We start from the raw sequence: 92,801 nt of genomic DNA, 5'->3' as shown, positions 1-92,801 counted from the left end.
AGCGCAGCGAAGCAATCCAGAATCCCTCCGCGGAAAGACTCTGGATTGCTTCGCTGCGCTCGCAATGACGGAGTGTGTGGTTACGGTTTGCTCAGAGTCGCCAGCACTTCACCCGCCGCCCGTTCTCCGCTGTCCCGCGCGCCATGCGCTGTTGTGAAGAAGGTTGGCGATGTCGCCTCGCCGGCAAAAAACAATCGGCCATCCACAGGCGCGGCCAGCACGGCGCGATCCCCCGCATGCCCGGGCAGTGCATGCGAATACGATCCTCGCGCAAAGGGATCGTGCGCCCAGCGCGACTCGTACAGCGGCTTCAGGCTGCGGCGGATGTCGTTGCCGAGTAAGCCTGCGATCTCGTCGATGCTGTGTGCGGCGATCGCGCCTTCACCGGCGTCTTCCAGCTCGCGGGCAAAGCTGCCGCCGAAAAAACCTTCGATGCAGGGCTGGCCGAACGGGCGGATATGGTAGGTGCCCATCTTCGTGCGCATGGTGGCGCCGCGCAGGTTTCCTTCTTTCGGGAAGGCTTCGGCATCGCTGAGCGCCAACGTCACCTTGTCGTCCACGCCGAGCGGCAGGCCGGCTGCGGCGCTCACCTTTGAAGGGAGCGGCGGCGAAAAGCGGATCGCTTCGTCAGCGATGAGATTGGTTGGGACGGTGACGATCACCTGATCCGCAGTCAACGTGCCCTGCGATGTCTCGATGCGGATGCGCTTTCCGGAATGATCGATCAGCGTGACGGTGCAGTTCAGCGCGACCGCGCAGGGTGCGCCGTAGGCAGCGACCAGCGCGCCGTAGCCGCGGCGGACGCGCCAATTGGCGTCGGTGTCCTCGTAGGCGTCCCAGTCCAGTGTGGACATGTCCTTGAGTTCGCAGCCGTTGATGTAGGTCGAGATCGCGTCGATCATGGGATTCCAGCGGTTGCCGGGCTCCAGGCTCAGGCTCGCCGGTTCGTCCTTGCCCTTCTGCGCGGCCTGCCAGAGACGCTCGTAGAACGCGTCCATCGCACGCATGAAATCGTCACGCTCGCTTTGCGGAAAGGCATTGCCGAAGGCGCGCTCGCGCCAGGGCGGCAGGTCCCTGTTGACCTCGAAACCGAGTTGCTGCGCGATGGTGACGAAGGAGTTCTTGTCCGCCGAGTGCAGCCAGCCGCAGCCGACGTCGAAGGTCACGTCAGGTGAGGCTTGTACGGTCCAGGCGCGGCCGCCGAGCCGATCGCGGGCCTCCAGCACGATCACGGAGAGGTCGGAGCCGGCCAACGCATGCGCTGCGCCGAGGCCGGCGGCGCCGGCGCCGATGATCGCGACGTTGACGGAGGAGGGCAGAGAGCTCATGGGCGGGCTCTAGCACGTCCGCAGGGCGTGCTGAAGCCGCCACGCGCACAGCTGTCATCACCCGCGAAGGCGGGTGATCCAGTATCCCAGAGACGGTCGTTGTAGAGTCGAGGAGCTGCGGCGTACTGGATTCCCCGCCTTCGCGGGGAATGACAGTCGTTGAGCAGGGTGGCCTTACGCCACCGCTTCCTTGGACTTTTCCGCGCGCTTGCGCTCGTTCGGGTCGAGGTGCTTCTTGCGCAGGCGGATCGACTTCGGGGTGATCTCGACCAGCTCGTCGTCCTCGATATAGGCCAGCGCCTTTTCGAGCGTCATGCGGATCGGCGGGGTTAGGCGCACAGCCTCGTCCTTCGAGGTCGTGCGGATGTTGGTGAGCTGCTTGCCCTTGAGCACGTTGATCTCGAGATCGTTGTCGCGGGTGTGCTCGCCGACGATCATGCCCTTGTAAACCTTCCAGCCGGGCTCGATCATCATCGGGCCGCGGTCTTCCAGCTTGAACATGGCATAGGCGACCGCTTCGCCCTGGTCGTTGGAGATTAGGACGCCGTTGCGGCGGCCCTGGATCGGGCCCTTGTAGGGCAGGTAGTTGTGGAACAGGCGGTTCATGATCGCCGTGCCCTTGGTATCGGTCATCAGCTCGCCCTGGTAGCCGATCAGGCCACGGGTCGGCGCGTAGAACACCAGACGCAGGCGGTTGCCGCCGGACGGCCTCATCTCGATCAGCTCGGACTTGCGCTCGCTCATCTTCTGCACGACGACGCCGGAATGCTCCTCGTCGACGTCGATCACGACTTCCTCGATCGGCTCCAGGGTCTGGCCGGTGGCTTCGTCCTTCTGGAACACGACGCGCGGACGCGACACCGAGAGCTCAAAGCCCTCGCGGCGCATGGTCTCGATCAGGATCGCGAGCTGCAATTCGCCGCGACCCGAGACTTCCATCGCGTCCTTGTCCTGGGACTCGACCACGCGCAGCGCGACGTTGCCCTCGGCCTCGCGCAACAGACGGTCGCGGATCAGGCGGCTGGTGACCTTGTCGCCTTCGGTGCCGGCGAGCGGCGAGTTGTTGACGATGAACGACATCGACACGGTCGGCGGATCGATCGGCTGCGCCTGCAGCGGGATCTCGACGGTCGGATCGCAGAACGTGTCGGCCACGGTGCCCTTGGGCAGTCCGGCGATGGCGACAATGTCGCCGGCTTCGGCAATATCGACCGGCTGGCGCTCAAGGCCGCGGAACGCCAGGATCTTGCTGATCCGGCCGGTTTCCACCAGCTTGCCGTCACGTGACAGCACTTTCACGGCTTGGTTCGGCTTCACCGTGCCGGATGTGATGCGGCCGGTGATGATGCGGCCGAGATAGGGGTTGGCCTCGAGAATCGTGCCGAGCAGCCGGAACGGACCTTCCTCGACCACCGGCGGCGCCACATGCTTGATGACGAGATCGAACAGCGGCTTCATGCCGACGTCATGGGATGCGTCCGGCGAGTCAGCCATCCAGCCGTTCTTGCCCGACCCGTAGAGGATCGGGAAGTCGAGCTGCTCGTCGGTAGCGTCCAGCGCCGCGAACAGGTCGAACACCTCGTTGACGACTTCGGAGATGCGGGCGTCAGGACGATCGACCTTGTTGATGGCGACGATCGGCTTCAGGCCGAGCTTGAGCGCCTTGCCGACCACGAATTTGGTCTGCGGCATCGGGCCTTCAGCGGCGTCGACCAGCACGATCACGCCATCGACCATCGACAGGATACGCTCGACCTCACCGCCGAAATCGGCGTGGCCGGGGGTGTCGACGATGTTGATCTGGGTGTCTTTCCACTGCACCGAAGTGCATTTGGCCAGAATGGTGATGCCGCGCTCGCGTTCCAGATCGTTGGAATCCATCGCGCGCTCGACCTGGCGCTGGTTGTCGCGATAGGTGCCGGACTGCTGCAGCAGCTTGTCGACCAGAGTGGTCTTGCCGTGGTCGACGTGGGCGATGATGGCGATGTTGCGGAGGTTCATGGGTGAGCTTCTTTGCGGTCGGACAATGGGTTAAGCGCGATCTCGCCGGTCAAGCCGGGACCTTTTCAGGGACAACGCTGGAAACGTGGAAAACGGGGCCTGCTACGCCCAAAAAGGAAACCCGGCCATATCGACCGGGCACCCTACGCGTTTGCGGCGCAATATAAGCAAAAACCGCCAAAAAACAATGCGTTCTTTCGGGGTTGGTTGACTGAATTTTGTCCGGGATTCCCCGGGACTTAGGGGCAATTCGGGGTCAAACCGGCCGTTTGTTCAGGGGGCGGCCGCCGCGATCAACCCTGCGCCGAGTTGGGGCTCGCCTCCTCCGTCGGGTAGACGCCGCGCAGCACCTCCTCGAAATGGGTCTTCACCGCCTCGTTGCACAGGCAGGCGCGCAGGCGCAGGCCATCGCGGTTGCGGACCAGGATCGAGCCGCGCCGCGTCTCGAGGACGCCTTCGACCCTGAACGACTGGAGCACGCGGCTCGCATAGCTGCGACCCACCCCGAGCAGCGTCGCCAGCTGCTCATGCGTCAACGGCACGCTGTTCTCGTCGCCGGTCCGCTCCATCGCCGCCAGAATCCATTTCGCCGTACGCTGCTCGATCGAGTGGATGGCATTGCAGGCGGTTGACTGGAAGATTTGCGCCAGCATGCAGTCGGCATAGCGGGCGAAGATGTTGCGCAGCGACGGCGAACGTAATTTGGCCGCCTCCAACTTGGCGACGTGAATGCGCGCAAACGGGCCGCCGAATTTCACGCAGATGCGGGTGTAGGCCGGCAGAAAACCCTCGCTGACGATGCCGCCGACCGCGCCCTCGCGGCCGACCAGGATGGTCTCGACGTCGCGGCCGTCCTCGTTGGGAACGAGAAACGTCGCGAGCGAGGGACCGCACGGAAAGTGCACGACCTGGACATCGTCGCCGGGACTGTAGAGCAGATCGCTGGCTGCAGCGTCGTCAACGCTGACGTGAGGCGCGAGCAGCGCGTAGTCCGCCGGGCTCAAGCGCCGCAGCAGATTGTTGGCCGGGCGGCTGCCGATTTCGTTTGTCTTGCTGATACGCACGTCCATCGTAAATCCCCTGCTCGCCTTTCGACACTAGCGAGGTCCGTCCGTTGGCTGTGTGCACAAGTGGACAGACGTGGAAACTGTTGTGTGGTGAGTTTCGTTCCGGGAACCCTCCGATGCGCTGGGCGCAGGCGTCGAGATGCGGCTGTCCTGATTGGAAAATGATGCAGCCCTCAATAGCCAGGATCATGATACCTGCTTCCCCGGACGGCTCTGCCGACGTGCCCGCCGATGTCCTGATCGTCGAGGACGATCCGATCATCGCCATCGACTTCGAGGATCGTCTGCTGGGTTTTGGCGTGACGAGCGTGCGCACCGTGGGGTCAGTGGCGCAGGCGCTGGCGGTGATCACCAAGCGTCCGCCCGATTTCGCGCTGCTCGATGTCGAGCTCATCCGCGAGAAGAGCTTTGCGATCGCCGACCGGCTGGCGGCCCTGAAAATTCCCTTCGTCTTTGTGACCGGTTACGGCGCGGAGACGAGCATTCCCGCGCAGTTCGCTGCACGGCCGCGTCTGCAAAAGCCGTGCTCCAGCGATGCGCTGGAGGCCGCGCTGCGGACACGCGGATCCTGACGGCGCGCCGGCGTCAGCCTCAGGCGAGCTTCGGATCGAGCGTGGTCGACCACAGCGCGACATCGGCGCGGTCACGCAAGGTCACAATCATCTGGCCCGAGGCGCCGTCGATCTTGACGTGACCGAAGAACTGCATGCCGGCGGACGGCGGCAGATTCTGATTGTCCTTCCCCGGCGCCTTGACGAAGCGCACCTCGGGCCCAAACGTGTTGTCGAGCGCGTTCGGACCGAATGTGCCTGCATGCAGCGGGCCCGACACGAATTCCCAGAACGGCTCGAACTCCTGGAATTGGGCCTTGTTCGGATCGTAATAGTGCGCGGCGGCGTAGTGCACGTCCGCGGTCAGCCACACCGTGTTGCTAACAGGCGCCATCTTGATGAAGCGCAGGATGTCGGCGATCTCGAACTCTCGGCCACGCACCGGGCCGTCGCCCTGCGCAATGGCTTCCGATCCGCCCTTCGGCGTGTCGGAGACGACGAGGCTGAGCGGCATGTCGGACGCGATCACCTTCCAGGTCGCGCGCGAGTTGAGGAGGCCGCGCTTGAGCCAGGCGATCTGGTCCGGGCCGAGAAAATAGCTGGCGGGGTCGTAAGTGGTTTCGAGATTGGCACCGTTCGGGCCGCGATAGCTGCGCTCGTCGAGCACGAATACGTCCAGATGCGGGCCGTAGGAGATCTGGCGATAGACGCGGCCCGGCTCAACGATGCTCTCGCGCAGCGGATACATCTCGTGAAAAGCGCGGCCCGCGCGGGCTGCGAGCAGTGAGATGTCGCGCACCTTGTAGGACGCCGGCAATTCTTTCGACAGCGACCAGTTGTTGGTCACCTCATGGTCGTCCCACTGCACGAAGATCGGCACCTCGGCATTGAAGGCGCGGAGATTGTCGTCGGTAAGATTGTATTTGTGCGCGGCGCGGTACTCGTCCAGCGTTTCAGCGACCTTGGCCTTTTCGGGGATGGTGACGTTCTTCCAGGTCTTGCCGTCGGCGAGCTTTACCTCGGATTCAATCGGGCCGTCCGCATAGATGGTGTCGCCGGAATGCAGGAAGAAATCCGGACGATGCTTGCGCATCGCGGAGAAGGTGACCATGCCGCCATCGTCGGGATTGATGCCCCAGCCTTGACCTGCGACATCGCCGCCCCAGACGAAGCTGACGTCGCGGCGATCGGCCGGCGCCGTGCGGAAGCGACCGATCACCGGCTCGCCCTCGATCGCAGTGTGCGAGAGATCGCGGAAGCGAACGCGATAGAAGATGTCCTGGCCGCCCGGCAGGTTCTCGATCAGCATCTTTGCGGTGAAGTCGGTTTCGGGCAGCGCCGCGATCGGCGGCAGCGTGCGGGCGTCCTTGAAGGACTCCGTCGTCGCGACTTCGACCAGCATCTGCGACGGACGGTCGGCGCGCGCCCACACCACGCCGCCGTCGGCGGTGACGTCGCCTGACTGCACGCCATGGGTGACCGCAGGCCGGTCGGCTGCGCGCGAGAGACGGGGCATCGCGATGGTGCCAAGCGCACCGGCGCCGGCGGTGAGAAAGCGGCGGCGTGAGAATTTGATGTGCATGATGGATTCGCTGGCTGTTCCGTGCGCATGGCGCGGTCCGGAATGACAGCGAGAGCTATATTGATGCAATGTGACGCCGCGATTACGCGGCCAGGCGTTTATGCGTTGCCCGCGGCCCTGAACTGCGCGCCTGCGCGTTGCAGGTTCTGCGGCATGCTGAACAGCACCGCCTTGCGGTCGGCGACGGCGACGTGGAACTGGTCGAGCACGATGTTGAACGCGGTGAGCGCGCCCTCTTCAATCGCGCCGTGATCGAAGCAGCGCAGCGTGTCGCGCAAAATCTCGTCGGCCTCGGTCTGCATCTGGTCGAGCTCTTCGGTCGTTTCGCTCTTCCGCGCCGCGGCGATCATGTCGAACAGCCGTTCCCGCAGATGACTGTTGTTGTCGCGCTCGTCCTTCTTCAGATAGCCTGCGAACCATGCGCCGATCGAGCCCATGGCCGAGAGCGCCATCAGGCTCCACCAGATGTAGTCGCTGTATTTGTCGAGGAACGTCTTTTCCTCGCCGTCGACGAAGGCGGCGGCGCCGGGATGCACCGGGATCACCGCATCCTTATCGGTGTCGGGTGTTTCGATCTTTGCAGCCAGCGGGAATTCCGTCACCAGTTGCTGGCGTACGGAAAAAAGCTGCCGCGTGAATGCTGCGACATTGGTCTCCGACAAGCCTTTGCGCGCCACGATATGGTGCGAGAAGCTGATCGTCTTGACCTCGTCGTCGGGACGATCCGGCGAGCCGCCAAAAGTGCCCGCAGGGATCTCGGACGCTTCGTAGACCGGATGGTTCTGCGCGATCGCATCCGCGGAATCGATCGCAAGGAAATTCGGCGTGCCGACATCCTTGGATGAGGCGGCGATCGCGTCAGCCGTGATCTTGCTGTTGACGGGGCCGGCCGCGAGATAGGCGTCGGCCTTCTGGGTCTTGATCGCCTCAGCGGCTTCGTTGGCCGGGTATTGCACGATCTCGACCTTGGCGGGATCGACGCCGTATTGCTGCAGGATCACCTTGAGCAGGTTGACGTTGGCCTGGGTGCGGCCAACCACGCCGACGCGATGGCCGGCGAGCTGCGCGATCTTGGTGATCTTCGGGCCCTTCTTTTTGCCCTTGCCGGGCACGGACCACAGCACCACGACATTCTTGCGCAGGGTCGCGACTGCTTGCGCGTTCTTGGGCACGTCGACGTCGCCGCGCACGATGGCGAGATCGGCCTTGCCCTCCGCCAGCAAATCGGCGCTGGCAGTGGCGCCGTCGGTCTGGATCGGACGCAGCCGTACATAACTCTTGTGCTGCGCGAAGGCCTGGGTCAGTGCCTGCACGACCTTGACGTCGTCGCTGTTGGCGGGACCGACCGCGACCTTGAAGATTACGGGACGCATGGCAAAGTAGTAGCCGCCGACGAGCGCGCCGATGATGGCCAGCACGAGTGCGAGAGACACGAGTGCCGTCTTCCGCGCCGCGGATCGCGGCGAAGGCGGGGTGGGCGCTTCGGCCAGGTCCAATCCCCCGGTCATCGATCTCCCAAACAGGCGCTTGAGGCTCAGTTTCATCTTGGCCGGCGATTTACGCCCGCAAGTGTAGCAAATTTCTTGTCCTGCGGGGTTACATCTCCGTCATGGTTAGCGGATGGACGAAATCCCTTGTGAACCCGGACCGTAAGCACGGTGTTAGGGTAAAGTTCCCCTGAAGGACGGAGGCAATCATGGCAGAGCGGCTGACAGCGGAGGCGCGCAAGCAGGCGCTGGGCGGAATCCCCGGCTGGTCCGAGGTTCAGGGCCGCGACGCGATCGGGAAAACCTTTGTCTTCAAGGATTTCAACGAGGCTTTCGGCTTCATGACCCGCGCGGCGCTGGTCGCCGAGAAGATGGATCACCATCCGGAATGGCGCAACGTCTACAAGACGGTAGAGGTGGTGCTGTCGACCCATGATGCCGGCGGCGTCACCAAGCTCGACATCGAGCTCGCCAAGGCGATGAACGCGATCGCCAAGCTGACGCAGGGCTGACATCTTGCGAGGCGCCGCTGCATCCCCATCTTGTGATCGGCAGGAGATGCGGCCATCGGCCGCGCCCGACGGAAGGGAGTTTATCGAACATGGCCGCCGAACACAGCGTCGGCTTCGAGCCGGCCGATCGGCTCGCGGAAGATCGTGAGAGCGTTCGCCGCCGCTTCTGGCGCAAGCTGAAGCGCGTCGCCGCGCATCTGCCGTTCGCCGAAGATCTGCTCGCCGCTTATTATTGTGCCTTCGACCGGCAGACGCCGCGCCATGTCCAGGCTTCGCTGCTGGGCGCGATCGCCTATTTCATCCTGCCGTTCGATTTCGTCCCCGACGTGATGCCGATCCTCGGCTTCACCGACGACGCCGCCGTGCTGGCGACGGCTATCCGCATGGTCGCGGGCCACATCACGACAGAGCATCGCGAGGCCGCGCGCGCCGCGCTGAAGCGCGGGGTGGATGAGGGCGATTCGAAAGCAGAAGCAGCGTAACCGTTACCGCCACGCATTCCGCGGTCATTCCCCGCGAAAGCGGGGAATCCAGTACGCCGCGGCTTCGCGATTCAATCATCGGCGTCACGGCGTACTGGATCGCCCGGTCAAGCCGGGCGATGACACTGAGTGTGTGAAGGCGAGACGCGCCCGCTACTTCTTCTCGGCCGCCCGCGCCTTCTCCGCGTCCCACGCCTGGAATTGCCTGAACAGCGTCTCCTTCTCCGCGTCGGACACGTTCGCAGCCGTGGGGCTCTGTTTCAGGAACGCCTCGAAGCGTTGGCGTGTCACCGGCTCTACGCCGTGTTTGTCGAGCCATTGCTGCGCCACCGGCAATCTGTTCCAGCCGGACAAGGGCGCCGCGAGCGAGACCTCCTTCCACTTGGGATGGAACGGCGGGTTCTGAAGCGCCGGGAATTTCGTGAAGAAGGCGTCCACGAACAGCGCGAGCTTGCGATAGCGCTCGGTGTTGGGCGCCCAATTATAGGCCGCGAGCACCGCGGGGACCGCGATCGTGTCCACGCTCTCGCCCTCCTTGATCAGGTTCGGATAGTCCTTCGCGGTCAGCGTCGCCGGCAGATAGTCGAAATGCACCGCAATTTCCGCAGCGATGGTTGAGGGCAATTTTATCAAGGGCGCAGAGACGCAATGCCCGCGAGAAGCGGGAGATGGCCAAGCTGCCCGTCTCATATTCTGGGTCGCCCGGTTGAGCCGGGCGACGACAGTCGAGTGTGTGGGGACCGCTCGTGGCGACTCGCGCCGCCGCGCATGCTCACGGATGCAGGATCACCTTGCCCATCGCCTGGCGTCCCGCCAGCACCTTCAATGCATCGGCGGTCTGGGCCAGCGGGAAGGTGCGGTCGACATGCGATGAAATCTTTCCTTCCGCCGTCCACCTCACCAGCTTCTCGAGATTGGCGCGGTTCTTCTCCGGGTTGAGCCGGGTCCAGGCGCCCCAAAATACGCCGCGGATGTCACAGCCCTTCAGCAGCGCGAGATTCAGCGGCATTTTTGGAATGTCGCCGGCGGCAAAGCCGATCACGAGGAAGCGGCCTTCCCAGGCGATCGAGCGCAGCGCCTGCTCGGCATAGGCGCCGCCCACCGGATCGAAGATGATGTCGACGCCCTTGCCGCCCGTGAGCTTGCGCAGGCCTTCCTTCAAATCTTCCTTGCCGTAGTTCAGCGTCAGCTCGGCGCCATGGGCTTTGGCGAATTCAAGCTTCTCGTCCGACGAGGCGCAGGCGATCACCTTCAGGCCCATCAGCTTGCCGAGCTCGCAGGCGGCAAGGCCGGTGCCGCCGGCTGCGCCAAGCACTGCCAGCGTCTCGCCCGGCTTCGGACTGGCGCGATCTTCCAGCGCATGCAGCGCGGTGCCGTAGATGATGATGATGCCGGCCGCGCGGTCATAATCGAGATTGTCCGGAATCTTCACGATTCCTGCCGCCGGCAGCGCGATCTTTTCGCGCGCGCCGTTGTGGCCGCAGGACGCGACCACGCGATCGCCAACCTTCACATCGGTGACCCCCGGACCGACGCTCTCGATCACGCCCGCGACTTCAGCGGCCGGCGAGAACGGGAACGGCGGCTTGATCTGGTACTTGCCCTGGATCATCAGGATGTCGAAGAAGTTCAGCGCCGCCGCCTTGATCGCGATCACGGCCTCGCCGGGTCCCGCCACCGGATCCGGCACGTCGGCAAGCACGAGATCGTCGGGCTGGCAATATTGCGAGCAGAGGATGGCTTTCATGGCGGCACCTTCTTGAGAAGTACTGGCGTTTCGAGGTGGAATTATAATTGGATCGTTTCTGCCGGATTTAGCGCGGCCGGACAATCCGGATTCTTTTGTTTAAGGAGCGCGCGAGCCTATCCTCGTCATTGCGAGGAGCGCAGCGACGAAGCAATCCAGACTATTTCCGCAGGACGGACACTGGATTGCTTCGCTTCGCTCGCAATGACGGAAGAGAAAGGATTCGAACGATGTTTGAAACGGGTCTGCTCAGGAACAAGCGCATCCTCGTTACCGGTGGTGGCTCGGGTCTCGGCGCCGCGATGGGACGACGTTTCCTCGCGCTCGGCGCCGAGCTCGTGATCTGCGGCCGCAAGCTCGATCGGCTGGACGCAGCCGCGAGCGAGATGCGCGCGCAGACCAGTGGCAAGGTCACCACCATCGCCTGCGATATCCGCGATGGCGCGGCCGTCGACGCCATGATGGATGTGATCTGGCGCGAGGCGCCGCTCGACATCCTCGTCAACAACGCTGCTGCAACCTTCATCGCACAGAGCGAGCATCTCTCCTTCCGCGCCGCCGATGCGATCCTGGCGCCGACGCTGCATGGTGCGATGTATTGCACGCTCGCCGCCGGCAAGCGCTGGATCGACGGCAAGCACGGCGGCGTCGTGCTCTCGATCCTGTCGACCTCGACCATCACCGGCCGCGCCTTCACCGTGCCGTCGGCGATGGCCAAATCGGCGGTGCTGGCGATGACCAAGAGCCTCGCGGTGGAGTGGGGCCCGAAGGGCATCCGCACCGTCGCGATCGCGCCGGGGCCGTTCCCGACATCAGGCGCATCGGGGCAGCTCCGCCCCGAGGGCCGTGACGAGGGCTGGACCGCGCGCAATCCAATGGGGCGCACCGGCGAGCACAGCGAGCTCGCCGATCTCGCCAGCTTCCTGGTCTCCGACCGCGCCGGCTACATCAACGGCGAGATGGTGGTGATCGACGGCGGCGCGCATCTGCGCAGTTCCGGCGCCGAGGATTTGCTCGGCTGGACTGATGCACAATGGTCCGACCAGCGCGCCGCGCGTTCGCGGACCTAGCTGCCGTCATCCCGCTAACTGCCTTCCCAAATTGGACTTTCCCGGCTATCCCTGCTGCGGGGACAAAGCGCGGCCGGGCCATCTTCCAGTCACAATATTGAGGGAACCACTCCAGCATGTGGCGGGTGCTATTTTTGGCTTTGATGATGGGCGTGGCGGCGTGGGGAATCACCGATTCCGCGCGGGCTCAGACGGCGCAACCGGCGCCCAAGGCTGCACCGAAAGCGGCTGCACCTGCGGCCAACACGACGGCAAAGACGGCCGCCAAACCCGAGAGCAAGCCGGTGGCTCCGCCCGCGGCGGTTGCGGGCGGCGCCGAGCCGACCCTGATCGGCCAGTTCGGGACCTGGGGCGCCTATTCGGCGACGCCCAACGGCAAGAAGGTCTGCTTTGCGCTGGCAAAACCCTCGTCGTCGAAGACCAACCCGCCGAACCGGCCGCGCGATCCCGCCTATGCCTTCGTCTCGACCCGGCCCGCCGAGAAGGTGAACAACGAAGTCTCGGTCATGATCGGCTATGCGCTGAAGCCCGGCTCGGAATCCTCGGTCGAGGTCGGCGGCGCTGCGTTCGCCATGTACACGCAGGGCGACGGCCTCTGGATCAAGAACGCGGCCGAGGAGGAGCGGATGGTTGAAGCCATGCGCAAATCGGCCGATCTCGTGGTCAAGGGCGTCTCGGCCAAGGGTACGGAGACGACCGACACGTTTTCGCTGAAGGGCCTCGCCCAGGCGCTCGACCGGATTTCGCAGGATTGCAGGCGTTAAGGCTGCGGGCGAGAAGGTCGCAATCGGCCGTTCCGGTTGCTATATAGGGGCGGTTCCAGATTTTTCGCCGTCATGGATGCCCGGGTCAAGCCCGGGCATGACGAGTTTAGACCGCAGATCCTAGGCCCATAGATGCAACCGACGACCGAGCCGCACAACGCAATCCTGGTGGAGAAGACTCCGCTCGAAACCTATGTGCCGCCGGCCAAGCCGTCGCTGATCGGGTTGTCGCGCACCGAGCTTGCCGATCGCCTCGGCGAGATCGGCGTTGCGCCCGCGCAGCGCAAGATGCGCGTGCAGCAGCTGTGGCACTGGATGTATTTCCGCGGCGCCCAGAGCTTCGACGACATGACCTCTGTCTCGAAGGGCATTCGCGCCGAGCTCGCCCAGCATTTCACCGTCGACCGGCCCGAAGTCGTGGCCGAGCAGATCTCCAACGACGGCACCCGCAAATGGCTGCTGCGTCTGCCGAGCGGCGACAATGTCGAGAAGGCGCATGAAGTCGAGTGCGTCTACATCCCCGAGACCGATCGCGGTACGCTCTGCGTCTCCTCCCAGGTCGGCTGCACGTTGAACTGCTCCTTCTGTCACACCGGCACGCAGCGCCTGGTGCGCAACCTCACCGCCGGCGAGATCGTCGGCCAGATCATGGTCGCGCGCGATCGCCTGAACGACTGGGCCGATCGCGAGGACGGCACGCGCCGCGTCACCAACATCGTGATGATGGGCATGGGCGAGCCGCTCTACAATTTCGACGCGGTGCGCGACGCGCTGCTCATCGTCGGCGACAATGAAGGTATCGGCATCTCCCGCCGCCGCATCACGCTGTCGACCTCGGGCGTGGTGCCGAACATCGTGCGCGCCGGCGAGGAGATCGGCGTCATGCTCGCGATCTCGCTGCATGCGGTGCGCGACGAGCTGCGCAACGAACTGGTGCCGCTCAACCGCAAATATCCGATCAAGGAGCTGCTGCAGGCCTGCCGCGACTATCCCGGCGCTTCGAACGCGCGCCGCATCACCTTCGAATATGTGATGCTCAAGGGCGTCAACGATTCGCTCGACGACGCCAAGCTGCTGGTGAAGATGCTCAAGGGCATTCACGCCAAGATCAACCTGATCCCGTTCAATCCCTGGCCCGGCACCGCCTATGAATGCTCGGACTGGGACCAGATCGAAAAATTCTCCGAATACATCTTCAACGCCGGCTATTCCTCGCCGGTGCGCACTCCGCGCGGCCGCGACATCCTCGCCGCCTGCGGCCAGCTCAAGTCGGAAACCGAAAAGCTCTCGGCCAGGGAACGCCAGGCGCTGCGCGCCATGGCAATGACGGATTAGCTTGTTATGCGCAAGCTCTCGCATCCTCGTCATTGCGAGCGAAGCGAAGCAATCCAGAATGTTTCCGCGGCGACAGTCTGGATTGCTTCGTCGCTGCGCTCCTCGCAATGACGGCTGAGTTGGCATTTTCGTCATGTCCCTGATCGGCCGCCTCATCGTCATCTTCGTCGGCTTCCTCGCCGCCTGCTTCGTCGGCGGCATGATCGTCGTCGTCGCGCTGCTGTTTCCGGAATTCGCCGATCTCGGCGCAGGTCCCGTCGATCAGGGCACGATCGACATCCTGCTCGGCTTTGGCTTCATCTTCGTCTCTGGCTTCGCGCTGGTTCCTGCCGCGGTGATCGTCGCGGTCACCGAAGCGCTCTATATCCGCAGCGCGCTGGCTTACGCCGTGGGCGGCGGTGTCGTCGGGCTCGCCTGCTATCTCGGCCTCGTTCCCTTTCATTCCGACACGTTCCAATTCGAGGGCATCGTGCGGCGTCATCTGGAAATCATGACCGGAGCCGGCATCGTCGCCGGCGTCGTCTATTGGCTGATCGCCGGCCGCAACGCCGGCGCCTGGCGCAACCCGCCGCCCCCGCGCAATCCGCCCCCGCCGCTGCCGTCGCATTCAAGGCCGGATTGAGGCGCCGTCATTGCGAGGAGCGAAGCGACGAAGCAATCCAGACTATCGCCGCGGAGACATTCTGGATTGCTTCGCTTCGCTCGCAATGACGGATTCCGGGGTTTTCATCCTCTGCCGCCTCGGCTAAACCGCGCGCCATGAACCGGACTGGACTCTTCATCGCCCTGGCGCTGTGGCTCGTGATCGGCGTCGTTTTCGGCCTCTATCCCGAGCTCGACCTCAAGCTCGCCGCGCTGTTCTTCGACCCCGAGACGAAGACGTTTCCGCTCAAGCTGAACGACTGGGCCGGCTTCGCGCGTGACGCTGCGATGTGGGTCGCCTGGGCCTTCGTGCTGCCACCGCTGATTGCACTCGTGATCAAGATGGTCCGGCCCGACCGTCCCTTGATGGTATCGGGGCGCGCGATCGTGTTCCTGCTGGTCACGATTATCCTGTCGGCCGGCATTCTCACCAATCTCACCTTCAAGACCTATTGGGGTCGGCCGCGCCCGGTGGTGGTGACGCAGTTCGCCGGCGACCAGCAATTCGTGCCGTGGTGGGATCCGCGCGGCGACTGCGCGCGCAACTGCTCGTTCTTCTCGGGCGAGGGCGCGACCGCGTTCTGGACCCTGGCGCCGGCCGCGCTGGCGCCGCCGGCGTGGCGGCCGCTCGCTTATGCCGGCGCCGTTGTGTTCGGCCTCGTCACCAGCGGGCTCCGCATGGCCTTCGGCGGCCACTTCTTCACGGATGTCTCGATTGCCGGCCTCGTGACCTTCGTCGTGATCTGGTTCGCCTACGCCATGATTTACCGCTGGCCGCGGACCCGGTTCTCGGACGAGGCGGTCGATGCCGCCCTGACCCGGCTGAACATGCCCGCCTACCGGCTCCGCCAGCGCCTGCTCGGCCGCAAGACGGGTGCCGAGTCCTCGGTTTGAGCCAATAAATGCGTGCCCAGCCCCGCGAAATTTGATAATCGCGCGGTCAAGTTCGCAACCTTCATCAGCCCCGTGAGACCCGATTGGAAGCCCCATGACCACGATCCTGAAAAGCCTGCCCAAGGGTGAAAAAGTCGGCATCGCGTTTTCGGGCGGCCTCGACACGTCAGCGGCGCTGCTCTGGATGAAGCAGAAGGGCGCGCGCTGCTACGCCTATACCGCCAATCTCGGCCAGCCCGACGAAGCCGACTACAACGAGATCCCGCGCAAGGCGATGGAGTTCGGCGCCGAGAAGGCGCGCCTCGTCGATTGCCGCATGCAGCTGGTGCATGAAGGCATCGCCGCGATCCAGTCCGGCGCCTTCCACATCTCGACTGGCGGCATCACCTATTTCAACACCACCCCGCTCGGCCGCGCCGTCACCGGCACGATGCTGGTCGCGGCGATGAAGGAGGACGGCGTCAACATCTGGGGCGACGGCTCGACCTTCAAGGGTAACGATATCGAGCGCTTCTACCGCTACGGCCTGCTCACCAATCCGGGCCTGAAGATCTACAAGCCCTGGCTCGACCAGCAGTTCATCGATGAGCTCGGCGGCCGCGCCGAAATGTCGGCGTTCATGACCGCCCAGGGTTTCGCCTACAAGATGAGTGCCGAGAAGGCATACTCGACCGACAGCAATTTGCTCGGCGCCACGCATGAAGCCAAGGATCTCGAGAGCCTCGATAGCGGCATCAAGATCGTCAACCCGATCATGGGCGTGCCGTTCTGGCGCGACGACTGCGCCGTCAAGGCCGAGAAGGTCGTGGTGCGTTTCGAGGAGGGCCAGCCCGTTGCGCTGAACGGCCAGACCTTCAGCGATCCCGTCGCGCTGTTCCTCGAAGCCAATGTCATCGGCGGCCGCCACGGTCTCGGCATGAGCGACCAGATCGAGAACCGCATCATCGAGGCCAAGAGCCGCGGCATCTACGAGGCACCCGGCATGGCGCTGCTCCACATCGCCTATGAGCGCCTCGTCACCGGCATCCACAACGAGGACACCATCGAGCAGTACCGCATCAGCGGCATGCGGCTGGGACGTCTGCTCTATCAGGGCCGCTGGTTCGACTCGCAGGCGTTGATGCTGCGCGAGACCGCGCAGCGTTGGGTCGCGCGCGCCGTCACCGGCGAGGTGACGCTGGAGCTGCGCCGCGGCAACGACTATTCGATCCTCAACACCGAGAGCCCGAACCTGACCTATGCGCCTGAAAGACTCAGCATGGAGAAGGTTGAGGACGCCGCCTTCACGCCGGCCGACCGCATCGGTCAGTTGACGATGCGCAACCTCGACATCGCCGACACCAGGACCAAGCTCGGTCTTTATTCGAAGACTGGTTTGCTGTCGGGCAGCGAAGGCTCGCAGATCTTCAAGCTCGAGAGCGACAAGGGTTGAGGCGTTTGCTCGTGTCCCGGACGCGATGCAGCGCGAAGCGGTGCGTCGCAGAGCCGGGACCCACGCCAGGAACTCCACTGCATCGATAAGCATGGGCCCCGGCTCAGCAGCGCATCACTACGTGCTGCGCTGCGTCCGGGGCACGGGAGACCAAAAAAATGGCCGGGATTGCTCCCGGCCATTTTGCGTTTGTGGCTATCGCCTCAGCGCGGCGGCGCGGTGCCGGGCGGGGGCGGTGGCAGCGAGGCCTGGCCGCCGTTGAGCAGCGGCGTGATGTTGCGGACGGTAACGCGCCGGTTGATCGCGCTCGGCCCCTGCGTCTGCTCCTTCAGGTACTGCTCGCCATAGCCCTGCGAGGTCAGATTCTCCGCAGGCACACCGAACTGCTGGGTCAGCAATTCGGCTGCCGACTGCGCACGGCGGTCCGACAGCGACAGATTGTCGACCTCGTTGCCGACGGCGTCGGTGTGTCCCTCGATCAGGAACACCACGCGCGGGTTGGCCTGGATCGCACGGTTGAGGCCGTCGGCGATCGCTTGCAGCTTCGCCGCCTGGTCCGGTGGGATCGTCCACGAACCCGTCTCGAAGGTGATCGTGTTGACGTCGATGCTCGGCATCTGCATGCGAACATTCGGGCTGTAGCGGATCTCGTCGAGCGTGTAACGCCGATCGATCCGCTGCACCGGCGGTGCCTCCATGGTCTGGTAGATCACGTCCGGCGAGGCTTCCTGGGCGTCGACGATGTAGCGATCATAGGGAATGTTCACGACCGGCGGCGGCGCGTCGACATAGAAGCCGCCGACCGACTGCGGGTCGCGGTAGCTGTTGTCGATGATGATGATCTCGCGGCCGCGGGGATCCCTGCGGATTCGCCGCAGCAAGCGACCGTCCGGACCGACCGTCGTGATGATCTCGCTGCCGTCGGGACGGATCACGACGGTGCGGGTCTCGCCGCCGACGGTGTCGGTGCGGATGTCACGGGCGCCATAGCGGAAGCGATAGAGATCGTTGCCGCGGACGTAAGCCTGCCCGCCCGGATCGCGGATGATGATGCGATCCGGCTCGGTGTAGACCGTGCGGCCGCCTTCGACGCTCTCGCGTCGCTGGTTGTGCAGGTCGGCGATGGTCGCCCCGATCACGGCGCCGCCGACGACGGCCGCGCCGATCGCGAGCGGCGTCAGGTCACGCTGCTGCGGCCGCGGTGGCGGTGGCAGAGGCGTGGTCGTCGTGGGCGCGGCGCGGAAGGCGGGGGCAACCGTCGGCGGCGCGTATTGCGCCCTGCCGGGCGGCGGCGCTGCGGCGGCCGAGCCCGAGACAGTGCTCGGTGCCGCGACGCCGGCGGGGGGCGCCGGCGGCCGGGGCGGGGCACCCGCCTGCGGCTGGGTCGGCGGAGCTCCGGCAGCGGGCGCGCCCGCAGGAGGCGTTCCACCCTGACGGCCGGGCGGAGGTGTCACAGCGCCGCCGGGAGCCGGTGTCGCTGTCGGTAGCGGGGTTGCGCCAGGCGCCGGTGTCGGGGGCGGTGCGGTCGTCGCACCTGGTGCGGCACCTGGAGCCGGTGATCCAGCCGGAGGCGTGCCGGGACGTCCGCCGGGCGGCGGTCCACCGGGGCGTCCAGCTGGCGCTGCGCCTGGAGCCGGCGTTGCGGTCGGCGCAGGCGTTGTTGTGGGGGTGGCGGTCGGCGCAGCAGGTGTCGCCGGGCGCACGGCGGGAGCCGCAGGTGCCGGGGCGGGCGCTGCCGTGGGGGCTGGCGATGTTGCAGGCGCGGGCCGCGCCGCAGGAGGAGCCGCAGCAGGCGGCGGTGTGGGAGCCGGACGTGCAGCGGGCGGAGCCGGAGGCGGTGGTGTCGGCGCGTGCTGTTGCGGGGCCGCGGCCGGAGGCGGCGACGGTTGCTTCGGAGCAGCCGGCGGTGGGGGCGGCGGCGGAGGTGCCTGATGAGTCGGCGCCGGCGGAGGCGGTGGTGTCGGGCGTGACGGCGCGGCAGCCGGCGGCGGCGGAGCGGGAGGATGCGGAGGTGCAGCCGCGGGCGGCGGCGCGGCGGGGCGCGCAGGAGCAGCAGGCGGTGCTGCGGCCGGGGGAGGCGGCGCCGCGGGACGTGCAGCGGGCGGCGGGCCCTTCGGTGGAGGCTGCTTCGATTTGTCGTTCTCTGGTGGCTGTGTCTGCGCCTGCGCGACGACGAGTGGCGAAGCGCTTTGCGCATGCGATGCGGTGTTTGCCAATTGCATCGCGGTCAGAGCCGTGGTCGCAAGCAGCACGAAACGAAGGTTGGTCATGGTGGTCAACTTCCCCGGAAGGTTCTTTGACAAAGTGTTGGGATGAACGGCTACGCGTTAGGCCGGATTGTGGCGGGCGAAGCGGTCGCGGCCCGATTTATTTCTGCATGCAAATCACGTCACCATGGCGACGTTCATTGCGCATTCAGACGCTGGTTGCAATCGCCTCATATGTGATGCTTCGCCTCATCCATGGTCTCGCGACGGCATTGCGTCCGTCGCAGGATTCGGTGTGAGCGGCGCGTTCGGCCCGCGCGATGGAATCTCTTCAGGCGTGCGGCCCGGCAATTCGTCGGGCCGCGGTGATTCGCCGGGCTCGCGCACCGGCGGCGTGATTTCGGGCTGCGGATTGCCCGGCGGAATCCCGGGTGGCGGCTCGGTCGGTGTGCCGGGTGTCGACGGTGGTATCTCGGGCGGTTCGATCGGCATCGACGTCATCAAGGTCAGTTGTCGGGAGAACGACAACGATGATGCCGCGCCGATGTTCCCCGTCGCGTCGTCCCGGAACGCGCGCTATTCCGGCGTGTGGCAGACCGCCTCGATGTTGTGGCCGTCGGGGTCGAGCACGAAGGCGCCGTAGTAGTTCGCATGATAATGCGGGCGGATGCCGGGTGCGCCGTTGTCGCGACCACCGGCGGCCATCGCCGCCTTGTAGAAGGCGTCGACCGTGGCCCGGTCCTTGGCGAGAATCGCGATATGCACCGGCTTGTTCATCGCGCCTTCGGCGCCGAACCAGAGGTCCGGCTTGCCGTTGGCGCCAAATCCTGCCGCAGCTGCGTGGCCGGTCTGCTCTGCCGTGACTTCCATGATCAGGCTGTAGTCGAGCGGCGCCAGTGCCTTGGCGTAGAACGTTTTCGCGCGCTCATAGTCGGAGACGGAGAAACCCAAATGATCGATCATCGCAAATCTCCCTTGCTGGCTGTCAGCGCGACAGGAACGTATTGCTCCGCGTCTTGCGCGCGATCGCAAAGCCGCGCGTGACCATGTCGGCAATACAATCCTGCTGCCATTCGTTTTGTGACAGATGCTCGATCACCACCGCGCGCGGCCACAGCGATTGCGGCGCGTCGCGGAAGAAGCCGATCAGCACCCGGTCCTCAAACCCTTCGACGTCGATCTTGAGCGAATCGACTTGGCCGACGCCGGCCTCGTCCAGGATGCGCGTCAGCCGCAGCGACGGTACCTTGATGGCTTCAGCGCTGGCGGTGCCGGTCACCACATGCGTGGCGCCGAGATTGCCGCCGCCGCTCTCGATCATCAGCTCGCCGTCGCTGTCGCCCGCGGCGGCCTGGACCAGACGAACTTGTGTGGCTTTCGATGCGGCGTGGTTGAACGAAAGCCGTCCAAACGTCAGCGGATGCGGCTCGATCGCGACAACCTTGCCCGTGGGCCCGACCTGCCGCGCCATCACCAGCGCAAACGTGCCGACATTGGCGCCGACGTCGACGAACACACCGCCCACCGGGGTGTGCTGACGCAGGAAGTCCAGCTCGTCGAGATTGTAGTCGGGGTTGAACAGCGCGCCGCGCTCGGTCGCGCTGCCCTGGTGGTAGAGCCGGAACGAGGCGCCCTGATACTGGACGTCGAGCGGGCCGCCGCGCAGCAAATTGACCAGCCGTGACATCCACGGACGGAAGGCGCCGCGCTTCAACCCCGATTGTGTCGCGAGGTGAATGATCGCGGCCTGCGCCGCATTTGGCGCATACGCGCCGAACGGCGCGGACGAAGGGGCGTTGTCGTGCGTCAAGCAGGCGGTCCTCGTTGCAAGCGGCGCATGCATAGCCGGTTTTGCCGGGGACTCCAATCTTCACGAGAAGTCTGTGGCCCGGATGGAGCGAAGCGTAATCCGGGGCTCTCGCCTCGCGGACAGACCTTCCCGGATTGCGCTGCGCTCCATCCGGGCTACGACGTTACGCCGCCTTCTTCGGCGCCGCCTTCCGCTGCCGCAGGAATCGCCCGAGCAGCTTGCGCTTGCCCCTGCGCGGGATCAGGTCGATGTCGCTGACGAGTTTTGCGCCGCCCTTGCGCCGTTCCAGCACGATCTTGCGGCTGTGGAACGCCTCCAGCTCGACGCGATGCGCGACGCTGACGATGGTCGCCTTCGGCAGCTCGTCGGTGACCATCTGCATCATCTTGTCCTGGCTCTTCTCGTCGAGCGCAGAGGTCGCTTCATCCAGCACGACGATGTCGAGGTTGTGCAGCAGCAGCCGCGCAAAGGCGAGGCGTTGTTTTTCGCCGCCTGACAGCGTTTGGTCCCACGGACCCTCTTCCTCGATCTTTTCCTTGAGATGGTCGAGACCGACCTTGTGCAGGGCTTCGCCGATCTCTTCGACGGTCCAGTCATCCTCGGCGCCGGGATAGGCGACCGCGCGGCGCAAGGAGCCTGAGGGCACATAGGGCCGCTGCGGCAGCATGAACAGCCGCCGGTCGGGATGGAAATTGACGCTGCCGTCGCCCCATGGCCAGAGCCCCGCGATGGCACGCACCAGCGTGCTCTTGCCGGTGCCGGATTCGCCGGCCACCAGCAGCCGCTCGCCAGGTTCGATCGCCACCTCGGTCTCGCCGACGACCGCGGTCCCGTCGTCGAGCGTCACCGAAAGGTCTTTCAACTCCAGCATCGTCTCGTTGCTGGTCTCGCCGCGCTTGATGCGGCCGAGTCCGTCGCCCTGTTCGGCGCGTTCGAGACCATCGAGCGACATCATCAGCGAGGCGATGCGGCGCGCGCAGGCGTTCCAGTCGGCGAGCCGCGGGTAATTGTCGACCAGCCAGCCGAACGCGCTCTGCACGATGGTGAAGGCGGAGGCCGCCTGCATCACCTGTCCCAGCGTCATGCTGCCGTCGAGGAATTTTGGCGCACAGAGCAGCAGAGGGACCACGGGAGCAACGAGGCTCGATCCCTGCGACACCAGCGTGGTGCGCATGTGCTGGCCCGCGAGCCGGGCCCATTGCCGCAGCACATTGGTGAAGTTGCGATCGATGCCGTCGCGCTCTTCGTCTTCGCCGCCGAGCAGCGCGATGCTCTCGCCGTTCTCGCGCACGCGCGTCAGCGTGTAGCGGAAATCGGCTTCGGCCTGATTCTTGTCCTCGGAGATCTGCACGAACTGGCGCCCGATCACCAGGATCGAGCCCGAGGCGATTCCCGCATAGAGCATCGCGGCGATCACGAGGAAGCCGGGAATGGTGATGGCGGAGCCGCCAAGCGTAACGGTGAGCGCGCCGCCGATGGTCCAGAGCACGACGATGAAGGTTGCGGCCGACAGCAGCGCCGAGGTGACGCCGGCGAGGAAATCGACCGGCGAGTCCGTCGCGATGCGCAGATCCTCGGCGATCCTGTATTCCGGATTCTTGTGGTCGCCGCCGACGAGGTTGAGCTGGTAGTAGCGGCCGTTCTTGAGCCAGCGCGTCAGCACGCTTGCCGTCAGCCAGGCCCGCCAGCGCCGCTGGATGCCCATGCGCGCGAACACCTGCGCCACGCCGAGCACGATGCTGCCGATTGCGAGCGGGAAGAACACCGCCGTGAGATGAAACACGCTGGCCGCATCGCGCTTCTCGATGGCGTCGAAGATCGCGCGATTCCAGACGTTGATGCCGTATTGGAAGCCGACGGTGAGGATGATCAGCACGACGAGGCCGATCGAGTAGAGCCACGCCAGCCGGTCGCCGTTGCGACCCCAGAAGCCGCGGGCGCTGATCCAGAACCGCGTCAGCAGATAGTCCTTGCGGGCCTGCTCGGCTTCCTCGGGCGACAGCTCCGGATCGGGCTCGACGACCTCCGGCGGCGGCGGGGTCACCTCCTCGCCGTTCTCACCCTTGATCTCGACGATGGGCGGCTTTTTGCCCTTTTCGCGCTTTGCGGCCGGCTTCTGCATGCGCGGACAACGCAAAGGAAATCAAACGGTTCCCTTTGGTTCCCGCGGGCGGATCATTCGGCTGCGCCATCACGCACCCGCCGCAGCCGCGCGGCTCTGTGCAGGACCTGCGACAGCTCCTCGATCGAATAGGGCTTTTGCACGAGATCGAAGCCGAGGCTTCCCTCCTGCGACAGCGCTTCGCTGTAACCGGTGGTCAGCACGATCGGCACGCCGATGCTGCGATCGCGGATCGCATGCGCAAGATCGAGCCCGGTCATATCAGGCATCACCACGTCCGAGAACACGACGTCGAAACGATCGGCGTCCACGACCAGTTCAGCCAACGCATCGTTGGCATTGTCCACCAGCGTGATGCTGTAGCCGAGCTCGGTGAGACCATCGGCAGCGAAATTGGCGAGCTCGATATTGTCCTCGACCACCAGCACCGACATGCCGCTGCCGGCCGCCGCCGGCGCCGTGTTCGGCGCCTGCTGCTGCGGCAGCAAATCCGCCGGCATGCGCGGCAGATAGAGCGAGAAGGTGCTGCCCTGTCCCACTTCGCTGGTCACGGTCACCTCGCCGCCGGATTGCCGCGCGAAGCCGAACACCTGGGACAGGCCGAGGCCGGTGCCGTGGCCGACCTGCTTGGTGGTGAAGAACGGCTCGAAGATGCGCCCGAGCCGCGCAGCGGGAATGCCGATCCCGGTATCGCCGACGGCGACGCTGATAAAGCCGTGACTGCACACAAGATGCGCCAGCGTGTCCGGAACGGTCGTTGCCGGTTCGACGCTGAAGGTGATCCTGCCCTTGCCCTGCATGGCATCGCGCGCATTGGTCGCCATGTTGATCAGCGCCGTCTCGAACTGGCTGGCATCGGCATTGACGAGGCACGGCTCCGCCGGCAGCCGTATCGTGATCTCGATGGCCGGCCCAAGCAGCGTGGCCAGCATGTCGTGCAGCGACTGCACCCGCTCGCCGACGTCGAACACTTCGGGTTTCAGCGTCTGGCGCCGCGCAAAGGCGAGAAGCTGCGAGGTCAGCCTGGCGGCGCGTGCGACTGCGTCCGCAATCGCGGTGATGTAGCGCTGCCGCCGTTCCGCCGTCAGCTGCGGCCGGTTCAACAGGTCAACGGAGGCCCGGATCACGGTCAGTAGATTGTTGAAGTCATGGGCGACGCCGCCGGTCAGCTGGCCGAGCGCCTCCAGGCGCTGGCTGTGCTTGAGCGCCTCCTCGGCTTCGCGCCGTGCTGCGGCTTCCACCTGGAGATGCTGGGTGCGCCGGAAGGCGAAGGCTAGCAGCAGAAACAGCAGTGCTGTCGCGGGAATGCCGAACACCAGATGCTGGCCCATGGTGGCGAACCAGCGCGCGCGGATCGCCGAGGTCTCGAGCCCCGCGCTGATATAGAGCGGATATTCTGCAACGCGCCGGTAGCCGATGCGGCGCTCGATCCCGTCCGAGGGCCAGGCGATGGTCATGAGCCCGTGCGCGGGGTGCGCGGCAATTTCGCGGCCGACCGGTCCGCCCGGATCGAGCCTGATGTCACGGTCGAGCCGCGGGAAATGTGCCAGCACCACGCCGTCGGTGCGCCCCATCGCGAAGAAGCTGCCGGGATCGGAGCCGATCCGGGCGTAGAAACTTTCGAAATATTCCGGCAGGACGGAGGCCTGGATCACGCCGATGAAGCTGCCGTCGTCGGAATCGCGGCGGCGGCTCACGCCGAAGAAGCGCGCGCCCTGATAGGGCGCGCGCGGCGTCAGCGGCGTGCCGATGAACGTGCCGATGGTCTGGTCGACATGGACGTAGAAATAGTCGCGGTCCGCAAAGCCCAGCTCCGGCGGCGGCGAGGCGAGGCTGTTGACCAGCGCCCTTCCGTCCGCGTCGAAAATCCAGGCCGATTTGAGCTGCGGCAGTGAATCGGCCAGCTGCTTCAGCCGCCGGTGCAGCACAGGCTCGCGCGGGCGGATGGCGTCGTCGGACAGGCCGCGCACGACCTCGTTGAGCTCGGACAGGCTGCGGTCGATGGTCTCGAACACCTTGAGCGCATGCTCATGCGCGACATCGAGCGTGCGCTCGATCTCTCGGTCGGCGATGTCGTTTGTCGAGGTGAAGGAGATCGCGGAGGCGATGGCGAACAACGCAATCGGCAGCGCCAGGGATGCAGCCATCATCCACTGCAAGAGTCTCAACGAGTTGCGTTGCGCGCCCTGCACGGTCGCTCCCGGTCCCCCGACCGGAAGCTTAACTGAATTTCCCGCCGCGAAGGAAGCGGCTTGTACTGGTAGTTCTTGGTTGTGCTCGGGAGGTTCACCCGCAGCGCGGGTTTTGGCAAATTCTACTCAAACTGACGTCGATCGTAGCATGCCCCGGCCGTGGCGGCCGGGGGCCGTAGCATGAGCGAGTCTAGATCTGACGCTCGACCATCTTGAGCTTGAGCTCGGCGATGGCTTCCGCCGGGTTGAGGCCCTTCGGGCAGGCCTTGGCGCAGTTCATGATGGTGTGGCAGCGATAGAGCCGGAACGGATCCTCGAGATTGTCGAGGCGTTCGCCGGTGGCTTCGTCGCGCGAATCCGAGACCCAGCGGTTGGCCTGGAGCAGCGCGGCGGGGCCGAGATAGCGGTCGCTGTTCCACCAATAGCTCGGGCACGAGGTCGAGCAGCAGGCGCACAGGATGCACTCGTAGAGACCGTCGAGCTTCTCGCGGTCCTCGTGGCTCTGGCGCCATTCCTTCTGCGGCGTCGGCGAGGTCGTCTTCAGCCACGGCTCGACGGAGGCGTATTGCGCGTAGAAATTGGTGAGGTCGGGGACGAGGTCCTTGACGACCGGCTGGTGCGGCAGCGGATTGATCTTGACCGCGCCGTCCTTCACGTCGTGCATCGAGCGGGTGCAGGCCAGCGTGTTCTGGCCGTCGATGTTCATGGCGCAGGAGCCGCAGACGCCTTCACGGCAGGAGCGGCGGAAGGTCAGCGACGGGTCGATGTGGTTCTTGATCCAGATCAGGCCATCCAGCACCATCGGACCGCAGTCGTGCGTGTCGACGTAATAGGTGTCGACGCTCGGATTCTTGCCGTCATCAGGATTCCAGCGATAGACGCGGAATTCGCGAACGTCGGTCGCGCCCGCGGGCTTCGGCCAGGTCTTGCCGCCGGTGATCTTGGAGTTCTTCGGAAGTGCGAATTCAACCATTTCGATTAAGGCCTTCGCTGTTCGCTCAGTACACGCGCGCTTTCGGCGGGATGTACTGCACGTCGTTGGTCATGGTGTAGTCGTGAACAGGGCGGTACTCGATCTTGACCTTGCCGGAATCTTCCAGCCAGGCCAGCGTGTGCTTCATCCAGTTCTTGTCGTCGCGATCGGAGAAGTCTTCGCGCGCATGCGCGCCGCGGCTCTCGGTGCGGTTGGCGGCCGAGTTCATCGTCACCACCGCCTGCGAGATCAGATTGTCGAACTCCAGCGTCTCGACGAGGTCTGAATTCCACACCAGCGAGCGGTCGGAGACGGCGATGTCGGTAATGCCGCTGTGGACCTTCTCGATCAGGTTCTGGCCTTCGCTCAGGATGTCGCCGGTGCGGAACACTGCGCAATTGTTCTGCATCACGTGCTGCATGCCTTCGCGCAGCTTTGCGGTCGGCGTGCCGCCCGAGGCGTAGCGATAATGATCGAGGCGGCCGAGCGCGAGGTCGGACGAGTTCGCCGGCAGCTCCGGCTGCTTGGCATTGGGCGTGAGCTTTTCGGCGAGGCGGAGCGCTGCGGCGCGGCCGAACACGACGAGGTCGATCAGCGAGTTCGAGCCGAGGCGGTTGGCGCCGTGCACCGAGACGCAAGCCGCTTCGCCGATCGCCATCAGGCCGGGGATGATCGCGTTGTCGTCGCCGTCCTTCTTGGTCAGGACTTCGCCGTGATAGTTCGTGGGGATGCCGCCCATGTTGTAGTGCACGGTCGGCACGATCGGGATCGGCTCGCGGGTCACGTCGACATTGGCGAAGATCTTTGCGGATTCGGAGATGCCCGGCAGGCGCTCGGCGAGCACCGCGGGATCGAGATGGTCGAGATGAAGGAAGATGTGGTCCTTCTTCTTGCCGACGCCGCGTCCCTCGCGGATCTCGATGGTCATCGCGCGCGAGACGACGTCGCGCGAGGCGAGATCCTTCGCCGACGGCGCATAACGCTCCATGAAGCGCTCGCCCTCGGAGTTGACGAGATAGCCGCCTTCGCCGCGCGCGCCTTCGGTGACGAGGCAGCCCGAGCCGTAGATACCGGTCGGGTGGAACTGCACGAACTCCATGTCCTGCATCGGCAGGCCGGCGCGCAGCACCATGCCGCCGCCGTCACCGGTGCAGGTGTGCGCCGAGGTGCAGGAGGCGTAGGCGCGGCCGTAGCCGCCGGTCGCGAGAATCACGGTCTGGGCGCGGAAGCGGTGCAGCGTGCCATCGTCGAGCTTGAGCGCGATGACGCCGCGGCAGGTGCCCTGGTCGTCCATGATGAGGTCGATGGCGAAGAATTCGATGAAGAACTCGGCCGCGTGGCGCAGCGACTGGCCGTACATCGTGTGCAGCATGGCGTGGCCGGTGCGGTCGGCGGCGGCGCAGGTGCGCTGCGCCTGGCCCTTGCCGTAGTCCATGGTCATGCCGCCGAACGGGCGCTGGTAGATCTTGCCGTCCTCGGTGCGCGAGAACGGCACGCCCCAATGCTCGAGCTCGTAGACCGCGTCGGGCGCGTTGCGCACCATGTATTCGATCGCGTCCTGATCGCCGAGCCAGTCCGACCCCTTTACGGTGTCGTACATGTGCCAGCGCCAGTCGTCCTTGTGCATGTTGCCGAGCGAAGCCGAGATGCCGCCCTGCGCGGCGACCGTGTGCGAGCGGGTCGGAAATACTTTTGTGATGCAGGCTGTCTTCAGGCCGGCCTCGCTGCAGCCGACCACGGCGCGCAGGCCCGCGCCGCCGGCGCCGACCACGACGACGTCATAGGTGTGGTCTTCGATCGGATAGGCTTTTCCGTTGGTGGCGGGTGCGCCGTTGCCCTTGCCATTCGCCGCTGCGGCCGATGTTCCGGTAACCATGGGCTACACTCCGGATGAAAGCTTCAGGATCGCGTAGGTCGAGGCGAGCGCGACGGCGATCGTGAAGAAATTGTTGAGCATGATCGAGACGAGCTTCAGCTTCTCGTTATGGATGTAGTCCTCGATCACCACCTGCATGCCGATCTTCATGTGCCAGGTGCAGGCGAAGATGAAGAGCAGCAGGATTACGGCGACGGGCAGCGACGAGAGGATCTGCGCAGCGCCGACCTGGTTGCGTCCGAACAGGATCATGATGATCACCAGCGCGGGGATCATCAGCAATGTCATGGCGACGCCGGTAATGCGCTGGCGCCAGAAATCGGACGTGCCGGAATGGGCGGCGCCGAGATTGCGGACGCGGCCGAGCGGGGTGCGCATGCTGCGCTTGGGCGTATCGGCCGTGCTCATCGTCCACCTCCGATCGCGTAGGCGATGATCCAGATCAGCACCGTGAGCACGATGCCGCCGATCAGAGCGCCCCAGGTCAGCGCTTCGCGCTCATTGGCCTTGAAGCCGTAGCCGAGGTCCCACACGAAGTGCCGGATACCGCTGAGCATATGGTGCATCAGCGCCCAGGTGTAGCCGAACACGATCAGGCGTCCGATGATGCTGCCGGTGAAGGCCTGGACGTTGGCGTAGGCGGCGGGGCCGGAGGCGGCTGCGACCAGCCACCACACCAGCAGCAGGGTCCCGACGTAGAGCGCGATACCGGTGGCGCGGTGGACGATGGACAGCGCCATCGTCAGCGTCCAGCGGTAGACTTGCATGTGTGGTGAAAGCGGTCGTTCGATCCGTGCGGTCATGGGCTTTGATGTTGTATGGCGGCCCAGCTTGGGGCACGCGGGGATCGCGAAAGGTCGGCTCTATTTACGGAGTCGATTTGGCCTGCGCAATCACCAAATCGCCATAAATCGAACCGGGGTTCAGCACTAGAGCGTTGATGTAACAAGCCCAATCAGTGGCTTGGTATACCAGAGCTATGGTGTGACGATCAAGGAGAGAATATTAATTCATTCTTTATTGCGGCCGTCGAGGCGCATTGAAATCACTATTGGAACGCATCTAAACGGACCATGCCGTCCAAACGCCTGAGGGGGCGGTCGGTCGCCTCGCCGACCCGTTCGCCGGTCGCTGGCCAGCACTCCCTCCGATCCCGTTTGGCCCAGCCTGGATATGCGCATCCTGCAATCCACCCCAGCCGGGAGGCACTGCGTGTCGACCGCGCGAATCAGATCGCCTAAAGCTTCCCACGCAGCTTTTCGCACCGATGTATCGGAGAGATTGCGACCAGTCGCCGGGGCAGGTCAGGGGTGATTACAGGTCTTGATATCAAGGAGATCGTCGAGCTCGCGCTGTTGCTGATCGCGACCGGCGCGCTCTCGGGATTTTTGGCCGGCGTGTTCGGCATCGGCGGCGGCGCGATTCTGGTGCCGGTGTTCTACGAATGCTTCCGCATCGCTGGCGTGCCGCTCGACGTGCGCATGCCGCTCTGCATCGGCACCTCGCTTGCAGTGATCATTCCGACATCGATCCGTTCGTTCCAGGCGCATTACAAGCGCGGCGCGGTCGACATGACCATCCTGCGCGTCTGGTGGCTGCCGATCCTGATCGGCGTCGTCTCGGGGAGCGTGGTCGCGCGCTACGCGCCGGAGCGGCTGTTCAAGATCGTCTTCGTCTGCGTCGCCTGGTCGGCCGCCGTGCGGCTGATCTTCGCGCGTGAGGGCTGGAAGCTCGGCGACGACCTGCCTGATGGACCGTTGATGCGCATCTACGGCTTCTGCGTCGGCATTTTGTCGACGCTGATGGGGATCGGCGGCGGCTTGTTCTCGAACCTGCTGATGACCTTCTACGGCCGTCCCATCCATCAGGCGGTCGCGACCTCGTCGGCGCTGGCTGTGCTGATCTCGATCCCCGGCGCGCTCGGCTACATCTATGCCGGCTGGCCGGCGGCGGCGACCTATCCGGCCGTTGCGGCACTGCAGATTCCGTTCGCGCTCGGCTACGTCTCGCTGATCGGCGCGGTGCTGGTGATGCCGATGAGCCTCGTCACCGCGCCGCTCGGTGTGCGAGCCGCGCATGCGATGTCGAAGCGCACGCTGGAAGTCGCGTTCGGCTGCTATCTGTTCCTCGTCGGCAGCCGGTTTGTGATGAGCTTGCTGGGCGGGCAGTGATAGTTCGGGGCAGGGCGCACACTGCACACTCCGTCATTGCGAGCGCAGCGAAGCAATCCAGGATCTTTCCGCAGAGGCATTCTGGATTGCTTCGTCGCAAGGGCTCCTCGCAATGACGGCGAGAGAGCCGAACACCCCTCACTTTTTCGCGTAAATATCCTTGTAGGTATCCCGCAGCACGTTCTTCTGCACTTTGCCCATGGTGTTGCGCGGCAGCTCGTCGACCACGAAGACGCGCTTGGGCATCTTGAATTTTGCCAGCCGGCCGTCGAGCGCCTTCAGCACCGCGGCTTCATTGACCTCAGCGCCCTTGTTGCAGACAAGCACCGCCGTGACGCCCTCGCCGAAATCGGCATGCGGCACGCCGATCACGGCGGATTCGATCACGCCAGGCATGGCGTCGATCTCGCTCTCGATTTCCTTCGGATAGACGTTGAACCCGCCGGAGATGACGAGATCCTTGCCGCGGCCGAGGATATGAACGTAGCCCTTGTCGTCGATCTTGCCGAGGTCGCCGGTGATGAAGAAGCCGTCGGGCCGAAATTCCGCCTTGGTCTTCTCCGGCATGCGCCAATAACCCCTAAACACGTTCGGGCCCTTGACCTCGATCATGCCGATCTCGTCGCGCGGCAGCTCCTTGCCGGTCTCGGGCTCGGTCACGCGCACGGACACGCCGGGTAGGGGGAAGCCGACCGCGCCGGGCACGCGCTCGCCGTCATAGGGATTCGACGTGTTCATATTGGTCTCGGTCATGCCGTAGCGCTCGAGCACGGCATGGCCCGTGCGCGCCGACCACTCGCGATAGGTTTCGGCGAGCAGCGGCGCCGAGCCCGAGATGAACAGCCGCATGTGCTTCGTGGTCTCGCGCGACAGCGCGGAGTTCTGGAGCAGGCGTGTGTAGAAGGTCGGCACGCCCATCAGCACGGTGGCGCGTGCCATCAGCTTGATGATGAGATCAGGGTCGAGCTTCGGCAGGAAGATCATCGCGGCGCGCGAAAACAGCGTCACGTTGGTCGCCACGAACAGGCCGTGGGTGTGGTAGATCGGCAGCGCGTGGATCAGCACGTCATTGTCGGTGAAGCGCCAGTAGCCGACGAGGCTCAGCGAGTTCGACGCGAGATTGTCGTGCGTCAGCATCGCGCCCTTGGAGCGACCGGTGGTGCCCGAGGTGTAGAGGATCGCGGCGAGATCGTCGTTTGTGCGCGGGACGGTTGTGAACTCGCTGCTGGCCTTGTCTGCGGCCTCGGTCAGCGAGCCCTTGCCGTCGGGCCCGAGCGTCTCGACCTTGGCCTTCACCTTGGCGGCGATCGGGGCGAGGCCTTCGGCCTTGGAGGGATCGCAGACCACCAGCGACGGCTCTGCGTCGCCGATGAAGTAGTCGAGCTCGTTCAGCGTATAGGCGGTGTTCAGCGGCAGATACACCGCGCCGGCCCGCACAGTGCCGAGATACAGCACGATATTGGCGACGGATTTCTCGACCTGCACCGCGACGCGGTCGCCGGGCTTCACGCCGCGTGCGACCAGCACGTTCGCCATTTGGCCTGCTCGCGCGATCAGATCGCCATAGCTGATATGGGCGCCGTCCTGCGTCTCGATCGCGAGGCGTGCAGGGTTGTCGAGGCCGTCGAACAGGCGGGAAAACAGATTGGCGTTGGCAGCTTGGTTCATGCAAGATTTCCTCGACCGCAAGGCAAACTAGAAGGCAAACAAGGCCGGTCAAAACCGAGGGCTGGATTAGCAAAAACCGCCCCAATGAAGCAACGGAGACAGTTGGCATGACCAAAAACGGGAAACGCGTGGCCTGGGTCACGGGTGGCGGCAGCGGGATCGGGGAGGCCGGCGCCGAGGCGCTGGCTGCCGACGGCTGGATGGTGGTTGTGTCCGGCCGCCGCAAGGACGCCCTGGATACCGTGGTGGCCAAGATCACCGGAGCGGGCGGGGCGGCCGAGGCGATTGCGCTGGACGTGTCCAACGCGGCCGAGGCCCAGAAGGTGGCGGATCAGATTGTCGCCAAGCACGGCCGGATCGATCTCCTGGTCAACAACGCCGGCATCAATGTCCCCAAGCGCAACTGGAAGGACATGGAACTGGACGGCTGGGACAGATTGGTCCAGGTCAATCTCAACGGCGTGCTCTATTGCATGCGCGCGGTGCTGCCGACGATGCGCAAGCAGCAGGACGGCTCGATCATCAACGTCTCGTCCTGGGCCGGCCGCCACGTCTCGAAGATGCCGGGCCCGGCCTATACCACCACCAAGCATGCGGTGCTGGCGCTGACCCATTCCTTCAACATGGACGAATGCGTCAACGGCCTGCGCGCCTGCTGCCTGATGCCGGGCGAGGTGGCGACGCCGATCCTGAAACTCCGCCCGGTGGTGCCGAGCGAGGCGGAGCAGGCCAAGATGCTGCAATCCGAAGATTTGGGGCGCACCATCGCGTTCATTGCATCGATGCCGCCGCGCGTGTGTATCAACGAGCTGCTGATCAGCCCGACGCATAATCGCGGGTTTATCCAGACGCCGCACAACAGGGATTAGCCCGGCTCGTAGCGCCGAACTCGGCGCGACCACACGGATGCGCCGCCCCATAGTTTCACGCATCACGATAAATTATTTCCCGAAACCACTTCGCAGACCGTCCCGTAGTTCGGACCAACGACGCGTGACTGCTTCACGTCAAACTGTCGCAGGCGCCGTTGTTGCCCCAACTCAAGCACCGGCCATTGCCGGTCACAATTCAATCGGGAGACTCTCCATGTCGAAGCGTATTGCCTATCTCGCTGCCGCCGCCTTCAGCGCCCTGGCCATCACCGCGACCGTCGTCGCGCCCGTCCGTGCCGAGGAGAAGACCGTCATGGTCGGCGGCGCCGCGATGTTCCCGTCCAAGAACATCGTCCAGAACGCGGTCAACTCCAAGGACCACACCACGCTGGTAGCGGCGGTGAAGGCGGCCGGTCTCGTGCCGACGCTGGAAAGCAAGGGCCCGTTCACGGTGTTCGCGCCGACCAACGCCGCCTTCGGCAAGCTGCCGGCCGGCACCGTCGACAATCTGGTCAAGCCTGAGAACAAGGCGACGCTGACCAAGATCCTCACCTACCATGTCGTGCCCGGCAAGCTCGAAGCCTCCGACCTCACCGACGGCAAGAAGATGAAGACGGCCGAGGGCGAGGAGCTGACGGTGAAGAAGCAGGACGGCAAGGTCTGGATCGTCGACGCCAAGGGCGGCACCTCGATGGTGACGATCTCCAACGTCAACCAGTCGAACGGCGTGATCCATGTGGTCGACACCGTGCTGATGCCGGCGTCGTAACACCGCCAGGTCCGGTTTCATCCCCCAGACCGGATGCTTTGAAACGGCGAGCCGGGGCCACCCGGCTCGCTTTTTTGTGACTACGATAGCCCGCAGGCATCGATTCGATGTCCGTCCGGGCGTAACGAAAGCAGAAGCATCGGCGTATAATTGCTGTCACACGGCTTTCAGGACGGAACCACCATGTCGAGCCTTACAGTCACCGACGAGCAGGTCAGCGCCACCCCGGCCAGAGTGATCCAGCCGGCCTGGGTCCGGGTCATGCACTGGGTCAATGCCCTCGCCATGATCCTGATGATCCTGTCGGGCTGGCAGATCTACAACGCCTCACCGCTTTTCGGTTTCAGCTTCCCGCGCGAGTACACGCTCGGCGGCTGGCTCGGCGGCGGCCTGCTCTGGCACTTTGCGGCGATGTGGCTCGTGATGATCAACGGCCTCGCTTATCTCGTCACCGGCTTTGCCACCGGCCGCTTCCGGAAAAAGCTGCTGCCGATCACGCCATCGGGCGTGCTGCACGACATCAGGGCTGCGCTGACCTTCAAGCTCAGCCATGACGATCTCAGCGTCTACAATTACGTGCAGCGCGCGCTCTACGCCGGCATCATCGTGGTCGGCGTGCTGATCGTGCTGTCGGGCCTGGGGATGTGGAAGCCGGTGCAGCTGCATTGGCTTGTCTCGCTGTTCGGCGACTACCCGACCGCGCGCTACGTCCACTTCTTCTGCATGGCCGCGATCTGCGCCTTCCTTGTCGTCCACGTCGCCCTCGCGCTGCTGGTGCCGAAGAGCCTGCGCGCGATGATCATCGGTCGCTAGAGAGGGAGCAGAACCATGGCCAAGCGTTCATTCCTGATCCCCGGCGTCGACAAGCGGCTGCTGATCAAGGACTCCATCAAGACGATGCCCGATGTCACCCGCCGCCGCTTCATCGCGGGCGGCGCCAGCCTGGGTGCGCTGACGCTGCTCACCGGCTGCGACGTGATTGATTCCTCGTCGGCCGAGGAGATGCTGAAGTCCGTCTCGAAGTTCAACGACGCGGTGCAGGCCTTCATCTTCAATCCCGATGCGCTGGCGCCGACTTTTCCCGAGAGCGCAATCACAAAGCCGTTCCCGTTCAACGCCTATTACGATCTCGATGACGCGCCCGAGGTCGATGGCAACGACTGGAAGCTCGAGGTGCGCGGTCTCGTCGACAACAAGAAGTCCTGGACGCTCCCCGAACTCTACAAGCTGCCGCAGGTCACGCAGATCACTCGTCACATCTGCGTCGAGGGCTGGAGCGCGATCGGAAGCTGGACCGGCACGCCGCTGCGCGACTTCCTCAAGCTGATCGGCGCCGATACCCGCGCCAAATATGTCTGGTTCCAGTGCGCCGACAAGGACGGCTACAACTCGCCGCTCGACATGCGCACCGCGCTGCATCCGCAGACCCAGATGACGTTCAAATACGCGGGCGAGATATTGCCGCGCGCCTACGGCTTCCCCATGAAGATCCGCGTGCCGACAAAACTCGGCTTCAAGAACCCGAAATATGTGGTCTCGATGGAAGTCACCAACGACTACAAGGGCGGCTATTGGGAAGACCAGGGGTATAATTCGTTCAGCGGCAGCTGATGCTGGCTCCGCTGTCGCAGGGTGGATTAGCCGAGCGGCCGCGCGAAGCGCAGTCGGTTGGCGTAGTACACCTCTTTGATTTTCGCTGGGACAGAAGTGGTGGATTACGCTGCGCTAATCCACCCTACGGCACCGATTGTTTGGCCGGCCCGACCTTGCGTTGGAGCAGCGATAGCACCGCCCCCAGCGCGAGCAGCGCCGCCGACACATTGAGCGCGTAGCTCAAGCTCCCCAGCGCATCCGTGATCGCACCGACCACGATCGGCCCCAGCGTCTGGCCGACGCCGAACGAGATCGTCATCGCCGCGATCGCGGTCGGCCATTGCTCATGCGGATAGTTGAAGCGGACGAAGGCGGTGGTGGAGTTGACCACGGCGAAGAAGGCGACGCCGAACACCACTGCGGAGGTCGCAAGCCACGCCGTCGAGTGTCCAAGCATCGGCAGGCCGGCGCCGATCGCGTTGGTGCCGAGGATGATGGCGGTGGCGAGACCGCCGCGGTCGAGCGCGAGCACGCTCCGCCAGACCCAGGGTGTGACGAAAGCGCTGAGGCCGATCAGGCCCCAGAACGCAGCCTGCGCCGTCGCATCGCCGCCGCCGTCACGCACATAGGCGATCATGAAGGTCATGTAGGCGATGTAGCCCGCGCCGAACAGGAAGTAGGCCGCCAGATAGATCAGCACGGGCGGAATCGCGAAGGAGGCGTGGCTGGCTTCGCTGAAGCGTGCCCTGCTCTCGATGCGGACAAGGAACAGCGGCACCGCCATCGCGACCGAGAGCAGCGTCAGCGCCCACCACACGATCCACCACGAGCCCGGGCCGAACCATTGCAGCGTGAACGGCGCGATCAGCCCCGAGGAGAGGATGCCGACACCGGGGCCGGCATAGAACAGGCTGAGCAGGAAATTGGCCCGCTCGGGATATGACTGCGCGATGGTCGCGGCCAGGGCGCCGCCGGCAACGAAGGCGACCGCGGCGCCGATGCCCAGCACCAGCCGTGCCGCGCTGAGCGCGAAAAAATTGCCAGTCAGCGCGCAAGTGGCGAGCGCGGCCAGACAAACCAGGGTTCCGCCACGGATCGCCGCCGACCAGCCGACGCGCTGGATCAGCCGGGAGGCCACAAGCGCGCCCACGAGATAGCCGACGGCGTTGATGGTGTTCATGAAACCGGCAGCCGAGTAGGACCAGCCGAGGTCCTCCCGCATGTCGGGCAGCACCAGGGCATAGGCAAAGCGGCCGATCCCGAGCCCGACCGTCGCCGCCAGCGACAGGATCAGGATCAGCCGCGCGGGACGGGCGTCGGGCAGGGGGCTGTCAGGGGCGTGCAACAGGGGTACTCCGGCGTCCCGCAGTCTGGCAGGCCCCGCCCGCCTTGCACAGCCGCGCCGCGGCAATGGTGTCTTGCCAAGCGCGCAACGCCGCTCTAGCACTCCGGCCGAAATTCGATCTCAGAGGAAACGACGATGGCGACCCACAAACTGCTGCTGCTCCCCGGCGACGGTATCGGCCCCGAGGTGATGGGCGAGGTGAAGCGGCTGATCGACTGGCTCAATTCGGCCGGGATCGCCAAATTCGAGACCGACACCGGCCTCGTCGGCGGCTCCGCCTATGACGCCCACAAGGTGTCGATCTCCGAGGGCGACATGGCCAAGGCGCTCGCCGCCGACGCCATCATCTTCGGCGCGGTCGGCGGTCCGAAGTGGGATGCGGTGCCCTACGAGGTGCGCCCCGAGGCCGGCCTGCTCCGCCTGCGCAAGGATCTCGCTCTGTTCGCCAACCTCCGTCCGGCCGTGTGCTATCCGGCGCTGGCGGATGCATCGAGCCTGAAGCGCGAGGCGGTCGAAGGCCTCGACATCGTCATCGTGCGCGAGCTCACCGGCGGTGTCTATTTCGGCGAACCCAAGACCATCACCGATCTCGGCAACGGCCAGAAGCGCGCCGTCGATACCCAAGTCTACGACACCTACGAGATCGAGCGCATCGGCCGCGTCGCCTTCGAGCTTGCCAGGAAGCGCAGGAACAAGGTGACGTCGATGGAGAAGCGCAACGTGATGAAGTCGGGCGTGCTCTGGAACGAGGTCATGACGGCGGTCCACAAGCGCGAATATCCTGATGTCACGCTCGAGCACCAGCTCGCCGATTCCGGCGGCATGATGCTGGTGAAGGCGCCGAAGCAGTTCGACGTCATCGTGACCGACAATCTGTTCGGCGACATGCTGTCCGACATCGCGGCGATGCTGACCGGATCGCTCGGCATGCTGCCCTCGGCCTCGCTCGGCGAGGTCGACGTCAAGAGCAAGAAGCGCAAGGCGCTGTACGAGCCCGTGCACGGTTCGGCGCCTGACATCGCCGGCAAGGGCCTCGCCAATCCCATTGCGATGATCTCGTCGTTCGGCATGGCGCTGCGCTACTCCTTCGACATGGGCGATCTCGCCGACAAGGTCGATGCCGCGATCGCCGCGGTGCTGGCGAGCGGCCTGCGTACCGCCGACATCAAGTCGGACGGCACCAATTCCGCCTCGACCACGCAGATGGGCGAAGCGATTTTGAAGGAATTGCAGAAGCTGCACGCGTAAGCGCGGGAGTCGTAGCCCGGATGGAGCGAAGCGAAATCCGGGATTCTCGCCCTGCGGATGGACCTTCCCGGATTGCACTTCGCTCCATCCGGGCTACGGCCCCAAGGAAGCCACCTCATGGACACTGCGCCCCGCCCCAAGATCGCGGAAACCATCATCCATGAGACGGTGCGCCGGCGCGAAGCGCAGATCGGGCGACGCTGCGAGATCCTCGCCCACACGCGCATCGAATATGCCTCGCTTGGCGACTACTCCTATCTCGGCGAGCACTGCGACGTCGCCGATGCGGTGATCGGCAAGTTTACCGCCATCGCCAACTCGGTCCGCATCGGCGCGCCGAACCATCCGATGGGCCGGCCGTCCCAGCACCGCTTCACCTATTGCCCTGAATATTACGACGCGACGGCCACGCGTGATCGCGACTTCTTCGCGGACCGCCGCGGCGACCGGGTGATCGTCGGCAATGATGTCTGGATCGGCCACGCCGCCATCCTGCTGCCGGGCGTCACGGTCGGCGACGGTGCGGTGATCGCCGCGGGCGCGGTCGTCAGCCGTGATGTCGCGCCCTACACGATCGTCGGCGGCGTTCCCGCGCGTCCCATCCGCAAGCGTTTTGATGATTCGGTCGCGGACAGCCTGCGCCGCATTGCCTGGTGGGATTGGCCCGACGAGCTCATCTTCGAGCGCCTCGGCGATTTTCGCTCCGAGGCGATCGAGGAGTTTTGCCGGCGCTACGACCCGGCGGCCAACGCGTAGCCTCAGCCGTCATTGCGAGGAGCAAAGCGTCGAAGCAATCCAGAATCGATCCGTAGAGAGATTCTGGATTGCTTCGCTGCGCTCGCAATGACGATGGAGAGGCAGGTGTGCCCTACGGCATCCCGCACGAACAAAAATGGCCGGGCGTGAGCCCGGCCATTTTGATTCGGTCGACAGGTCCGCTCAGTACAGCGGGAAATTCTGCGGATAGCCGCCGACATCGGCCGGCGTGGCGAGCGGCTGGCGATCGATCGGGCGGTTGAGATTCTCGCGGGCGAAGGACGGATAGCCGACGGCCGGCGGGAAGGCGTAGTCGCTGAACTTGCGGTCGCCCGGATTGACCTCGGTGCCGCCATCGAGCCACGAGCGCTTGCTCACATAGAGGCGGGTGCGGCCCTGCTGATAGACCGCGTTGGGGCCGCTCGGGCCATAATAGGGCCGGCCGCGCTCGTCATGGCGCTTGGGCTTGGTGTCGGCCGAAGCCGGTGTCGCGAAGGCCATCGCAATTGCGGCGCCCGCCGCAAGCAACGTCGCCAATTTGTTCGCGGCAAAAAAATTCGAGCTCATCACGTCCCCTTCAGGCGGCAAGCCGCCAGTCGATTTCACCCCCATACTAGCCCGGCCGGGGTGTCCGCAACTAGGTCTATTGGGTCACACCAGCTCGGAATAATCGTGCGCGCCGGCAAAAGTTGCATGCAAACCAGCCACTTGAGCTTGATGCAGATCCTTGATGCAGGTCAAAGCGTTCCGCGCAATTGGGCATTGGCGGCGCCCAGCAGCCAGTCCGGCGACCCCGCGGGAGTGCAGGGCCGACGCTTGAGCTCGGCGCGGGCGAACAAGTCCGCCAGCTTCGGCTCGTTGCCGGAGGTCAGCAGCGTCAGCCGGTTCAGCGTGCAGGCCACCGCCGCGCGCTGGGCGGGCAGCGTGTCGCCCTGGCAGGAGAAGCCGGAGATCTGGAGCGCCGGCTCCTCGCTGCGCTTGAGATAGCCGAGGCACGCGCCCTTGTCCGTACCGGTCGGCTTGAACAGGGCGACGGGACCGAATTTCGTGTCGATCAGGCCGGCCTGCTCGAGCACGGCAGATGCGCCGAGGCCCATCCGGACGGCGAGGCCCTCGGTTGCCGGGCGCGCCACGTCGAACTCGCCGCCCTCCCGGTAAATCTCGAGCTCGGCCAGCGGCTTGTCCACCTCGCCAGCCCAGCGCATCACGTCCCTGCGGCCCCCTTCGGGATGCCTGAGAATGGTATAAGAGGCTGTTTTCTCTGATGAATCGAGCCGGCTGACGGCGAAGGCCGGCTGCGAGCGGGAAGCCTCGGCCCACCCCGGCCTCGACGCGGGCTCATCGTCGCGCATCTCAGGCAGCTGGCCGAGGCCGGCGAGGCCGAGGATGGCAAACAGGACCAGCGTCCCCACATAGAGGAACAGGCGTGCCAGCGTGCCGACCACCTCGTCGGCGAAATTGGCGAGCGCCAGATGGATCTGGGGAGTTGCGGCCGTGCTGGCCTCAGGCGACTGCATCCACGGCCTTCAGGCATGGTCCAACGTTGTCTTGAGGCCGGTTCTCGCATAGAAGCGCTGCTCTTCCTGTTTAAGCGTCAGCTTCAGGAACGGGCTTTTTCATCGGAGAGTGAACGATGGGTTACAAAGTCGCAGTCGTCGGCGCGACCGGCAATGTCGGACGGGAAATGCTCAACATCCTCGATGAGCGCCAATTCCCCGCGGACGAGGTCGTGGCCCTGGCGTCACGCCGCAGCGTCGGCGTCGAGGTCTCCTATGGCGACCGTACCCTGAAGTGCAAGGCGCTCGAGCATTACGACTTCTCCGACGTCGACATCTGCCTGATGTCGGCGGGTGGCGAGGTGTCGAAGGAATGGTCGCCGAAGATCGGCGCCGCCGGCGCCGTCGTGATCGACAATTCCTCGGCCTGGCGCATGGATCCGGACGTGCCGCTGATCGTGCCGGAAGTGAATGCGGACGCGACCGCCGGCTTCAAGAAGAAGAACATCATCGCCAACCCGAACTGCTCGACCGCGCAGCTCGTGGTCGCGCTGAAGCCCCTGCACGACAAGGCCAACATCAAGCGCGTCGTGGTCTCGACCTATCAATCGGTGTCGGGCGCCGGCAAGGACGGCATGGACGAATTGTTCTCGCAGACCAAGGCCGTCTACACCAACCAGGAACTGGTCAGTAAGAAATTCCCCAAGCGCATCGCCTTCAACGTCATCCCCCACATCGACGTCTTCATGGAGGACGGCTACACCAAGGAAGAGTGGAAGATGATGGCGGAGACCAAGAAGATTCTTGATCCCAAGATCAAGCTCTCCGCGACCTGCGTGCGCGTGCCCGTGTTCGTCGGCCACTCCGAAGCCGTCAACATCGAGTTCGAGAATCCGATCAGCGCGGACGAGGCGCGCGACATCCTGCGCAAGGCGCCCGGCTGCCTCGTCATCGACAAGCAGGAGTCCGGCGGCTATGCCACGCCGTATGAAGCCGCCGGCGAGGACGCCACCTATATCAGCCGCATCCGCGAGGACGCGACGGTTGAGAACGGTCTCGTGCTCTGGTGCGTGTCCGACAACCTTCGCAAGGGCGCAGCCCTCAACGCGATCCAGATCGCGGAAGTGCTGATCAACCGCAAGCTGATCAGCGCGAAGAAGAAGGCGGCGTAACTCCGGCGCCGGAGGGTGGATTAGCCGAAGGCGTAATCCACCTCTTCTGTCTCTGCGGATACGAACAGCGGCGGATTACGCTTCGCTAATCCGCCCTACGCGTAACGAATTCACGCCGCGCCGCGCGCGTTCTTGAATTCCTTGCTCGCCTTGTCCAGCACGAACAGCGATCCCTCCGCGACGCCGAAATAGGCGCCGTGGGTCTGCATCTGGCCGCTGTCGACCGCCTTCTGCACGAACGGAAACGTCATCAGGTTTTCTAGGCTGCGGAACACCGCGGCCTTCTCGATGCGCTCGACGAATTGCGCCATGGTCTCGTGGTCGCGCTGCTCGACCACTTCGCCCGGCTTGATGAACATCTGCATCCATTTGCCGATGAAGTCGCCCGGCGTGAGCGGCTCGATCTTGTCGACGAAGGCGCGGATGCCGCCGCATTGCGCGTGGCCGAGCACCACGATGTGCTTCACCTTCAGCACCGTCACGGCATATTCCAGCGCAGCCGAGACGCCATGCGCGTTGCCGTCGGGCTGATACACCGGCACCAGATTGGCGATGTTGCGGACGACGAAGAGTTCGCCCGGGCCGACGTCGAAGATGACCTCGGGCGAGACGCGGCTGTCGCAGCAGCCGATCACCATCACTTCCGGGAACTGCCCCTTCACCGACAGTTCGCGGTAGCGGCTCTGCTCGGTCGGCAGCCGCTGGGTGGCGAAGGCCTGGTAGCCTTCCAGCAAATGCTTCGGGAATGTGACCATGGCCTATGCCTAACCATAAGCCGCAGGGGCGAACAAGCCTTTCGAATAGGCATGCCAGATGCTATCGGCTTCGGTCAGAACAGGTTCGAGGAAACCGGAAGGAACGCTTGCATGACCCGCCCGCGCCGCAGCCATTTGTTCATGCCCGGCTCAAACCCCCGCGCGCTGGAAAAAGCGCGGAATCTGGCCGCCGACGGTCTGATCCTCGATCTGGAAGATTCGGTCGCCCCCGACGCCAAGGCGGCGGCGCGCGACGGCATCGCCGCTGCGATCGCGGCCAAGGGGTTCGGCAAGCGCGAGATCCTGATCCGGACCAACGGCCTCGACACGCCCTGGTGGGCCGATGACGTCGCGATGGCCGCCAAGGCCTCGCCTGATGGCATCCTGGTTCCAAAAGTCTCCAGCGTCGAGGACCTCCAGACAATCGGTGCACGCCTTGCCGAGCTCGGCGCCGCGCCGACCGTAAAAGTCTGGGCCATGATCGAGACGGCGCGCGCCGTGCTGCATGCGGAGGAACTGGCTGCGGCCGGGCGCGATCCATCGAGGCGCCTGTCAGGCTTCGTGTTCGGCCCGAACGACATCTCGCGCGAGACGCGGATCAAGATGCTGCCTGGCCGCGCCGCCATGATCCCGATGATCACCCACTGCATCCTGGCAACGCGCGCCGCCGGCCTCGAGATCCTCGACGGCCCCTACAGCGACATCAACAATCCCGACGGCTTTGCCACCGAATGCGCGCAGGGCCGCGATCTCGGCTTCGACGGCAAGACGCTGATCCACCCCTCGCAGATCGACGCCTGCAACGCCATCTTCACGCCGCCCGAGGAGGACATCGCGCGCGCCCGCAAGATCATTGCGGCGTTCGAGCTGCCGGAGAACGTCTCGCGCGGCGCGATCCGTCTGGATGGCGCGATGGTCGAGCGCCTGCACGCCGACATGGCGCGGCGCACGATCGAGATCGCGGACGCGATCGCGGCGATGGGGAAGGGCTAGTTGTGTCGCCGGAAGAGCAGAGAGCCGCTCCATGAAGGTGAAACGCATCGTCACGAACATCGCTGCGGCTGACGTATCGCAGGCGCGCCAATTCTACCAGGACATCCTCGGCTTGGAGGTCGTCATGGACCAGGGATGGATCGCGACATTCGCGGCCTCATCGACAATGACACCTCAACTGAGCATCGCAAGTGAAGGCGGCTCAGGTGCGCCGGTGCCGGATCTTTCGATCGAAGTCGATGACCTGGATGAAGCATTGCGCAGAATGGAGCGAGCCGGCGTTCCATTGGAGTATGGGCCTGCGACGGAGCCGTGGGGCGTACGCAGGTTTTACGTGCGCGATCCTTTCGGACGACTGGTCAATATTCTGGCTCACGCGTGACATTGTCAGCCGTCGTCGACGGCCACTTGGCAGCGAAAACCCCTTTGCCGTATCTCAGCGTGGCGCAAGATCCGCGCGATCGAGCGATTCCAGCGTCGAGGCGTTGGCGCAATAGCCGTGATAGTTCTCCGCCGCGGTGCCGCTGGCAAGATCGCGGTCACACTGTCCCTTGTTGTTGCAGAGCGAGCAGACCCGCTCCATGTCGCGCAGCAGCAACGGCTGTGCCCGGCCGAGCCCTTCGGCGTTGATGCCGAGCTGCTCGAGCATCTTCGGCAGTTCGTCGGCGGCATGCTTGCCGTGGCGGACCAGCTCCTCGAGATCGTCAGGCGCGATCCTGAGATCGCTTGCGATCCGGTCGAAATCGGCGCGGTCGAGCTGCCGCATCTCGTTCAGCTCGCGGCGATGCTTCAGCCAATTGGCGAAGGACTCGATGAGATCCTGAACGATGGGATAAGGCCTGCTGGCGGTGCTCATGCGAAGCTCCGTTGGGATCGTGGAATTTGAGCGACATTAGGCACAATGGTGCAGAAGCGCGTTGCGCTGGATCAAATGAGATGTGCCGAGGAAAATGGTTTCGTGCCCCGGACGCGGCGCAGCACGTAGTGGTGCGCCGCTGAGCCGGGGCCCATCTCGCCGCATTGCTGGGTCCCGGCTCTGCGGAGCAGCGTTGCACGCTGCACCGCGTCCGGGACACGGAGGAGAGCTACGCGAATCTCTCCGCCGCCCACGCATACAGGCTGCCCGGAATCGGCTTCTCGCCGCCGCGGCCCTTCGGCGAGATGTGCAGGCCGATGATCTCGGGGGCGGTGACGAGGCCGAGATAGCTCGATGGGTCGAAGAACAATTTCGGCTCGGCATGCACGGCGTAGAACGATTGCTTCGGCAGGGCGTTTTGCAACGCGCCGGTGCGGCGCGCGAGCGCGGTCAGTGCGGCCGGCCCAAAAATCGCGACCCGAATATCGGAGAGACGGTTCGAGCCGCCGCGCAGGCGGCGCATCATGAAGGTGATCCGATGGCGCACCGACAGCCAGTTCGGCGTCAGCTCCTCCTGCTCCATCAGCTCTTCGAAGGCGGCGACGATGCCGTGCTCGGGCGGAAGATAAATCACGGAATTGCCGAGCTGGCGCGGCCGCTCCCAGGCGAAGTACGGTTTTGCCGGATCGATCTCGACGGGCCTCAGCAGCAGCACGTCGGCATCGAGCCAGAGGCCGAGGCTCTTCGCCATCAGCTTCATGCGGAAGAAATCGCTGAACTGGAGCGTGGTCCAGTCGCGCCAGCTGCCGTCCGGCTGCGGCGGCCGCAACCGTTCGGAGAACGCATGCGGCAGGATTGCTTCGGCATCCGCATTGCCGACACCGGCGGGCAGGCCGGGGATGGTGTCAAAGCTGTAGACCGTGACCTTGTGGCCGGCAGCCAGCTGCGAGCGCAGACAGGTCTGGCGCAGTGCGTCCATCGGGCCGTGCCAGAAGGTGACGATGTCGGGCAGCATGCGTGCAGGCTACAAGGGATTCAGGGCAAAGAAAAAGCCCCGGCGCTCATCGCACCGGGGCTCGAACGAAAATCGAAGATCACGCCCAGGCGCGTTCGCTCTTGAGCTTCTCTTCGTAGCTGTCGATCGACGACTTCTTCTCCATGGTGAGACCGATGTCGTCGAGGCCGTTGATCAGGCAGTGCTTGCGGAACGGGTCGATCTCGAACTTGACCTTGCCGCCGTCGGGGCCGCGGATCTCCTGGTTCGGCAGGTCGATCGTCAGGGTCGCGTTGGCGCCGCGCTCGGCGTCGTCGAACAGCTTGTCGAGGTCTTCCTGGGCAACGCGGATCGGCAGAATGCCGTTCTTGAAGCAGTTGTTGTAGAAGATGTCGCCGAACGAGGTCGAGATCACGCAGCGGATGCCGAAGTCGAGCAGCGCCCAGGGCGCGTGCTCGCGGCTCGAGCCGCAGCCGAAATTGTCGCCGGCGACCAGCACCTTCGCATTGCGATAGGCGGGCTGGTTGAGGACGAAGTCCGGGTTCTCGCTGCCGTCGTCCTTGTAGCGCTGCTCGGAGAACAGCCCCTTGCCAAGGCCGGTGCGCTTGATGGTTTTGAGGTACTGCTTCGGAATGATCATGTCGGTGTCGACATTGATGATCTTCAGCGGCGCCGCGACGCCTTCCAGCGTGGTGAACTTGTCCATCTTGGGCTTCCTGGTTCGAAGTCAGGGGAGGGCTGTTTAGCCCGGTTGATACGCGAATCCTAGGCCGGATTCGGCAGTCTTGGTCTGTCAGATCGGCGGAGCCATGAGGTCAGGGGCAAAGCCGGTCGGCAGGCCGTCGATGCTCTTCATGTTCTTCAGGCCCCAGTATTTTCGCAAATTGTTGACGCCCTGCCTCGTCCAATGGCGCACGAGGCTGTCGCGCTCCTGCCTGTAGTCGAACAGCGGCACGCCCATGCCGCACGACGTCTGCACGAGGTCGACCGAGAGACGGACGATCTGGCGTGCCCCGGCGACGTCCTCGAACCCGGGGGCGAGATCGGCATATTCCGGCGTGCCGCGCATCAGCGACCGGCCCTGGCCATAGAGCCGCAGGATCATCGGGGGGCCATCGAAGGCGCAAAACATGATGGTCAACCGCTTGTCGTCGGAGGCCATCAGGTGCGCGCGGGTCTCGCTGCCGCTGCCGGTGCAATCGAGGTAGGCGACATCGGTGTCTCCGAGCACCCGGAATGAGGACAGGCCCTTGGGGGATACGTTGATGCGTCCCTTCGGCGGGGCGCTCGCGACGAAGAAGATCTTCTGCCGCTCGATGAAAGCCCGGTGCTCCGGTTCGATCCCGGCGAATTGCTTGCCCATGTCCGTGCGTCCTCTGTGCGGCGGCGCCGCCGCGACATAGAGCTAGCACATCCGATATACCCGTTTAAGAATGCTATTTATGCTGGTATAAAAACCACCATGAAGGGAACAGACCCAGCCGCTCCGGCGCTCTCGCTCAGTGCCTTCCTGCGGGCGCTCCGGGAGCGCCAGTCTCCGGCGGAATTCGGCCTCGCCACGGGCCCACGACGGCGCACGCCCGGCCTGCGGCGCGAGGAGGTGGCCCAGCTCTGCGGATTGAGCGTCACCTGGTACACCTGGATCGAACAGGCGCGCGATGTGTCCGTCTCCGCTTCGGCACTTGCGCGCCTTGCCAGCGGATTGCGCCTGTCACGGGCCGAGCGCGGCTATCTCTTCGAAGTTGCCGGCAAGCGCGATCCCGAACGTCCGGGCACGAGGGATGATCCGCCTGACGAGATCCTGGCCTGCGTCGATGCGATCGCTGGACCCGCCTACATCCTCGATCGCACATGGCGGGCGCGTCGCTGGAATGCGAAGGCGTCCGTTCTGTTTGCGGGATGGCTCGACGCCGACGGCGAGAAAAATCTGCTGCGCTACATCTTCCTCAGGCCTGAGGCACGAACCCTGATCCTTGACTGGACCTCCCGCGCACGTCGTGTCGTCGCGGAGTTCCGCGCCGCGGTGACAGCTTACTCGGACGATCCGGAGATTCGTCGGCTGGTGGAGGAGCTGAGACTGGGAAGCCCCGATTTCGAACGCTGCTGGGACACGCAGGGGGTCCTGGCGCGCGAAGGCGGCGCGCGTGCGTTCGATCATCCGACCATGGGGCTGCTGCACTATCAGCAGGTGTCGCTGTCGCTCGCCGGGTGGTCCGACTATCGACTGACGATGCTTCTCCCTGCACCACGACTTGAGACGCCCGCGTCCTACTCTGCCTGAGCCTCGATCGCCGCCATATCGTCGTCCGATAGGCCGAAATGGTGGCCGATCTCGTGGATCAGGACGTGGCGGACGATGTGGCCGAGGCTTTCATCGTGCTCGGCCCAGTAGTCCAGGATCGGCCGGCGGTAGAGCCAGACCATGTTGGGCAGCCGCGCCACGTCGCCAAAACTCTGCTGGGGCAGGCCGACGCCCTGGAACAGGCCGAGCAGGTCGAACTCGCTCTCGCATTCCATCTCGTCGAGGACCTCCTCGGTCGGGAAGTCGTCGACGCGGAGGATCACGCCCTCGCAGAGGCCGCGAAATTCCGCCGGCAGGCGCTCGAACACCGCATGTGCCATCGCTTCCATCTCGGCCAGCGAGGGGGCTTTCAATTCCGTCCACATGCTGTCCCTCTTAGCGTGGGTTCCGCGACGATGCATCAGGCTTTATAAGCGCGGCGAGGTTGACGGACGCCGCCAAAACGGGGAGCGTGGGGCCTCGAATGGGACCATTCAGGTGGGCGGTAAAATGCGAGCGAAAACAGCGCTGACGCTACTGTGCATGGGGTTGTTTTCGCAAATTTGTGTTGGCGCTCAGGCGCAGACCGCCAGCCCCGAGATCCGGCTCGCCCAGACCGCCTCGCCCGACGCCCCGCCGCCGCGCAAGCGGCCTCCGGCGCGCCTGCGCGTCACGCCCTATTACAGCCCTGACGGCGTCTATCCGCGCTACAATCCCGGCCCCGACGCGGTCCGCGAATGCAATGCCACCTACGTGCAGGAATATCGGCCCAGCGGCACCGTGATCGTGCCGCATATGAGCTGCTATTGGCGCCGGGGCTGACTAGCCACGTAGCGCGCCAATCAGGCCGGCGCCGACGACGAGCGCAGACGCGCCATAGACCAGCACCGCCATCACGAGCTGCGTGAGTGGGCTTGCAGCGCCGGCCTCGACGCCCGGTCCCTGCGCGGCAAGCGCGGAGCTCGCACCGAGCGCAAGGCTCACTGTGATCGCGAGGCGAGATATCCGCAATCCGCGGGAATTCGGCATGACCATCTCCTGCATTCGCTTGACCAGAAGATACGTTCGTCGCTGACGGCCGGTTTTGGTGGCGCCTGAAATGTTGCGCGTGATCTCAGGAACTTGTTGCGCGCCTTCTGCATTCATGTCCGGGGCGCGTTCATCCATAGCCGATTCAAGCTTGAGGCTCTAGAGCTCAGCTCTAGTCCTTGTGTCGTAACGTCGGGTCAGCGCGTGCACCGCAAGAACGATGTCAGGAGATCCAACCAAATGCAGTCTTTGAAGATGTTCGGCCTCGCGGCCGCCGGTGCGTTGCTCGTCCTCGCCGCGCCGGTCGAGCGTGCGCAGGCAGTGTCGCTGATCAATCCGGGTGCCGCGCAATCGGTGCAGGATGAAGTCACGCCGACCACCGAGGTCCGCTGGCATCGCCATCATTGGCGCCGTCCTCACTGGCGCGGGCACCGCTGGCATCATCGCCGTTGGTGATTGGCGGTCGATCATCAGGAACAGGCCCGGATCTCCGGGCCTGTTTTAACTTGCAGACGGCCGCGTGATGCCCGCATCTTCAGGGCGGAGGTCGTCATGGTGAGATGGTTTGCATTGGCTGTTGCGCTTGCCGCCAGTCTGCCGCACGCGTCCGCGGCGCAGAGAATGACGAAGCCGGATGCCTCGGCGGGGCGTGCTGTTTTCGATGTACGGAAACACGCGCGATACTATGAGGTAGCGCAGCCGGCTGCGCGCCGTGATCCGCCTTATTACGCGCGGCCGGTCTACTACAGGCCTTATCCTTACGGCGTGCCTGCGCCCTTCGTGATCGGCTATGGGCCGTTTTGGTGACGCCGCGCGCGCTGCCTCGTTCATTCATGAGGCGTTCACGTCGCTGTCCCTAATTTAATCTTGGGAGCGACCGCGAACGAACAGCCAAATGAACAGTGGCGGCGCAGACGCTGCGCCGCGACGCCGCTGTCAGATTTCAGGGAGAATTCCATGCTGAGGATCTTGGGTGCTGGGACAAGCCCGATGCGTTTGCTCGGGCTTGCGGCCGTTGCCACGCTGATGTTGTCGGCCGGGACTGCGCAACGTGCTGAAGCGATGACACCGATCAATCCGACCGCGTTGCCGGCGGCTAAGACTGCAAGCGACGACATGATCACGCAGGTTCGCCACGGCGGCGGTGGTGGTGGTGGACATGGTGGCGGTTTCCACGGCGGTGGCGGCTTCCGTGGTGGTGGCTTCCACGGCGGCGGCGGACATTTCGGCGGCTTCCATGGCGGCGGCTTCCGCGCCGCGCCGGCCTTTCACGGCGGCGGCATTCGCTACGGCGGCGTTCGTCACTATGGCGGAGGCGGATTCCATCGCTACGGAGTCTATCGCCCGCATTACGGCTATCGCCACTTCCACCGGCGCTATTATTACGGCGGCTACTATCCCTATTACCACCATCCGCGCCGCTGCCGGATCATCTGGACCTATTACGGTCCGCGCCGCGTCTGCCGCTGGCATCGCTGGCATCATCCCTACCGGTATTATTGGTGATGTGAGTTAGCGCCGTCATTCCGGGATGGCGCGTAAGCGCCAGACCCGGAATCTCGAGATTCCGGGCTCGCCCTTCGGGCGCCCCGGAATGACATCATCACCTACAGCCAATCCTTCAGCTTCCATGATGCGGACTTCCACCGCATCAGGTTCTCGATCTTCCACTGCTTGAACATCGCCGGCGGCCAGCGGCTGAGCTTCGAGGTCTCCTCGACCTCGGGCTTGGCGACGATGCGCAGCGGCGTCGCGCGCCGCCGGTGCTGGCGCGTGGCGTCGCTGATCAGGTCGACATATTCGGGCTTGTTGGCCATGAGGTGTGTCCTCGCGAAACCGTCGCGAGGACACAATGTGGGTGACGCCGATTAATGGCGGTTTGCCGTAATCGCTACAATTGCGGGGAGCGGCTTACCGCCACTCCCTGATGTCAACGAAGTGACCGGCGATCGCGGCGGCTGCCGCCATCGCCGGCGACACCAGATGCGTGCGGCCCTTGAAACCCTGGCGGCCCTCGAAGTTGCGGTTCGAGGTCGAGGCGCAGCGCTCTTCCGGCGCCAGCTTGTCCGGGTTCATGGCGAGGCACATCGAGCAACCGGGCTCGCGCCATTCGAAGCCGGCCTTGATGAAGATCTTGTCCAGACCTTCGGCTTCGGCCTGCTCCTTCACGAGACCGGAGCCGGGCACGACCATGGCATTGACATGCGCTGAAACGGTCTTGCCTTCAGCAATCTTCGCGGCAGCGCGTAAGTCCTCGATGCGGCCGTTGGTGCAGGAGCCAATGAAGATGCGGTCGAGCTTGATGTCGGTGATCTTCGTGCCCGCGGTCAGGCCCATGTATTTCAGCGCACGGTGCTTGGAGATGCGCTTGGCCTCGTCCGCGATCTTGTCAGGATCAGGCACGATGCCGGTGACCGAGATCACGTCCTCGGGGCTGGTGCCCCAGGTCACGATCGGCGGCAGTTTTGCGGCGTCGAGGCGCAGCTCGTGGTCGAAATGCGCGCCCTCGTCGGAGCGCAAGCGCTCCCAGTAGCGCATCGCCGCATCCCAGTCCGCGCCCTTCGGCGCCTTCGGACGGCCACGCAGGAAGTCATAGGCCTTCTGGTCGGGCGCGACCAGGCCGGCGCGGGCGCCGCCTTCGATCGACATGTTGCAGACCGTCATGCGGCCTTCCATGCTGAGCGCGCTGATCGCGTCGCCGGCGTATTCCAGCACGTAGCCGGTACCACCCGCGGTGCCGATCTCGCCGATGATGGCCAGGATGATGTCCTTGCCGGTCACGCCGTCGGGCAATTTGCCGTCGACGGTGACGCGCATGTTCTTGGCCTTCTTCTGGATCAGCGTCTGCGTCGCCAGCACATGCTCGACTTCCGACGTGCCGATGCCGTGCGCGAGCGCGCCGAACGCGCCATGCGTCGAGGTGTGGCTGTCACCGCAGACGATGGTGGTGCCGGGCAGGGTAAAGCCCTGCTCGGGGCCGATGACGTGAACGACGCCCTGGCGCCTGTCGAACTCGTCGTAATATTCGATGCCGAATTCCTTGGCGTTGTCGGCCAGCGCCTTGATCTGCTCGATGCTTTCAGGATCGGGGTTCGGCTTGGTGCGATCGGTGGTCGGCACGTTGTGGTCGACGACCGCGAGCGTCTTCTCGGGCGAGTGCACCTTGCGGCCGGTGGCGCGCAGGCCTTCGAACGCCTGCGGCGAGGTCACCTCGTGCACCAGATGGCGGTCGATATAGAGCAGGCAGGTGCCGTCGTCGGCTTCGTGCACCAGATGGTCGTTCCAGATCTTGTCGTACAATGTGGTGGGCTTGGACATGAGCGTCAGCTCCGAAGAATGTGTGTCAGCGAAGAGCGCGGGGTCACGCGCGGGGCAACAAAATCGTCTTCAGCGCAGCCTTTAAGCTGCGGGACTAAGCTCTGACGTTGCCGAGGTCGCGAAGCGTCCGAAGAACCGGCCAGGCAGCCGCGAGCGATCGTCGATGACGATGCGCTTGACGGACGAGGAACTGGTCTGATCTGGAAACATTCTAGAAGCTATATAGCATGCGGGAGTTAAAGCGCGAGTGTCTAGCGGCATCGTCATTGCGAGAAGCCCTTGCGACGAAGCAATCCAGGACTGCCTCTGCGGAAGGACTCTGGATTGCTTCGCTTCGCTCGCAATGACGAGGTCGGGGAGGGCGTCCTGCCAAAACAAAAAGCGCGGAGCCGAGCCCCGCGCTTTCGAAAACTTGCCTGGTGAGGCGGAGCTTACTCGTTGACGGCCTTGGCGTGCTCGGTCTTCTCGACGATGCGGGCCGACTTGCCGCGCAGCTGACGCAGGTAATAGAGCTTGGCGCGACGCACCTTGCCGCGGCGCACCACCTTGATCGAGTCGATCATCGGCGACATCACCGGGAACACGCGCTCCACGCCCTCGCCATAGGAGATCTTGCGGACGGTGAAGCTCTCGTTGAGACCGCCGCCGGAACGGCCGATGCAGACGCCTTCATAGGCCTGCACGCGGGTACGGTCGCCTTCGACCACCTTCACGTTGACGATCACGGTGTCGCCGGGGCCGAACTCCGGAATCTCCTTGCTGGCGGAGAGCTTGTCGAATTGCTCTTTTTCGAGCTGTTGGATCAGGTTCATGGGTAAATCTCCATCGGCGCGCCCAGCCTTGGAAACGGGGGCTGCGCGAAATTCGTCTATCCAGCCATTGCGGATTTGGCCGCTGCTATAAGGCAAGCCGGAGCGTTTGTCACCCGTCTGTCTTGTTTTTTGGCGTTTTTTGGCGACGGGCCCGATTCGGGACTTTGGCCGGGATCTGAGCCCACAAATCCGGCCGCCGGGCCGCCGTCAGCGCCTCGGATTGCTCCCGCCGCCAGGCCGCGACCCTGGCATGGTCGCCGGAGGTCAGGATTTCCGGGATCGGAACCCCCTCGAACAGCTGCGGACGGGTGTATTGGGGGTATTCGAGCAGGCCGTCGGAGAAGCTCTCCTCGGTTCCCGAGGCCTCCTTGCCCATCACCCCCGGCAGCAGCCGGACACAGGCGTCGATCAAGGCCAATGCGGCGATTTCGCCGCCGGAGAGCACGTAATCGCCGATCGAGACCTCCTCCAGGCCGCGCCCCTCGATCACCCGCTGGTCGATCCCTTCGAAGCGGCCACAGACGATCAGGGGACCGGAGCCCCTGGCAAGCTCGGCCACCCGGGCCTGGGTCAATGGCCGACCGCGCGGGCTCATCAGCAGTTTCGGCCGGTCTTTTGAAGGATCTTGGCCGATCTCGGCAGCATCGATGGCCGCCGCCAGAACATCAGCCCGCAGCACCATGCCCGGTCCGCCGCCGGCGGGTGTATCGTCGACACTGCGATGGCGGTCGGTGGCGGAGGCCCGGATGTCCCGCGCCTCGAGCTCCCAGAGCCCGCCAGCCAGCGCCCGCCCGGCGAGACTCACGCCGAGTGGCCCCGGAAACATCTCCGGAAACAGCGTCAGCACCGTCGCGCGCCAGGGTGAAGGGTTCGTCATGGCCGTTGGTTAGGGCATCGCGGCCGAGAGGTCGAGACCTTGGGCCGTTCAGGTTCGCCGGTCGTCGGCGAGATGCGATCCCAGCAGCAGCGCGAGCGGGCAGATGGCAAGGGCCGTGACGGCCGTAGCCACGGTCGCCAGCGTCGGACCAAGGGCGTCACCGAGCAGGCCATAGAGCACCGGCGCGGTTGCGCCCGATCCGATCGTGCCGGTGTAGAACAGCGCGAAGGCGCGCTCGGTGCGATCAGGCGATGTGAGCTCGGGGACGGTTCCGTAGAGCACCGAGGATGTGCCGTTGAGCATCACGCCGAGCAGCGGCAGCACGATGATGGCCGGGATCAGCGGCAACGCCAGCACCGCGATGATCAGCGCGGCCGTGCCGCCCTCGGTCAGCAGCACGGTGCGGATCGTGCCGACCCGCGCGCCGAGCCAGCCGCAGGTGAATTTGCCGGCGGCGCCGCCGATGAACAGCATCGCCAGCGCGACGCCGCTGGTCGGCACCGAGGCGCCCTTGTCGCGCAGCAGGAAGGGTAAGAAGGTGAGGAAGCCCATCCGCACCGCGCTGTCGAGAATTCCGATCGCGAGCAGCCAGGAGAATCCGCCGCGGCCGGCATGCGTGCCGTGCGTCGTGACCGTTGATTTTTGCGCAAAGCCCTTGCCGACGGCCGGCATCAGCAGCGCGAGACAGAGCGCGACGAGCAGACCCATCAGCGCGATCAGAAGCAGCGCGTGCCGCCAGGACATGATCACCAGCAGCATCGCCGTCAGCGCGGGAAGCGTGGCCTTGCCGAGATCGCCACTGAAATTATAGATGCCGAGCGGTCCGCGCGCCGCCTTGCCATAGGCGCGCGACACTGCGGCCGAGGCGAGCGGATGCTGCGTGCTCGAGCCCGCGCCTGAGACCAGGAGCGCCAGGCCCAGTCCCGCGACGCTGCCGGACAGTCCGGCCAGGACATAGCCGAGCGCGGCCAGCATCGTTCCGAGCACAAGCAGGATCTTGCCGTCGATCCGCTCGGCGAGGCGGCCGACCGGGATTTGCAGTCCGGCCATGGCGCCGGAATAGAGCCCGCGCATCACCGCCAGAAGCCCGTAGCTGAGTGCGAACTCGGCCTGCCAGACCGGCAGCAGCACGTAGATCAGGTCGGTATAGCCGTCGTGCAGGGCGTGGTTGAGGCCGGTGGCCGCGAGCGTGCGGCGCGGCTTGCTCAGGGTCTCCTCATCGGGAGCGGTCGTTCGCGATTGCGATAGAAAATTTGAAGGAAGATTGGCCAAGACTTCAAACCCGGAGCTGCCGAAAGCTGTAACTTTGTAAGTGCTTTGGCCTCCTTTATGCGGCCTTCAAGAAACTGTCACAAACCAGTATGGGGTCATGTGCTAGAAATTCTATTATATGGCTCATGTTCGTTCCTCGCCGCAGCCTGCCACCCCTGAATGCTATCCGCGCCTTCGAGGCGGCGGCCCGGCTCGGCAGCTTCAAGGAGGCCGCCGTCGAGCTTGGCGTCACGCATGGCGCGGTCAGCCAGCAGATCCGCCTGCTGGAGAGCTGGCTCGGGCCGCCGGCGCTGTTCCGGCGATCGGTGCGACGGGTGGTGCTGACGCCGGCCGGCGCTGCGCTGCTCGCGGAGTTCGCGCCCGCGCTCGACCGCGTCTCGGCGGCCGTGCAGCAGCATCGCAAGCGCCGCGGCGAGGCGCCGGCCGCGGTGCTGCGGGTCAACGCGCTCGCGACCTTCAGCCTGCGTTGGCTGTTGCCGCGCATGACGAGGTTTCGCACTGAGCATCCCGATATCGAGGTGCGGCTGTCGACGTCGAACGACCAGGTGGACGCGCTGCCCGAGCTGTTCGACGTGGTGATCCGCGGCGGTCCCGACACCTTTCACGGCTTTGCGTCGCGCTTCCTGCTGTCGGAGCAGCGGCTGCCGGTGTGCAGTCCGGCGCTGCTCGCGAAGCTGCCGCTGACGGAGGTCGCGGATCTCAGCCGGCATACGCTGCTGCACGTCACCTCGATGCCGCGGCTGTGGCGCGACTGGCTGACGGATGCAGGCGAGTCAGCGCTGGAGGGCGCGGCGTCGCTGACCTTCGATCATTTCTACCTGACGCTTCAGGCGGCACTCGACGGCCTCGGCGTCGCCATGGGACCGACGGCATTGATCGCCGACGATCTCGCCGCCGGACGTCTGGTGACGCCGTTCCCGGACATCAGCCTGCCGGCCCGCAGCTACTTTGCGTACTTTCCGGAAGGACGCGCCGACGATCCGCATCGCGCGGTGTTCTGCGACTGGCTCGAGCAGCAGGGCCGCCGGACAGGCTGAGCCAGCGAAGCCGTGATTCGTCGACAAACCCAAACGTCGAAGGCCTTCAGTTCTTGCGGCCGTATTCGACGAGCTCGAGGGTGTTGTTGATCAGCAGATGGCCGTTACCCCGCGAGGCAAAGGTGCGCTTCACCCAATGGTCGATGGCCGGCGCGTACCAGACCACGGCCGCGATGTCGTTCTTGCGGGTCGGATCATTGGTCGGGCGCCTCATCAGCGTCGATTCGATCTTGTACGTCTCGAACGTGCCGGCCTTGGTCGTGATGCTCTCCTGGGCGACGACCTTCGAATGGCCCGAGCGCTTCCAGATGTTGCCCTTGCTGTTGTTGACGTCGTCGCCGGAGAAAGTCCAGCTGTCGCCAACCTTCAGGGGCGTACGGATGCCGCTGCCGTCGCTGGGTTGATGTTTCCATTCACCCGCGTTCTTCAAATTCCACGATCGATCATAGACGATCAGGCCCTGGGACTCCTTGCCTTCGGTCGTGACGCGGACGCCGATCTCGGTCGGCGAGACCTCGGTAACGAGGTGCTTGCGGACCGCGCTCACCTTTCCGCTGATTTCGTCGTGCACCTCGTAGGTCCAGAAGTCGCCTTGCTGAGGCTCCTCCATTGCGACGACAGGCTTTGCGGCCGGCGTTGCCGGCGCCTCGCCGGCGGCCCAGGCCGATGTGCTTGCTGCAAGCAGGCAAGCGGCCGCGATCATCGATTGACGAAGCATCAGAACGTCCCCACCATGTCTTTCTTCCCTGCCCGACCGGTCAGCGGCGGCCGTATTCAACCAGCTCGATCTGGGCCCGGTCGCGAACCCTGCCTTCGGATCGGTTGACGGTTGCGCGCTTCACCCAATGATCGATCGCCGGCGCATACCAGGTCTGTTGCTCGGTCAGGAATTTCTTCGTCGCGTCATTGGCGTTTCGCGATTCGATCGATGTCTCGATCTTGTAGACCTCGAACGTGCCGGCACGCGTGGTGATGGTCTCCTTGGCCGTGACCTTCGACGTCCCCGAGATTTTGAGGCTGGCGCCATTCGCGCCGTTGAAGGCGGTCGATTTCACCGACCAGCTCTTGCCGACCTCCAGTGGGGCGCGAATGCCCATCCCGTCGTTTGGCGTGAAACGCCAGAGGCCGCTGAGCACGTCCCACGAGCGATTATAGGTCTGGAAGCCGCTGTCATTCTTGCCGACCATCGCAACGCGGATGCTGATTTCGGCGGCAGTGACGTCCGTAATGGTGTGCGTCATCGTTGATTTGAGATCGCCCGTGATCTCGTCGCGGAGCTCATAGGTCCAGTGGTCGCCGAGTTGCGGCTCTTCCATGGCTTCGACGGGTGGGGCCTCGGCTGCGGGCGGAGGGCTCGGCGGCGTCTGCGCGTGGAGGACGCTCATTGATGCGAGCAGGCCGATCGTTGCCAGAAGACAGCAGCGCAGCATTTGGAGCTCCGGTGTTCGGGAAGCGCGTGGGAGGGCGATGCAACCCAAGCGTGAACGAGCCGGATGTTTGATGCAAGTGAAGATTTCGCGAGCTTTGTTAGCGAGCGGTTACCGCTCCGTCACGATGACGAAGCCTTGCCTTCGTCCCCGCCCTCGACCTCCTGTGGCAGGGCGATGACGACGCGCCCGCCGGCAAGATCGACCTCCGGCACCACTGCGTTCGAAAACGGCAGCAGCAGCGTCGGGCCCTTGGGTGGCGCGATCTCGATGATGTCGCCGGCGCCGAAATTATGGATCGCGAGCACGCGGCCGAGCGCATCGCCGTCAGTGGTGACGGCGGCGAGCCCGATCAGGTCGGTGTGGTAATATTCGTCCTCGTCGGTCGCGGGCAGCTTGTCGCGCGCGACGTAGAGCTCGATGCCGTTGAGGCGCTCGGCCTCATCGCGGGTCGTGACGCCCTTGAACGTCGCGACCAGATGATCTTTCGCTTCGCGCGCCTGCGCGACCTCGAACTGGCGCTTGCCGTCCTTGGACGAAAGCGGACCGTAGTGCCTGACGGCAAAGGGATCTTCGGTGAAGGTCCATAATTTGACCGCACCGCGCACACCATGCGCGGCGCCGATCCGCGCGACGCAGACCAGCGCCGACATGGTCGAGCCTTAACCCTTCGCGGCGGCTTCGGCCTGCGCCTTGCGCTCCTTGCGCGGCACGGCCTTCTCGGGGTTGTTGCGCGCTTCGCGCTTCTTGACGCCGGCGGCGTCGAGGAAACGCGACACGCGGTCGGACGGCTGCGCGCCCTTGGCGAGCCAGGCCTTGACCTTGTCCATGTCGAGCTTCAGGCGGGTCTCGTTGTCCTTCGGCAGCAGCGGGTTGAAATAGCCGAGGCGCTCGATGAAGCGGCCATCGCGCGGGAAGCGGGAGTCGGCGACGACGACGTGATAGACGGGACGCTTCTTGGTGCCTGCGCGGGCGAGGCGGATAACGACGGACATTCAGTTCTCCTTCAAAGTACGTTTTGTTCGGTTGATTGGTATTCCGCGTTGCGCGGGACCGATGCGATCCCGTGCGACGAATTCCTCATTTCTTCTTGCCGGGAAAACCGCCGAGCCCCGGCAGGGTCGGCTTGCCGCTGAGGCCCGTGAGCCCCGGCAAATTCGGCAGGCCCGAGCGAAGACCAGGCGGCAGATCCTTCGGCAGGCTGGGCAGACCCTGTCCGCCGCCGCTCTGCATCTTCTCCTGCATCGCCTTCATCTCTTCCGGCGAGGGCATCTTCATGCCGCCGCCAAAACCCATGGCCTGTGCGATGCCGGCGAGCGGGCCGCGCTTGCCCGAACCCATGGCCTTCATCACGTCGGCCATGTTCCGGTGCATCTTGAGCAGCTTGTTGACCTGCTCGACGCTCTGGCCACTGCCTGCAGCGATGCGCTTCTTGCGGCTGGCCTTGAGCAGGTCCGGGTGACGGCGCTCGTCGCGCGTCATGGAATCGATCACCGCGACCTGGCGCTTCAGGATCTTGTCGTCGATGCCGGCGGCCGCGATCTGGTTTTTCATCTTGGCGATGCCGGGCATCATGCCCATCAGGCCGCTGATGCCGCCCATGTTCGCCATCTGCGAGAGCTGCTCGCGCATGTCGTTGAGGTCGAACTGACCCTTGCGCATGCGCTCGGCGGTGCGCGCGGCCTTTTCGGCGTCGATATTGGCGGCGGCACGCTCGACCAGCGAGACCACGTCGCCCATGCCGAGGATGCGGCCGGCGATACGGTCGGGATGGAAATCCTCCAGCGCATCGGTCTTTTCACCGGTGCCGAGCAGCTTGATCGGCTTGCCGGTGACCGCGCGCATCGACAGCGCCGCGCCGCCGCGGCCGTCGCCGTCCACGCGCGTCAGCACGATGCCGGTGAGGCCGACGCGCTCGTCGAAGGCACGGGCAAGGTTCACGGCGTCCTGGCCGGTGAGGCTGTCGGCGACCAGCAGCACTTCATGCGGATTAGCGGCGGCTTTGATCGCGGCCGCTTCCGCCATCATGTCTTCGTCGAGCGTGGTGCGGCCGGCGGTGTCGAGCAGCACGACGTCGTAGCCGCCGAGCTTGCCGGCTTCCAGTGCGCGCTTTGCGATCTGAGCCGGCTGCTGGCCGGCGACAATCGGCAGCGTCGGAATGTCGAGGTCGCGGCCGAGCACGGCCAGCTGCTCCATCGCCGCGGGACGGTAGATGTCGAGCGAGGCCATCAGCACCTTGCGCTTGTCGCGCTGGACCATGCGGCGGGCGAGCTTGGCGGTGGTGGTGGTTTTGCCGGAGCCTTGCAGGCCGACCATCATGATCGGCACCGGGGGCACGGAATTGATGTCGATGGTCTGGCTTTCGGCGCCGAGCGTGTTGATCAGCTCGTCATGGACGATCTTGACCACCATCTGGCCTGGAGTCACCGACTTGACGACGGTGGCGCCGATCGCCTGCTCGCGGACGCGCTCGGTGAAGCTGCGTACGACTTCGAGCGCGACGTCGGCTTCCAGCAGCGCGCGGCGCACCTCGCGCATCGCGGCGTCGACGTCCTTTTCGGTCAGCGCACCGCGCCCCGTCAGACGATCGAGAATGCCACCAAGCCGTTCCGACAGATTGTCGAACAATGCACTTGTCCCTTGTCCTGCTCGCGCAGGGTTGCCGCGTTCACCACTGTCATGCCCCGGCTTGACCGGGGCATCCAGTACGCCGCGGCGCTTCGGTTCTAGCCGAGCCGTCTCGGAGTACTGAATCCCACGCCCCAGTGCGCAATTGCGCACAAGGCGGGGGATGACCACTTCCTTGGCAAGCGATCTTCCAAACACCTTTACGCCCGAGGGCGCACAGCGCTGTCGGGCGTTAACCTCCGGCCTCCAGGGCCAGTCGGCGGGTCGAAAAGAAAGCCTTTCCGAGAAAGTGGCGGGGTTAAACGCCGCTCCCGCCCAAAAGTCAAGGAAAGTTAGGGTGCCGGGACGCCTCTGGGAGGGCAAGGCTCTGAAAACAGAGCCTTTTCGGCGATGGGTTCCTTTTCCCGCCGCCCCGCCCATATAGCCGGTGATGTCTTACCGCTCCAACCACCCCTGAAGCCGCCCGGTGCCGATCACCCGCCGCAATATTCTCGGCTTGCTTGGCGGTGGCGCCGCGCTGGTCGGCGTGCCCTCCCTCTGGATATCCCGCATGAAAACCTATGACGGCCCGGTCTCCGACCATTTCGACGGCCTGACCTTCTTCGATCCCGACGGGGCGCCGCCACGATCGCTCGGGGAGGTGCTGCGCTGGCAATTGGGTGGCCGGGGGCAGCGCGCGGACTGGCCCGACTGGGTGCCCAGCCCCTATGCCGACACGCCACCGGAGCGAGTCGAGGGCGACAAGGTGCGGCTTTCCTTCGTCGGCCACGCCAGCTGGCTGATCCAGGCCGGCGGCCTCAACATCCTCGTCGATCCCGTCTGGTCCTCGCGGGTCTCGCCGGTCAGCTTTGCCGGACCGAAGCGGCACAACGATCCCGGCATCGCGTTCGAGAAGCTGCCGAAGATCGACGTCGTGCTGGTCTCGCATGGGCATTACGACCATCTTGATATTGCGACGCTGTCGCGGCTCGCCAAGAATTTTGCGCCACGCGTGGTGACCCCGCTTGGCAACGACGTGACGATGCGCAGCGCCGATTCCACCATCAAGGCCGAGGCCTTCGACTGGCACGACCGTGTCGAGCTCGGCGGCGGCATCGCCGCGACACTGGTGCCGACCCGGCACTGGTCGGCGCGCGGCATGTTCGATCGCAACAAGGCGCTGTGGGCGAGCTTCGTGCTGGAGACGCCTGCGGGGAAAATCTACGTCGTCTGCGATTCCGGCTATGGCGACGGCGGGCACTTCCGCCGCGTTGCCGAGAAGCACGGGCCGCTGCGCCTGGCGATTCTTCCCATTGGCGCTTACGAGCCGCGTTGGTTCATGCGCGATCAGCACATGAATCCGGAAGATGCGGTGAAGGCGCTGGCCGATTGCGGCGCGCAACAAGCGCTCGGGCATCATCACGGCACGTTCCAGCTGACCGATGAAGCGATCGACGCGCCGGCGAAAGCGCTGGTGGAAGCGCTCGATGCCGCAAAGATTCCGCAGGAGCGGTTCGTGGCGATGAAGCCGGGGCAGGTGGTGGAGATTTAGTTCTCTCCACGCATACCGCTCGTGCCCCGGACGCAGCGCAGCACGTTAGTGGTGCGCTGCTGAGCCGGGGCCCCTGTCTCGATGCACCGATGTTTGTGGATACAGCTGGGTCCCGGCTCTGCGCAGCGTCACTGCGTGCCGCAGCGCGTCCGGGACACGAGACCCATTGCTCTTAAGGCTTGATCGCCCAGCTCACATTCACCGTCACCGACAGCGTTTCCTCGCCCGGCGCAACAGCGGCTGGCGCCATTTGCGGCGTCGCCATCCTCGCCTTGAACAACGGCACCGGGGCGCCGCCTTCGGCGACGCTGAGCGGCGCGCCCAGCGTCACGCCGGTGGCCCTGGCGTAGATCTCGGCCTTGCGGCGCGCATCGGCAACCGCCTGCACGCGCGCATCGTCGAGCAGTTTTGACGCCTGCGTCACCTCGAACGAGATGTTGCCGATGTCGTTGGCGCCGGCGCCGACCAGCGTGTCGATGATGCCGGCCACCTTCGTCACGTCGCGAATCTTGACGGTGACGCGGTTGGAGGCGCGGAAGCCGACCACGGGCGTGGCGCCGGTGGATTTGTTCTGGCCGTATTGCGGCTGAAGCGACAAGCGTGAGGTCTGGTAATCCTTCTCGGCGATCCCTGCGCCCTTCAGCGCCGCGAGCACTTTGTTCATCGCGGCGTTGTTGGCGTCGGAGGCTTCCTTCGCCGTCCTGGCATCGTTGGCGACGCCGGCATCGATCTGCGCGAGATCGGGCGCCGCGGAAACCGTGGCTTCGCCGCTCACCGAGATTGCGGAGGGGAAGTCGTCGGCGCGCGCAGGCGCGGCCAGCAGCGTGATGGCAAGGACGGTGGTAAGGGACGTAACAAGGGCAACAGGCTTCTTCATCATTCTCACTTCAGGGGCACGAACACGTTGATCACGAGCTTGTCCTCGGCCGTCTTCAGGGGATCGGTGAGGTACTCCTCGATAAAGGTGTCCTTGGCTTCCAGTCTCTTGTCGTCGAGGTGATTGGTGATCGCCTCATAGGTGTTGTCCATGTTGTCGTAGGAGCCGCGATGGACGAATTTCAGCGCCTTGCCCTCCGGCGATTTGCCGACGCTCATGTCCTTGGGCAGGTTTTTCGGGTCCTGCTCGATCGGGATCTCGGCGAGGAAGGTGAAGCCGGTATCGTCGGTCGAGGTGTAGACGATCATCGAATTGCCGGCGTGCTTGATGCCCTGCTTGTCCAGCAGCGTGTTCAGCGCCTTGAAGGCGTCGACCAGCGTGTCGAAGGCCGAGTCCCAATTGGCAGTGCCCTTGACCATCACGACCTTCTTCGGCTCGAGCGTGGTCTCGAGGCCAAAGGGATCGGCGGTCTGAACCGGGGCCGGGGTGGCGGCCACGGCCGGCGGCGGGGCCGCCGGGCTGGGTGAGGCGCTGGCAGCGGGCGATGGCGATGCGGCGGGAGCCGGTGAGGCACTGGCCGCAGGCGATGGCGATGCCGCTGGGGCGGGCGAGACACTTGCAGCCGGTTCAGGTGAACCGGATGGAGCCGGGGATGGGCTGGCCGAGGCAGCCGGCACCGGGCTCGGGGTCTGTGCCAGAGCGCCGGATAGCCCGAGCGACATGGCCGCTGCCGGGATCAGCGCGGCCAGAACAAGACGATGGAAACTATTCATTTTATTCTCCCCAGACCCTGCCCACCAAGGCCTTAACCCGACTGCGCGTCCCGGTTCGCGCGAACCGCGCCGTTCTAACACGCGAGCGACGAATTCGTCCCATGACAGATGCGTCATGGCAGGTCCTGGTCACCGGCACCAAATCACTGGCCAAGCCGCCAAGGATCGCCATATAAGGCAGGCGAAATTCAGGAATTTTCATGAGCGCGCTGGCCAACCACGCATTTGCCAAGATGAACGGCATCGGCAACGAGATCGTCGTTGTCGACATGCGCGATTCCACGGCAAAGGTGACGCCGGATGACGCCCGCGCGGTGGCGTCCGCGCAGGGCGGCGTGCCCTACGATCAGCTCATGGTGCTGCAGAAGCCGCGGCTCGACGGCACCGAGGCTCTCATCAAGATCTACAACAGTGACGGCTCGGAGGCCGGCGCCTGCGGCAACGGCATGCGCTGCGTGGTCCGCCGCATCTTCGAGAAGACCGGACAGACCACGGCGACGTTCGAGACTGCGGCCGGTCTGCTCAATGCCTGGCAGGGTCCGGCGGCCGATCTCTACACCGTCGACATGGGCGTGCCGAAGTTTGGCTGGCAGGACATTCCGCTGGCGGAAGAGTTTCGCGACACCCGCTACATCGAATTGCAGATCGGGCCGATCGACAATCCGATCCTGCATTCGCCGTCAGCGGTGAGCATGGGCAACCCGCATGCGGTGTTCTGGGTCGACGACGTCAACGCCTACGATCTCGGCCGCTTTGGTCCGCTCTTGGAAAACCATCCGATCTTCCCCGAGCGCGCCAACATCACGCTCGCGAATATCGTCGATCGCGAGCACATCACGATCCGCACCTGGGAGCGCGGAGCGGGCCTGACGCGGGCCTGCGGTTCGGCGGCCTGTGCGACTGCGGTTGCGGCTGCACGGCTGAAGCGCGCCGAGCGCAATGTCGAGATCACGCTGCCCGGCGGCAAGCTCGGCATCGAATGGCGCGAGCGCGACGACCACGTGCTGATGACGGGCACGGCGACCTTCGAATATGAAGGCAATTTCGATCCGGCGCTGTTCGCGCCGGTCGGCTGATGGCCGTCGACATCGTCACCTTCGGCTGCCGCCTCAACGCCTTCGAGGCCGAGGTGATCCGCAGCAAAGCTGAAGGCGCGGGCCTGTCCGATACCATCGTCATCAACAGCTGCGCCGTCACCAACGAGGCGGTGGCACAGGCGCGCCAGTCGATCCGCAAATTGAAGCGCGAGCGGCCGGAAGCGCGCATCGTTGTCACCGGCTGCGCGGCGCAGACGCAAAGCGCGATGTTCGCCGAGATGGCCGAGGTCGATCGCGTCGTCGGCAATGACGACAAGATGCGCGCCTCTGCGTGGCAGGAGACGCGCAACGCTTTCGACCTTGGGACAAGCGAGAAACTCGCCGTCAGCGACATCATGGCGGTCAGGGAGATGGCGCCGCATCTCATCGACGGCTTTGCCAGCGGCCTGCCGCGCGTGTTTGTGCAGGTGCAGAACGGCTGCGACCATCGTTGCACCTTCTGCATCATCCCCTATGGCCGCGGCAATTCACGCTCGGTGCCGATGGGCGCGGTGGTCGATCAGGTGCGGACATTGGCCGAGCGCGGCCATGCCGAGATCGTGCTGACGGGCGTCGATCTCACCAGCTACGGCGCCGACCTGCCGGGCGCGCCCAGGCTCGGCATGCTGACGAAGCAGATTTTGCGGCATGTGCCGGAACTGAAGCGCCTGCGCATCTCCTCGATCGATTCGATCGAGGCGGACAGCGATCTGCTCGATGCCATCGCCGACGATGCGCGCCTGATGCCGCATCTGCATCTGTCGCTACAGTCAGGCGACGACATGATCCTGAAGCGCATGAAGCGGCGGCATTTGCGGGGCGACGCGATCGCGTTCTGCGATCAGGTCCGCCGCCTGCGCCCGGACATCGCCTTCGGTGCCGACATCATCGCAGGCTTCCCGACCGAGACCGAGGAGATGTTCTCGCGCTCGCTCGATCTGGTCGACGAGTGCGGCCTGACGTTCCTGCACGTCTTCCCCTACTCGCCACGCCCCGGCACGCCGGCCGCGCGGATGCCGCAGGTCGCGGGGCCGGCGATCAAGGAGCGTGCGAAGCGGCTGCGGGCGGCGGGTGAGGCGGCGCTACGGCAGCGGCTGCAAGCCGAAGTGGGTATGATGCGCGATGTGCTGATCGAGAGCGACGGGCAGGGCCGCACGGAGCATTATCTGCCGGTGGCGATTACGGGCGCGCGAGTGGGAAGTGTCGTGCCGCGCAGGATTGCCGGTAGTGATGGCGAGCGTCTGACCACATGATCGGTGTCGTCGCCCGGCTCGACCGGGCGACCCAGTACGCCGCGGCTTCTCCGTATCCAATGATCGTCTCTGGAATACTGGATCCCCCGCCTTCGCGGGGGATGACGCCGTTAGTTTGGTGAGCAGCGCGCGCCCTACGACGCTCTTACCTGCCAGAACCGCAGCGTCCGCCGCGCATTCTCCGGCGTCATGCGGGCATAATTGCCTTGTGCCCTGGCGAGATCCTCCGGCTTCATCGCACCTGTCGCGAACCGGCTCTCGAGCACAGCGGCCGTCGTTTCCCAGCTGAGCTGCGCTGCCTTGCACGGCACCAGCAGCCCGTCCTCGCGCAGGCTCTGCATCAGCGGACGAATCACTTCGACGGTCGATCCGGACAGCGCCGCCAACGCGGCCACGGCTTCTTCATAACGCCGCTGTTTCGCGAAGCCGAACAAGGTGGCTTCGCTGAGCTGACCGGACGCCCTGAGATTTGCGATCGCGCGCTTGGCGCCTTCGAAGTCGCGAACACCCGACATCTCGCGCTCGACACCGACGGTGACGGCGGCGATCGCGCTCTGGATTTCCTCGAACAGATGCGGCGGCGCGCGCGACAACAGGCGCGTGCGGACCGCATCCGTTGCCGAGCGCAGCAATTGGCGACGCAGGTCGGACGGCAGATCGACGCGAACGCCGACGCTCACGGCGAGCTCGGGATCGCTTTCGGCCTGGCCGACGATGATGGCAAATCCGTTGCCGGAGACGCGCGCGCCGGGATTGGCGGCGATGCGCCGGCTGACGCTGGGATAGCGGCGCGCCAGCAGCGCGTCGGTGACGATCTCCTTCAGCCACCAGCGGCCGGCGACCGCGAGCAGATGCGGCTCGCCCTTGCTGGAGGCGATTTTCACCAGCTCGCCATCGTCGAGGCGCGCGGATTCCTGCAGCACGGGACCGGCGATGCGGATCTCGTCATTGTTGGCGAGGCGGCGGATCACCGAGGGTGGCGCCTGCGCGATCGGCGCAAGCTGCGCACTGATCTCGGCCAGCGCCACGCGGGCGCCGATGTCGGCGATGGCGCGCAGCTCGATGGTGCCGATCAGGCGATCGAGCACGTCGTCGAACAGCGCGATCTGCTCGTCGTCAAAGCTGCCGGCGGAGGAGAGGAACAGGTCGGTGACGCGCCGGGCGGTTTCAAGGCCCTTTTCCGCAGAGCCGAGCCGAATCGCGGATTCGACTTCGTCGATGATCGATAACTCGGCCGTGGACATGACGCGTTGCTCGTCCTGAGCGGATGACGGAAGCTTGTTCTAAGCAACCGTTATCATTAGAGACGAGCACTGAACGTTTCGTAAACCAAGGCTCTGTGCGTGCGGAGATCGGGCCGCGAATGCGGTGGGCTCCCTCTCCCGCTTGCGGGAGAGGTTAAGAAAACCGCAGCTATTCCCCGTTCCATCCGCAGGCGCGGAGCTTCTCGTGCATGTGGGGCGGGGCGGGCGCCACCACGCGGACCGGCTCCTTGTTCCGGGAGATCGGCACCACGATCTCGCGGGAATGCAGGTGAAGCTTCGGCTCGCCGAAGCGCGGGCCGTTGCCGTAAATGTTGTCGCCGAAGATCGGCCATCCCGTCGCCGACGAATGCACCCGCAATTGGTGGGTCCGGCCGGTCACCGGTTCCATGGCGAGCCAGGTGAAACCGTCGCCCCGGCCCATCACCTTCCAGTTGGTGACGGCCTTCTGGCCCTCGGGATCCGGCTTCTGCCACCAGCCGCGTTCGGCGTTGAGCCGGCCGAGCGGCATATCGATGGTGCCTTCGCCCTCGCTGGGGCCGCCCTCGACCACGGTCCAGTAGGTCTTGCCGATCTTGCCGTGCTTGAACAGCAGGCCGAGCGAGGCGGTCGCCTTGCGATGGCGGCCGAGGATGAGGCAACCGGAGGTGTCCTTGTCCAGCCGGTGGGCCAGCACCGGCGGTCGCGGCAGGCCGAAACACAGTGCGCCGAAGGAGTCTTCCAGATTGGCGCCGCCCTTGGGGCCGCGATGCACCGGCAGGCCGGCCGGCTTGTCGATAACAAGCATCAGCCCGTCGCGATGGAGCACGCGGCCCAAGATTTCGTCAGCGGTCAATTCGGGAACATCGAGCAATTGCAAGACTTTCGTTTGTTTGCCGGAACGGCTAACACACCGCCACCATGAACGATACCACCCCCGAGACCCCCAAGCTGAGCTGGTGGCGCCGCCTGTCCGACGGGCTGAAGCGCACCTCGTCCTCGCTCGGGACCGCGGTCGCCGACCTCGTCACCAAGCGCAAGCTCGACCGCGCCATGCTCGACGACATCGAGGACGTGCTTTTGCGCGCCGACCTCGGCACCTCGGTCGCAGTGCGGATCGCGGACGCCGTCGGCACCGGCCGCTACGACAAGGCGATCTCGGCCGACGAGGTCAAGGACGTCGTCGCCACCGAGGTCGAGAAGGTGCTGTCGCCGGTGGCGAAGCCGCTCCAGATCGATGCGGGCAAAAAACCGTTCGTCATCCTCGTCGTTGGCGTCAACGGCTCCGGCAAGACCACCACCATCGGGAAACTCTCGCAGAAATTCGCCTCCGAAGGCCGCAAGGTGATGCTGGCCGCCGGCGACACGTTTCGCGCCGCAGCGATCGAGCAGTTGAAGGTCTGGGGCGAGCGCACCAGGACGCCTGTTATCGCGGGCGCACAGGGCTCGGATTCGGCGAGCCTCGCCTTCAATGCGCTGACGGCGGCGAAGGAGCAGGCCATCGACGTGCTGCTGATCGACACCGCCGGCCGCCTGCAGAACAAGGCCGAGCTGATGAACGAGCTCGAAAAGGTCGTGCGCGTGATCCGCAAGGTGGATGACACTGCGCCGCATGCGGTGCTGCTTGTGCTCGATGCCACCGTGGGTCAGAACGCGCTGTCGCAGGTCGAGGCCTTCCATCGCACCGCCGGGGTCACCGGCCTCGTGATGACCAAGCTCGACGGCACTGCCCGCGGCGGCATCCTGGTGGCGCTCGCGGAGAAGTTCAAACTGCCGGTGCATTTCATCGGCGTCGGCGAAGGCGTCGACGATCTCGCGCCCTTCACCGCGCGCGATTTCGCCCGGGCCATTGCCGGAATCGAAAGCTAGAGAATGGACAAGACCCAGCCGCACCCGATGTTCAAGCTTGCGACCGAGCTCGGTCCGCTGCTCGTGTTCTTCTTCGTCAACGCGAAGTTCAATCTGTTCGCCGCGACCGGCGCCTTCATGGTCGCGATCGTCGCGGCGATGATCGCCTCCTATGTGGTGACGCGCCATATCCCGATCATGGCGATCGTCACAGGTGTGATCGTGCTGGTGTTCGGCACGCTGACGCTGGTGCTGCACGACGAGACCTTCATCAAGGTCAAGCCGACCATCATCTACGGCCTGTTCGCCGCGATCCTCGGTGGCGGGCTGTTGTTCGGCCGCTCCTTCATCGCCGTGATGTTCGACCAGATGTTCAATTTGACCCCGCAGGGCTGGCGCATCCTCACGCTGCGCTGGGCGCTGTTCTTCGCCGGCATGGCGGTCCTGAACGAGATCGTCTGGCGCACCCAGAGCACGGACTTCTGGGTGAACTTCAAGGTCTTCGGCGTCACGCCGATCACGATGATCTTCGCCATCGCCCAGATGCCGCTGACCAAGCGCTATGGTGCCGAGCCGGTGTCGCTCGAAACGAGCGAGGCCGAGGCGGGGGATGTGCGGAAGGGGTGAGGGTCTCGTGTCCCGGACGCGCTGCGGCGCTCTTGCGCCGCTGCGCAGAGCCGGGACCCATGCTCTCTACATAAATGCCGTCGTGGTGGGATGGGCCCCGGCTCTGCGGCGCATCACTTCGTGCTGCGCCGCGTCCGGGGCACGAGAGCGGCGCTAGCTCCCCGCCCCCAGCGCCTTCTCCATCTGCGGCAACAGCACGTTGCGCAGATTATCCGGCGTGATCGGCCCGACCAGCTTGTAGACGATGGTGCCCTCGCGGCCGACAACGAACGTCTCCGGCACGCCATAGACGCCCCATTCGATCGAGGCGCGGCCGTTGGCGTCCACGCCGACGCGGCCGAACGGATTGCCGTAGCGGCCGAGGAAGCGGCGGGCGTTGTCGGCGCCGTCCTTGTAGTTGATGCCGACGAGCTGGAAGCGTTTGTCCTTGGCAAGGTCCGTCAGGAGCGGCGCCTCGTCGTGGCACGGCACGCACCAGGACGCCCAGACATTGACGAGGCTGACCTTGCCCTTGAACGCAGCGGGATCGAGCCCCGGGACCGGCGCGTTGTCAGCCTGCAATCCCTCGAGCGGCGGCAGCACGGTTTGCGGCGCCGGCCGTCCGATCAGCGCGGAGGGAATCCGCGAGGGATCGCCGCTGCCGAGCCGGAACCAGAACAGCAGTGCCAGCGCGATGAAGGCAATCAGCGGCAGCACCATCAGGAAGGTGCGGCGCTGCGGGGGTGCGGAGGTCGATTGATCGCTCATGGTGTGTCTACAGCACTTCGGCCGGAGCGGCGGGTGACGCCGCTGCGATCGAGCTCGCGCAGGCGCTGCGTCTGGCTGCGATAGTCGAGCACGATCCAGCCGATCAGGATCACGACGACGAGGGCGGCTGCGGCATAGGACGTCACGATGAAGGACGCGTAGGGACCAAGTGACATCATCATGCTGCGCCCTTTGACGCGTTTTCTTCACGCGAACCGGTGCCCACTTCGCTCGAAAACGCTACGCGGCTCGCCTGCATCATCTGCAGCGAGCGGACGCGGCGGCGCAGGATCTCGTTGCGCATGGCAGCCAAATGCAGCGTGACGAACAGCAGCGTGAACGCGATCGCCATCACCAGCAGCGGGATCAGGAAGGATTTGTCGAGCGATGAACCGCCCATGCGCATCACCGACGCGGGCTGATGCAGCGTGTTCCACCAGTCGACCGAGAACTTGATGATCGGAAGGTTGATCGCGCCGACCAGCGTCAGCACGGCGGCGGCGCGCGCCGCGCGCGAGGGATCGTCGACCGCACGCCACAGCGCCATCAGGCCGAGATACATCAAAAAGAGGATCAGCACCGAGGTCAGCCGCGCGTCCCATTCCCAATAGGTGCCCCACATCGGCCGGCCCCACAGCGAGCCCGTCAGCAGCGCAAGGAAGGTGAAGCTGGCGCCGATGGGAGCTGCCGCTTTCGCGGCGACGTCGGCGAGCGGATGCCGCCATACCAGCGTGCCCAATGAGGCGATGCTCATCACGCCCCACACGAACATCGACAGCCAGGCGTTGGGCACGTGGATGAACATGATCTTCACGGTCGCGCCCTGCTGATAGTCGTCGGGCGCAAGAGCGGATTGATAGAGGCCGATCGCGAGCAGAATGACGGTCGCAGCCGCAAGCCACGGCAATACCCGCGCCGTCAGCGCGAGGAACCGTGTCGGGTTGGCAAGGTCGATCAACGTCATGGTATTCTGATAATCACAGGTAGACACTCACGCAATCAGCATAAAAGCGCGTAGCGAAAGTTGATCGGGGTCAAGGTCGGCCGAGCCCATCTCAGTCGAGCCCGTGCCGCAGGCTCGCCGCCGCGGCGAAAGGGCCGACCACGAGGCTGACCAGCGATAGCGCGCACAGGATCGAGAACGGTGCCCCGAAATTCATCGGACCGACGATCACGGCCTGCGAGGCCGCGACGCCGAAAATCAGCACGGGAATCGACAGCGGCAGCACCAGCACGGCCATCAGCAGCCCGCCGCGATGCAGCGTCACCGCCAGTGCGGCGCCGATCATGCCGGTGAAGGTCAGCGCCGGCGTCCCGGCGAGCAGCGTCAGCGCCACCGCGCCGGTTGCGACCATGTCGAGGTTGAGCAGCAGGCCGAGCACGGGGGTTGCGACAATCAGCGGCAGGCCGGCCGCCAGCCAATGCGCCAGCGCTTTCGCCGCGCAGGCCAGCTCCAGCGGCGTCCGGCTCATCGTGATCAGGTCGAGCGAGCCGTCATCGTGGTCGGCCATGAACATCCGGTCCAGGGTGAGCAGGCTCGCCAGCAGCGCGCCGAGCCACAGGATCGCCGGCCCCAGCCGCGACAGCAGCGCCAGATCCGGCCCCACCGCGAACGGCATCAGCACCACCACGGTCAGGAAGAACAGCACCCCGATCAGCGCCCCGCCGCCGACGCGAAGCGCGATCCGGATGTCCCGGCGGATGAGGGCGGACAGGGCCGTCATGGGATCGCCCTTTCGTGCCGCAAGGGAGCTGTGCTCCCTCCCCCGCCTGCGGGGGAGGGCTGGGGAGAGGGTGTGTCGACAACGAAGACTCCCCCAGAGGAGAGAACCCTCACCCGGCGTTGCGCGCCGACCTCTCCCGCAAGCGGGAGAGGCAAGGGCGCCCGGAGCAACATCTGTGGCCGCTCGAAAAGCTGAGGGTCGGGCCGCTTCATACCGCCCCCCCGATCTGAAGCTCCCGCGAATCGATCCCGAGCGGCGCGTGGGTCGCCGCAATGATCATCCCGCCGCGTCCCAGATGCTCCCGCATCAGGCCGCCGAACATGTCCTGGCCGGCCACGTCCAGCGCATTGGTCGGCTCGTCGAGCAGCCAGACCGGGCGGCGCACCGTCAGCAGCCGGGCCAGCGAGAGCCGGCGGCGCTGCCCGGCGGACAGGAAAGCTGCCGGCAGATGGGTGGCGTGGTCGAGGCCGACGGTGGTCAGGCTCTCTGCGGGGTCAAAACGCTCGCCGCCCAGAAAATCAGCCCAGAATGCCAGATTTTCGGCCACACTCAGCGCCGGTTTGAGGGCATCGCGATGGCCGAGATAATGGCACTGCTCGGGCAGCGTCAGCTCGGCATCGCCGCCATCGAGCGCGATTGTCCCGCCAGCCGGAATGAGCAGGCCCGCGATCAGCCGCAGCAGCGAGGTCTTGCCCGATCCGTTACGGCCGACCACTGCCACGGCTTCGCCGGCGACCGCCTCGAAATCGAGCCCGGAAAACACCTCGCGCCCGCCCCGCACGCAAACGACCCCCCGTCCGGACAGCTGCATCTTGCCTTGGTTCAACCCGCTCAAAGCCTGGCCTCAGGAAATCTTGGGGTAGCGCATGGGAATTTTTGGCTCGCGAATTGCTGCGGCACGTTTGTGGCTGTGGCGGCGCGGTTAGAAAGCTTCTATAAGCCCGGAACTACTTGATGCAGCAACTCAACCTGCCCCTGCAAGCGACTCAACCGGATTCGCTGACGGTGTTAAAATACCCCTTGCCGGGTATAACTAACAATTGGGATTTCCTAGCATGACCTCGCTCGACAGCTTCAAATGCAAAAAGACCCTCAAGGTCGGCGCCAAGACCTATGTCTATTACAGCCTGCCCACGGCCGAGAAGAATGGTCTGAAGGGAATTTCGAAACTTCCCTATTCGATGAAGGTTCTGCTCGAGAACCTGCTGCGCAATGAGGACGGCCGAACGGTCAAGAAGGCAGACATCGTCGCGGTGTCGAAGTGGCTGCGCAAGAAGTCGCTGGAGCATGAGATCGCGTTCCGCCCGGCCCGCGTGTTGATGCAGGACTTCACCGGCGTGCCCGCGGTGGTCGATCTCGCCGCGATGCGCAACGCGATGCAGAAGCTCGGCGGCGATGCCGAGAAGATCAACCCGCTGGTCCCCGTCGACCTCGTCATCGACCATTCGGTGATCGTGAACTTCTTCGGCGACAACAAGGCCTTCGCCAAGAACGTCACCGAGGAATACAAGCAGAACCAGGAGCGCTACGAGTTCCTGAAATGGGGCCAGGCGGCGTTCTCGAACTTCTCCGTCGTGCCGCCCGGCACCGGCATCTGCCACCAGGTCAATCTCGAATATCTCTCCCAGACGGTCTGGACCAAGAAGGAGAAGATGACGGTCGGCAAGAAGACCGGCACCTTCGAGGTCGCCTATCCGGACTCGCTGGTCGGCACCGACTCCCACACCACCATGGTCAATGGTCTGGCCGTGCTCGGCTGGGGCGTCGGCGGCATCGAGGCGGAAGCCTGCATGCTCGGCCAGCCGCTGTCGATGCTGCTGCCCACCGTCGTCGGCTTCAAGCTGAAGGGCGCGATGAAGGAAGGCGTCACCGCGACCGACCTCGTGCTCACAGTGACGCAGATGCTGCGCAAGCTCGGCGTGGTCGGCAAGTTCGTCGAGTTCTTCGGTCCCGGCCTCGACAATCTCTCCGTCGCCGACAAGGCGACCATCGCCAACATGGCGCCGGAATATGGCGCGACCTGCGGCTTCTTCCCGGTCGACGCCGCCGCGATCGACTATCTCAAGACCTCCGGCCGCGCTCCTGCGCGCGTCGCGCTGGTGCAGGCCTATGCCAAGGCACAGGGCCTGTTCCGCACCGCCAAGTCCGCCGATCCGGTGTTCACCGAATTGCTGACGCTCGACCTCGGCGATGTCGTGCCGTCGATGGCCGGTCCGAAGCGCCCCGAAGGCCGCGTCGCGCTGCCGTCGGTCGCTGAAGGTTTTTCGGTGGCGCTCGCCAACGAGTACAAGAAGGGCGAGGAGCCCACGAAGCGCTTTGCCGTCGACGGCAAGAACTACGAGATCGGCCATGGCGACGTCGTGATCGCCGCCATCACCTCCTGCACCAACACCTCGAACCCGAGCGTGCTGATCGGCGCGGGCCTGCTGGCACGTAACGCCGCTGCGAAGGGTCTGAAGGCAAAGCCGTGGGTGAAGACCTCGCTCGCCCCGGGCAGCCAGGTGGTCGCCGCCTATCTCGCCGATTCCGGCCTCCAGGCCGATCTCGACAAGGTCGGCTTCAACCTGGTCGGTTTCGGCTGCACCACCTGCATCGGCAATTCCGGCCCGCTGCCGGAGGAGATCTCGAAGTCGATCAACGACAACGGCATCGTCGCCGCGGCCGTGCTCTCCGGTAACCGCAACTTCGAAGGCCGCGTCTCGCCGGACGTGCAGGCGAACTATCTGGCCTCGCCGCCGCTGGTCGTCGCGCACGCGCTCGCGGGCAGCGTCACCAAGAACCTCGCGGTCGAGCCGCTCGGCGAAGGCAAGGACGGCAAGCCGGTGTACCTCAAGGACATCTGGCCCACGACCAAGGAGATCAACGCCTTCATGAAGAAGTTCGTGACCGCGGCGATCTTCAAGAAGAAGTATGCCGACGTGTTCAAGGGCGACACCAACTGGCGCAAGATCAAGACCGTCGAGAGCGAGACCTATCGCTGGAACATGTCTTCGACCTACGTGCAGAACCCGCCCTATTTCGAAGGCATGAAGAAGGAGCCGGAGCCGGTCACCGACATCGTCGAGGCGCGCATCCTCGCCATGTTCGGCGACAAGATCACCACCGACCACATCTCGCCGGCCGGTTCGATCAAGCTCACCTCGCCTGCTGGCAAATATCTCAGCGAGCACCAGGTGCGTCCCGCCGACTTCAACCAGTACGGCACGCGCCGCGGCAACCACGAAGTCATGATGCGCGGCACCTTCGCCAACATCCGCATCAAGAACTTCATGCTGAAGGGCGCTGACGGAAACATCCCTGAAGGTGGTCTCACCAAGCACTGGCCGGACGGCGAGCAGATGTCGATCTACGACGCCGCGATGAAGTACCAGCAGGAGCAGGTGCCGCTGGTGGTGTTCGCCGGCGCCGAATACGGCAACGGCTCCTCGCGCGACTGGGCTGCGAAGGGCACGCGTCTGCTCGGCGTGCGCGCCGTGATCTGCCAGAGCTTCGAGCGCATCCATCGCTCCAACCTGGTCGGTATGGGCGTGCTGCCGCTGACCTTCGAGGACGGCACCTCCTGGTCCTCGCTCGGCCTCAAGGGCGACGAGAAGGTCACGCTGCGTGGTCTCGTCGGCGATCTGAAGCCGCGCCAGAAGCTGACCGCGGAGATCGTCTCCGGTGATGGTTCGTTGCAGCGCGTTTCGCTGCTTTGCCGCATCGATACGCTGGACGAGCTCGATTACTACCGGAACGGCGGCATTCTGCACTACGTGCTGCGCAAGCTCGCGGCCTAAAGCATGATCCGGAAAAGTGCGCAGCGGTTTTCCGGAAAGATCATGCTCAAACAACAGCCCAGAGCGCCTGTGGCGCTTTGGCGCGCGAATTTGTGAACAGTGGCTCACTGCGACGTGAGTAGAAGGTTAAACGAAGGCGGCCTATCACAAGGCCGCCTTCGTGCGTTACGCTACGCCTCCGATGGTCCCGCCCGGCGGAAAACCTCGCCCCGGACGGTTGAAACTGCGGTGCCTGTAAGACTACGGTGACCATCAGGCGATAGGATCTTCCCCCACGCGTGCGAGGTGTGACGTTCAACATGACTGCAATGATGGCTTCTAATCTGGTTTCGCGCTGGTCCGGTGCACTCTGGTCGGGAGCACTCGGCATCTGCGCCATCGTCGCCGTCATCCGTCCCGCCGAGGCTGATCCCCGCGCCGTTGTCGAATTGTTTACCTCGCAGGGCTGCTCGTCCTGCCCGCCCGCCGACAAGATCATCGGCGATCTCTCCAGCGATCCCTCGATCATCGCGCTGAGCATGCCGATCGATTACTGGGATTATCTCGGCTGGAAGGACACGCTGGCGGATTCACGCTTCTCGGCGCGGCAGCGCGCTTATTCGCGCATGCGCGGCGATCGCGAGGTCTATACACCGCAAGTCGTGGTCAACGGCTCCGCGCATGTAATCGGCAGCGATCGCGCCGGCATCGAGAATGCGATCGGCAAGACCGACAAGAGCGCCGGCGTGATGAGTGTGCCGGTGACGATGTCGCTCTCGGGCAAGCAGATCAACGTCTCGGTGGCCGCGAGCAAGGAGCCGACAGTCGCGCATGGCGAGGTCTGGATCTGTTCGGTCGCCAGGTCGGTGCCGATCTCGATCGCCAAGGGCGAAAATCGGGGACAGCAGATCACCTATCACAACGTGGTGCGCAACCTGCTCAAGGTCGGCGACTGGAGCGGCCGTTCGGAGAGCTGGACGGTGCCGCTGGAAAACCTCACGCGCGACGGCGTCGACGGCGCGGTGGTCTATGTCCAGGACGGCAGCCGCGAGAAGCCGGGCCCGATGCTCGGCGCGGCATACACGTCGCTGCACTGAAGCGCAGCGCGCTCAAGATCGTCTCAAGACAATTTGTCTCTCGTCATTCCGGGGCGCGCGAAGCGCGAACCCGGAATCCATCGATCGACTTTCCGAACTGAGAAATGGATTCCGGGCTCGCGCCAAGAGGCGCGCCCACGGAATGACCGCGAGCTGGCAACACTGCCCCACAAACAAAAAAGGACCAACTTGCGTTGGCCCTCCTTGTCGCGCGTACAGACCCGATCCTGTTCGACCCCGGGGGGCTGGGGGCTGAGGAATCCGGAACCGAAAGGACCGGGTCAACGCACACAGGTCTTTTCGCAATGCAGGGCGGCGGGCGGTGGGCGGAAAAGCGGCGATACTATGATTCCTGCTAACGATCCCGTGACGGTTTGCCGCGAGAGAGTTCCACCCTTGCGTGTGCTCGGATTAGTGCCCGATTCAATGAGTTGAGCGAGGAGCCTCTTGCGGCCGGGAACAGTTGGCGCAATCATGCAATTGTCATGATCCGCGGTTCCGGGGACGGTCTTCGCGGACGCGATCATGCTGTGCGATGAGGAGGCGCTTCCCCATGAGTCTGACGTCGGAGGATGCCGATCCGAGCGGGCAGCGCGCAGTGGCGCACCCCGCCGCTGCGTCGACGCAACCGAACCGGGTGACGTTCAACCGGTTGGAATTGAACCGTATCCTCAATCTCTATGGCCGCATGGTCGCCGACGGCGAGTGGCGCGACTATGCGATCGACTTCCTGAAGGACCGCGCCGTGTTCTCGGTCTTCCGCCGCGCCTCGGAAGTGCCGATCTACCGGATCGAGAAAGACCCGCGCCTCGCGCGCAAGCAGGGCATGTACAGCGTGATCTCGGCGACGGGCCTGATCCTGCGCCGCGGCCATGAGCTGGATCGCGTGCTGCTGGTGATCGATCGCAAGCTCGCGGTGGTGTAGCGCTGCTGCCGTAGCCCGGATGGAGCGCAGCGCAATCCGGGGCCGCTGTGTCAGCAGATCGACCTGTCCCGGATTACGCTGCGCTCCGTCCGGGCTACGAGGTCCTACTTCTCCGGCACCGTGCGCGCGCCTTCGCCGAGGTCGCGCTGCATCATCACCGTATCCAGCCAGCGACCGAATTTCAGCCCGACATTGGGATGGGTGCCGATCATCTTGAAGCCGCCCTTGGTGTGGACGCCGATCGAGCCCGCATTGGCGGAATCGCCGATCACCGCGACCATCTGGCGGAAGCCGCGCGCCTCGCACTCGGCGACCAGCCGGTCCAGCAGCAGCGAGCCGATGCCGCGGCGATGGAAGCTGGGGTCGAGATAGATCGAGTTCTCGACCGTGAAGCGATAGGCCGGCCGCGGCCGGTAGGCGCCGGCATAGGCATAGCCGGCCACGCGTCCCTCGAGGATGGCGACGAAATAGGGATAGCCGCCGTCGACCAGCGTGCGATAGCGCCGCGTCATCTCGGCAAGGTCGGGCGGGTCCAGCTCGAACGTCGCCGTGCCTTCGCGCACGGCCTGCTGGTAGATGGCGGTGATGGCAGGAAGGTCGGCCTCGGTCGTGGGCCTGATTTCAGGTGCGGACATGAGGAAAGATTAGAGCCTTCCCGCGGCGGCCGGAAGGGGCGAACGGCCTCTCCACGCCGTCATTGCGAGCGCAGCGAAGCAATCCAGAAATGCATCCGCGGAGGGTCTCTGGATTGCTTCGCTGCGCTCGCAATGACGCGGAGAGGCAGTGGGCCCAAACAAAAACCCCGGCCTTTCGGCCGGGGCTCGTGTCCGTTCTCTCGTCTCGGGGCTTAGTCGCGCTGGCCGAGGAGCTGCAGGAGCAGCGTGAACAGGTTGATGAAGTTCAGGTACAGCGACAGCGCGCCGGTGATGGCCGCACGCTCCGCGACGTCACCGCCGGCCGAAGCGTAGCCGTAGATGTAGTCGTTCTTCAGCCGCTGCGTATCCCAGGCGGTGAGGCCCGCGAACACCAGCACGCCGACCACCGACACCACGAACTGCAGCACCGAGCTCGCCAGGAACAGATTGACTAGGCTCGCGATGATGATGCCGATCAGGCCCATGAACAGGAACGATCCCATTCCGCTCATGTCACGCTTGGTGGTGTAGCCGTAGAGGCTGAGTGCACCGAAGGTCGCCGCGGTGATGAAGAACACCCGCACGATCGAGGTGTGCGTGAACACCAGGAAGATCGACGACAGCGAGATGCCCATCAGCGCCGCGAACACCCAGAACAGGATCTGGGCGGTCGAGGGGGCCAGACGGTTGATGCCCGCCGAGATCACGAACACCATCGCGAGCGGCGCGAGCATGAACAGCCACTTCAGCGGGCTGACGAACATCGCGTAGCCGAACGGCGTCAGGAACAGCTTGCCGACGCGGACGGCGTCCGCCGTCGGAACGTCGGTGACGGCAGCCATGTAGACGCCGAGCGCGGCCAGGCCGGTGATGGCGAGGCCAATGCTCATGTAATTGTAGATGCGCAGCATGTAGGCGCGCAGGCCGGCATCGACCGTCGCGGCGTCAACACGCCCGGCGGCCCTGCCGAAAGGAGAAGCGTAGTTACGGTCTAGGTCCGACATGGTCGAATTCCCGTTGGTTGGCCCGGTCCGGCATGAGGGTCGCCATGCCGCCGGTTCGTCAAATTCTATCTCGGATACCGATGTCTGCCGACTAAATTTTGGCTAACAATCGGGGCTCCGAACCCACTCGATATGTGGGAAACTAACACATTCGCTGCAACCGTCCACGCGCGGCTGAATGTCGCCCTTGGCGGCAATCCTGACGCGAACCTGACGAGCGACGTGGTTAATCGTCGAAATCGTGCGATTTCGCTCCCGCGCGGCGACCCGCTACCATTTGTCACAAATTCCGCAACACCGTGGCGGGCTTTTTGTTCAACGCCAGGAGCGTGCCGGCGAGCCCGAGCCCGACCGTGACGATGAGGGCGGCCGCAACTACGCCGGCCGCGCTGCCGGCCTGCCAGACGAAGGTCAGCGTCATCAGCCGCGTCACGATCATCCAGGCGGCGACGCTGCCCGCGATCACGCCGAACACCGCGGTGGCGAGCCCGATCAGGAGGTATTCGAGGGCATAGGCGCCGAGCAGCCGCAGCCGCGTCGCGCCCAGCGTCTTCAGGATCACCGCATCGTAGACCCGGTGGCGATGACCGGCGGCGAGCGCTCCGCCCAGCACCAGGATCGCCGAGATCAGGGTCACGGCACTGGCGCCGCGGATCGCCAGCGCCAGATTGGTCACGACCGAACCGACCGTCTCCATCACCTCGCGCACGCGCACGCTGGTTACCATGGGGTAAGCGTCGGCGACCTGCCTGATGATCTTGCCGTCGCCGGCTGCATCGCCGCCCGCCTCGGTGAGCGTCGCGATGTGGGTGTGCGGCGCGCCCTTGAAGGCATTCGGCGAGAACACCAGCACGAAATTGATCCCCATCCCCTGCCAGTCGATGGTGCGCAGATTGCCGATTCTCGCCGGGATGTCGCGGCCGAGCACATTGACCACGATCTCGTCGCCGAGCCTGAGGCCGAGCCCGTCGGCGATCTTCTTCTCCATCGAGACCAGCGGCGGGCCGGAATAATCGGCGCTCCACCACTCGCCCTCGACCACCTTGGAGCCCTTCGGCTGCTCGGCGGTGTAGGTCAGGCCGCGGTCGCTCTGCAGCACCCACTCGGAATCGGTGGTGGGCTTGAGGTCCTCGGCGCGCACGCCGCGCGCTCCGACGATGCGCCCGCGCAGCATCGGGACGTCCTCGACCTTCGCGCCGGGTGCGATCTGGCGCAGATATTCGTCGAACGGCGCGGCTTGCGTGCTCGGGATGTCGATGAAGAAGAACGACGGCGCGTGATCGGGGAGCGCCGCAAGGAACTGCCGGCGCAGATTGCCGTCGATCTGGGTGATGGTGACGAGCACGGCGAGCCCCAGCCCCAGCGACAGCACGACCGAGGGCGTCAGCGCACCGGGCCGGTGGATGTTGGCGATCGCAAGCCGCAGCATCGGCAGCCGCGAGCGCGGCAGCCGCCGCGCGATCGTCATCAGCAGGGCCGCGATGCCGCGCAGCAGGGCGAACACGACGACGGAGGAGGCCACGAACACCGCGGCGATGCGCTTGTCGAAAGACAATCCGATCACGACCGCGATCAGCAGCGCGACCACGACACCCATGAACACCAGATAGCCCAGGCGCGGCCGGTGCCATTCGGAGCTGATGGTGTCGCGGAACAGCGCGGCCACCGGCACGTCGTGCACGCGGCCGAGCGGCCACAGGCCGAAGGCGAGCGCGGTGAGCAGGCCATAGAGGAAGGATAGCGCGAGCTCGTCGGCATGCACGGCGGGCACCACCGGCAGCGGCAACAATTTGCCGAACAGGCCGACGATGGCGAACGGCATGGCGGCGCCGAGCGCCAGCCCGATCACCGAGCCGATCGCGGCGAGCAGGAGAACCTGCGCCAGATAGATGCCGAACACGTCGCGCCCGGTGGCGCCGACGGCCTTGAAGGCCGCGATCACCTCGAGCTTGCGGTCGATATGGCTCTTCACGGCGTTGGCGACGCCGACGCCGCCGACCAGCAGCGCGGCAAGGCCGACCAGGGTCAGGAACTGCGTGAAGCGGCTGATGTTGCGTTCGAGCTGCGGCGAGGCGTTGGAGCGGCTGCGGACTTCCCAGCCGGCCTGCGGCGCCGCGTTGCGCGCGTCAGTGATGAAAGCTTCGGTGGCGCGCTCGGTATTGGCGTTGTCGGGCAGCTTCACCCGGTAGACCCAGCGCACCAGGCTGCCGGGCTGGATCAGGCCGGTGGCGCGCAGGCCGGCCTCGCTGATCAGGAAGCGTGGTCCAAAGCCGATGCCGCCGGCGAGCTTGTCGGGCTCGGCTTCGACGGTGCTGCGGATCTGGAAGGTCGCGGAGCCAACAGTGACGCGGTCGCCGGTCTTGAGCGACATCCGCGCCAGCAGCGTCGGATCGGCGGCGGCGCCGAACGCGCCGTCGCGTTCTGCAAGGACGTCAGCCATCGGTAGCGGCGGCGCCAGCGTCAACTGCCCGAGCATCGGATAGCTGTCGTCGACCGCCTTCATCTCGACCAGCGCGAGCTGGCCGTCGGCCGCGCGCGCCATGCCGCGCAAGGTGGCGGCGGTCGAGACGGTGCCGCGCGAGCGCAGGAAGGCGACCTCGTCCGGTTTGGCCTCGCGCTGGAACAATACGAACGACACGTCGCCGCCGAGCAGCGTGCGGCCTTCGCGGGCGAGGCCGTCGCTCAGGCTTGCCGACACCGAGCCGACGCCGGCAATTGCCATCACGCCGAGCGCGATGCAGGCGATGAAGACATAGAAGCCGCGCAGGCCTCCGCGCAATTCGCGCAGTGCGTAGCGCAGCGACAGCGCGGCGGCGTGGGGCCGCGCGAACGGTTCGGCAGTCGTGCTCATGCCGGTGCAGACTGCGTGTCGATGCGCCCCGAGCGCAGGCGGATGACGCGGTCGCAGCGATGTGCGAGCGAGGAATCATGCGTGACCAGCACCAAGGTCATGCCGCGCTCGGCGTGCTTGGTGAAGAGCAGGTCGACGATCTGCTTTCCGGTGGTCTCGTCGAGATTGCCGGTCGGCTCGTCGGCAACGAGGATGGCGGGATCGGGCGCCAGCGCGCGGGCGAGCGCGACGCGCTGCTGCTCGCCGCCGGAGAGCTGCGTCGGATAATGATGCAGGCGATCGCCGAGCCCGACCGATTGCAGCTCCTGCGCTGCGCGCTTGGCAGCGTCGGGATTGCCGGCAAGCTCGAGCGGCACCGCGACATTCTCCAGCGCCGTCATGGTCGGGATCAGATGGAAGGACTGGAAGACGATGCCGACCTGGCGGCCGCGGAAGCGGGCCAGGGCGTCCTCGTCGAGGGCATTGAAAGGCGTGCCTGACACCACCACCTCTCCGCTATCAGGACGCTCCAGCCCCGCCATCACCATCAGCAGTGTGGATTTGCCCGAGCCTGACGGGCCGATCAGGCCGATCGTCTCACCCGAGCCGACCCGCAGGCTGATATCCTTGAGGATGTGAACGCGTGCCGCCCCCGTGCCCAATGAGAGATTGACATTGGAGATGGCGATGGTGTCCGGCGCGGCGCCGGCGAACGAAGAGGATTCGATGCGAGTGTCCATGGTCCGGTCATATGGCAACTCCGCTAGCGCGGTCGAGAGGCGTTACGGATTGTTCATGCACATAGCCGTGTTGATGCTCGCTTTGATGACGATCGCGAACCCGGCTTGGGCGGAGGCGACAAAACCGGTCAAGCTTGTCGTTCTCGGCGATTCCTTGAGCGCAGGCCTCGGCCTTCCGGCCCAGGAGGCATTTCCCGCAAAGCTTCAAAAAGCCTTGCAGGCCAAAGGCATAGCCGTTGACATGATCAATGCCGGGGTGTCCGGCGATACCTCCTCGGGGGGGCGCGACCGGCTCGACTGGTCGGTCCCTGAGGGAACCGAGGGCGTGATCGTCGAGCTCGGCGCCAACGACGCGCTGCGCGGCATCGATCCCGATTTGACGCGTGCCGCGCTGACCGACATCATCGCGCGGCTGAAGGCACGCAAGATCCCTGTGATGCTGTGCGGGATGCTGGCGCCGCCGAATTACGGCGCCGAATATGCGGCGCGCTTCAATTCGATTTATCCGGATCTGGCGAAACAATTCGAGGTGTCGCTCTATCCGTTCTTCCTCGACGGCGTCGCCGCCGACGCCAAGCTCAACCAGGCCGACGGCATTCATCCGACCGCTGAAGGCGTCGACATCATCGTCGGCAACATGATGCCCACGGTGCAGGCATTTTTGCGCAACATAAGCGAGCAGCGGCGTTGAAAAGCAGGCAACGCTAACCCTAACCGCAAGGGTTATCCCGTGAGTTCACGGGTCATGCTTCGCAGAGTCACACAAACGCGATAGGAATCAAGGTACCGGTGATTCGTCGCCGGCTCTAAAATTTGGATATGATCCTTCCCAGGGATCATGCCCAAGCATCGGGAGTGCGAAACGATGCCGCGTTTGTTCACTGGTCTGGAAATTCCGGCCGAGATCGGCCAGACGCTTTCCAATTTGCGGGGCGGCCTTCCCGGCGCCCGATGGATCGATCCCGAAAATTATCACGTCACTTTGCGCTTCATCGGCGATATCGACGGCATGTCCGCCAACGAGATTGCATCGATGCTGTTTCGCGTCGACCGCAAGCCGTTCGAGGTCAAGGTGCAGGGGCTCATGAGCTTCGGCGGCCGCAAGCCGCGCGCGGTGGTCGCGACCATCGCGCCGAGCAGGCCGCTGATGGAATTGCAGGCCGAGCTCGAGCGCTTGATGCAGCGCATCGGTCTCGATCCCGAGGGACGCAAGTTCATTCCGCATGTCACGCTGGCCCGTCTGCACGACGCCACCGACCGCGACGTCGCCGACTATCTTTCGCTGCGCGGCTATTTTCCAAGCAAGGCGTTCATGGCCGAACGTTTTGTGCTGTTCTCATCGCGCGCGTCGACGGGGGGCGGGCCGTATGTGGTCGAGGACGCCTACGAGCTGTGTGAGTAGGTCTTTACCTCGGCGCGCTATCGCGGCGGCGCCACGCTTGATCTGCTGACGTCGGTCTTCGCGAAATCCTCGCCCTTGAACAGCAGTGGCTCGCTGCGGGTCACCGCTAGCGCGTAGGAAAAGCAATCACCGTAGTTGAGCGACGCAGTGTGACGCCCCTTCCCGTAGCGCCGCCAGGCGCGCCGTGCTGCATCGGCTTGTCCGGCATCGACCGCCACGATCTCGGCTCCGATCTTGACGAGCCAGAGATCGAACTCGCGCCCGCCGGCATCACCTAACCGTGTCTCGATAACCATCGTTGCTTCAAGCACCGTTGCCGCCGAGATCAAGCGGATCGGATCGTCCACGATCAGTCGCTCGATATCCGCTGCATCGTCTTCGTTGAGCGCGATTGCCACGATCGCCGATGTATCGATCACCATCAGCGCGGCAATCCGTGCTCGTCGTATCCGAGAATTTCCTCAGCCGTGCGGTCATCCACGACGCGCATTTCGCTCCAGCGTCGCCTGATCTCGGCCATGTCCTGCAGCAGCGCGTCTTTGTGAGCTTGACCGCTGAGCCGGCGCAATCGCTCCTCAATGGCACGTTTGGTCGCTGTCGTGATGTTCTCGCCGGTCAATTGCGCCAGAGTCCGCGCTAATTGCTCCGTTTCGGGGTCCTTGATGCTGAGCGCCATTTGAGGTTCCTTGGTTCCTCAATAGGTATATTCTAGCCGCGCGGAGCGCAAGAATCGATCCGTTTGGCTGACCGGACACCACACCGACACAGAGGTCCGTGTCCACGCGCGATCCGTCCGCGAAGGGTGGGGCGCATAAGCCGTTGCGCGAATACGCAGTTGCAATTTCCGCCCATCTCTGGCGGTAAAGAGCCATGCTCTCCACCCTCAATTCCTCATTCCGCGAGGCGTACCAGGCCCGGATCGCCGAAGGCGCGATCGAGCCCGATGCTGCGCAGGCCGAGGTCGCCGAGGCCTATGCGGCGCTCGACCAGCGGCTCGCGAACTACAAGCCGCAGCGCAAGCAGGGCCTGCTCAGCCGCCTGTTCAGCAGTGACAAGGACGAGGCGCCGCGCGGGCTCTACATCCATGGCGAGGTCGGCCGCGGCAAGACCATGCTGATGGACCTGTTCTTCCAGCACTCCACCGTCGAGCACAAGCGCCGCGCGCATTTCCACGAATTCATGGCCGATGTGCACGAGCGCATCTACGACTATCGCCAGAGCATCGCGCGCGGCGAGACCGCCGATGGTGACGTCATCGCGCTGACGGCGACTGCGATCTTCGAGGAGAGCTGGCTGCTTTGCTTCGACGAATTCCACGTCACCGACATCGCGGACGCGATGATCCTGGGACGCCTATTCGCAAAGTTGTTCGAGCTCGGCACCGTGGTGGTCGCGACCTCCAACGTCGCGCCCGACGATCTCTACAAGGGCGGCCTCAACCGCTCGCTGTTCCTGCCCTTCATCAAGCAGATCACCGACCACATGGACGTTGCGCGGCTCGATGCGCGCACCGACTTCCGCCTGGAGAAGCTCCAGGGCGTGCCGATGTGGCTGACGCCGGCCGACAGCGATGCGGATGCCGCGCTCGACCGCGCCTGGTCCAGGATGAGCGGCAGCGCCAAATGCAAGTCGCGCGATATTTCGATCAAGGGCCGCATCCTGCACGTGCCGTGCTCGGCCCATGGCGTGGCGCGGTTCACCTTCGCCGATCTCTGCGAGAAGCCGCTGGGCGCATCGGATTACCTCAGGCTGGCGCACGACTATCACACCATCCTGGTCGACCATATTCCAGTGATGGACATCTCCCAGCGCAACGCCGCCAAGCGCTTCATCACGCTGATCGACACGCTCTATGACAATGCCGTGAAGCTGATGGCCTCGGCCGACGCCAACCCGATCTCGCTCTACCTCGCCCATGAGGGCACCGAGGCCATGGAGTTCAAGCGGACGTCCTCGCGCCTGATCGAAATGAGCTCGGAATCCTATCTGGCGCTGCCTCACGGCCGCAAGGATTCCACCGCAAGCGGCTCCACCAAGGGCCTGGTGGAGACTTAAGTCCTATCTCCGCCCGTCATTCCGGCGCGCGCGACTTGTCCGCCGAAGCTCGGAGAGCGAAGGCGGCAGCGACGAGCCCGGAATCCGCACGCCTGATCGTGGTTATGGATTCCGGGCCTGCGCCTGTCGGCGCATCCCGGAATGACGGCCGGGTGTGCTGGCTGCTATCGCGCCAAGCCCGACAATTGAGCATCCACCGACTTGAACGGCGGAAGCGAAAGGGATAACCACCCTGTCAGTTTTCCCTCCTTACGTGTCTAAAGGACAGGTTCACATGGCGCGCGACAAGATTGCTTTGATTGGCTCCGGTCAGATCGGCGGAACGCTGGCTCACCTCATCGGCCTGAAAGAACTGGGCGACGTCGTGATGTTCGACATCGCCGAGGGCGTGCCGCAGGGCAAGGCGCTCGACATCGCGCAGTCCTCGCCGGTCGACGGCTTCGACGCGCACTACACCGGCGCGAACTCGTACGAAGCCCTCGACAACGCCAAGGTCTGCATCGTCACCGCCGGCGTGCCGCGCAAGCCCGGCATGAGCCGCGACGACCTCCTCTCCATCAACCTCAAGGTCATGGAGCAGGTCGGCGCCGGCATCAAGAAGTACGCCCCCGACGCCTTCGTCATCTGCATCACCAACCCGCTCGACGCCATGGTCTGGGCGCTGCAGAAGGCCTCCGGCCTGCCGCACAAGAAGGTCGTCGGCATGGCCGGCGTGCTGGATTCGGCGCGCTTCCGCTACTTCCTGGCCGACGAGTTCAACGTCTCGGTCGAGGACGTCACCGCCTTCGTGCTCGGCGGCCATGGCGACACCATGGTGCCGCTGGTGAAGTACTCCACTGTCGCCGGCATCCCGCTGCCCGACCTCGTCAAGATGGGCTGGACCTCGCAGGCGCGCCTCGACGAGATCGTCGACCGCACCCGCAACGGCGGCGCCGAGATCGTCAACCTGCTCAAGACCGGCTCGGCCTTCTACGCGCCTGCGGCCTCCGCCATCGCGATGGCCGAGAGCTATCTGCGTGACAAGAAGCGCGTGCTGCCCTCGGCCGCCTACCTCAACGGCGAATACGGCGTGAAGGACATGTATGTCGGCGTGCCCGTCGTGATCGGCTCCAAGGGCGTCGAGCGCGTCGTCGAGATCGAGCTCGCCGGCAAGGACCGCGAAGCCTTCGACAAGTCGGTCGGCGCCGTGCAGGGCCTGGTCGACGCCTGCAAGAAGATCGCGCCCGATCTTCTCGGCCGCTAAGCCAGCAATCCCCGCCGAAGATCGAAACCCGGTCTTCGGCGGTTTCACTTTCGGAGCCCTTCTGACCGGGGCGGGCTCCGGTTCGCAGAGATCGATGTCAAAGAATCCGGGTTGCAGTTCCTGTGGTATATGGTATGCCAGCCACAAGACTGAGGTGGGCCTACGAGGTCACCGCCCGCGGGTTCAGGGAGCGACCATATGAATATCCATGAATATCAGGCCAAAGCGCTGCTCAACGAGTTCGGCGTCGCGATCTCCAAGGGCGTGCCTGTCCTGAAGGCGGCCGACGCGGAAGCCGCCGCCAAGGCGCTGCCGGGCCCGGTCTGGGTGGTGAAGAGCCAGATCCATGCCGGCGGCCGCGGCAAGGGCAAGTTCAAGGAAGCCTCCGCCGGCGACAAGGGCGGCGTCCGCATCGCCAAGTCGGCCGCCGAGGTCACCGAATTCGCCAAGCAGATGCTCGGCGCCACGCTGGTGACGATCCAGACCGGCCCCGCCGGCAAGCAGGTCAACCGCCTCTACATCGAGGACGGCTCCGACATCGACAAGGAATTCTATCTTTCGATCCTGGTCGACCGCGAGACCTCGCGCGTCTCCTTCGTCGTCTCGACCGAAGGCGGCGTCAACATCGAGGACGTCGCGCACAACAGCCCCGAGAAGATCGTCACCTTCTCGGTCGATCCGGCCACCGGCATCATGGGCCATCACGGCCGCACCGTCGCCAACGCGCTGAAACTCTCCGGTGATCTCGCCAAGCAGGCCGAGAAGCTCACCGCGCAGCTCTATGCCGCGTTCGTCGCCAAGGACATGTCGATGCTGGAGATCAACCCGCTGGTCGTGACCAAGCAGGGCCAGCTCCGCGTGCTCGACGCCAAGGTGTCGTTCGACGACAATTCGCTGTTCCGTCATCCCGAGGTGCTCGCGCTGCGCGACGAGACCGAGGAAGACGCCAAGGAAATCGAGGCGTCGAAATACGACCTCAACTACGTCACCCTCGACGGCAATATCGGCTGCATGGTCAACGGCGCCGGCCTTGCCATGGCGACGATGGACATCATCAAGCTCTACGGCATGGCGCCGGCGAACTTCCTCGACGTCGGCGGCAGCGCCAGCAAGGAGAAGGTTGCGGCCGCGTTCAAAATCATCACCGCGGATCCCAACGTGAAGGGCATCCTGGTCAATATCTTCGGTGGTATCATGAAGTGCGACGTGATCGCCGAGGGCGTCACCGCCGCCGTGCGCGAGGTCGGCCTCAGCGTGCCGCTGGTGGTTCGCCTCGAAGGCACCAACGTCGAGCTCGGCAAGAAGATCATCCGTGAATCCGGCCTGAACGTGGTGCCGGCCGACAATCTCGACGATGCCGCGCAGAAGATCGTGAAGGCCGTCAAGGGAGGCTAAGGCCATGACCCAAGACCATCTCGCCGCATCATCTCCGCTTGCAGAGCACGCGCGCCTCGCCGCGTTCGCCGGCGAATGGAATGGCGAAGAGGTGGTCTTTCCGTCGCGCTGGACGGAAGGCGGGTCGGCCACTTCGCACGTTGTCGCGCGCATGGACCTGAACGGCTTCTATCTGATCCAGGACAGTGTCCAGATGCGCGACGGCAAGCAGAGCTTCGCCACCCACGGCATCTTCACCTACGATCGTGACGACCGGACCTACAAATTGTTCTGGTACGACTCGCTCGGCTATACGCCGCCCTCGTCCGCCTCCGGCGGATGGGTCGGCAAGACCCTGACGCTGGTGCGCGGCTCGCTCCGCGGCAATGCGCGCCACGTCTACGAAATCATCGACGACAATTCCTACGCGTTGAAGATCCAGTTCTCGCCGGACGCGGAAGGCTGGGCCGACGTGCTCACCGGCGTCTATCGTCGGATCCATTAGGGCGAGATCGATGGGTGCTCATCCATACTGGTATTTCGTTCCGTACGAGGACGATTTCGACGCGGCATTGCAGAAGTTGCGGCTGCGTGAGTTTCAAGCCGGCCGCTACTACCCTGTGACGCCGCTTCAGACATTTCCGATCGACTTGTCTGCGCCGGTGACGGGTGCGAAGCACGACTCGATCGAGCAGGTGATGGAGCAGGGCGACGAAACCGGTACCCGGTCCATCCTGGATATCGCGCAGATCGCGCCGGCGCCTTTCGATGGAAGCGGAATGCCATTCCTGACGGCCTTTCCGTTGGCTCCGTCCGACGTGGAAGGTCTGTTCGGAACCTCGAAGCCGACGCGCGAGCAGGTCGAGACCAATCAGCGAATGTGGGATCGCATCGAGCGCGGCTCGGCGGTCTACACGGTCATTTTCGATAAGGATGTGCCGCATGAAATCTTTTTCGGCGGATATTCCTTCGATTGAACAGCCACTTTGAACAGCCGTCATCCGGCCACGTAACAGGTATCCAAGAAAGCAGGCTCGCCTCATGTCCATCCTGATCGACAAGAACACCAAGGTCATCTGCCAGGGCTTTACCGGCAAGAACGGTACCTTCCATTCGGAGGCCGCGATTGCCTATGGCACCAAGATGGTCGGCGGCACTTCGCCGGGCAAAGGCGGCGCGACGCATCTGAACCTGCCGGTGTTCGACACCGTGCGCGAGGCGCGTGAGAAGACCGGTGCCGATGCGTCGGTGATCTACGTGCCGCCGCCGGGCGCGGCTGATGCGATCTGCGAAGCCATCGACGCCGAGATCCCGCTGATCGTCTGCATCACCGAAGGTATTCCTGTGATCGACATGGTGCGGGTGAAGCGCTCGCTGGCCGGTTCCAAGTCGCGCCTGATCGGGCCGAACTGCCCGGGTGTCATGACCGCCGGCGAGTGCAAGATCGGCATCATGCCCGCCAACATCTTCAAGACCGGCTCCGTCGGCATCGTCTCCCGCTCCGGCACGCTCACTTACGAAGCCGTGTTCCAGACCTCCCAGGAAGGCCTCGGCCAGACCACTGCGGTCGGCATCGGCGGCGACCCGGTCAAGGGCACCGAATTCATCGACGTGCTGGAAATGCTGCTCGCCGACCCCAAGACCGAATCGATCATCATGATCGGCGAAATCGGCGGTTCCGCCGAGGAAGACGCCGCCCAGTTCCTCAAGGACGAAGCCAAGCGCGGCCGCAAGAAGCCGATGGTCGGTTTCATCGCCGGCGTGACCGCGCCTCCCGGCCGCCGCATGGGCCATGCCGGCGCGATCATCTCGGGCGGAAAGGGTGATGCCGGTTCCAAGACCGACGCGATGAAATCGGCAGGGATTACAGTGTCCCCGTCTCCCGCCCGCCTCGGCCACACGCTTGCCGAAAAGTTGAAGGGCTAATTCACTTCTTCGTACTTTTCCGGGCGAAGTTTCGCAGCAAATAGGGTAAATGGTGCCAATCGCGCTGAGCCTCTGCCGGGGAGCTCAGCGCCAGCGCCGTTTGTTATGCGCGAACCGAAATCGCCAGGAACTCAAGTATGTCTCGCCAGGACGCGAACGCAGCCTTTGCCCTCTCCTCCTTTTTGCAGGGCACCAACGCCACCTACATCGACGAAATATACGCCCGCTACGAGAAGGACCCGTCCTCGGTCGACGCCGAGTGGCAGGAGTTCTTCAAGAGCCTGAAGGACCAGCCCGACGACGTCCGCAAGAACGCCCAGGGCCCGTCCTGGGAGCGCGCCAACTGGCCGCTGACCCCGCAGGACGATCTGACCTCCGCCCTCGACGGCAATTGGGCCGAAGTGGAGAAGGCGGTCGGCACCAAGATCGCCGCCAAGGCGCAGGCCAAGGCCGGCGACAAGGGCGCCGGCATTACGTCCGCCGAATTGCTCCAGGCGACGCGCGACTCCGTCCGCGCCCTGATGCTGATCCGCTCCTACCGCATGCGCGGCCACTTCCACGCCAAGCTCGATCCCCTCGGCATCGAAGCCCAGCGCAATCGCGAAGAGCTCGACCCGCGCACCTATGGCTTCAGCGAAGCCGATTTCGACCGCAAGATCTTCCTCGATCACGTGCTCGGCCTCGAATATGCCAGCCTGCGCGAGATCACCGCGATCTGCGAGCGCACCTACTGCCAGACGCTCGGCGTCGAATTCATGCACATCAGCAACGCTGCGCAGAAGGCCTGGATTCAGGAGCGCATCGAAGGGCCGGACAAGGAGATCTCGTTCACCCGCGAAGGTCGCCGCGCCATCCTGATGAAGCTGGTCGAAGCCGAAGGCTTTGAAAAGTTCTGCGATACCAAGTTCACCGGCACCAAGCGTTTCGGTCTCGACGGCGGTGAGTCGCTGATCCCGGCGCTCGAGCAGATCATCAAGCGCGGTGGCAATCTTGGCGTGAAGGAAGTCGTGGTCGGCATGCCGCATCGCGGCCGCCTCAACGTGCTGACGCAGGTGATGGGCAAGCCGCATCGCGCCCTGTTCCACGAGTTCAAGGGCGGCTCGGCCAACCCCGACGCGGTCGAAGGCTCCGGCGACGTCAAGTACCACCTCGGTGCGTCCTCCGATCGCGAGTTCGACGGCAACCGCATCCATCTGTCGCTGACCGCCAATCCCTCGCATCTCGAGATCGTCGATCCCGTCGTGCTCGGCAAGGTGCGCGCCAAGCAGGATCAGCATGGTGACCCGCCGGACCAGCGCATCTCCGTGATGCCGCTGCTGATGCATGGCGACGCGGCGTTCGCCGGCCAGGGCGTGGTCGCGGAATGCTTCGGCCTCTCCGACCTGAAGGGCTACCGCACCGGCGGCTCCGTGCACTTCATCGTCAACAACCAGATCGGCTTCACCACCTATCCGCGTTACTCGCGCTCCTCGCCCTATCCGTCCGACGTGGCGAAGATGATCGACGCGCCGATCTTCCACGTGAACGGCGACGATCCGGAAGCCGTGGTGTTCGCGGCCAAGGTCGCGACCGAGTTCCGGCAGAAATTCCACAAGCCCGTCGTCATCGACATGTTCTGCTACCGCAGGCACGGTCATAACGAGGGCGACGAGCCGGCGTTCACCCAGCCGGTGATGTACAAGAAGATCGCGGCCCATCCCACCACGCTCGAGCTTTACGCCCGCCGCCTGATCAGCGAAGGCGTGATGACCGAGGGCGAGGTCGACAAGGCCAAGGCCGACTGGCGCGCGCGGCTCGATGCCGAGTTTGAGGCCGGCACCTCCTACAAGCCGAACAAGGCCGACTGGCTCGACGGCAAATGGGCCGGCTTCAAGATCGCCGACCAGGAAGAGGATGCGCGCCGCGGCGTCACCGGCGTTGACATCACTGCCCTGAAGGACATCGGCCGCAAGATCACCAAGGTGCCGGATGGTTTCCGCGTCCACCGCACCATCCAGCGCTTCCTGGAGAACCGCTCCAAGGCGATCGACAGCGGCAACGGCATCGACTGGGCGACCGGCGAGGCGCTGGCGTTCTGCACGCTGCTCAACGAGAACCACCACGTCCGCCTGTCCGGACAGGATTCCGAGCGCGGCACCTTCTCGCAGCGTCACTCGGTCCTGATCGACCAGGAAGACGAGAGCCGCTACACGCCGTTCAACCATCTCGGCAACGAGCAGGGCCATTACGAGGTCATCAACTCGCTGCTGTCGGAAGAAGCCGTGCTCGGCTTCGAATACGGCTACTCGCTGGCCGAGCCGAACACGCTGACACTGTGGGAAGCCCAGTTCGGCGACTTCGCCAACGGCGCGCAGGTCGTGTTCGACCAGTTCATCTCCTCGGGCGAGCGCAAATGGCTGCGCATGTCCGGTCTCGTCTGCCTCTTGCCGCACGGCTATGAGGGCCAGGGACCGGAGCATTCCTCGGCACGTCTGGAGCGTTACTTGCAGATGTGCGCGGAAGACAACATGCAGGTGGTCTATCCGACCACGCCGGCGAACTATTTCCACGTGCTGCGCCGCCAGCTGCATCGCGAGATCCGCAAGCCGCTGATCGTGATGACGCCGAAGTCGCTGCTGCGCCACAAGCGGGCGGTGTCGCGTCTCGAGGAGCTGGCGAAGGGCACGACCTTCCAC

93 protein-coding genes and 1 pseudogene (1 of these 94 only partly in view) are annotated in these 92,801 nt (G+C 64.8%); 41 read left to right on the top strand and 53 right to left on the bottom strand.

The genetic code is table 11. The features are described from left to right. Window positions 1–80: 80 nt before the first annotated feature. From AC1RR3_RS35935 to AC1RR3_RS35925, 3 genes are all read right to left on the bottom strand, one after another. The gene (locus AC1RR3_RS35935; RefSeq protein WP_492829603.1) at window positions 81–1,328 is read right to left on the bottom strand and encodes a flavin monoamine oxidase family protein; all 1,248 of its coding nucleotides are present in this window, start codon (window positions 1,326–1,328) and stop codon (window positions 81–83) included. A gap of 174 nt (window positions 1,329–1,502) precedes the next feature. Next, window positions 1,503–3,329 carry a translational GTPase TypA gene (typA, locus tag AC1RR3_RS35930; RefSeq protein ID WP_008136739.1) on the bottom strand — a complete coding sequence of 609 codons (1,827 nt, stop codon included), beginning with the start codon at window positions 3,327–3,329 and terminating at the stop codon, window positions 1,503–1,505. A 293-nt stretch (window positions 3,330–3,622) separates the two neighbouring features. Beyond that, entirely contained in the window at window positions 3,623–4,399 is a 777-nt protein-coding gene (locus AC1RR3_RS35925; protein WP_492829601.1) for a Crp/Fnr family transcriptional regulator, read from the bottom strand. A gap of 185 nt (window positions 4,400–4,584) precedes the next feature. On the opposite strand from AC1RR3_RS35925, the gene AC1RR3_RS35920 reads away from it, so the two are divergent. Then, window positions 4,585–4,968 carry a response regulator gene (locus tag AC1RR3_RS35920; RefSeq protein WP_492829599.1) on the top strand — a complete coding sequence of 128 codons (384 nt, stop codon included), beginning with the start codon at window positions 4,585–4,587 and terminating at the stop codon, window positions 4,966–4,968. Window positions 4,969–4,987: 19 nt separating this feature from the next. On the opposite strand, the gene AC1RR3_RS35915 is transcribed toward AC1RR3_RS35920, so the two are convergent. Beyond that, window positions 4,988–6,529 (bottom strand): alkaline phosphatase D family protein, encoded by a 1,542-nt coding sequence (locus AC1RR3_RS35915; protein WP_492829597.1) that lies wholly within the window; start codon window positions 6,527–6,529, stop codon window positions 4,988–4,990. A 98-nt stretch (window positions 6,530–6,627) separates the two neighbouring features. After that, window positions 6,628–8,073, bottom strand: coding sequence for a TAXI family TRAP transporter solute-binding subunit (locus AC1RR3_RS35910; RefSeq protein WP_492829595.1), 1,446 nt, complete (start codon window positions 8,071–8,073; stop codon window positions 6,628–6,630). A 152-nt stretch (window positions 8,074–8,225) separates the two neighbouring features. On the opposite strand from AC1RR3_RS35910, the gene AC1RR3_RS35905 reads away from it, so the two are divergent. Then, window positions 8,226–8,528: a 4a-hydroxytetrahydrobiopterin dehydratase gene (locus tag AC1RR3_RS35905; protein WP_492829593.1), complete on the top strand. Its 303-nt coding sequence runs from the start codon at window positions 8,226–8,228 to the stop codon at window positions 8,526–8,528. A gap of 89 nt (window positions 8,529–8,617) precedes the next feature. Next, entirely contained in the window at window positions 8,618–9,010 is a 393-nt protein-coding gene (locus tag AC1RR3_RS35900; RefSeq protein ID WP_492829591.1) for a YkvA family protein, read from the top strand. 153 nt (window positions 9,011–9,163) lie between these two features. Here AC1RR3_RS35900 and AC1RR3_RS35895 read toward each other — a convergent pair. Continuing rightward, window positions 9,164–9,595, bottom strand: a pseudogene (locus tag AC1RR3_RS35895) (TAXI family TRAP transporter solute-binding subunit); the annotation flags it as partial. Window positions 9,596–9,782: 187 nt separating this feature from the next. Beyond that, complete coding sequence (locus AC1RR3_RS35890; RefSeq protein WP_492829589.1) at window positions 9,783–10,757, bottom strand: NADPH:quinone oxidoreductase family protein; 975 nt, start codon at window positions 10,755–10,757, stop codon at window positions 9,783–9,785. 230 nt (window positions 10,758–10,987) lie between these two features. Here AC1RR3_RS35890 and AC1RR3_RS35885 point away from each other — a divergent pair, with 230 nt between their 5' ends. The 6 genes from AC1RR3_RS35885 to argG all read left to right on the top strand — a co-directional run bounded on the left by AC1RR3_RS35885 (window position 10,988) and on the right by argG (window position 16,894). Continuing rightward, window positions 10,988–11,827 carry an SDR family oxidoreductase gene (locus AC1RR3_RS35885; RefSeq protein WP_492829587.1) on the top strand — a complete coding sequence of 280 codons (840 nt, stop codon included), beginning with the start codon at window positions 10,988–10,990 and terminating at the stop codon, window positions 11,825–11,827. 116 nt (window positions 11,828–11,943) lie between these two features. After that, window positions 11,944–12,591 carry an invasion associated locus B family protein gene (locus AC1RR3_RS35880; RefSeq protein ID WP_492829585.1) on the top strand — a complete coding sequence of 216 codons (648 nt, stop codon included), beginning with the start codon at window positions 11,944–11,946 and terminating at the stop codon, window positions 12,589–12,591. A gap of 132 nt (window positions 12,592–12,723) precedes the next feature. Next, the gene (gene rlmN, locus AC1RR3_RS35875) at window positions 12,724–13,926 is read left to right on the top strand and encodes a dual-specificity RNA methyltransferase RlmN (protein WP_492829583.1); all 1,203 of its coding nucleotides are present in this window, start codon (window positions 12,724–12,726) and stop codon (window positions 13,924–13,926) included. A gap of 133 nt (window positions 13,927–14,059) precedes the next feature. Further along, the gene (locus AC1RR3_RS35870) at window positions 14,060–14,548 is read left to right on the top strand and encodes a hypothetical protein (protein ID WP_492829581.1); all 489 of its coding nucleotides are present in this window, start codon (window positions 14,060–14,062) and stop codon (window positions 14,546–14,548) included. A gap of 137 nt (window positions 14,549–14,685) precedes the next feature. After that, on the top strand, window positions 14,686–15,462 hold the full coding sequence (locus tag AC1RR3_RS35865) for a phosphatase PAP2 family protein (RefSeq protein ID WP_492829579.1): 777 nt from the start codon (window positions 14,686–14,688) through the stop codon (window positions 15,460–15,462). Between the two features lie 94 nt (window positions 15,463–15,556). After that, on the top strand, window positions 15,557–16,894 hold the full coding sequence (gene argG / locus AC1RR3_RS35860) for an argininosuccinate synthase (protein WP_492829577.1): 1,338 nt from the start codon (window positions 15,557–15,559) through the stop codon (window positions 16,892–16,894). Between the two features lie 203 nt (window positions 16,895–17,097). Here the strand turns inward: argG and AC1RR3_RS35855 are convergent, their stop codons facing one another. The 10 genes from AC1RR3_RS35855 to sdhC form a co-directional block, all read right to left on the bottom strand. Beyond that, complete coding sequence (locus tag AC1RR3_RS35855; RefSeq protein WP_492829575.1) at window positions 17,098–19,164, bottom strand: OmpA family protein; 2,067 nt, start codon at window positions 19,162–19,164, stop codon at window positions 17,098–17,100. A gap of 186 nt (window positions 19,165–19,350) precedes the next feature. Further along, window positions 19,351–19,593 carry a hypothetical protein gene (locus AC1RR3_RS35850; RefSeq protein ID WP_492829573.1) on the bottom strand — a complete coding sequence of 81 codons (243 nt, stop codon included), beginning with the start codon at window positions 19,591–19,593 and terminating at the stop codon, window positions 19,351–19,353. An 84-nt stretch (window positions 19,594–19,677) separates the two neighbouring features. Beyond that, on the bottom strand, window positions 19,678–20,064 hold the full coding sequence (locus AC1RR3_RS35845) for a VOC family protein (protein ID WP_492829571.1): 387 nt from the start codon (window positions 20,062–20,064) through the stop codon (window positions 19,678–19,680). Between the two features lie 22 nt (window positions 20,065–20,086). Beyond that, entirely contained in the window at window positions 20,087–20,911 is an 825-nt protein-coding gene (locus AC1RR3_RS35840) for an FkbM family methyltransferase (RefSeq protein WP_492829569.1), read from the bottom strand. A gap of 163 nt (window positions 20,912–21,074) precedes the next feature. Further along, window positions 21,075–23,033 (bottom strand): ABC transporter ATP-binding protein/permease, encoded by a 1,959-nt coding sequence (locus tag AC1RR3_RS35835; protein ID WP_492829567.1) that lies wholly within the window; start codon window positions 23,031–23,033, stop codon window positions 21,075–21,077. A 53-nt stretch (window positions 23,034–23,086) separates the two neighbouring features. Then, window positions 23,087–25,225, bottom strand: a complete 2,139-nt coding sequence (locus tag AC1RR3_RS35830) for an ATP-binding protein (RefSeq protein ID WP_492829565.1) — start codon at window positions 25,223–25,225, stop codon at window positions 23,087–23,089. A gap of 190 nt (window positions 25,226–25,415) precedes the next feature. Continuing rightward, entirely contained in the window at window positions 25,416–26,198 is a 783-nt protein-coding gene (locus AC1RR3_RS35825) for a succinate dehydrogenase iron-sulfur subunit (protein ID WP_148774950.1), read from the bottom strand. Window positions 26,199–26,223: 25 nt separating this feature from the next. After that, window positions 26,224–28,074 carry a succinate dehydrogenase flavoprotein subunit gene (gene sdhA, locus AC1RR3_RS35820; RefSeq protein ID WP_492829562.1) on the bottom strand — a complete coding sequence of 617 codons (1,851 nt, stop codon included), beginning with the start codon at window positions 28,072–28,074 and terminating at the stop codon, window positions 26,224–26,226. A 3-nt stretch (window positions 28,075–28,077) separates the two neighbouring features. Further along, window positions 28,078–28,482: a succinate dehydrogenase, hydrophobic membrane anchor protein gene (sdhD, locus tag AC1RR3_RS35815; protein ID WP_492829560.1), complete on the bottom strand. Its 405-nt coding sequence runs from the start codon at window positions 28,480–28,482 to the stop codon at window positions 28,078–28,080. Then, the gene (gene sdhC, locus AC1RR3_RS35810) at window positions 28,479–28,877 is read right to left on the bottom strand and encodes a succinate dehydrogenase, cytochrome b556 subunit (RefSeq protein ID WP_354231426.1); all 399 of its coding nucleotides are present in this window, start codon (window positions 28,875–28,877) and stop codon (window positions 28,479–28,481) included. Before sdhC ends, sdhD begins: the two co-directional genes overlap by 4 nt. A 507-nt stretch (window positions 28,878–29,384) precedes the next feature. On the opposite strand from sdhC, the gene AC1RR3_RS35805 reads away from it, so the two are divergent. Next, complete coding sequence (locus AC1RR3_RS35805) at window positions 29,385–30,245, top strand: sulfite exporter TauE/SafE family protein (protein ID WP_492829558.1); 861 nt, start codon at window positions 29,385–29,387, stop codon at window positions 30,243–30,245. Between the two features lie 138 nt (window positions 30,246–30,383). Here the strand turns inward: AC1RR3_RS35805 and AC1RR3_RS35800 are convergent, their stop codons facing one another. Beyond that, on the bottom strand, window positions 30,384–31,913 hold the full coding sequence (locus AC1RR3_RS35800; RefSeq protein ID WP_492829556.1) for a malonate--CoA ligase: 1,530 nt from the start codon (window positions 31,911–31,913) through the stop codon (window positions 30,384–30,386). Window positions 31,914–32,020: 107 nt separating this feature from the next. On the opposite strand from AC1RR3_RS35800, the gene AC1RR3_RS35795 reads away from it, so the two are divergent. The 4 genes from AC1RR3_RS35795 to AC1RR3_RS35780 all read left to right on the top strand — a co-directional run bounded on the left by AC1RR3_RS35795 (window position 32,021) and on the right by AC1RR3_RS35780 (window position 35,165). Further along, complete coding sequence (locus AC1RR3_RS35795) at window positions 32,021–32,782, top strand: SDR family oxidoreductase (RefSeq protein WP_492829554.1); 762 nt, start codon at window positions 32,021–32,023, stop codon at window positions 32,780–32,782. 217 nt (window positions 32,783–32,999) lie between these two features. Continuing rightward, window positions 33,000–33,554 carry a fasciclin domain-containing protein gene (locus tag AC1RR3_RS35790; protein WP_492829552.1) on the top strand — a complete coding sequence of 185 codons (555 nt, stop codon included), beginning with the start codon at window positions 33,000–33,002 and terminating at the stop codon, window positions 33,552–33,554. Between the two features lie 183 nt (window positions 33,555–33,737). Beyond that, a complete protein-coding gene (locus AC1RR3_RS35785; RefSeq protein ID WP_492829550.1) occupies window positions 33,738–34,367 on the top strand; it encodes a cytochrome b/b6 domain-containing protein in 630 nt (209 codons plus the stop codon). Between the two features lie 15 nt (window positions 34,368–34,382). After that, window positions 34,383–35,165 carry a molybdopterin-binding protein gene (locus AC1RR3_RS35780; RefSeq protein ID WP_492829548.1) on the top strand — a complete coding sequence of 261 codons (783 nt, stop codon included), beginning with the start codon at window positions 34,383–34,385 and terminating at the stop codon, window positions 35,163–35,165. Window positions 35,166–35,289: 124 nt separating this feature from the next. On the opposite strand, the gene AC1RR3_RS35775 is transcribed toward AC1RR3_RS35780, so the two are convergent. Continuing rightward, on the bottom strand, window positions 35,290–36,492 hold the full coding sequence (locus AC1RR3_RS35775) for a YbfB/YjiJ family MFS transporter (RefSeq protein WP_492829547.1): 1,203 nt from the start codon (window positions 36,490–36,492) through the stop codon (window positions 35,290–35,292). Between the two features lie 135 nt (window positions 36,493–36,627). Between AC1RR3_RS35775 and leuB the strand changes: the two genes are divergently transcribed. Both leuB and AC1RR3_RS35765 read left to right on the top strand, forming a co-directional pair. Next, entirely contained in the window at window positions 36,628–37,740 is a 1,113-nt protein-coding gene (gene leuB / locus AC1RR3_RS35770) for a 3-isopropylmalate dehydrogenase (protein ID WP_492829545.1), read from the top strand. 117 nt (window positions 37,741–37,857) lie between these two features. After that, on the top strand, window positions 37,858–38,496 hold the full coding sequence (locus AC1RR3_RS35765; RefSeq protein WP_492829543.1) for a DapH/DapD/GlmU-related protein: 639 nt from the start codon (window positions 37,858–37,860) through the stop codon (window positions 38,494–38,496). 183 nt (window positions 38,497–38,679) lie between these two features. Here the strand turns inward: AC1RR3_RS35765 and AC1RR3_RS35760 are convergent, their stop codons facing one another. Both AC1RR3_RS35760 and AC1RR3_RS35755 read right to left on the bottom strand, forming a co-directional pair. Next, window positions 38,680–39,063, bottom strand: coding sequence for a hypothetical protein (locus tag AC1RR3_RS35760; protein ID WP_492829541.1), 384 nt, complete (start codon window positions 39,061–39,063; stop codon window positions 38,680–38,682). A 170-nt stretch (window positions 39,064–39,233) separates the two neighbouring features. Next, entirely contained in the window at window positions 39,234–40,013 is a 780-nt protein-coding gene (locus AC1RR3_RS35755) for a hypothetical protein (RefSeq protein ID WP_492829539.1), read from the bottom strand. Window positions 40,014–40,129: 116 nt separating this feature from the next. Here AC1RR3_RS35755 and AC1RR3_RS35750 point away from each other — a divergent pair, with 116 nt between their 5' ends. Next, the gene (locus AC1RR3_RS35750) at window positions 40,130–41,164 is read left to right on the top strand and encodes an aspartate-semialdehyde dehydrogenase (protein WP_492829537.1); all 1,035 of its coding nucleotides are present in this window, start codon (window positions 40,130–40,132) and stop codon (window positions 41,162–41,164) included. Window positions 41,165–41,274: 110 nt separating this feature from the next. Here the strand turns inward: AC1RR3_RS35750 and AC1RR3_RS35745 are convergent, their stop codons facing one another. Continuing rightward, on the bottom strand, window positions 41,275–41,919 hold the full coding sequence (locus AC1RR3_RS35745; RefSeq protein WP_492829536.1) for a carbonic anhydrase: 645 nt from the start codon (window positions 41,917–41,919) through the stop codon (window positions 41,275–41,277). A 111-nt stretch (window positions 41,920–42,030) separates the two neighbouring features. Here AC1RR3_RS35745 and AC1RR3_RS35740 point away from each other — a divergent pair, with 111 nt between their 5' ends. Further along, a complete protein-coding gene (locus AC1RR3_RS35740) occupies window positions 42,031–42,912 on the top strand; it encodes an HpcH/HpaI aldolase/citrate lyase family protein (RefSeq protein ID WP_492829534.1) in 882 nt (293 codons plus the stop codon). 31 nt (window positions 42,913–42,943) lie between these two features. Then, window positions 42,944–43,294 (top strand): VOC family protein, encoded by a 351-nt coding sequence (locus tag AC1RR3_RS35735; RefSeq protein WP_492829532.1) that lies wholly within the window; start codon window positions 42,944–42,946, stop codon window positions 43,292–43,294. A gap of 54 nt (window positions 43,295–43,348) precedes the next feature. Here the strand turns inward: AC1RR3_RS35735 and AC1RR3_RS35730 are convergent, their stop codons facing one another. From AC1RR3_RS35730 to AC1RR3_RS35715, 4 genes are all read right to left on the bottom strand, one after another. After that, window positions 43,349–43,768 (bottom strand): DUF6455 family protein, encoded by a 420-nt coding sequence (locus tag AC1RR3_RS35730; protein ID WP_492829530.1) that lies wholly within the window; start codon window positions 43,766–43,768, stop codon window positions 43,349–43,351. Between the two features lie 229 nt (window positions 43,769–43,997). Then, on the bottom strand, window positions 43,998–44,783 hold the full coding sequence (locus AC1RR3_RS35725) for a glycosyltransferase family 32 protein (RefSeq protein WP_492829528.1): 786 nt from the start codon (window positions 44,781–44,783) through the stop codon (window positions 43,998–44,000). Window positions 44,784–44,862: 79 nt separating this feature from the next. Continuing rightward, the gene (gene leuD / locus AC1RR3_RS35720; protein WP_492829527.1) at window positions 44,863–45,468 is read right to left on the bottom strand and encodes a 3-isopropylmalate dehydratase small subunit; all 606 of its coding nucleotides are present in this window, start codon (window positions 45,466–45,468) and stop codon (window positions 44,863–44,865) included. An 87-nt stretch (window positions 45,469–45,555) separates the two neighbouring features. After that, the gene (locus tag AC1RR3_RS35715; RefSeq protein ID WP_492829525.1) at window positions 45,556–46,125 is read right to left on the bottom strand and encodes a pyridoxamine 5'-phosphate oxidase family protein; all 570 of its coding nucleotides are present in this window, start codon (window positions 46,123–46,125) and stop codon (window positions 45,556–45,558) included. 99 nt (window positions 46,126–46,224) lie between these two features. On the opposite strand from AC1RR3_RS35715, the gene AC1RR3_RS35710 reads away from it, so the two are divergent. Next, window positions 46,225–47,043: a helix-turn-helix transcriptional regulator gene (locus AC1RR3_RS35710; RefSeq protein WP_492829523.1), complete on the top strand. Its 819-nt coding sequence runs from the start codon at window positions 46,225–46,227 to the stop codon at window positions 47,041–47,043. On the opposite strand, the gene AC1RR3_RS35705 is transcribed toward AC1RR3_RS35710, so the two are convergent. Continuing rightward, window positions 47,031–47,429 carry a metallopeptidase family protein gene (locus AC1RR3_RS35705; RefSeq protein ID WP_492829522.1) on the bottom strand — a complete coding sequence of 133 codons (399 nt, stop codon included), beginning with the start codon at window positions 47,427–47,429 and terminating at the stop codon, window positions 47,031–47,033. The two genes, AC1RR3_RS35710 and AC1RR3_RS35705, sit on opposite strands and share 13 nt — an antisense overlap. A gap of 157 nt (window positions 47,430–47,586) precedes the next feature. Here AC1RR3_RS35705 and AC1RR3_RS35700 point away from each other — a divergent pair, with 157 nt between their 5' ends. Beyond that, window positions 47,587–47,865 (top strand): hypothetical protein, encoded by a 279-nt coding sequence (locus tag AC1RR3_RS35700; protein ID WP_492829613.1) that lies wholly within the window; start codon window positions 47,587–47,589, stop codon window positions 47,863–47,865. Here AC1RR3_RS35700 and AC1RR3_RS35695 read toward each other — a convergent pair whose 3' ends face one another. Next, window positions 47,866–48,072: a hypothetical protein gene (locus tag AC1RR3_RS35695; RefSeq protein ID WP_492829520.1), complete on the bottom strand. Its 207-nt coding sequence runs from the start codon at window positions 48,070–48,072 to the stop codon at window positions 47,866–47,868. It abuts the gene before it with no gap. Between the two features lie 240 nt (window positions 48,073–48,312). On the opposite strand from AC1RR3_RS35695, the gene AC1RR3_RS35690 reads away from it, so the two are divergent. Together AC1RR3_RS35690 and AC1RR3_RS35685 are read left to right on the top strand one after the other, a co-directional pair. Continuing rightward, entirely contained in the window at window positions 48,313–48,528 is a 216-nt protein-coding gene (locus tag AC1RR3_RS35690) for a hypothetical protein (protein ID WP_492829519.1), read from the top strand. 501 nt (window positions 48,529–49,029) lie between these two features. Beyond that, complete coding sequence (locus AC1RR3_RS35685) at window positions 49,030–49,578, top strand: hypothetical protein (protein ID WP_492829517.1); 549 nt, start codon at window positions 49,030–49,032, stop codon at window positions 49,576–49,578. Between the two features lie 101 nt (window positions 49,579–49,679). Here the strand turns inward: AC1RR3_RS35685 and AC1RR3_RS35680 are convergent, their stop codons facing one another. The 5 genes from AC1RR3_RS35680 to AC1RR3_RS35660 form a co-directional block, all read right to left on the bottom strand. Next, window positions 49,680–49,889: a hypothetical protein gene (locus tag AC1RR3_RS35680; RefSeq protein WP_492829515.1), complete on the bottom strand. Its 210-nt coding sequence runs from the start codon at window positions 49,887–49,889 to the stop codon at window positions 49,680–49,682. Between the two features lie 94 nt (window positions 49,890–49,983). Further along, window positions 49,984–51,390, bottom strand: a complete 1,407-nt coding sequence (gene leuC / locus AC1RR3_RS35675) for a 3-isopropylmalate dehydratase large subunit (RefSeq protein ID WP_492829513.1) — start codon at window positions 51,388–51,390, stop codon at window positions 49,984–49,986. Between the two features lie 431 nt (window positions 51,391–51,821). Beyond that, a complete protein-coding gene (gene rplS / locus AC1RR3_RS35670) occupies window positions 51,822–52,202 on the bottom strand; it encodes a 50S ribosomal protein L19 (RefSeq protein ID WP_211383638.1) in 381 nt (126 codons plus the stop codon). 109 nt (window positions 52,203–52,311) lie between these two features. Further along, window positions 52,312–53,079, bottom strand: a complete 768-nt coding sequence (gene trmD / locus AC1RR3_RS35665; RefSeq protein WP_492829511.1) for a tRNA (guanosine(37)-N1)-methyltransferase TrmD — start codon at window positions 53,077–53,079, stop codon at window positions 52,312–52,314. Window positions 53,080–53,127: 48 nt separating this feature from the next. Continuing rightward, a complete protein-coding gene (locus AC1RR3_RS35660; protein WP_492829509.1) occupies window positions 53,128–54,351 on the bottom strand; it encodes an MFS transporter in 1,224 nt (407 codons plus the stop codon). 125 nt (window positions 54,352–54,476) lie between these two features. Here AC1RR3_RS35660 and AC1RR3_RS35655 point away from each other — a divergent pair, with 125 nt between their 5' ends. Next, the gene (locus AC1RR3_RS35655) at window positions 54,477–55,388 is read left to right on the top strand and encodes a LysR substrate-binding domain-containing protein (RefSeq protein WP_492829507.1); all 912 of its coding nucleotides are present in this window, start codon (window positions 54,477–54,479) and stop codon (window positions 55,386–55,388) included. Between the two features lie 46 nt (window positions 55,389–55,434). Here the strand turns inward: AC1RR3_RS35655 and AC1RR3_RS35650 are convergent, their stop codons facing one another. From AC1RR3_RS35650 to ffh, 5 genes are all read right to left on the bottom strand, one after another. Beyond that, window positions 55,435–56,106, bottom strand: a complete 672-nt coding sequence (locus tag AC1RR3_RS35650; RefSeq protein ID WP_492829505.1) for a TapB family protein — start codon at window positions 56,104–56,106, stop codon at window positions 55,435–55,437. Window positions 56,107–56,146: 40 nt separating this feature from the next. Then, window positions 56,147–56,818, bottom strand: a complete 672-nt coding sequence (locus AC1RR3_RS35645; RefSeq protein ID WP_492829503.1) for a TapB family protein — start codon at window positions 56,816–56,818, stop codon at window positions 56,147–56,149. Between the two features lie 119 nt (window positions 56,819–56,937). Further along, on the bottom strand, window positions 56,938–57,468 hold the full coding sequence (rimM, locus tag AC1RR3_RS35640; protein ID WP_492829501.1) for a ribosome maturation factor RimM: 531 nt from the start codon (window positions 57,466–57,468) through the stop codon (window positions 56,938–56,940). Window positions 57,469–57,477: 9 nt separating this feature from the next. After that, on the bottom strand, window positions 57,478–57,810 hold the full coding sequence (gene rpsP, locus AC1RR3_RS35635; RefSeq protein WP_014438992.1) for a 30S ribosomal protein S16: 333 nt from the start codon (window positions 57,808–57,810) through the stop codon (window positions 57,478–57,480). Window positions 57,811–57,895: 85 nt separating this feature from the next. Beyond that, on the bottom strand, window positions 57,896–59,443 hold the full coding sequence (ffh, locus tag AC1RR3_RS35630; RefSeq protein WP_492829498.1) for a signal recognition particle protein: 1,548 nt from the start codon (window positions 59,441–59,443) through the stop codon (window positions 57,896–57,898). 466 nt (window positions 59,444–59,909) lie between these two features. On the opposite strand from ffh, the gene AC1RR3_RS35625 reads away from it, so the two are divergent. Beyond that, window positions 59,910–60,974 (top strand): MBL fold metallo-hydrolase, encoded by a 1,065-nt coding sequence (locus AC1RR3_RS35625; RefSeq protein WP_492829496.1) that lies wholly within the window; start codon window positions 59,910–59,912, stop codon window positions 60,972–60,974. A 172-nt stretch (window positions 60,975–61,146) separates the two neighbouring features. On the opposite strand, the gene AC1RR3_RS35620 is transcribed toward AC1RR3_RS35625, so the two are convergent. Together AC1RR3_RS35620 and AC1RR3_RS35615 are read right to left on the bottom strand one after the other, a co-directional pair. Then, a complete protein-coding gene (locus AC1RR3_RS35620) occupies window positions 61,147–61,851 on the bottom strand; it encodes an SIMPL domain-containing protein (protein WP_492829611.1) in 705 nt (234 codons plus the stop codon). 5 nt (window positions 61,852–61,856) lie between these two features. Beyond that, entirely contained in the window at window positions 61,857–62,624 is a 768-nt protein-coding gene (locus tag AC1RR3_RS35615; RefSeq protein ID WP_492829494.1) for a GyrI-like domain-containing protein, read from the bottom strand. 200 nt (window positions 62,625–62,824) lie between these two features. On the opposite strand from AC1RR3_RS35615, the gene dapF reads away from it, so the two are divergent. Both dapF and mtaB read left to right on the top strand, forming a co-directional pair. Beyond that, a complete protein-coding gene (gene dapF / locus AC1RR3_RS35610) occupies window positions 62,825–63,700 on the top strand; it encodes a diaminopimelate epimerase (protein ID WP_492829492.1) in 876 nt (291 codons plus the stop codon). Beyond that, window positions 63,700–64,953, top strand: coding sequence for a tRNA (N(6)-L-threonylcarbamoyladenosine(37)-C(2))-methylthiotransferase MtaB (gene mtaB, locus AC1RR3_RS35605; RefSeq protein WP_492829490.1), 1,254 nt, complete (start codon window positions 63,700–63,702; stop codon window positions 64,951–64,953). Before dapF ends, mtaB begins: the two co-directional genes overlap by 1 nt. A 134-nt stretch (window positions 64,954–65,087) precedes the next feature. Here mtaB and AC1RR3_RS35600 read toward each other — a convergent pair whose 3' ends face one another. Both AC1RR3_RS35600 and AC1RR3_RS35595 read right to left on the bottom strand, forming a co-directional pair. Then, on the bottom strand, window positions 65,088–66,197 hold the full coding sequence (locus tag AC1RR3_RS35600; RefSeq protein WP_492829488.1) for a DUF2336 domain-containing protein: 1,110 nt from the start codon (window positions 66,195–66,197) through the stop codon (window positions 65,088–65,090). A 169-nt stretch (window positions 66,198–66,366) separates the two neighbouring features. Then, on the bottom strand, window positions 66,367–67,068 hold the full coding sequence (locus AC1RR3_RS35595) for an RluA family pseudouridine synthase (protein WP_492829484.1): 702 nt from the start codon (window positions 67,066–67,068) through the stop codon (window positions 66,367–66,369). A 47-nt stretch (window positions 67,069–67,115) separates the two neighbouring features. Between AC1RR3_RS35595 and ftsY the strand changes: the two genes are divergently transcribed. Both ftsY and AC1RR3_RS35585 read left to right on the top strand, forming a co-directional pair. Further along, a complete protein-coding gene (gene ftsY / locus AC1RR3_RS35590) occupies window positions 67,116–68,063 on the top strand; it encodes a signal recognition particle-docking protein FtsY (RefSeq protein WP_492829482.1) in 948 nt (315 codons plus the stop codon). Window positions 68,064–68,066: 3 nt separating this feature from the next. Then, entirely contained in the window at window positions 68,067–68,669 is a 603-nt protein-coding gene (locus tag AC1RR3_RS35585; protein ID WP_492829480.1) for a septation protein A, read from the top strand. A gap of 153 nt (window positions 68,670–68,822) precedes the next feature. On the opposite strand, the gene AC1RR3_RS35580 is transcribed toward AC1RR3_RS35585, so the two are convergent. The 5 genes from AC1RR3_RS35580 to ccmA all read right to left on the bottom strand — a co-directional run bounded on the left by AC1RR3_RS35580 (window position 68,823) and on the right by ccmA (window position 71,951). Then, window positions 68,823–69,416 (bottom strand): DsbE family thiol:disulfide interchange protein, encoded by a 594-nt coding sequence (locus AC1RR3_RS35580; protein ID WP_492829478.1) that lies wholly within the window; start codon window positions 69,414–69,416, stop codon window positions 68,823–68,825. Then, on the bottom strand, window positions 69,413–69,598 hold the full coding sequence (gene ccmD / locus AC1RR3_RS35575) for a heme exporter protein CcmD (protein WP_492829476.1): 186 nt from the start codon (window positions 69,596–69,598) through the stop codon (window positions 69,413–69,415). The genes AC1RR3_RS35580 and ccmD overlap by 4 nt, the downstream gene beginning before the upstream one ends. Next, on the bottom strand, window positions 69,595–70,380 hold the full coding sequence (locus tag AC1RR3_RS35570; protein ID WP_492829475.1) for a heme ABC transporter permease: 786 nt from the start codon (window positions 70,378–70,380) through the stop codon (window positions 69,595–69,597). Before AC1RR3_RS35570 ends, ccmD begins: the two co-directional genes overlap by 4 nt. 91 nt (window positions 70,381–70,471) lie before the next feature. Continuing rightward, entirely contained in the window at window positions 70,472–71,140 is a 669-nt protein-coding gene (gene ccmB, locus AC1RR3_RS35565; RefSeq protein ID WP_492829474.1) for a heme exporter protein CcmB, read from the bottom strand. Between the two features lie 208 nt (window positions 71,141–71,348). Then, window positions 71,349–71,951: a heme ABC exporter ATP-binding protein CcmA gene (gene ccmA / locus AC1RR3_RS35560; RefSeq protein WP_492829609.1), complete on the bottom strand. Its 603-nt coding sequence runs from the start codon at window positions 71,949–71,951 to the stop codon at window positions 71,349–71,351. 244 nt (window positions 71,952–72,195) lie between these two features. Between ccmA and acnA the strand changes: the two genes are divergently transcribed. The 3 genes from acnA to AC1RR3_RS35545 all read left to right on the top strand — a co-directional run bounded on the left by acnA (window position 72,196) and on the right by AC1RR3_RS35545 (window position 76,917). Further along, on the top strand, window positions 72,196–74,916 hold the full coding sequence (gene acnA, locus AC1RR3_RS35555) for an aconitate hydratase AcnA (protein ID WP_492829472.1): 2,721 nt from the start codon (window positions 72,196–72,198) through the stop codon (window positions 74,914–74,916). Between the two features lie 299 nt (window positions 74,917–75,215). Next, window positions 75,216–75,992 (top strand): DUF1223 domain-containing protein, encoded by a 777-nt coding sequence (locus AC1RR3_RS35550; RefSeq protein WP_492829470.1) that lies wholly within the window; start codon window positions 75,216–75,218, stop codon window positions 75,990–75,992. Window positions 75,993–76,545: 553 nt separating this feature from the next. Further along, window positions 76,546–76,917: a DUF2794 domain-containing protein gene (locus tag AC1RR3_RS35545; protein ID WP_492829468.1), complete on the top strand. Its 372-nt coding sequence runs from the start codon at window positions 76,546–76,548 to the stop codon at window positions 76,915–76,917. 104 nt (window positions 76,918–77,021) lie between these two features. Here the strand turns inward: AC1RR3_RS35545 and AC1RR3_RS35540 are convergent, their stop codons facing one another. The 4 genes from AC1RR3_RS35540 to AC1RR3_RS35525 form a co-directional block, all read right to left on the bottom strand. Then, window positions 77,022–77,552, bottom strand: coding sequence for a GNAT family N-acetyltransferase (locus tag AC1RR3_RS35540; RefSeq protein WP_492829466.1), 531 nt, complete (start codon window positions 77,550–77,552; stop codon window positions 77,022–77,024). Between the two features lie 212 nt (window positions 77,553–77,764). After that, window positions 77,765–78,556 carry a Bax inhibitor-1/YccA family protein gene (locus AC1RR3_RS35535; protein WP_492829464.1) on the bottom strand — a complete coding sequence of 264 codons (792 nt, stop codon included), beginning with the start codon at window positions 78,554–78,556 and terminating at the stop codon, window positions 77,765–77,767. A 280-nt stretch (window positions 78,557–78,836) separates the two neighbouring features. Continuing rightward, the gene (locus tag AC1RR3_RS35530) at window positions 78,837–81,407 is read right to left on the bottom strand and encodes an ABC transporter permease (RefSeq protein ID WP_492829462.1); all 2,571 of its coding nucleotides are present in this window, start codon (window positions 81,405–81,407) and stop codon (window positions 78,837–78,839) included. Next, the gene (locus AC1RR3_RS35525) at window positions 81,404–82,126 is read right to left on the bottom strand and encodes an ABC transporter ATP-binding protein (RefSeq protein WP_492829460.1); all 723 of its coding nucleotides are present in this window, start codon (window positions 82,124–82,126) and stop codon (window positions 81,404–81,406) included. Before AC1RR3_RS35525 ends, AC1RR3_RS35530 begins: the two co-directional genes overlap by 4 nt. 55 nt (window positions 82,127–82,181) lie before the next feature. On the opposite strand from AC1RR3_RS35525, the gene AC1RR3_RS35520 reads away from it, so the two are divergent. After that, window positions 82,182–82,817: an arylesterase gene (locus AC1RR3_RS35520; RefSeq protein ID WP_492829458.1), complete on the top strand. Its 636-nt coding sequence runs from the start codon at window positions 82,182–82,184 to the stop codon at window positions 82,815–82,817. Window positions 82,818–82,991: 174 nt separating this feature from the next. Further along, window positions 82,992–83,528 carry an RNA 2',3'-cyclic phosphodiesterase gene (gene thpR, locus AC1RR3_RS35515; protein ID WP_492829456.1) on the top strand — a complete coding sequence of 179 codons (537 nt, stop codon included), beginning with the start codon at window positions 82,992–82,994 and terminating at the stop codon, window positions 83,526–83,528. Window positions 83,529–83,545: 17 nt separating this feature from the next. On the opposite strand, the gene AC1RR3_RS35510 is transcribed toward thpR, so the two are convergent. Next, complete coding sequence (locus tag AC1RR3_RS35510; RefSeq protein WP_492829454.1) at window positions 83,546–83,950, bottom strand: type II toxin-antitoxin system VapC family toxin; 405 nt, start codon at window positions 83,948–83,950, stop codon at window positions 83,546–83,548. Beyond that, complete coding sequence (locus AC1RR3_RS35505; protein WP_492829453.1) at window positions 83,950–84,204, bottom strand: type II toxin-antitoxin system VapB family antitoxin; 255 nt, start codon at window positions 84,202–84,204, stop codon at window positions 83,950–83,952. Before AC1RR3_RS35505 ends, AC1RR3_RS35510 begins: the two co-directional genes overlap by 1 nt. A gap of 194 nt (window positions 84,205–84,398) precedes the next feature. Between AC1RR3_RS35505 and zapE the strand changes: the two genes are divergently transcribed. The 7 genes from zapE to AC1RR3_RS35470 all read left to right on the top strand — a co-directional run. Further along, window positions 84,399–85,583 carry a cell division protein ZapE gene (zapE, locus tag AC1RR3_RS35500; protein ID WP_492829451.1) on the top strand — a complete coding sequence of 395 codons (1,185 nt, stop codon included), beginning with the start codon at window positions 84,399–84,401 and terminating at the stop codon, window positions 85,581–85,583. Between the two features lie 274 nt (window positions 85,584–85,857). Continuing rightward, window positions 85,858–86,826, top strand: a complete 969-nt coding sequence (gene mdh, locus AC1RR3_RS35495) for a malate dehydrogenase (protein ID WP_008145224.1) — start codon at window positions 85,858–85,860, stop codon at window positions 86,824–86,826. A 198-nt stretch (window positions 86,827–87,024) separates the two neighbouring features. Beyond that, window positions 87,025–88,221 (top strand): ADP-forming succinate--CoA ligase subunit beta, encoded by a 1,197-nt coding sequence (gene sucC, locus AC1RR3_RS35490; protein ID WP_492829447.1) that lies wholly within the window; start codon window positions 87,025–87,027, stop codon window positions 88,219–88,221. Between the two features lie 4 nt (window positions 88,222–88,225). Then, entirely contained in the window at window positions 88,226–88,705 is a 480-nt protein-coding gene (locus AC1RR3_RS35485; protein ID WP_492829446.1) for a DUF1579 family protein, read from the top strand. 10 nt (window positions 88,706–88,715) lie between these two features. Further along, window positions 88,716–89,177, top strand: a complete 462-nt coding sequence (locus tag AC1RR3_RS35480) for a hypothetical protein (RefSeq protein WP_492829444.1) — start codon at window positions 88,716–88,718, stop codon at window positions 89,175–89,177. A gap of 64 nt (window positions 89,178–89,241) precedes the next feature. Further along, a complete protein-coding gene (gene sucD / locus AC1RR3_RS35475; protein ID WP_492829442.1) occupies window positions 89,242–90,126 on the top strand; it encodes a succinate--CoA ligase subunit alpha in 885 nt (294 codons plus the stop codon). Window positions 90,127–90,263: 137 nt separating this feature from the next. Next, window positions 90,264–92,801: the 5' portion of a 2-oxoglutarate dehydrogenase E1 component gene (locus AC1RR3_RS35470; RefSeq protein ID WP_492829440.1), read on the top strand. Its footprint extends 432 nt past the window's final position; the window shows 2,538 of its 2,970 coding nt (coding positions 1–2,538); its start codon is at window positions 90,264–90,266; its stop codon lies off the right edge, out of view.

It is taken from the genome of Bradyrhizobium sp. GW821-FHT13H05 (assembly GCF_058804065.1).
This window is presented reverse-complemented; position numbering and strand designations above follow the sequence as displayed.

What these genes read in the sequence shown, in the direction of transcription:
- AC1RR3_RS35510 (WP_492829454.1), bottom strand. Translation starts at nt 83,950, where the DNA reads ATGGTGATCGATACATCGGCGATCGTGGCAATCGCGCTCAACGAAGAC.
- AC1RR3_RS35915 (WP_492829597.1), bottom strand. Translation starts at nt 6,529, where the DNA reads ATGCACATCAAATTCTCACGCCGCCGCTTTCTCACCGCCGGCGCCGGT.
- AC1RR3_RS35925 (WP_492829601.1), bottom strand. Translation starts at nt 4,399, where the DNA reads ATGGACGTGCGTATCAGCAAGACAAACGAAATCGGCAGCCGCCCGGCC.
- typA (WP_008136739.1), bottom strand. Translation starts at nt 3,329, where the DNA reads ATGAACCTCCGCAACATCGCCATCATCGCCCACGTCGACCACGGCAAG.
- sdhC (WP_354231426.1), bottom strand. Translation starts at nt 28,877, where the DNA reads ATGACCGCACGGATCGAACGACCGCTTTCACCACACATGCAAGTCTAC.
- AC1RR3_RS35900 (WP_492829591.1), top strand. Translation starts at nt 8,618, where the DNA reads ATGGCCGCCGAACACAGCGTCGGCTTCGAGCCGGCCGATCGGCTCGCG.
- AC1RR3_RS35750 (WP_492829537.1), top strand. Translation starts at nt 40,130, where the DNA reads ATGGGTTACAAAGTCGCAGTCGTCGGCGCGACCGGCAATGTCGGACGG.
- AC1RR3_RS35545 (WP_492829468.1), top strand. Translation starts at nt 76,546, where the DNA reads ATGAGTCTGACGTCGGAGGATGCCGATCCGAGCGGGCAGCGCGCAGTG.
- AC1RR3_RS35570 (WP_492829475.1), bottom strand. Translation starts at nt 70,380, where the DNA reads ATGACGTTGATCGACCTTGCCAACCCGACACGGTTCCTCGCGCTGACG.
- AC1RR3_RS35615 (WP_492829494.1), bottom strand. Translation starts at nt 62,624, where the DNA reads ATGAATAGTTTCCATCGTCTTGTTCTGGCCGCGCTGATCCCGGCAGCG.
- sdhA (WP_492829562.1), bottom strand. Translation starts at nt 28,074, where the DNA reads ATGGTTACCGGAACATCGGCCGCAGCGGCGAATGGCAAGGGCAACGGC.
- AC1RR3_RS35655 (WP_492829507.1), top strand. Translation starts at nt 54,477, where the DNA reads ATGTTCGTTCCTCGCCGCAGCCTGCCACCCCTGAATGCTATCCGCGCC.
- AC1RR3_RS35735 (WP_492829532.1), top strand. Translation starts at nt 42,944, where the DNA reads ATGAAGGTGAAACGCATCGTCACGAACATCGCTGCGGCTGACGTATCG.
- AC1RR3_RS35850 (WP_492829573.1), bottom strand. Translation starts at nt 19,593, where the DNA reads ATGCCGATCGAACCGCCCGAGATACCACCGTCGACACCCGGCACACCG.
- AC1RR3_RS35935 (WP_492829603.1), bottom strand. Translation starts at nt 1,328, where the DNA reads ATGAGCTCTCTGCCCTCCTCCGTCAACGTCGCGATCATCGGCGCCGGC.
- AC1RR3_RS35920 (WP_492829599.1), top strand. Translation starts at nt 4,585, where the DNA reads ATGATACCTGCTTCCCCGGACGGCTCTGCCGACGTGCCCGCCGATGTC.
- leuB (WP_492829545.1), top strand. Translation starts at nt 36,628, where the DNA reads ATGGCGACCCACAAACTGCTGCTGCTCCCCGGCGACGGTATCGGCCCC.
- sdhD (WP_492829560.1), bottom strand. Translation starts at nt 28,482, where the DNA reads ATGAGCACGGCCGATACGCCCAAGCGCAGCATGCGCACCCCGCTCGGC.
- sucC (WP_492829447.1), top strand. Translation starts at nt 87,025, where the DNA reads ATGAATATCCATGAATATCAGGCCAAAGCGCTGCTCAACGAGTTCGGC.
- AC1RR3_RS35845 (WP_492829571.1), bottom strand. Translation starts at nt 20,064, where the DNA reads ATGATCGATCATTTGGGTTTCTCCGTCTCCGACTATGAGCGCGCGAAA.
- AC1RR3_RS35890 (WP_492829589.1), bottom strand. Translation starts at nt 10,757, where the DNA reads ATGAAAGCCATCCTCTGCTCGCAATATTGCCAGCCCGACGATCTCGTG.
- AC1RR3_RS35800 (WP_492829556.1), bottom strand. Translation starts at nt 31,913, where the DNA reads ATGAACCAAGCTGCCAACGCCAATCTGTTTTCCCGCCTGTTCGACGGC.
- argG (WP_492829577.1), top strand. Translation starts at nt 15,557, where the DNA reads ATGACCACGATCCTGAAAAGCCTGCCCAAGGGTGAAAAAGTCGGCATC.
- AC1RR3_RS35730 (WP_492829530.1), bottom strand. Translation starts at nt 43,768, where the DNA reads ATGAGCACCGCCAGCAGGCCTTATCCCATCGTTCAGGATCTCATCGAG.
- AC1RR3_RS35910 (WP_492829595.1), bottom strand. Translation starts at nt 8,073, where the DNA reads ATGAAACTGAGCCTCAAGCGCCTGTTTGGGAGATCGATGACCGGGGGA.
- leuD (WP_492829527.1), bottom strand. Translation starts at nt 45,468, where the DNA reads ATGGACAAGTTCACCACGCTGGAAGGCGTCGCGGCGCCGCTGAAGATC.
- AC1RR3_RS35790 (WP_492829552.1), top strand. Translation starts at nt 33,000, where the DNA reads ATGTCGAAGCGTATTGCCTATCTCGCTGCCGCCGCCTTCAGCGCCCTG.
- AC1RR3_RS35690 (WP_492829519.1), top strand. Translation starts at nt 48,313, where the DNA reads ATGCAGTCTTTGAAGATGTTCGGCCTCGCGGCCGCCGGTGCGTTGCTC.
- leuC (WP_492829513.1), bottom strand. Translation starts at nt 51,390, where the DNA reads ATGTCCAAGCCCACCACATTGTACGACAAGATCTGGAACGACCATCTG.
- AC1RR3_RS35695 (WP_492829520.1), bottom strand. Translation starts at nt 48,072, where the DNA reads ATGCCGAATTCCCGCGGATTGCGGATATCTCGCCTCGCGATCACAGTG.
- AC1RR3_RS35725 (WP_492829528.1), bottom strand. Translation starts at nt 44,783, where the DNA reads ATGCTGCCCGACATCGTCACCTTCTGGCACGGCCCGATGGACGCACTG.
- AC1RR3_RS35485 (WP_492829446.1), top strand. Translation starts at nt 88,226, where the DNA reads ATGACCCAAGACCATCTCGCCGCATCATCTCCGCTTGCAGAGCACGCG.
- rlmN (WP_492829583.1), top strand. Translation starts at nt 12,724, where the DNA reads ATGCAACCGACGACCGAGCCGCACAACGCAATCCTGGTGGAGAAGACT.
- ccmB (WP_492829474.1), bottom strand. Translation starts at nt 71,140, where the DNA reads ATGACGGCCCTGTCCGCCCTCATCCGCCGGGACATCCGGATCGCGCTT.
- AC1RR3_RS35715 (WP_492829525.1), bottom strand. Translation starts at nt 46,125, where the DNA reads ATGGGCAAGCAATTCGCCGGGATCGAACCGGAGCACCGGGCTTTCATC.
- AC1RR3_RS35745 (WP_492829536.1), bottom strand. Translation starts at nt 41,919, where the DNA reads ATGGTCACATTCCCGAAGCATTTGCTGGAAGGCTACCAGGCCTTCGCC.
- AC1RR3_RS35480 (WP_492829444.1), top strand. Translation starts at nt 88,716, where the DNA reads ATGGGTGCTCATCCATACTGGTATTTCGTTCCGTACGAGGACGATTTC.
- ccmD (WP_492829476.1), bottom strand. Translation starts at nt 69,598, where the DNA reads ATGATGATGTCACTTGGTCCCTACGCGTCCTTCATCGTGACGTCCTAT.
- AC1RR3_RS35835 (WP_492829567.1), bottom strand. Translation starts at nt 23,033, where the DNA reads ATGCAGAAGCCGGCCGCAAAGCGCGAAAAGGGCAAAAAGCCGCCCATC.
- AC1RR3_RS35740 (WP_492829534.1), top strand. Translation starts at nt 42,031, where the DNA reads ATGACCCGCCCGCGCCGCAGCCATTTGTTCATGCCCGGCTCAAACCCC.
- thpR (WP_492829456.1), top strand. Translation starts at nt 82,992, where the DNA reads ATGCCGCGTTTGTTCACTGGTCTGGAAATTCCGGCCGAGATCGGCCAG.
- trmD (WP_492829511.1), bottom strand. Translation starts at nt 53,079, where the DNA reads ATGACGAACCCTTCACCCTGGCGCGCGACGGTGCTGACGCTGTTTCCG.
- AC1RR3_RS35535 (WP_492829464.1), bottom strand. Translation starts at nt 78,556, where the DNA reads ATGTCGGACCTAGACCGTAACTACGCTTCTCCTTTCGGCAGGGCCGCC.
- ftsY (WP_492829482.1), top strand. Translation starts at nt 67,116, where the DNA reads ATGAACGATACCACCCCCGAGACCCCCAAGCTGAGCTGGTGGCGCCGC.
- zapE (WP_492829451.1), top strand. Translation starts at nt 84,399, where the DNA reads ATGCTCTCCACCCTCAATTCCTCATTCCGCGAGGCGTACCAGGCCCGG.
- AC1RR3_RS35600 (WP_492829488.1), bottom strand. Translation starts at nt 66,197, where the DNA reads ATGTCCACGGCCGAGTTATCGATCATCGACGAAGTCGAATCCGCGATT.
- AC1RR3_RS35885 (WP_492829587.1), top strand. Translation starts at nt 10,988, where the DNA reads ATGTTTGAAACGGGTCTGCTCAGGAACAAGCGCATCCTCGTTACCGGT.
- AC1RR3_RS35580 (WP_492829478.1), bottom strand. Translation starts at nt 69,416, where the DNA reads ATGAGCGATCAATCGACCTCCGCACCCCCGCAGCGCCGCACCTTCCTG.
- AC1RR3_RS35795 (WP_492829554.1), top strand. Translation starts at nt 32,021, where the DNA reads ATGACCAAAAACGGGAAACGCGTGGCCTGGGTCACGGGTGGCGGCAGC.
- AC1RR3_RS35540 (WP_492829466.1), bottom strand. Translation starts at nt 77,552, where the DNA reads ATGTCCGCACCTGAAATCAGGCCCACGACCGAGGCCGACCTTCCTGCC.
- AC1RR3_RS35755 (WP_492829539.1), bottom strand. Translation starts at nt 40,013, where the DNA reads ATGCAGTCGCCTGAGGCCAGCACGGCCGCAACTCCCCAGATCCATCTG.
- AC1RR3_RS35700 (WP_492829613.1), top strand. Translation starts at nt 47,587, where the DNA reads ATGGGGTTGTTTTCGCAAATTTGTGTTGGCGCTCAGGCGCAGACCGCC.
- AC1RR3_RS35550 (WP_492829470.1), top strand. Translation starts at nt 75,216, where the DNA reads ATGACTGCAATGATGGCTTCTAATCTGGTTTCGCGCTGGTCCGGTGCA.
- AC1RR3_RS35765 (WP_492829543.1), top strand. Translation starts at nt 37,858, where the DNA reads ATGGACACTGCGCCCCGCCCCAAGATCGCGGAAACCATCATCCATGAG.
- AC1RR3_RS35710 (WP_492829523.1), top strand. Translation starts at nt 46,225, where the DNA reads ATGAAGGGAACAGACCCAGCCGCTCCGGCGCTCTCGCTCAGTGCCTTC.
- rplS (WP_211383638.1), bottom strand. Translation starts at nt 52,202, where the DNA reads ATGAACCTGATCCAACAGCTCGAAAAAGAGCAATTCGACAAGCTCTCC.
- rimM (WP_492829501.1), bottom strand. Translation starts at nt 57,468, where the DNA reads ATGTCGGCGCTGGTCTGCGTCGCGCGGATCGGCGCCGCGCATGGTGTG.
- AC1RR3_RS35585 (WP_492829480.1), top strand. Translation starts at nt 68,067, where the DNA reads ATGGACAAGACCCAGCCGCACCCGATGTTCAAGCTTGCGACCGAGCTC.
- rpsP (WP_014438992.1), bottom strand. Translation starts at nt 57,810, where the DNA reads ATGTCCGTCGTTATCCGCCTCGCCCGCGCAGGCACCAAGAAGCGTCCC.
- AC1RR3_RS35530 (WP_492829462.1), bottom strand. Translation starts at nt 81,407, where the DNA reads ATGAGCACGACTGCCGAACCGTTCGCGCGGCCCCACGCCGCCGCGCTG.
- AC1RR3_RS35685 (WP_492829517.1), top strand. Translation starts at nt 49,030, where the DNA reads ATGCTGAGGATCTTGGGTGCTGGGACAAGCCCGATGCGTTTGCTCGGG.
- AC1RR3_RS35650 (WP_492829505.1), bottom strand. Translation starts at nt 56,106, where the DNA reads ATGCTTCGTCAATCGATGATCGCGGCCGCTTGCCTGCTTGCAGCAAGC.
- AC1RR3_RS35785 (WP_492829550.1), top strand. Translation starts at nt 33,738, where the DNA reads ATGTCGAGCCTTACAGTCACCGACGAGCAGGTCAGCGCCACCCCGGCC.
- mdh (WP_008145224.1), top strand. Translation starts at nt 85,858, where the DNA reads ATGGCGCGCGACAAGATTGCTTTGATTGGCTCCGGTCAGATCGGCGGA.
- AC1RR3_RS35645 (WP_492829503.1), bottom strand. Translation starts at nt 56,818, where the DNA reads ATGCTGCGCTGCTGTCTTCTGGCAACGATCGGCCTGCTCGCATCAATG.
- AC1RR3_RS35870 (WP_492829581.1), top strand. Translation starts at nt 14,060, where the DNA reads ATGTCCCTGATCGGCCGCCTCATCGTCATCTTCGTCGGCTTCCTCGCC.
- AC1RR3_RS35825 (WP_148774950.1), bottom strand. Translation starts at nt 26,198, where the DNA reads ATGGTTGAATTCGCACTTCCGAAGAACTCCAAGATCACCGGCGGCAAG.
- AC1RR3_RS35620 (WP_492829611.1), bottom strand. Translation starts at nt 61,851, where the DNA reads ATGAAGAAGCCTGTTGCCCTTGTTACGTCCCTTACCACCGTCCTTGCC.
- AC1RR3_RS35905 (WP_492829593.1), top strand. Translation starts at nt 8,226, where the DNA reads ATGGCAGAGCGGCTGACAGCGGAGGCGCGCAAGCAGGCGCTGGGCGGA.
- dapF (WP_492829492.1), top strand. Translation starts at nt 62,825, where the DNA reads ATGAGCGCGCTGGCCAACCACGCATTTGCCAAGATGAACGGCATCGGC.
- AC1RR3_RS35855 (WP_492829575.1), bottom strand. Translation starts at nt 19,164, where the DNA reads ATGACCAACCTTCGTTTCGTGCTGCTTGCGACCACGGCTCTGACCGCG.
- acnA (WP_492829472.1), top strand. Translation starts at nt 72,196, where the DNA reads ATGACCTCGCTCGACAGCTTCAAATGCAAAAAGACCCTCAAGGTCGGC.
- AC1RR3_RS35780 (WP_492829548.1), top strand. Translation starts at nt 34,383, where the DNA reads ATGGCCAAGCGTTCATTCCTGATCCCCGGCGTCGACAAGCGGCTGCTG.
- sucD (WP_492829442.1), top strand. Translation starts at nt 89,242, where the DNA reads ATGTCCATCCTGATCGACAAGAACACCAAGGTCATCTGCCAGGGCTTT.
- AC1RR3_RS35760 (WP_492829541.1), bottom strand. Translation starts at nt 39,063, where the DNA reads ATGAGCTCGAATTTTTTTGCCGCGAACAAATTGGCGACGTTGCTTGCG.
- AC1RR3_RS35865 (WP_492829579.1), top strand. Translation starts at nt 14,686, where the DNA reads ATGAACCGGACTGGACTCTTCATCGCCCTGGCGCTGTGGCTCGTGATC.
- ccmA (WP_492829609.1), bottom strand. Translation starts at nt 71,951, where the DNA reads ATGCAGCTGTCCGGACGGGGGGTCGTTTGCGTGCGGGGCGGGCGCGAG.
- AC1RR3_RS35520 (WP_492829458.1), top strand. Translation starts at nt 82,182, where the DNA reads ATGCACATAGCCGTGTTGATGCTCGCTTTGATGACGATCGCGAACCCG.
- AC1RR3_RS35705 (WP_492829522.1), bottom strand. Translation starts at nt 47,429, where the DNA reads ATGTGGACGGAATTGAAAGCCCCCTCGCTGGCCGAGATGGAAGCGATG.
- mtaB (WP_492829490.1), top strand. Translation starts at nt 63,700, where the DNA reads ATGGCCGTCGACATCGTCACCTTCGGCTGCCGCCTCAACGCCTTCGAG.
- AC1RR3_RS35880 (WP_492829585.1), top strand. Translation starts at nt 11,944, where the DNA reads ATGTGGCGGGTGCTATTTTTGGCTTTGATGATGGGCGTGGCGGCGTGG.
- AC1RR3_RS35505 (WP_492829453.1), bottom strand. Translation starts at nt 84,204, where the DNA reads ATGGCGCTCAGCATCAAGGACCCCGAAACGGAGCAATTAGCGCGGACT.
- AC1RR3_RS35525 (WP_492829460.1), bottom strand. Translation starts at nt 82,126, where the DNA reads ATGGACACTCGCATCGAATCCTCTTCGTTCGCCGGCGCCGCGCCGGAC.
- AC1RR3_RS35680 (WP_492829515.1), bottom strand. Translation starts at nt 49,889, where the DNA reads ATGGCCAACAAGCCCGAATATGTCGACCTGATCAGCGACGCCACGCGC.